The sequence below is a fragment of the Azospirillum soli genome (assembly GCF_017876165.1).
Classification (GTDB): domain Bacteria; phylum Pseudomonadota; class Alphaproteobacteria; order Azospirillales; family Azospirillaceae; genus Azospirillum; species Azospirillum soli.
On sequence record NZ_JAGINQ010000012.1, the window covers coordinates 57,672 to 168,422 of the forward strand.

Genomic DNA, 110,751 nt, shown 5'->3' on the forward strand with positions numbered 1-110,751 from the left:
CCAGCACGGGGGTGCGCTGCACGCTGGTCAGATAACGGGCGCGGTAGGTCATGACGCTCTCGCCCAATTCCAGCAGGACCGACAGGGCCGCTGTCCGCGCACCCTCATCCTGCCGGTCGAGCCCGCCTACGCCAACGCCCCGCATCAAGGCGACGGTGTGGATCGCGCGTTCGATGCGCCGCCCGATGTCCAGGAAGCGCCAGCCCGGCCCACGCGTCATGCTCTCCTGCTCCAGCCCGGCCAGCGCCGCGAGGCTGGTCACGAGATCGTCCAGGCGCAGCAGCATCGCGGCGGCATCTAGCCGCTGCTCCGGCGGCTGGCTCTGCCGATCCAGCATGGTGATGACCCGCCACATGTCCAGCGACAGGCGGTCGCGCACCGAATAGGCGGTGCGGTGCAGCCGCTCCACCTGGGCGCGCAGGCTGTTCGGATGCTCCGGATCGATCACCGAACTGTACAGCGCGTTGCGCAGCGCCCGGCCGCTGCCGTGATCCGACACGCGCGTCAGGTCCCACGGGATCATGCCGACCCAGGCCATCAGCCCCAGCAGCGGGCGCAGCTGTACGGCGGCGCCCGGCAGGTTGCCGTCGGTCAGCCGCGTGTGCGTCGCGCGCAGCAGGCGCACTGCCCCTTCCGACCGTTCCGCGTAGCGGCCCAGCCAATACAGGCTGTCGGCAACACGGCTCGGCAGGTCGTTGTTGGCCGGGCGCACGGCCGGTGTCGGCAGTTCCGGCGTGGTCACGTCCGCCGCGCGTTGCGGGCTCGGGCGCGCCGGGGTGTGCTCGCCACGGCGGCCGGACAGGATCCAGGTGTCCTTGCTGCCGCCGCCGCGCTGCATGGAGACGACCAGCTTGCCCGATTCCGTGGACACGCGCGTCAGACCACCGGGCATGACGGCATAGCCGCCATCCGGCTTGGCGCACAGGAAGACGCGCAGCACCAGCGGTCGCGGTTGCAGGCGCCCGCTCTGCCAGACGGGGGCGGTGGACAGCGCCAGCCGCTCCTGCGCCACGTAGCACCAGGGCCGCGCCTTGATCCGCTCGACGAGAGCCGCGCGCTCCGCCGACGACAGGTCGGCACCGAAGATCGGCTCGAAGGCCAGCGACGGGAAGGCCGGCTTCACCACCAGCCCGTCCAGATGGTCGATGACGTAGGCGCATTCCGCCTCGTTGCCGCACCACCAGGCGGCGACCCCGGGCATCTTCAGCTCCTCGCCCAGCAGATGGCGGCACAGCATGGGCAGCGACGACTTGACCGCCATCGATTCCATGAAGCCGGATCCCAGCGAGTTCGCCACCGCCACGGTGCCGGCGCGCACCGCCTCGATCAGGCCGGCGACGCCCAGCGAGCTGTCGGCGCGCAGCTCCAGCGGGTCGGCGAAATCGGCGTCCAGGCGGCGCAGGATCACGTCCACCGGGTCCAGCCCGGACAGCGTCTTCAGGAACACCTGACGGTCGCGCACGGTCAGGTCGGCGCCCTCCACCAGCGTGATCCCCAGATAGCGCGCCATGTAGACGTGCTCGAAATAGGTCTCGTTGTAGGGGCCGGGGGTCAGCAGCACGACGCGCGGCCGGTCCCGGCGCGGGCTGAGCGAGAGCAGCGTTTCCTTGTAGGTCTCGAAGAACGGCCCCAGCCGCTCCACTTGGCAGTGGCGGAAGCTGTCGGGCAGCACCTTCGCCATGACCGCGCGGTTTTCCAGCGCATAGCCGCTGCCGCTTGGCGCCTGGGTGCGGTCGGACAGCACCCACCAGCGCCCGTCCGGCGCGCGGGCGAGGTCGGCCGCGTAGAAATGCAGATGGATGTCCTTCGGCACCCGGATCCCGTGCACGGCCCGGCGGAATCCGGGATCGGCGTGGATTACGGCCGGCGCCAACCGGCCGCCGCGGGTCAGCGTCTGCGGCCCGTACAGGTCGGTCAGCACGGCGTTCAGCAGCGTGGCGCGCTGGATCAGGCCCGACTCGACGGCCTTCCATTCGTGCGCCGGAATCAGCAGCGGCACCATGTCGAGCGGCCAGGGCCGCTCCATCCCCTTGGGGTCGCCGTAGATGTTGTAGGTGACGCCGTTCTGGTGCAGAAGGCGCCGCGCCTCCTCCCACCGCTCGGCCATCAGTTCGGGGTCGAGGGGCCCCAGCGTTCCCATGAAGGTCTGCCAGTGCGGGCGCAGGCGCCCCTGGCCGGTGACCATCTCGTCATAAACCTGCCCGGTTCCATAGCCGAGCGCGTCGGCCTCGCCGAACAGCGATCCCTGCAGGAACGGCTCCGGACGCATCCCCGACGGGTTGGGGGCGTTCGGGGCGGAGAAGGAAAGATCGCGGTCGGACAAGGCGGGTTCGGGCGCTCAACTCTGGTGCGGTGCCGGGTGAGTGTGAACGCCCGTTCCCGCCGATGCAAGCGGCGGTTCGGAGGCCGCAAGGGGCGCATTTGCTTTGAAGGCCCCTCTCCCTTGAGGGGAGAAGGGCCTCCAAGCTCCCCTTACAGGGTCTTCAGGTACTCAAGCAGCTGCCAGCGCTGCTCGTCGGTCAGCGAGGCGCCGAACTCGTGACCGGTGTTGCCGTTGCCGGGCTTGGTCGTGTCGAAGGTGAAGGTGTTGTCCGACGCCGACGTGTCCACGCCGACCTTGACCGGGTCGAGCGAGGTCGTGCCCATGCGGAAGGTCGTCGAACGCTGCGCCGCCGGAAGCAGCATCTCGTACAGGTTCGGGACCGAGCCGTTGTGCATGTACGGCGCCGTCGCCCAGATGCCGTCCAACGGGCGGGCCTTGTAGGCCATCAGCGTCTGGATGGTCTGGGACAGGGCCTGGTCGTCTTCCGCAGCCTGGGCCGCGGCGGTCTTGGCCGGGGCGCGGGCCTTCAACGTGTCCACTTTCGACTTGTCCACGGCGGACGCCGCGACCGCCGGGGCGCTGCCGTCGACGGCCGGCTTCTTCTGCGACAGCACGGCCTGGATCGCCAGCACCTCGTCGCTCAGCTTCTCACCCGGCTTCGGGTTGAACACCTGGCGGGTGTCTGTGATCGGCCGCACGGCCTTGGTCGCGGTCGTCCCGGAAGCCCAGGACTGGCCCGACGCCGACTGGCCCGACGCCGACTGGGATGCCCAGGGCTGGGACGACTCCCGGCCCTTCGCCATGTCGATCGCCAAACCCGGATCGTCCAGCAGGCTCTTGATGATGGTGCCGATGACCGCGTTGGACAGGATCACGGCGTCCTGCTCCACCGGCTGCAACGGCTTGCCGCCCAGGAACTGCGGCGGCATCGCCACGCCCTCGATCGGGCCGGTCTTGGCCGTCTTGCACAGCGCATCCACGGCCATCTTCGGGTCGGAACCGTAGTTGACCGTGACGAGGCCGGCCTTTACGGCGGCATCGACGCCCAGGCCCGGCGTGCACATCATGCCGAAGGCCTTCTTCACCTTGGCCGGGTCGTTCGGGTCCGCCCAGGTGAACAGCGGCTCCATGCGGATAGAGACCTTCGGCATGGGCTCGTCACGCGGCACGACCTGATGGCAGCCCGCGCAGTTCTGCTGATAGATCGCCTCGCCGGCGGCGGCCTTGATGGTGTCCACCGTGCCGGCGATGGAGTCCGGCCACACCGGAGACCGCAGCTTCCGGAGTTGGTTCTCCATATCGTACAGGTTCCGCGCGCGGATCGTGGACGTGTAGTAGTAGTGCAGGTCGTTCTTCGGCTTGGTCAGGTTGGCCTTGCCGAACACGCCCAGCACCTCGCCGGAGTTGCGGCCCAGCGCGTCGAGCGCGGTGGCGTTCTCCAGCAGGCCGTTCCACTGCACCTTCGGCAGGTACGGCGCGTCCCACAGGTGCGGATAGCTGACCGGGGCGTTCGGCGCGCGGCTGTTCGACGGGATCTTCAGATCGATGGACGTCACGCGGTTGAAGATCATGCCGAACGCGTCGGTGCGCATCGGACCCCAGGGGGTGTCTGGTGTGCTGTCCTTCACGAAGTCGGCGAAGGACGCGTCGAACGCCCGCACCTGCTTCAGCAGCGCCAGACGGTTGGCCGGCGTGGCCTTGGAGCCGAGCACGCGCTGGGCGAAGCGCTCGAACGTCGGATCGTCGGTGGCGGTGGCGCGGACCGCCGTGCTCAGCGCGCCGATGAAGGCGTAGAGGTCGCCGGTCGTGACCGCGCCGTCGATGCGCATGGTCTTGTTGCCAACCCGCACGTCGCCGGTGTGGCAGGCCGCGCAGGTCATGCCGATCCAGGCCGTCTTGTCCGGATCGACATCCTTCGCGAAGCCGACCGGGAGCAGGTCCGGGTTCCACGAGCTGGCCGTGCCCGGCAGGTAGCCGAACCGGGTCAGGCCCTTGTGGAACAGGTCCTTGGTCGCCGGGTCCTCCAGCGCCATGAACCAGTCGTAGCGCATGATCTGCGAGCCCTGCGTAGCGTAATAGTACCACTGGCGGGCGCCGTCGTCGTTCCAGTTCTGGTCGAGGTACCAGAGGTCGCCGACCTGCTTCGGCGGATTGACCGAAACGGGCCGCGGCGGGGCGGGCGGCGGTTCGGCGCAGGCGCCGAGCAGCATGGTTCCTGCGGCGAGGGTGGTTAGCAGGCGGGCTTTCATCCCTGATCGCTCCTGAAGGATGTTCGGCGGGCATGCCGGAGATCCTCAGACGCTAGACGTGATAACAACCTCCATGCTTCATTTTGTGCGCCCAACCTCCTCATCGAGGGGCTTTGATGCAGTTTGCGCACCCAAAAGATGCAAAATTGCAACGCAACGCCTACGAATGAATGCCGTGGCGGGCGCACCCCTCACGCTTCGCCGGCCGAGTCCTATGCGACTCGGCCGAGTCCGGCCAGCCTTAGCCCCGTCGCAAGTCCAGCGTCATGGGGAACTGCGGGTTGCGCTCCTCCGCCGGGACGGCCATCGGGCCGGGCGTGTGCCCGAACGGGAAGAAGCGGGCGAGCCGCCGTCCCTCCGCCTCGTTGGCGTTGACCGGGAAGGTGTCGTAGTTGCGCCCGCCGGGGTGCATGACATGATAGGTGGCGCCCCCGATCGACCGCTCCGCCCAGGTGTCCACGATGTCGAAGACCAGCGGCGTGTGCACGGGGATGGTCGGGTGCAGGCAGGACGGCGGCTGCCACGCGCGATACCGCACGCCGGCCACGAACTCCCCCTCCATGCCCGTGGGGATCAGCGGCACGCGGCGCCCGTTGCAGGTGATGGCGTAGCGCGCGTCGGTCAGCCCGGTGACCCGCACCTGCACCCGCTCGACCGAGCTGTCCACGTAGCGCACCGTGCCGCCGCCGCCCGGCTCCTCGCCCAGCACGTGCCAGGGCTCCAGCGCCATGCGCAGCTCCAGCGTCATGCCGCGCTGCGCCACATGCCCATAGACCGGGAAGCGGAAGTTCATGTGCGGCGCGAACCACGATTCCTCGATCGCGTAGCCGTGCTCCTTCAGGTCGGCCAGCACGTCGGCCAAGTCCTGCTGCACGAAGAAGGGCAGCATGAAGCGGTCGTGCAGCTCCGTTCCCCAGCGCACCAGCTTGCCCTTGTACGGAGCTTTCCAGAAGCGCGCGACCAGCGCCCGCATCAGCAGTTGCTGGGTCAGGCTCATCTCCGCGTGCGGCGGCATTTCGAAGGCGCGGAACTCCACCAGACCCAGCCGCCCGCTGGAGCTGTCGGGTGAATAGAGCTTGTCGATGCAGAACTCCGCCCGGTGGGTGTTGCCCTGCACGTCGGTCAGCAGGTTGCGCAGCACCCGGTCCACCAGCCAGGGTGGGCAGTTCCCCGTCTCCGCCGCCCGGTCGATCTGGTTGAAGGCGATGTCCAGCTCGTAAAGCGTGTCGTCGCGCGCCTCGTCCACGCGGGGCGCCTGGCTGGTCGGGCCGATGAACAGGCCGGAGAAGACGTAGGACAGGGCAGGGTGGTTCTGCCAATAGGTAATCAGACTGCGCAGCAGGTCCGGCCGGCGCAGGAACGGGCTGTCCGCCGCCTTGGCGCCGCCCATCACCACGTGGTTGCCGCCGCCGGTGCCGCAGTGGCGCCCGTCGATCATGAACTTCTCGGCACCCAGCCGCGACTGCCGCGCGTCCTCGTACAGGTCGATGGTGTTGCGCACTAGTTCGTCCCAGCTGTGGGCCGGGTGGATGTTCACCTCGATCACGCCCGGATCCGGCGTCACGGCCAAGGAGTTCAGGCGCGGGTCCTTCGGCGGCTGGTAGCCCTCGATCACCACCGGCATGTCGAGTTCGACCGCCGTGGCCTCGATCTCCGCCAGCATCGCCAGATAGTCCTCCAGCGTGTTCATCGGCGGCATGAACAGGTGGATGCGCCCCTGGCGCGCCTCGCAGGTCAGCGCCGTGCGCACCACCCACCAAGCTGACTTGCCTTCCTCGGGCAATTCGGTGCGCACCTCGGCCATAGCGCGCTGCAAGCGCTCCATCCGCTTGTCGCGGTTCTGCCGGTCCGCCTCTTCCCGGAGCGCGTGCTGGCGCAACGGCACCCGGTTCGGCGGCAGTGGCGCCCGCTCTTCGAACGGATCCGTCTCCCACGAGTAGGGATAGTCCTGCAGCGCCACCCAGGGCAGGGAGCCCAGCGGCAGCCGGTAGCCGACCGGGCTGTCGCCCGGCATCAGCAGCAGCCGCTCCTGACGCAGCGGCCAGGAACTCGACAGCCACACCGGCCCCTGCTGAGTCACCTTGCGGTTGATCGGCAGCGCGAAGCCCACCGGCTCGTTCAGGCCGCGCACGAAGACGCGGGCCAACCGCGCGCGCTCCTCCTTGTCCTCCAGCTTGCTGTCCAGCGGATCGACGTTGACCGGCAGCAGCGATTCGCGGCGCAGGTAATGCCAGGGGTCCTCATAGGCCGCCAGCACCAGCGCCGGGTCCAGCCCCAGCTTCCTCCCCAGCGTGACCAGGAAGGTGCCGGCGTCCTGCGCCGTGTGGCCGTAGTCCGTGTCTTCGCGCGCCAGCAGGTCGGCGTTGTTCCACAGCGCCCCGCCGTCGCGGCGCCAATAGACGGTCATCGCCCAGCGCGGCAGCGATTCGCCCGGATACCACTTGCCCTGCCCGAAATGCAGCAGCCCGCCCGGCGCGAAGCGGTTCTTCAGTCGGTGGATCAGGTCGGCGGCCAGCTTGCGCTTGTTGGGACCCAGCGCGGTCGTGTTCCACTCCGCCCCATCCATGTCGTCGATGGACACGAAGGTCGGCTCGCCGCCCATGGTCAGGCGCACGTCGCCGGCCTTCAGATCCTCGTCGACTTTGTGGCCCAGCGCATCGATCCTGGACCACTGTTCCGGCGAGTAGGGCTTGGTGACGCGCGGCGCCTCATAGATGCGGGTGACGGACATCTCGTGCCCGAACTCCACCTCGCACTTGTCCACCAGCCCGGAGATCGGCGCGGCCGACGACGCATCGGGCGTGCAGGCCAGCGGAATGTGCCCTTCGCCGGCCAGCAGGCCGGAGGTCGGATCCAGCCCGACCCAGCCGGCGCCGGTTAGGAACACCTCGGTCCAGGCGTGCAGGTCGGTGAAGTCGGCTTCCGGCCCGGACGGGCCGTCCAGCGCCTTCTGATCGGCGGTCAGCTGGATCAGGTAGCCGGACACGAATCGCGCCGCCAGCCCCATGTGCCGCAGGATCTGCACCAGCAGCCACGCGGAATCGCGACACGACCCGGTGCGCTTGCCCAGCGTCTCCTCGCAACTCTGGATGCCCGGCTCCAGCCGGATGACGTAACCGATGTCCTGTTGCAGGCGCTGGTTGATGGCGACCAGGAAGTTGATGGTCGGTGTCGGTTCGCGCGATATCCCCGTCAGATACTCCGCCAGCAGCGGCCCCGGCTCCTCGACCTCCAGATAGGGGCGCAGTTCGCGCTCCAGCCATGGCTCGTAGTCGAAGGGGGCCTTGGTTGCCTTCTCCTCCAGGAAGAAGTCGAACGGGTTGATGGCGGCGATCTCGGCGACCAGATCGACCTCGACCACGAACTCCCGCGTCTTTTCCGGGAAGACAAAGCGCGCCTGATAGTTGGACTGCGGATCCTGCTGCCAGTTCAGGAAATGCTGCTTCGGCGTGACGCGCAGCGAGTAGCTGAGAATCGGTGTACGGCAGTGCGGGGCCGGACGCAGCCGGACGATCTGCGGTCCCAGATTGACCAGCCGGTCATAGCGGTAAATGGTCTTATGGTTGAGAGCGACGTGGATCGCCATGGATGCCCACCCGTTGCCTGCCAAAGCTGTCGCCGGCCGAGACAGTTCGACGGGCGGATCGCGCACGTTAACACCGATGTGCACGCGCCGACAGGGCTGTGTTGCAGCGCACAACGCGGATCAGTTGCGCAAAAGTCACGCTTTTGTCCGATCTCGGGGCGATGCCATTTACACCTATGATTCCCGCCTTATAAGCAGGGATCCTGTTCCATCGAATCGGATGATGCGCGGGCGCGAGTGAAGGGTGCTTTCCGGGTATGGTATCGTTGGCGACCTCGTCGATGAGCGGTGGTTCCCGTGCGGGCGCTTCGGCCCCCGGCGGCGGCACGCGTGGCGTGGTCACCGGAAAGTACTTCAACTTCAATCCCTTACCGCCGCCGCCGGACATTCTCGGCAATCCGCTCGTCGTCCCCGACCTGCCGACCCACAAGCGGCCGAAGGAAAACTGGCGCAGCCGTTTGCAGCGCTTCCTGGCGCGCCTGCACCTTGGCAGCCAGTCGGCCCAGACCAAGCTGCGCTGGAAGGTGCAGGACACGGCCGCCTCGGTTATCGCGTCGGTGTCGGCGTCGGCCTCCCTGCTGGCGGAGCGCCGATCTCCCGCCGCGCGCAAGAACTCGACGGTTCCGGTCATCGTGGTGCGCCACCCCTACCATCTGCGCCACGTGTTCGAGCTGATTCCGCAGCTGCCCGACGCGCTGGCGCCGGAACGCCGCTTTCTCGAACTGCTGATGGGCCGCATCCTGCGCCGTTACGGCGAACAGATGGCTTTGATGAAGGGATCTCCCTTCTCCTTCGAGAACGAGGCGCGCGAGTATTTCTTCGCCGGCTTCAAGCTTGAAAGGCAGCTCAAGAACGTCAGCGGCGCCGACGAGCGCTTTGCCGCCCTGCAAGCGATTTACATCAACTATTTCCACGGCCGCAATTACTACTACTATGCGCTGTTGCGCCGGGAGAAGCTGGCCCCGGACAACAAGCTGTTCATGCTGTTCTCGCGCGCCGTCTATTTCATGGCCCGCGTGGACTGGAATGGGGAGCTTCTGGACAAGCCCAACCCGCGCTCCCTGCCGAGCCGCGACGACGTGATGTTCTTCGTTCAGCGTGACAAGACGGTCCTGACGCGCTATCGCAGCGACCAGGATTTCCAGCGGCAGGTCAAGAGCGTGCTGGAAGCATTTCCGGCGTAAGGGTTTCCTCGATGCGGGCAGCGATTTTCCTGGTCTCCGTGCTGATGACGGGCTCCGCCTTCGCGGCGGACGGCTCCGCCGCCGATTGCGCGACGGCCGAGACGCCGACCGCCCAGCTCATCTGCCGCGACGCCGCGCTCGCCGCCGCCGGGGAAAAGCTCGACACCACCGTGAAGGCCTTCGGTGATGCCACCGGCGAGGTTGGCCGCAAGGCGCTCGCCGCCGGTCAGCATGCCTGGGTTCAGCGCCGCGACGCCGCTTGCCCGGTGACCAGCGCCGACCTTGCCGACTCCAAGAAGTCGAAGGAGCGTGCGGGCTGCCTCCTGCGCCTGACCGCCGAACGGACCAAGGCGCTGGAAGACAATCTGTCCGCCCGCCGCGCGCCGGTCGCCGACCAGCCTTTGACGATCACCGATGCCGTCCCGCCGCGTCTGCCGGCGGCGTCGGCAAAGCCGTCGCTTCCGAAGCGCCCGGCCGGCGTCGCCGGCGTCGCCGGCCGCTGGGCCAAGGCCGACCCGCAAACCCGCACGCCCATCGACGACTGCCGCACCTCCTATCTGGAAGTGTCCAAGGAGGCGGCGATCAGCCTGAACGACCCGCGCATCCCCAGCTTGCCCATTCAGGGCCGCCTGACTCTGGCCGACGGTGACCCGGCGCAGGGTCTCACGTTTGGTGCCGACGGCACCGGCCCCAAGGGCGAGTTGCGCCTTGATGCCGCCGAGGCCCCGCGCCTCGACCGCTTGTTCCTGCGCCTGAAGCAGCCGCTGTCCTTCGGCGCCACCTTCGTCCGCTGCCGCTGACGCCCGATCTGGCTTCGTTGCCGTTCTTCCGATAGGCCTTTGCCCCGTCAATGGACGTATTGCGCGCCGATCCGATCACCACAGATCGGGTTTGCTCACCATCAGATGGATGATAACCAGCACTGAGATGAAGGCGGGCCAACCGAGGGCGAACCAATAGCGGCTGTAGCGCCAATAGGTTTCCGGCAGCGGTGTCCCCTCGGCCGCCGCCGTCTTAGCCATCTTCGCCATCTGGATCTGAAGCCAGACCACCGGTAGCCAGCAGGCGCCGGTGATGGCGTAGAGGATCACCGCCGCCACGATCCAACTGGCGGTGACGCCATAGCCGACCGAGACGGCAAGCATCACCCCGGTGACGAACTGGGATACGACGGAGGGGGCCGTGAACAGCCAATCCGCCAGCACGACGTTGCGGGCGATCACGGCAACAACCTTGGGATCGCCGGAACGATAGCCCATCCATCCGTGAAAGGCAGTGCCTAGGCCGGTGCCGAACAGCAGGGTCGCGCCGACGATGTGGATGTAGCGGAGCAGATGATACTCGTCCATTCAGTCGTCCTCCAGTGCGATCAGCGCCGCCGTCCCGGCAAGCACCGGCAGATTCTTGAGAATGGGGCCGAAGGGATGCAGCCAATGCGCTGGTGCGAACAGGGTGACGAGCGCCGTGTAGCCCACCACCACGGCCAATTGCGTCCACAACACAGTGCGCCGCCGCCGGCCATGAACGGCCAGCAAGGCAATGCCGAGGACCAAGTCCGCAGCGGCGCCTCCATAGAGCAACAGTGTCGCGAACGGGCCGTGCAAGCCCATTTCGGCCAACAGTTCGTATCCGAGCGCCGTCGAAACCATCGCGGAGATGAGGCCCGTTCCGATCCACAAGGCGGCCATGGCGGCCAGCAGCGCCCATCGCGGAACCAACAGGCGCGCGGCCGTCCTGTCCGATGGGCCGGCCGGCGAGTGGCGCACCAAGGCGGTGGCGATCGGGGTCGGAGAAAGGCGGACCGCTTCCCAAAGGCTGCGCCCGGTCACCCGGTTCGGCAAAGCCAGACAGGCGGCGAGTTCGCGCGACAGCGGCACGCCGCCGAACAGCTCGCCGACAAGCCCGGCAACGGGGAACGCAGCCTTTGGCACCGGCAGACGGACGGGTGGATTGCGCCCCAGCCACACGGCGAAGGCGTGAATCAAGGCCACCGTTCCCATGACATCGGGGCCGCCGGCCTCAAGGACGCCGACGGGCATGTCAGGATTCGTCGCCAGTGCTGCGATTCCATGCGCAAGGTCATGCACATGCACGGGTTGAAGTTCCGCGCCGGCGACGTCAAGCGCCATGCCCACGGCGGCAAGCGATGCGAACATGCGCGAACTCGCGCCTTCCCGGCCAACGACGACTGAAGGACGGACGATTGCCACCGCCGTGCGGTGCTCCTTCCCCAACCGCAGGGCGGCTTCGTCGGACGCCGCCCGCTGGCGGAGGAAATCGGCGGGTGCGTCGGACGACGCCCCGAGCGCCGACAGGACCACCAAGCGGGTGACGCCACCGGCGACCGCCTGCCGGGCAAAGGTCAGGGCAAAGTCGCGGTTTGCTTCGGCGGCGTTGGCGCCGGCCACGCCCACAGCGTTTATCGCGACGTCGTATCCGCGCAGTGACGGCACTCCGGCAACGAGGTCGATGACCTCCGCTTCCGGAAAAGCGGCTGCCAGTCGACACGGAGCGCGCCCGGCCACCGTTACGGCATGTCCCCGATCAAGCAGCGCCGCGACGATGCGCCGGCCTATAAACCCGCTCGCTCCCGCGACGATGACGCGCATGATCCTCTCCGGCGGCAACCGCTCGATCCGTTCGTGAATTGGACGGGAAGAACTGTACCGCCGCCAGACGTTGTGGTCGCCGCCGAGAAGTGCGGCTGAACGCCGCCAGCGTCGCTACGTGGGGAGCGGGCCGTTAACCAATACAACATTCATGGAAATGTGTTGCGCAGGTTAATGCCATGCTTCTCGTGCGTATGCGCATCGTCGTGCAGCGACTGCGCAATGAAGGCTCTGATTTGTAATGAGAAAACGCCAGTTTCGTCCGTTGAGCAGATTTGAGAACCCGCTAAATCTGCACAGCAATGGACAATGATAGAAATCGAACAATTCTAAACCTTATCCAGCTGGAAACGGACGGTTCCGCTCAGCCGCTCGCCGGGCTTAAGGGTTATAAGGCCGGCGTCCGTCTCCTCGGCGTGGTTGATCGCGTCGGTCATGTGGGTGACGGGCTCGACACACAAATAGTCTTCGCCCTCTGGCGCGTAGACCACCAGATGGCCGAAGGGACCGTCCGCCAGCAAGGTCAGGTGCAGACCGGATCCCAGTTCGGCGCCCGGCCCAATGCCCGGCCATGTCAGGGTCGCCAAGCCGTCCCAGCCGGTGAAGCCGTTGTCCAGCACGGTGCGGTCCATCGTCACGCCATCGGGGAAAGCCCAGACGCCGGGCAGAGGCGCCCGCTCCACCGGCAGCATGGTCAGGCCGTTCAGCCAGACGGCACCGACCCGCGCCGTCAGCACCGTGCCCGGCGGCTTCGGAAAGTAGGGGTGCAGGCCGATCCCGGCCGGCATTGGCGCTTGATCGTTGTTGGTCACGTCGAGGGCGACCGTCAGCCCGTCTTCTCTCAGCGCGAAGGTCTGTGATGCGGTGTAGGTCCACGGCCAAGCGTCGGCCGGATGCCGGAAAGACAGGCGGGCGGCGGCCTCCGTCCGCTCCTCCACCCGCCAGTGGGCGCGCCATGCATGGCCGTGAATGGCGTGCGGGCAGCCGGGCAGGTCGAGCGGCAGGCGCACCTCCCGCCCGTTGAAGCGGAAATGGCCGGCGTCGATGCGGTTGGAGAAGGGGATCAGCGGAAAGCAGCCCATGTCGATGGCCGACCCGGCGCGCATGGCCTCCGCCGAGGCGGGACGCATCAGTTCCACGGTTCCCTTGGGGCCGTGCCACGTCAGCCGGGCGATGGAGCCGCCGTGCCGCGGGCTCAGCACGCATTCGATGGTGCCCCCCATCGAAGAACGGTGCCGCAGCGTGACGAAGTCGTCGGTGTGGCCGGTTTCGGCGCCCATATCGGCCTCCTGGCGGTCGGTCGCCGACCGGGTATCGCACACAGCGTGGGGAAAAGGGAAGCGCGTCCGCACCCGGCCGATGGACACAAAAAAAGACGTTTCGCATGCGGAATTGCGACGATTAGTATACCGCGCATTATATACGGGCTGTTTACCGTACACGCCCGACAATGATCCCTTCTATTCCCGGCCGTCACCGGCCGCGCCGCATTCCTTTGTAGGGACAGCGTGTCCAACCCTTTGACCACGACCCGACCCGCCACCGTCGCTTCCGGCACCGTCGGCGCGCTTGACGAGGCGGACCTCTGCCATACCCTCGCCGACTTTCACGGCGTGCAGGGGAGGATGGTTATCGGCCTGTCCGTGCGTCCGTATCTTGACGCCCATGTGCTCACCCCGACCGAGGTGATCCACAACAACAAGCTGTTGAAGGCACTGCTTGAGCAGGGGCAACTGGTCGAAAACGCCATCGTGAAGGTGGCGACCATGCAGGCGCGCGCACCGGGGCAGGATGCGAAATCCCGGCGCTTGGCGATCCAGAACGCCATCAACGAGACCTCCGTCAAGGCGCGGGCGGCGCAGGTGGCCTTCGCCGGGCTGCCGAAGGGGCGCGCTCCGGTCGATGCGGTGGTGGCTGCCCTGCCGGCCAGGACGCCGACCGGAGATGTCGATTACGACTTGAGGGTGGCGCTCAGCCTCGATCTGGCGGAACACCGGACGTGGTCGGCCAAGCTCGACCGGCTGATCCAGCTGTGCCAGCAGGACCGGGACGAGCGGCTGATGGCGGCGGTGGACGGCGTCATCGGCGACGTTCTCGCCTCCGTCGCCGCCACGCAGGAGCTGTTCGGGGCTCCGCTGCTGCCCGGCGCGGTGCTGCTGAAGTTGTGCGAGATGCTGTTCGGCCGCGTCGGCATCGATCCCAGGGGAGCGAACCGCATCGGCACCCTGAACGGCTGGTTCCGCCAGGGCAAGCTGCCGCTGGCCCGCGCCATGGTGCTGGAGCGCATCCGGCGCCAGTTGCGGGCGCCCCAGCCGCTCGGCCGCGGGCAGGCCGCCGAGGAGGCCGAGATTCTGCGCAGCCTCCTCGGCCATCTGCTGACGCCTTCCGGCATGATTGGCGGTGGGCCGATGGCCGACGCTTTGACGGTCCGCTACTCGCGCCGGCTGGAGCAGGGCGGGGCCAGCGCCTACCGCCGCTCCATTGTCGGCCTCAGCGAGACGCAGACGGACCTGATCCGCCGCATCCACTATCTGTCCGCCGTCTCCACCGTCCCGGCCTCGGAACGGCATCTCGGCGAGATCGTGGACGCCCTTGACGCCGCGCTGGGCAATGAGTTGCTGGTCGAGAACATGATCCTGCAATCGCCGGACACGGCGCTGGTCCGGCAGGGTCTGTCCGGTGCCGTCGAGGCGCTGCGCGCTTCGGGCCTGCCCGACAAGGCGAAGGACCGGATCGCCGGCCGGACCGAGTTCATCGTGGACGAGTTCACCAAGAAGGGCCGCCTCGCCCAGCGCCTGCGCCAGATCGAACCGGTGCTCCGCCGCCGGACGATCCGCTTGGCGGAACTGGCCTGCTCCGGCCTTGTGCGGGAGCAGGGGGCGCTTCCGCTTCTGCGTCAGCACATTCTGGAGATCGTCCGTCAGCCGCAGTTCCAGTCCGATCTGGTGGCCCAGCAAAACGACGAATTGGCCCAAGCCGAGGTCCGGCGCCTCTACGAACTGCTCGACAAGCTACGACCGGTACCGGCCACTCAACCCGGCAGTGTCGCGACCGCCCCCATGGTCCCGACGCCGCCCGCCGCCCGGGTCAGCGCGCAACCGGTCACCGTGGCGACGGCGGCGGAAACCGTGGTCGCCGATCTTTCGACCCGCGCCATGGTCACCGCCCCCATGCCCCAGTCGCCGGGCGGTCTGTCGAGGCGGAGCGATGCGGACGGCCTGTGCCCCGCCTGTTTCGCCCCCACGGCGCCGCGCGAGAGCTGCCGAGACTGCGGCTACCCGATGCAGTCCGAAAATCGGAACGGCGTCCACCTGATGCCCGGCACGACCTTGCAGGGGCGTTACAAGGTCGGCCGCATCCTGGGGCAGGGTGGTTTCGGCGCCACTTATCTCGGCTGGGACGACCGCCTCCACATCAAGGTCGCAGTGAAGGAGTTCTTCCCGGCCAACCTGATCTCGCGGGTGTCGGGCTCGCTTGGCGTCATGCCCTTCTCCGACGAGCACGGGCGCGGGTTCGCCGCCGGTCTGGTCAAGTTCCTGGACGAGGCCCGCCTGCTTGCCCGCCTTCGGGACGTGAAGGAGATCGTCGGCGTCCAGGACTTCTTCGAAGCCAACGAGACCGCTTACCTCGTCATGGAACTGCTGGAAGGCCGGACCATGAAGAAGTACGTCGCCGAAAGCGGCGGCCGGATCGACGCGCGCCGGACGCTGGCCATCCTGTCGCCCATCATGAAGGCGCTCCAGGCGGTGCACGAACAGGGGTTGATCCACCGCGACATCAGCCCCGACAACATCTTCCTGACCACCTCGGGGGAGCGCAAGCTGCTGGACTTCGGCGCCGCCCGCCACGCGGCCGGGCAGGCGGCCAGCATGACCGTGATCCTGAAACCCGGTTATGCCCCGCCGGAGCAGTATTCCCAGGACGGGAATCAGGGGCCCTGGACCGACGTCTACGCCGTCTGCGCCACCGCTTACGGCGCCCTGACCGGGAAGACTCCGCCCGACGCCACCAGCCGCTTCATGAACGACAAGGTCCCGAAGCCGTCCGAGCTGGGGGTGAACCTGCCGCCGGCCTTCGAAAATGTGCTGCTGGCCGGGTTGTCCATGCGTTGGCAGGACCGGCCGCAGAGCATGCGCGACCTTCTCCGGGCCATGAGCGGAACCCTGGCGTAGCTCAGGCCCACTCGCGGACCATGATCATGCGGGCGTAGGCGTGGCGAAAGCCCAGTTCCCGCGCCGCCCGTTCCGACGATCCGGCTGGCGCCACCGCCACGGTCGCCAGATCGCAGCCGGCCGCTGCGGCTAAGGAAATTCCGGCCGACAACAGCGCCCGCTGCAAGCCCCGGCCTCGGTACGCCTCCCGCGTGCTGGCCGAGAATAAAATGGCAAGGCCGTCCTGGACCGATAACGCGGCCCCGCCGGCCGGCGTACCGTCGATGCGGGCCAGCAGGGTGGTTACCGATGGGCGGCGCGCCGTCAGGCGGGCCAGCTGGAACGTGGGGTCGTCTTCGGCCACCGCGTCGCGGCCCAGGAAACCCTGGGCCACGGTCATGGCCCAGTCCTCCGCGCAGTCGGCGGAAACCTCTACGCCGGGCATGGCGGACATCGGCTCGTTGGGAGCAATGGCCCGGACGTGAGCGTTGAGGACGCGGGCAATGGTGTAGCCGCGCGCGCCAAGCCCTTCAGTCAGCGACCGGTCGGCCAGCGGGCAGAGATCGACGCGGGGCGTGCAGCCGCGCTGCTGGAAGAAGGATTCGACCTCGGCGAGGTCTTTCGCGGCGACTGCAACCCCGAGGCCCAGGCCGACCGCTTGGTTGACCGGCAGGCCGGGCGCGATGAACGCCGCCCGGCCGCCGGCCACCTCGATGGAGGCCGCGCTGGAAGCGGGATCGAGGCGGCGCGCGGTTTCCGCCACCTCGACACCCGTGGCCGCTTCGGACCGTTCCAGACGGCGGGCCAGAAGGGGATCGGCAAACAGCATGGTCGAACCCACCCCCTCCCTGGCTGGCTCCTTACTTGGCGTCCGCCGCGACCTGCATCTTGATGATCTTGTCGGGGTCGGTGACCTGGCCGTTGCGGGACTGGCTGCCCTTCTTGATGTTGTCCACGAACTCCATGCCCTGGGTGACCTTGCCCCAGACGGTGTACTGGCCGTTCAGGAACGAGGCATCCGCGAAGCAGATGAAGAACTGGCTGTTGGCGCTGTTCGGGTCCGGCGTGCGGGCCATGGAGACCGTGCCGCGCACGTGCGGCTCTTTGGAGAACTCGGCCTTCAGATTCGGCTTGTTCGAACCGCCGCTGCCGGTGCCGGTCGGATCGCCGGTCTGGGCCATGAAGCCGTCGATCACGCGGTGGAAGACGACGCCGTCGTAGAAGCCGGCGCGGGCCAGTTCCTTGATGCGGGCGACGTGGCCGGGCGCCAGGTCCGGGCGCATTTCGATCACAACGCGGCCGTCCTTGAGGTCGAGATAAAGGGTGTTTTCCGGATCCAAGGCCTTGGCCTCCCCCTGAACGAGAAAGAACGTGGCGACCAGTGTCGCCATGAGGATACGCGTCCACCGCAACATGCGAAACTCTCCGATGTGCCGATTCCGCGGAGGCGACCATAGGGGAAACCGGCGGCGATGCAAAGCGCGCGGCGGGTGATATGTCCTCGCAATGTCGCAAAGCCTGCCCCTCGCGCCTTGGCCCGGCGGGAAGATAAGCTCACGGCCGGGTGTTCATCGTGGGTAGTGGGCTATGTCGAGGGCGTGGAGCGTGTTGCGGTGGCTGGTCAGGATCGCGGTCGTCGCCGGTGCGGTGATCGGGCTCACGGTCTACGCCGGCGATCTGGCCGGAGCCGTGGCGACGCGCCTCTTGCGGGATGCCGGCTTTCCGGAAGCGAAGGTCATCGTCACCGACATCGGCCTGAACGCCAGCCAAGCCACCGTTCGGCTGGACAAGGCGGGGGCGGTGGGCGGAACCGTTGCCCTGGATCACCCATGGCCTGACCTGCTGGAAAGCCGCATCGCGCGGGTGGTGGTCAGTGGGGCCCGCGTTCGGCTGGATGTGGCGAAGAACGGTCGTGTCCGCCTTGCCGGGCAGGCGCTGGGCGGTGGAGAGGGGGGGAGCGGGGCCGAGCTCCCCGTTGACGAGCTTCGGGTCGAGGACGGGGCCGTGACCCTGGTGACGCCAAACGGCACGGCGACGGCCGCGATTCGGCTGTCCATGGCCCGGCAGGGGCCGGACTACCAAGGACAGGCGACGGTGACGGCACCGGCCAAGGGGCTGCCCGCGCTTGCCGTCTGGGCGGGCGCAGCGATCACCGAAGCAGCCGGCAAGCTTTCGCTCAAGACCCAGTTCCGATGGGGCGGCGAGGGGCTGACATCGCAGGGCGAACTGCTTCTCAGCGAGGTGGCCGGACGGTTCGGGCCGGTTGCGGTCGGCGGGGTCAACGGCGTGATCAAACTGTCGAGCCTCTATCCGCCGGTTGTGCCGAAGGGGCAGACGCTGGCGGTCAAGCTGCTGGACGTCGGGTTGCCGCTGACTGAGGGCACCATTCGCTTCGGCCTCTCGCGCGGCGGGCGGCTCGACGTGGACCGGGCGGAATGGAACTGGGCCGGCGGGCTGGTCCGGGCCGAACCGTTCGGGATCATGCCCGACCGGCCCAAGGGCACCATCGACCTGAAGGCCGAGGGCATCCACCTCGGGCCGCTGCTGGCTCTTGCGGCGGTCAAGGGGCTGGACGCCACCGGAACGGTCAGCGGCCACCTGCCGGTGCGGATCGCGGACGGCGAGGTTCACCTCGACGGCGGGGTGCTGGAAGCGGACGGCCCCGGCACACTGCGCTACGACCCCGACGACCCGCCGGGATTCCTCCAGGGGCCGGAGGGCAGCCCCACCGACCTGCTGATGCGTGCCCTGACCGACTTCCGCTACGACAGCCTGCGCGCCACCATCGACGGGCAGGCCGGCGGCGACCTCGGTGTCGGCATCGCCATCCGGGGCGCCAACCCGGCATTCTACGATGGCTATCCGGTCGCGCTTAATCTTAAGGTGAGCGGCGCGCTGGACCGTATCCTGCGCCAAAGCCTTGAGGCCTATCGCATCCCCGACGCGGTCCGCGACCGCATGACGGAGTTCGAACGAAAGACCCCATGACGATCCCCTTCATTTCCCGCCGCGTCGCCATCATTGGCTTGGCGGCCGCCGGCCTCGCGGCCTGCGCGCCGACCGTCAAGATCGAGGCTCCGGACAAGCCCATCGAGATCAACTTGAACATCCGGATCGAGCAGGAGGTCCGGGTCAAGGTCGAGCGCGACTTGGACAAGGCCATTGCGGAGGATCCGGCTCTGTTCGGCCTGCCGCCGGCCTCCACGACGGGAGGGACGAAATGATGACGCGTCTGTTCGCTTCCCTGGCTCTCGCCCTCACCCTAGCCGTATCGGCGCCGGCCGTCGCGCAGGACGCGCTGGCCCAGGCCAAAGCCGCCGGACAGATCGGCGAGCGGCCGGACGGGCTGGTCGGCTTCCTGCCCGGCGCGCCGGCTACGGCCGAACGGCTGGTCCAGCAGGTCAATGCGCAGCGCCTTGCCCGCTATCGCGACATCGCCAAGAGCAACGGCACCACGCTCGAACAGGTCCAGGCGGTGGCCGGCAAGCAGCTCGTCGAACGGACGCCGCCGGGGCAGTTCGTCGAAGCCGCCCCCGGGCGCTGGGTCCGCAAGTAAGGGCGCCGGCATGGCTCCTCCCTCCGACCTTCGCCGCCAGCTTCAGACGCACCGGCAGACGCTCGGCAAGGCGCCGGGCGACGCCGGGGCGCTGGCCGGGCTGTTCGCCACGCTCGACGCGCTGGGCGAGGCCGGCACGCCGGAGGAGGCGGTGGCCCGCTCCAACCTCGGCGAGGCGTTGCGCCGGCAGGGCCGGCTGGACGAGGCGCTGGCGCATCACCGCCGGGCGGTGGCGTGGCTGCCGGGGTTCGGGGGCAACCACTTCAACCTGGGCGTGACGCTCCAGGCGCTGGGCCGGGTCGGCGAGGCAGCGGACGCCTATGGCGAGGCCGGCCGCATGATGCCCGGCTTCGCGGGCGCCCCCTGCAACCAGGGCGCCATGCTTCACCAGTTGGGCCGGCTGGACGAGGCGGAGGCCGCCTTGCACCGGGCGCTCGGCATCGACGCCGGGCTGGTGCCGGGGTGGCTGAACCTCGGCGGCGTGGCGCGGGAGCGGGGACGGTTCGACGCAGCCCTTGCCTGTTTCCGCAACGCCTTGGTCCTGCGGCCGGATCTGGCCGAGGCGCACGCCAATCTGGGGCTGACCCTGAAGGAGGCGGGCCGGGTGGCGGACAGCCTGCCCGGCTTTGCGCGCGCCCTGGCTCTGGGCCTGCCGGATGGCGGCGGCGTGCTGGCGCAACTGGTGCAGCAGCAGCGCCACCTGTGCCGCTGGGACGGCTTGGCCGAACGGTCGACGCGGCTGGTCGCGGCGGTGCGGTCCGGCGCGACCCGGCAAGTTCACCCCTGGATCTTCCTGGGCGAGGGCGCCGGGCCGGCGCTGGAGCGGGCCTGCGCGGAACGCTACACGGCGTGGCGGACGCGGAACGTCGCCGCTCCCGCTTTCGTCCACCGGACCGGGCCACGGGAGCGGCTGCGGATCGGCTATCTGTCGGCGGACTTCCATGAGCATGCGACGGCGGTCCTGATCGCCGAACTGATCGAACGGCACGACCGGAGCCGGTTCGAGGTGGTCGGCTACTCCTACGGGCCGGACGATGGCGGACCGATGCGGCAACGGCTGGGCCGCGCCTTCGACCGCTTCGTGGACCTGTCGGCGGTGCCGCACGCCGAGGCGGCGCGGCGGATCCACGCCGACTGTATCGACATCTTGGTGGACCTGAAGGGGCACACCCAGAGCGCCCGCATCGAAATCCCGGCCCACCGCCCGGCCCCGGTGCAGGTGCAATGGCTCGGCTACCCCGGAACGATGGGGGCCGGGTTCATCGACTATGTGATCGGCGACCCGGTGGTGACGCCGCTGGACCGGCAGGCGGACTACGCCGAGCGCATCGTCCAGCTGCCGGGCTGTTACCAGCCGAACGACTGCACCCGGCCCATCGGAACCACCCCGAGCCGGGCGGCCTGCGGCCTGCCGGAGCAGGGGGTGGTCTTCTGCTGCTTCAACGCTGCTTACAAAATCACGCCGGACCTGTTCGACCTCTGGTGCCGGCTGCTGGCGGCGCTGCCGGGCAGCGTTCTGTGGCTGTTGGAAAGCCATCCGGAGGTCGCCGGCAACCTGCGCCGCGAGGCCGTCCGGCGCGGCATCGCGGTGGAGCGGCTGATCTTCTCACCCAAGCTGCCGCTGCCCGAATATCTGGCGCGCTACCGGCTGGCCGACCTGTTCCTGGACACGGCCCCTGTGGGCGCGCACACCACGGCCAGCGACGCATTGTGGGCCGGTCTGCCGGTGCTGACCATGCTCGGCGACAGTTTCGCGTCACGCGTGGCCGCGAGTTTGCTGCGCGCAGTCGGTCTGCCGGAACTGGCGGTCGAGTCGGCCGAGGCCTATGAAGCGGCGGCCTTGCGGCTGGCGCGGCAACCGGACGAGATCGCCCGGCTGAAGGCCCGGCTGACGGAGGGGCGGGACCGGGCGCCTCTGTTCGACACTGACCGCTTCGCCCGCGCGCTGGAACGCGCCTTTGAAGCTATGTGGGCCGTCCGGGAAGCCGGAGAGCCGCCGAGAGCTTTAACGATTTCCGAGGAGTGAGCCGGCGGGAAACAACCCGCCGGGTGCCGATCACGGGAAGGGGCAGCGGTCGGCGGTCACTTCGACGAAGGAGCGAGGGCCGGCGGTGAAGGTGAAGCGGTATTCGGTGCTGTCCACGACCACCGCGTGGTGCAGCGGCAGGACGCCGGTGACCACGGATTCCTTGCCGCCGATGGACGTCACCTTGATGGTCACGGGCTGAGCGGGGTCGAACCAGCTTTCCACGGCGCCCTGCGCGTTGCGGGCGGACTGGCCCTCGCCGTTGACGGTGACCGTGCCGTTGCCGAAGCCGACCGCGCGGTTCCCGGACTTCAGCAGGGGCGTCGTCAGCGTGAAGCGCTTGTTCTCCGGCTGCTGGCAGTTGCGCGGCGGCTGAGCCTGCGTGATGACGAAGGCGAGGCGGTTGGGGTCCATGCCGCCCTTCAGACGCTCCGCCACCAAGCCCGACAGCTTCGCGAGTTCGCCAGTCGGCACCTCGCGCTGAAGGCGGGCCTCCAGTTCGGACGAGCGTGCCTCGGCGGTGCGGGCGGCGTGCTGCATCTGGCTGGCGAGGAGTTCCAGTTCCGCCTTCTGGCGGGAAAGGGCCGCATTCTCCTCCCGCAGGGTCACGTCGCGGCCCTTCAACTGCTCGATGCCCATCTGGTAGGCGAAGAGGGCAACGCCCAACACAAGAACGGCCAGCAGCCCGAACTTGCCGAAACCCGCCCAGACACGGCGGCGGTAGCGTCGTTCGTAGTCGTAGCGTCCCAGGGACATGGCGTGTCCAGACCCAATCGAAAGGTGAAGGGGGGTCTATGGCTACCCAGAACCGCCGTCCGATGCAACCCCTTGAGACCGTTGAGTCCCGCCGTTGTCTCAGGGCGTGGACGACCATGCCGTCCTGGGCTTGGGCGGCCTTGGACTTGGCGTTTGCAGGGGCTTTCCCGCGCTGGTACCAATGCGCCGCGTCCGCAGAGGGAAAAGTGCCATGCCTTACCGAGCCTTGCTGCTCGACCGAGACGGAGTGGTGAACGTTGATCACGGTTACGTCGGCAACCGCGACCGGTTCACCTTCATGGACGGCATTTTCGACCTGACGCGGCACGCGATGGATCGCGGCTATCGCGTCGCCATCATCACCAACCAATCCGGTATCGCGCGCGGCTATTACACGGAACCGGAATTCCGGGACCTCAGCGACTGGATGCGGGGCGAGTTCCGGGGGCACGGGGTGGAACTCGCCGGGGTGTTCCATTGTCCGTACCACCGGGGCGGTTCGGTGGAACGGTACGCGCGCGACAGTTTTTGGCGCAAGCCGGCGTCGGGCATGATCCTGGAAGCAGCGCGGAGCCTGAGCCTGGATCTGGGGCGATCGGTGTTCCTGGGCGATCAGCCGACCGACATGGAGGCGGCGCGAGCGGCGGGGGTAGGGCTGCGGGCGCTGTTGTCGGAGGGAACCGGCGGAGAGGACGTCCGTGGACGGGGCAAGGAAAAGGCGGCCAACCTTTCGATTGGCCGCCTTGTGGATTTGATCCCGCACCTCCGCTGAGGAAAGCGCGCCTGACGAAACGTCATTGCGACGGGGTGGCGGTGTTGCCGCCGAAGCTGGCGCTGATGCTGGGCGTGCGGACCTCACCCAGATTCTTGAAGACGAAGCGGAAGAAGATCGTGTTGCCGTCGCTCTGACCGGTCGGCGTCGTGGTGTAGTCCCGGCGCGCGATGGTTTGGAAGATCAGGCATTCGTCCTGGTAAGTCAGCACGGCCAGGCTGGCGCGCGCGCCCGGATCGGGGCGCATGGCCTGGACGTGCGCCAGGCTGCCCGACCAGTTCTCCGAGAACTTGGAGCTGAGGCCGAAGGTGGCCTGCTCCACCAGATCGCGCTGGGTAGCGACGCGGTTTTCCGTCTGGTCCACGAAGGTGTAGGCGGTGGACAGGCGGAATTCCGGAATGCCGGCCGATGCGTTCAGCGAGTGGCGGCGCGGCTTCAGCGTTTCGTGGTCGATGCGGAAACCGTAGTTCAGGTCGAGCCAGTTGGCTGGCGTCAGATCAACGCGGCCCACATAGTCCGACTGCTTATCCTCAAGACCCGAACCGCCCCGGAACACCGACGTGTCGGTCAGGCGGAAGCTCTGGCCCAGAAAAATGCTCGCCGCGCCGGTCTTGTAGCCCTGAATGGACGAGCGCAGGCCGTAGGTGATGCGCGAGCCTCCGTCCAGCCGGTCGATGCCGGTGAAGCGGTTGGGCATCAGCAGGTTGATCTCGTCGAACTCGACGTCGAGGCTGTCCTCGTTCGGGTAGACGGGGTCGTTCGTGACCTTGGGCGCCACGGTCAGCTGCCCGATCGGCTCGATCAGCTGCTGCGAGCGCTCGCCGTAGCGCACGAATGGATAGCGGACGGTCGCCTGGGCCTGCGGGAAGACGCGCACGCGGTCGAAGTCCTGGTTGCCGCGCACTGTCGGGTCCAGCGGGTTGAAGCGTTCGGCGCTGTAGCCGGCGACCAGGACGCTGCCCGACAGGGTGGTGACGAAACCGGCGTTGGAGACGATCTCGCGCTCCCACCCCGGCTGGACGTGGATGCGCTGCGTGTTCGGCCCGCCGTCCTTTGGGCGGGTGACGGCCAGCAGGCTGCTGTCGAACGACCAGCGGCCGCCAAGCACGCTGCCCGGCTCGCCCAGCGCGTTGTAGCGGCCCATGGGCAGCACGATCGGTTCCTGCACCGGGTTGCCGTAGCGCAGGTCCTGGAAGCTGTAGGCGTTCAGCGCGGCGTAGTTGCGGCCGTTGAAGCCCTCGACGAAAGCGCGGCTGGTCAGCACCTCGTCGCGGTTGTCGTAATAGCGGCGGAGGAAATACTCATCGCTGGCCCGCTTCAAGTCGAAGCCCCAGCGCCACGTCTCGTCGATCTCGAACAGGCCCTTGGCGGCGGCGTAGCCACGGTTGCGCCTGTCGTCAGCACCCTTGATCGTGCCGTTCTGAAGCTCGCCCCGCGTGGCCGCGCCTTCAACCTCCAGGCGGCCCCTTTCGAAGCGCTTGCGATACTGGCCGCCGACGATGGGGCCCTGCTTGGTGTAGCCGCCGACGTCGAGCGTCGCGTCCTGATCGGGCGCGATGTCGAAGTAGTAGCGGGTCAGGACGCCGAAGCCGAGTTCCGAGTTGTTGCGGAAGCTGGGCGTCAGGAAGCCGGAACGGCGCTCCACCGAAGGATCGGGGTGCGACAGGTAGGGCGTGTAGGCGACGGGGACTCCAAAGATCTCCATCACCGCGTCCTTGTAGCGGACTTCCTTCGCGTCGTTGTCGTGCACGATGCGGACGGCGCGGACCTGCCACAGCGGCGCGCGGGTCGGGTCGGACTTGCAGAGGTCGCAGGGGCTGTAGACGCCGCGGTTGATGCGGGTCAGCTTGCCTTCGCGCCGCTCGCCCTCGTTGCCGGCCATGCGGCTGTTGTCGGTCATCAGAACGCGGATGTTCTCGATGAACGTGTCGCGCAGGTCGTCGGTCAGTTCGGCGTAGTCGGCGAAGAGGATTTCGCCCGACGGCTCGACGAGGCGGATGTTGCCGCTCGCCGTGACCACCTTGGTCTTCTGGTTGTAGGTGATGGTATCGGCGCGGACGCTGCGCGGGCCCTGGGACAGCTCCACATTGCCCGACGCGGTGACAATGCCCAGCGTCTCGTCGAAGGTCACCTGATCGGCGTTCAGCAGGACCGGCTGCTGCCGCTCCGCCGGGGACTGGGCGCCGGCCAGATCGGCGGCGGCGACGCCGCAGGCTACCATCAGGGCGACGACGCCGGAGCGCAGGATCAACGTGCGCTTGGCGGCCGTCTTGCGGTTGGCGGCGCGGGGGCGCCGGGCATGTCGAGAAGGCTGTAGAGACATGCCCGAACGTTTGAGGTAACCCACCGGCCAAGTCAACGGTTTCAAGGCCGGCGTCGCGAAATCACCGTGCGGTGTTGCGTGCGGACGGAGTCGGCTTTAGGCGAAAGCCTTGAAGGCGATCAGGGTGAAGGTGTCGCGCACGCCGGCCAGGGTCTGAATGTGCTCGGTCACGAATCGGCCGATGTCCGTGTCCTGGGCCAGATAGCACTTCATGAGAAGGTCGTACTGGCCGGAGATGGAGTGCACCTCCGACACCTGTTCGACCTCCTGCACGGCCTGATCGGCGACCTGATACGCCTTTCCCAGATCGCATTTGACCATGACGAAGATGGTCTGCATGGGCGTCAGCCCTCCTGCTGCGACGGTTCCACGGATTCGACCGGACGCGGGCGGCGGGCCGAACGCAGCATGAAGGCCGGCATATGGTCGCCGAAACCGATCACCGGCGTATCGTCGTCATCGTCGTCGCGACGGCGGCGGCCACGATCGCGGTCGCGATCCCGGCGCGGCTCGTTGGAGCGGCGAGCCTCGGCAGCCGCCAGCGATTCGCGGGGCTGGCGGTGGTCGTCGCGGGAGCGTTCCTCGCGCGGCTGGCGGTCTTCCCGAGACCGCTCCTCGCGGGGCTGACGCTCTTCGCGCGCTTGCCGTTCTTCACGGGGACGTTCCTCGCGCGCGGGCTTCTCCTCGCGGGCCTTCTCCTTGCCGCGCCCCCGGCCGCCACGGCCACGACCGCGACGGGCGTCTTCCTCGCTGGCGAACTCGGCCGACTCCAGGCCATCGATGGCGATCAACGGAATCTCCCGCTGGATGAGGCGGGCGATTGCCGCCACCTGCTTGCCGTCATAGGGGCCGGCGAGCGTGAAGGCGCGGCCGGTGCGGCCGGCGCGGCCGGTGCGGCCGATGCGGTGGACGTAGTCCTCCGCGTTGACGGGAACGTCGAAGTTGAAGACGTGGCTGAGGCCCTGCACGTCGATGCCGCGCGCGGCCACGTCGGAGCAGACCAGCAGCGTGATCTCGCCCTTCTTGAAGGCCTCCAGCGTCTCGGTGCGCTTGGACTGGACCATGTCGCCGTGCAGCGCGCCGGCGTTGAAGCCGTGGCGTTCCAGCGACTTGTGCAGAATAGCGACGTCGCGCTTGCGGTTGCAGAAGATGAAGGCGTTCTTCACGTCCTCGGTGCGCAGCAGGTGGCGCAGCGCCTTGCGCTTGTCCTCCTCCTGCACCAGGGCCATGGCCTGGGTCACCGTCTCCGACGGGGAGGCGGGCGGGGCGACCGAAATTTCCTTCGGATGCATCAGGAAGGCGTCGGCGAGACGGCGGATCTCCGGCGGCATGGTGGCCGAGAAGAACAGCGTCTGGCGCATCTTCGGCAGCTTGCTGACGATCCGCTCTATGTCCGGGATGAAGCCCATGTCGAGCATCCGGTCCGCCTCGTCGATGACGAAGACCTTGATGTCGTTGAGCATGATGTTGCCGCGCTCGAACAGGTCGATCAGCCGGCCCGGAGTCGCGATCAGCACGTCCACGCCGCGGTCCAGCTTCTTCACCTGCTCGGTGAAGGTCTCGCCGCCGATGAGGAGCGCCATGGAGAGCTTGTGATGCTTGCCGTAGGTCTCGAAGCTTTCCGCCACCTGGGCGGCCAGCTCGCGAGTCGGCTCCAGGATGAGTGACCGGGGCATGCGTGCCCGCGCCCGGCCGGACGCCAGGATATCGATCATCGGCAGGGTGAAGCCCGCCGTCTTGCCGGTGCCCGTCTGCGCACAGCCGAGCACGTCGCGGCCTTGCAGGACCCAGGGAATGGCCTGTTCCTGAATTGGCGTCGGTTGGGTGTAACCCTTGTCCTCGATGGCACGCAGGACTTCAGGGCCAAGCCCAAGTTCCGAAAAAAGCATCCAACCTGTTTTCTGTCTGGAGTACGAAAATCGAGCCGTCGCGGCCCGACGATTAGATGGGGCCGCAGAATATGAAGTCAAAGGGCGCTGTCAATAGACCTTGTGCCGTTGCCGTCGATATAGCGTTCTTTCTCCATCGCCCGGAAGCCCGGCTTGGCGGGCGCGGGGCGGTCGGGTAGGCTCCGCGCCGCCCGTCGAAAGAGGACCCGAACGGGAATCCGAACGAGAACCGAAAAGGCCAACACGCAATGCTTCTGTCCGCCGAACGCTCCGCCCTCGTCATCGTCGATGTGCAGGAACGGCTGATGCCCGCCGTCGTCGAACCCGACCGGGTGCTGCGCAACATCGACGTCCTGCTGAAGGCCGCCGGGGAACTGAAGGTACCCGTGCTGGTCAGCGAGCAGTATCCGAAGGGACTCGGGCCCACCGTGGCGCCCGTGCGGAACGCTCTGCCGCCCGACTCCGTGGTCGAGAAGATCACCTTCTCCAGCGCGGGCGCCCCGGCCTTCATGGACCGGCTGGTCGGGCTGGGCCGCAAGCAGATCGTGCTGCTGGGCGCGGAGACGCATGTCTGCGTGCTGCAGACCGCGCTCGCGGTCGCCGCGGCGGACTTCGACGTGTTCCTGGTTGCCGACGCCTGCTCCTCCCGCACGGAGGCGAACATCGAGCTGGCCATCGCGCGCATGCGGGCCAACGGGATCGAGATCGTCAGCACGGAAATGGTCGTCTTCGAGTGGATGGAGCGCGCGGGAACGCCATCCTTCAAGATCATCAGCCAACTGATCAAGTGAACGGGAACGCGATGGCCGAGACTCATCCGCTGGTCCTGCTGCCCGGCATGCCGCTGGACGCGGCGCTGTGGGATCACCAGACCCGCCACCTGTCCGACATCGCGGCGGTCACCGTCGGCGACCTGACCCAGCATGATTCCATGGCCGAGATGGCGCGCGCCGTGCTGGAGTCGGCACCCGCGCGCTTCGCGCTCGGCGGGCTGTCGATGGGCGGCTACGTCGCGTTTGAGATCATGCGCCAAGCCCCGGAGCGGGTCACCAAGCTGGCTCTGCTCGACACCAGCGCGCGACCGGACACGCCGGAGCAGACCGCCAACCGCAAGGAAGGTGTTGCGCTGGTGCGGCAGGGCAAGCTGCGCCCGGTGATGGCCGCGAACATGCTGCGGCTCGTGCATCCCGACCGGGTGAGCGACCAGCCGCTGGTCGAGTCGATCCACGCCCAGGCGCAGCGCGTCGGGCCGGAGGGCTACGCGCGCCAGCAGACCGCGATCATGAACCGGCCCGACAGCCGGCCCGGACTGTCGGCGATCAATTGCCCGACACTAGTGGTGTGCGGCCGGCAGGACACCATCACGCCGCCGGACGTCCACGCCGAGATTGCGGCGGGCATCCCCGGCGCGCGCTTCGTGATCGTCGAGGACTGCGGCCACCTGTCCGCCATGGAGAGGCCCCAGGCGGTGACGGCTCTGCTGCGGGAGTGGTTGCTCTACGGGTGACCGCTGCTCACGCGGTGCCTAGCAATCCGGCCCACCGGAGCATCCCGCGTCTGCCCGGTGGGTCGGGAAAAGAGCGAAGGTCATGTCGCTGATCAACGCCTTGAAGTCCGGATCGGCTGGTCCCTGCGGCCGGTCGAGCCAGCCGGTGGCCGAGGTCAGCGCCCCGCCACCCCGGCAGAAGGCGCCCTGCACGACAATGGCCCCGCCCGGCGGGCTGGTCTGGATCGGCTGTCCGCCGCAGAGGTAGGAATTCAGCATCGTCTGCGCCGGGTTGAAAGCGAACACCACCCGGTAATCCGGCTGCGCCGTCTGGTTCGGCGTGGTGGTGAAGTTGGTGCGCACCCCGGAAATCCGGTTCTGCATGTTGTCGGTGACCAGCTGGCCGAAGGCCTGCGGATCGATGCCGAAGGGATTGCCGTGAATGGTCACGCGCAGGTCCCGGTCGGACGCCGCGTAGGCGACCTCGCCCGCCGTGTAGGCCGGGGAGGGCAGGTCCGCCGTAACACGCTCGTTGGAACAAGCCGCCGCGACCAGGCTAAGGGCGAGGATCGCGACACGGGGAAGGATGTCCATGGGCATGCCGGATGTCTGTTGGCGTCCATCGTGGAGAATGGAGCGCAAGCGACACCCCGGCAAGGGTGGGGGCAAAGTGGGTGGCCGGAAGAGACGGTTACGCGTCCTTCAGCCAGCGCCGCGCGGCGCGGGCGACCCGCTCGGGGTAGTCGGCCATCTCCGCCGGCCCGATGAGCGGCAGGCCGATCTCGTCCACGATCCGGGCGACGGTCGAGACGTCGAGTTCCACGCCGAGCGTCCGCGCGCGGCGGGCGATGGACATTTCCTGGCCCCAGTAATAGACGCGCGTGGCGCCGGTGTTCGCGCGCATGCGCTTCACCTGCTCGATGCGGTCGTCGCCGTTCAGCGGCAGCCAGATGTCGGCCAGCAGTGTTTCTACCGGCCGATCCGGCACGTAAGCGGTCGCGTCACCCTGGAGCACCCGCAGCTTGGCTGTGACCTCGGGCGGAAGCTGGGCGAAGACGCCCATCGACTCGACCAAGCCGATCACCTCCGGATCGAACTCCACGACGGTAACCTCCGTCACCGCCGGGTTGAGCGCGGCGTTGGCGGCGGCCCATCCCATGCCGAGGCCCATTACAATCGTGTTTCCGCTGGCGAAACGACAGCCGATCTCCTGGCTTTCGATCTCCATGGGGGTCATGGACATCCAGGTCCGCTTCTCATCGCCGTGCCAGCGCATGAGAGCCGCCATATCCAGAACCAGGAGGGCGTCGCTCCAATAACCGCCACAGATGCACATCGGGGCGATCCGCATCTCCCACCGCTCGCCTTGGTATGGGCGGTAGGTCGGGCGGAACAGGTCGGTTTGGTAGAGTTCCGGGACTGTCATGCGTCGATCACACGTCGATGTCGTCCACGCGGACGAACTTGGCGTTTTCCTGGATGAACTGGAAGCGCAGTTCGGGACGGCGGCCCATCAGGCTTTCGACCAGGGACTTGGTGGTCTCGAACTCTTCCTTCTCCTCCGGGTCGGCGGCGTTGGGGACGACGACGCGGAGCAGGGTGCGCTTGCCCGGATCCATGGTGGTGTCGCGCAACTGCGCCGGCATCATCTCGCCGAGGCCCTTGAAGCGGCTGATCTCCACCTTCTTGCCCTTGAACATCTTGTTCATCAGCTCGTCCTTGTGCGCGTCATCGCGCGCGTAGACGGACTTGGCGCCGTGGCTGATGCGGTAGAGCGGGGGCAGAGCGAGATACAGGTGGCCGTTCTGGATGAGGCCGGCCATTTCCCGGTAGAAGAAGGTCATCAGCAGCGAGGCGATATGCGCGCCGTCCACGTCCGCGTCGGTCATGATGATGACGCGCTCGTACCGCAGCTTGTCGCTGGAGAAGTCCTTGCCCGTGCCGCAGCCGAGCGCCTGGGCGAGGTCGTTCAGCTCCTGGTTCGCCTTCATCTTGTCGGTGGAGGCGGAGGCGACGTTCAGGATCTTGCCGCGCAGGGGCAGGATGGCCTGGGTCTCGCGGTTGCGCGCCTGCTTGGCGGAGCCGCCGGCCGAGTCACCCTCGACCAGGAAGATCTCCGTGCCCTCCGGCGAATTGCGCGAACAATCCGCGAGCTTGCCCGGCAGGCGCAGGCGGCGGGTCGCGGACTTGCGGCCCAGCTCCTTGGACTGCTTGCGCTTGGCGCGCTCCTCCGCCTTCTCGATCAGACGTTCGAGCAGGACGTTGCTCGATGCCGGATTGCCGGACAGCCAGTGGTCGAAGTGGTCCTTCACGGCGGAATCAACGAGGCGCTGGGCCTCCGCCGTGACCAGCTTCTCCTTGGTCTGGCCCTGGAAGTGCGGCTCGCGGATGAAGACGGACAGGAGGATGCAGGCCTCGCCCATCACGTCGTCGGCGGTGATCTGGCCGGCGCGCTTGTTGTTGGTCAGCTCGCCATAGCCCTTCAGGCCGCGCGTCAGAGCGGTGCGCAAGCCCGCCTCGTGCGTGCCGCCCTGAGGCGTGGGCACCGTGTTGCAGTAGGTGTGCGAGAAGCCTTCCTCGTCCTCCGGCCAAGCCACGGCCCATTCCACGCGGCCCTGGCCGTTGGGAAAGTCCAGCGAGCCCGCGAAGGGGGTGGGGGTCAGCGTCTTGCGGTCCTTCAGCGCGCCGTTCAGGTAATCGAGCAGGCCGCCGGGGAAATGCAGCGTCTCGGACGCCGGGGTGGTCGAGTCCGGGGAGAGCAGCGACGGGTCGCAGCTCCAGCGGATTTCCACGCCACGGAACAGGTACGCCTTGGAGCGCGCCAGCCGGTACAGGCGGTGCGGCTCGAAATGGGCGGCCTCGCCGAAGATCTCGGCGTCGGCGTGGAAGCGGATGGTCGTGCCGCGCCGGTTCACCGCGCCCTGCTTGGAGAGCGGACCCTGCGGCAAGCCACGGCTGTAGTTCTGGATGAACAGCTGGCGGTCGCGCGCGACCTCCACCGTCAGCCGGTCGGACAGGGCGTTCACCACCGACAGGCCGACGCCGTGCAGGCCGCCCGAGGTCTGGTAGACCTTGTTGGAGAACTTGCCGCCCGAGTGCAGCGTGGTGAGGATCACCTCCAGCGCCGACTTGCCGGGGTATTTCGGGTGGTCGTCCACGGGGATGCCGCGCCCGTTGTCGCGCACGGTCACCGTGCCGTCGGCGGCCAGCTCCAGATCGATGCGGCTGGCGTGTCCGGCCACCGCCTCGTCCATGGCGTTGTCCAGCACTTCGGCGACGAGGTGGTGCAGCGCCCGGTCGTCGGTGCCGCCGATGTACATGCCCGGCCGGCGCCGAACGGGCTCAAGCCCTTCCAGAACCTCGATATCCTGGGCGGAGTAGGTCTCGGCCTTGCGCGCCGTGTTCTCGAAAAGATCGCTCATGGCCCCATTTATAGGAATTTCGTCAGGGGTGCGCAAGCGCATGCTGTGGGCCTTATATACCCCGGACACAAGATTTTGGGCTGGGATTTTTCGCCCTCGGAGGAACCATGAACGACGTCACGCCCAAGGAGCTGAACGCAGGCCCCGCGCTGCGCACCATCGCCATGCCGGCCGACACCAACCCGAACGGCGACATCTTCGGCGGCTGGCTGCTGGCGCAGATGGATCTTGCCGGGGGCGTGGTCGCCCTGCGACGCGCGGGCGGGCGCGTGGCGACCGTGGGGATCGAGGCGATGACCTTCCACAAGCCGGTCATCGTCGGCGATGAGGTGAGCTGCTTCGCTCATGTGGAGAAGGTCGGCCGCACCTCGATCCGCGTGCGGGTGGAAACCTGGGTGAAGCGGCCGAGGCACGGGGACGAGGCGATCAAGGTGACCGAGGGCGTCTTCACCTACGTCGCTATCGGCGAGGACCGCAAACCGAGGGAGGTTCCGCCGGAGTGACGGCGGAGAAGGGGCGGGCGTCGCGCCCAGCCCCTTTTTGACGCGGTTACTGGCTGCCGGTGCTGCCACCGCCGCCGGCTGCACCGCCGGAGGTCGCGCCGCCCGGCGCAGTGCCACTGGGGGCCGGGGTGGCGGAAGGCGCGGTGCCGGGCACGCCGGAGGCGTTCTGGCCAGGGGTGCCGGCCGGTGGCGGCGGGGTGGTCTGCGGCCGTTCGGCCGTGGAGGTCGCGCCGGGGTTGCTGTTGTTCTGGGCCGTCTGGTCATCGCACGCGGCCACACCAAGCAGAAGCGCCGGCAGGGCGGCGAGCCATAGCTTGCTTCGCATGGAGTTTCTCCCTTCCATGTTACGCATCCGCGACCACGGGCCTGTGGGCGCGGCAGTGCCCCCCTTAACACACGTTCGTCGCGACACATTCCATCCGTTGGGGCACAATTATGCGGAATGCCCAATGGGTGGGGCGGGGCTGAAAACCGGCGGGTCCTATGACGGTGTGCCCCGAAAACCTCGAGTCGCCGGCCTCTTTTCGAATGCCTCTTTTTCGTTTGACCGAAGGGATCCCCTGTGATTCCATCGCGCCATGACGATGCTCACAAACCTCACCGACTCGTTGAAACGCGCCGCAAAAAGCGCCCTGCGCCAAGCCATCGGCCCGGCCATCGGGGCGTGTGTGGTTGCTTATTTCGTCTATTATGCCGTGCAGGGCGATCGTGGCCTGATCTCCATGAAGCATCTTCAGGGCGAGATTGTGACCGCCGAGACGGTGTTGAGCCAGGTGAAGGCGGAACGTGAGCGCATGGATCGGCGCGCCCAACTGATGCGCGGCGACCATCTGGACCCCGACATGCTGGACGAGCGCGCGCGCCAGATGCTGAACCTTTCGGGGCAGCGGGACGTCATCATCGCGTTGCCGCCGGTGTATGAGCACGATGATCCTAGCGCTGAGAAGCAGTCCAAATCAGTGAATTAACCGAAAGCCGGTTAACGGCCAAATTCGCTATAAAAAACAAGCATTTGCGCAGATCGCGCCGGTCGTGTACTGTGCGCGCCATATCCGCTTCCGGTGCGAGGGGATATTCTCTCGTAACGTGTCGCCGCGCCGGCTGTTCGCATGCCGTCGCCGCTTGAACCTGGGAGGAAACATGGCCGCGTCACGACGCCGTCCGAAGGCGCAGACGGACTCCGCTCCGAAGCAGGCCGCTTCGGCCGAGGAACTGCTCAAGTACTACCGCGAGATGCTGCTGATCCGCCGCTTCGAGGAGAAGGCGGGCCAACTGTACGGCATGGGCCTGATCGGCGGCTTCTGCCACCTCTACATCGGCCAGGAGGCCGTGGTGGTGGGCGTGCAGGCCGCCCTGAAGGAGGGCGATGACGTCATCACCAGCTATCGCGACCATGGCCACATGCTGGCCTGCGGCATGGACGCCAAGGGCGTGATGGCCGAGCTGACCGGCCGCCGGGGAGGCTACTCCAAGGGCAAGGGCGGCTCAATGCACATGTTCAGCCGCGAGAAGAACTTCTACGGCGGCCACGGCATCGTCGGCGCCCAGGTGCCGATCGGCACCGGCCTCGCCTTCGCGCACAAGTACAACAAGGACGACGGTCTGTCGGCCGTGTATTGCGGCGACGGCGCCATCAACCAGGGTCAGGTTTACGAGAGCTTCAACATGGCGGCGCTGTGGAAGCTGCCGGTGCTCTACGTGATCGAGAACAACAAGTACGCCATGGGCACCTCGCAGGAGCGCGCCGCCGCCGGCGAGCTGTTCCAGCGCGGCTCGGCCTACGGCATTCCGGGCGTCCAGGTCAACGGTATGGACGTGCAGGAGGTCCGCGCCGCCGCCGACCAGTGGGTGGAGTACATCCGCGCCGGCAACGGCCCGGTCATCCTGGAGATGAAGACCTACCGCTATCGCGGCCATTCCATGTCGGACCCGGCCAAGTACCGGACCAAGGAAGAGGTCGAGAAGATGCGGAGCGAGTCCGATCCGATCGACAAGCTGAAGAAGGTCATGCTCGACGGCGCCTTCGTGACGGAGGACCAGCTGAAGGAGATCGACCGCGAGGTGAAGGCCATCGTGACCGAATCCGCGGAGTTCGCCCAGCAGAGCCCCGAGCCCGATCCTTCGGAGCTGTGGACCGACGTTCTGGTCGAAGCCTGACGACAACGCATAAGCGGGAGCGGCGTCAAGGCCGGGCTTCGAACTTTCCAACGTTCGAACGCCGGAGGACCTGCGCGCCGCCGGAGGTTGAGGAATGCCGATCGAAGTGCTGATGCCGGCGCTGTCGCCCACCATGACCGAGGGCAAGCTGGCGAAATGGGTCAAGAAAGAGGGTGACGAGGTCAAGTCCGGCGACGTGCTCGCCGAGATCGAGACCGACAAGGCGACCATGGAGGTCGAGGCGGTGGACGAAGGCCGCCTCGGCAAGATCCTGGTGGCCGAGGGCACCGAGAACGTGGCCGTGAACACCCCCATCGCCGTGATCCTGGGCGATGGCGAGGACGCCACGACCAACCTGTCGAACATCGAGGAGTCGTCGCCGAAGACCGCCGCCCAGCCGGTGATCAAGGACAGCGGCCAGCGCCCCGACGCCACGATGCCGACCGGCCCGTCCAAGGGCCCCGCCGCCGCTCCGCCGGCCTCGGACGAGGACAAGTTCTTCGACAAGACGGTCAAGAAGACCGTTCGCGAGGCACTGCGCGACGCCATGGCCGAGGAGATGCGCCGCGATCCGACCGTCTTCCTGATGGGCGAGGAAGTCGCGCAGTACCAAGGCGCCTACAAGGTCTCGCAGAACCTGCTGCAGGAATTCGGCCCGGACCGCGTCATCGACACGCCGATCACCGAGTACGGCTTCGCCGGCCTGGGCGTCGGCGCCGCCTTCAAGGGCCTGCGCCCGATCGTCGAGTTCATGACGTTCAACTTCGCCATGCAGGCGATCGACCACATCGTGAATTCCGCCGCCAAGACGCTGTACATGTCCGGCGGCCAGATGGGCTGCCCCATCGTGTTCCGCGGTCCGAACGGCGCCGCCGCCCGCGTGGCCGCCCAGCACAGCCAGGACTTTACGCCCTGGTACGCCAGCGTTCCGGGCCTGAAGGTCGTCGCGCCCTATTCGGCCTCTGACTTCAAGGGCCTGATGAAGGCGGCGATCCGCGATCCGAACCCGGTCATCTTCCTGGAGAACGAGATCCTCTACGGCCAGAGCTTCGAGGTGCCGGAGAGCGAGGACTTCATCGTTCCCATCGGCCGCGCCAAGATCCGCCGCGCCGGCACCGACGTGACGATCACCGCGCATTCGCTGATGGTCTCCTACGCGCTCGCCGCCGCCGAACTTCTGGAGAAGGAAGGCATCAGCGCCGAGGTCATCGACCTGCGCACGATCCGTCCGCTCGACACCGAGACCGTCGTCAACTCGGTCAAGAAGACCAACCGTCTGGTGACCGTGGAAGAGGCGTGGCCGACCTGCAGCATCGGGTCCGAGCTGTCGGCGCTGATGATGGAGCACGCCTTCGACTACCTCGACGCGCCGGTGATCCGCGTGAACGGCCTCGACGTGCCGATGCCCTACGCGGCGAACCTGGAAAAGCTGGTCCTGCCGTCGCCGGAGCGTATCGCCGACGCGGCGAAAAAAGCCTGCTACCGCGCGTGAGGAGGGCGAGCCCATGACCATTCAGATCCTGATGCCCGCCCTCTCGCCGACCATGACCGAGGGCAACCTCGCGAAGTGGCTGAAGAAGGAAGGCGATGAGGTCAAGTCCGGCGACGTGCTCGCCGAGATCGAGACCGACAAGGCGACCATGGAAGTCGAGGCGGTGGACGAAGGCCGCATCGGCAAGATCCTCATCCAGGGCGGGACCCAGGGCGTGGCGGTGAACACCCCCATCGCCATCCTGCTGGAAGAGGGTGAGGACGCCAGCGCGCTGGACAAGGCGGCGGCTCCGGCCCCCGCCCCGGCGACTGCTGGCACCGGCGGCTACGGCAGCCAGGGTGCGGGCGCCCCGCCGGCCGATCAGGCCGTGGCGCCGAAGGCCGCTGCTCCGGCAGCGGCCCCGGCCCAGGCCCCGGCCCATGGTGGCGGAAACCGCGTGTTCGCCAGCCCGTTGGCCCGTCGTCTGGCCGAACAGGCGGGAATTGACTTGAATGCGGTTAAGGGCTCCGGCCCGAACGGCCGCATCGTCAAGGCCGACATCGAAGCCGCCACGGCCGGCGGCGGCGCGCGTCCGGCGGCCCAGCCGTCCGCGGCGCCCGCTCCCGCCGCCGCTCCGGCCCCGGCTGCCGCCGCTCCGGCGGCGAAGGCTCCGGTCGGCGTGGACGCCAAGGACCTGTCGGACAAGCTCGGCATGGCCTACCAGCCGGTGCCGAACACGACCATGCGCAAGACCATCGCGCGCCGCCTGACCGAGGCCAAGCAGACGGTCCCGCATTTCTACCTGACCATCGACTGCCAGCTCGACGCGCTGCTGAAGGTCCGTTCCGACCTGAACAGCCGCTCGGACGCGTACAAGCTGTCGGTCAACGACTTCGTCATCCGCGCGGTGGCCCTGGCTCTCAGGAAGGTGCCCGCCGCCAACGCCGCGTGGTCGGACGAGGCGATCCTCCAGTACGAACACGCCGACGTTTCCGTGGCGGTCGCCACGCCGACGGGTCTGATCACGCCGATTATCAAGAAGGCGGAAGGCAAGGGGCTGGCCCAGATCTCCAACGAGATGAAGGACCTCGCCAAGCGCGCCCGCGACGGCAAGCTGAAGCCCGAGGAGTTCCAGGGCGGCACCTTCTCCGTCTCCAACCTCGGCATGTTCGGGGTGCGCGAGTTCGCGGCCATCATCAACCCGCCGCAGGGCTGCATCCTGGCGGTGGGTGCGGGTGAGCAGCGGCCCATCGTGAAGGACGGCGCGCTCGCCATCGCCACGATGATGAGCTGCACGCTGTCGGTCGACCACCGCGTGGTGGACGGCGCGGTCGGCGCGGAGTTCCTGGCGGCCTTCAAGAAGCTCGTCGAAGACCCGCTGAGCATGCTGCTGTGAGCAAAACGAGGATCGGATCATGAGTGCCAGCCTCTCGCCCCTTCGCGAGGAAATCGACGCCCTGGACACCCAGATCGTCGAACTGCTCGCGCGGCGCTTCGCCGTCGTGCGGCGGGTCGCCGTCGTGAAGAAGGCCGAGGGGCTGCCCTCGGTCCTGCCCGACCGCATCGCGGCCGTCAAGGAACGCGCGGCGGCGATGGGGCAGGCCAAGGGGCTCGACCCGGACTTCGTTTCCAACCTCTACCAGATGATCATCGACGAGGCCTGCCGGCTGGAAGAGAAGCACTTCGCCAGCGCGCCTTGATCTTGAAGGGAGGATAACCCTTTGGCCGACAACAACTTCGACGTTATCGTCATCGGCGGCGGTCCGGGCGGTTACGTCGCCGCGATCCGCGCCGCGCAGCTGGGCCAGAAGACGGCCGTCGTGGAACGCGAACACCTGGGCGGCATCTGCCTGAACTGGGGCTGCATCCCGACCAAGGCGCTGCTGCGCTCGGCGGAGGTGCTGCACCTCGCCAAGCACGCCGCCGACTACGGCCTCGTCATCAAGGAAGCCTCGTTCGACCTGGACAAGGTCGTGCAGCGCTCGCGCAAGGTCGCCAACCAGCTGAACGGCGGCGTCCGGCATCTGCTGAAGAAGAACAAGGTCACGGTCATTGAGGGCGAGGCCACGCTGGCCGGCAAGGGCCAGGTGGCGGTGACCAAGGACGGCGCCGCCGTCGGCACCTACAGCGCCAAGAACATCGTCATCGCCACCGGCGCCCGCGCCCGCACCCTGCCGGGTCTGGAGGATGACGGCAAGCTGGTGTGGACCTACCGGAAGGCGATGACGCCGGACACCATGCCGAAGTCGCTGCTGGTCATCGGCTCCGGCGCCATCGGCATCGAGTTCGCCAGCTTCTACAACGCACTCGGCGCCAAGGTCACGGTGGTCGAGGTGATGGACCGCATCCTGCCAGCCGAGGACGAGGAAATCTCCGCCTTCGCCCGCAAGCAGTTCGAAAAGCAGGGGATGCGCATCATCACCGGCGCCAAGGCCGGCAACCTGCGCAAGACCGACAACAGCGTGACGGTGGCGGTCGAGGCCAACGGCAAGACCGAGGACATCACGGTCGACCGCGTCATCCTGGCGGTGGGCATCTCCCCCAACACAGAGAAGCTCGGCCTGGAAAACACCAAGGTGAAGACCGACCGGGGCCACATCCAGACCAACCAGTGGTGCCAGACGGACGAGCCGGGCGTCTACGCCATCGGCGACGTGACCGGCGCGCCGTGGCTCGCCCACAAAGCCAGCCACGAGGGCGTGATTGTCGCCGAGCACATCGCCGGCAAGCACCCGCACGCGCTGGATGTGCGCAACATCCCGGGCTGCACCTACTCGCACCCGCAGGTGGCGTCGGTCGGCCTGACGGAGAAGAAGGCCAAGGACGCCGGCTACGAGGTCCGCGTCGGCCGCTTCCCGTTCGTCGGCAACGGCAAGGCCATCGCTCTGGGCGAGCCGGACGGCATGGTGAAGACGGTGTTCGACGCCAAGACCGGCGAGCTGCTGGGCGCGCACATGGTCGGCGCCGAGGTGACGGAGCTGATTCAGGGTTACGGCATCGCCAAGACCATGGAGACGACCGAGCAGGAGCTGATGCAGACGGTGTTCCCGCACCCGACCCTGTCGGAGATGATGCACGAGTCCGTCCTTGATGCCTATGGCCGGGCGATCCACTTCTAGCTAGCATGCCCGAAAGCCTGCTTGCAGGCTTGCAAGCCTGGGTGACATCTGCCGGTAAGGCTATGAACCGCTTGAACGCCGCGTACGACGAGGATTTCCACGCCTGGACCCAGGAACAGGCGGCGGAGCTTCGTCGTGCCGGCGCCGAGCGGTGCGAACACGGGTGGAGGCTCACCATCCGCGAACAGCGCCGGCAGCTGTCTAAGCGCCTTAAACAGAGTCCGAGCTTGCGTCCTGTCACCGTGCAGGAATTGGCGCGGGTTTATGCCGAGGCGCGCGCCGACGCCGCCGACGAGTCCGAACTGGACCTCGCCCGATTTCCGACCGAACCGTCCTTCACGCTTGACCAGGCGCTCGATCCGGCCTATCCGGCGAACCTGTTTCCGCCGGAGTGGCGCGTGTGAGCGCGTCCCCGTTCAGCATCGGTGCTGCCTCGGCGGCCCGTTCGGAGCTATCAAGATCATGACCGTGGCCGATCAGCCCGAGAAGCTTCGCCATCCCGAAAAGGCCCACAAGCCCGACAACCCCGTCCAGCGCAAGCCCGCCTGGATCCGGGTGAAGGCGCCGATGAGCCAGGAATACAACGAGACCCGCCAGCTCATGCGGGGCCTGAAGCTCAACACCGTCTGCGAGGAGGCGGCCTGCCCGAACATCGGGGAGTGCTGGAAGCACAAGCACGCCACCTTCATGATCCTGGGCTCGATCTGCACGCGCGGCTGCGCCTTCTGCAACGTCGAGACGGGCCGCCCGGACAAGCTGGACCCGCACGAGCCGGACAACGTTGCCGAGGCGGTGGCGCAGCTGAAGCTGTCCCACGTCGTGGTCACCTCGGTCGACCGTGACGATCTTGAGGATGGCGGCGCCGAGCACTTCGCCCGCACCATCCGCGCCATCCGCGCGGCGGCACCGAGCACGACCATCGAGATCCTGACCCCCGACTTCCAGAAAAAGAAGGGTGCGGTCGAGGTGGTGGTCGAGGCCAAGCCCGACGTGTTCAACCACAATCTGGAAACGGCCCCGCGCCTGTATCCGACAATACGTCCAGGTGCCCGCTACTTCACCTCGCTGCAACTGCTGGCGCGGGTGAAGGAGCTGGATCCGTCGATCTTCACCAAGTCCGGCATCATGGTCGGCCTGGGCGAGACGAAGGAGGAGGTCGGACAGGTCATGGACGACCTGCGCGCCGCCGATGTTGACTTCATGACGATCGGCCAGTACCTCCAGCCGACGCCCAAGCACGCGGCGGTCGACCGGTTCGTGACTCCGGAAGAATTCACGAGCTACGCAACACTTGGCCGCGGCAAGGGTTTCCTGATGGTGGCCTCGACGCCGCTGACCCGCTCGTCCTATCACGCGGGCGCGGATTTCGAGAGGCTGCGCGAGGCCCGCAACCGCAAGCTTGCCGCTGCGGCGGGCTAAGGCACGGTCGAGGAGAAACGGAGCGGGTATGCCGACGCACGCGGAAAAGAAGGTCCTTCCCTACACGCCGGAACAGATGTACCGGCTCGTCGCCGATGTGGAGAAGTACCCGGAGTTCCTGCCCTGGTGCCTCGCTGCCCGCATCCGCCGCCGCGAGGGCAACGTGATGTTCGCGGACCTCGTCATTGGCTTCAAGATGGTGCGGGAGCGCTTCACCTCGCGCGTGGAACTGGATGAAGCCGGCCGGCGCATCGACGTCCAGTACACCGAGGGACCATTCCAGTACCTGAACAACCACTGGATCTTCACGCCGCACGAGCGGGGCGTCTGCGTGGACTTCTACGTGGATTTCGAGTTCCGCTCGAAGATGCTGCAGAAGATCATGGGCGTGCTGTTCAACGAGGCCGTGCGCCGCATGGTGCATGCCTTCGAGGCGCGCGCCGAGCAGTTGTACGGGAATGGAGCGGTGCGCCCGGCCGCAGCCCGCACGGCCTAGGATCGAGACCTTTTCCCCGCCTTGCTCCCCTGGGGGCTAAGGCTACCGCATGCTTCCGTCCGGGCGGGCGGCTATCAGGCGTTCCAGGGCGGCCTGGACCGTGGCGAGGCGCACGGCTTCACGGTCGCCGGGGAAGGTGTATTCCTTGTGCTTGGCGGCACCACGCCGCACCGCCGTGGCGATGTAGACGCGGCCGACCGGCTTTTCGGGGGAGCCGCCGCCCGGCCCCGCCACGCCGGTGACCGCCACCGTCACGTCCGCTTTCGATTTCGCCAGCGCGCCCACCGCCATCGCCACGGCGACTTCGGCGCTGACGGCGCCGTGCGCGTGGATCAGGCTGGGCGGGACGCCCAGCATCTCCGACTTGGCGACGTTCGAATAGGTGACGAAGCCGCGCTCGACCACCGTGGAGGAGCCGGCGATGTCGGTCAGCGCGCCGGCGATCAGGCCACCCGTGCAGGACTCGGCCGACGCCACCATGTAGCCGGTCTGTTCGTATTCGGCGATCAGGCTGGCGGCGAGCTGGCGGATGTGCTCGGGAAACATGCGGTCTCCATCGAAAGCGTTTCGCGCGAGTTTAGCCCGGCAGGCGGACGGTCGCCACCGCTTGCGCGGCGATGCCCTCGCCACGGCCGGTGAAGCCGAGGCGCTCGGTCGTCGTCGCCTTCACGCTGACGCGGGCGGCGTCCATGCTCAGGATCTCGGCGATCCGGGCGGTCATGGCCTCGCGGTGCGGGCCGACCTTCGGGCGTTCGCAGATGAGGGTCACGTCCACATGGGCGATGCGCCCGCCGCGCTCGCGGACCAGATCGGCGGCGTGGCGCAGGAACAGCGCGCTGTCGGCGCCGCGCCACTGCGGGTCGGAGGGCGGGAAGTGGCTGCCGATGTCGCCGACGCAGAGCGCGCCGAGGATGGCGTCGGTCAGGGCGTGCAGGCCGACATCGGCGTCGGAATGGCCTTCGAGCGTCTGCGTGTGGGGCACGCGCACGCCGCAGAGCGTGACGTGATCTCCGTCGGAGTCGCCGTCGGTGAAGCGGTGCACATCGAAGCCCATGCCGGTGCGGATGTCCGACAGGGCGGAATCGAGGACGCGGGCGGCGCGGGTGAGGTCGTCGGGCGTGGTCACCTTGAAATTCTCCTCCTTGGCGGGCACCAGCGCGACGGGCAGGCCGGCGCGCTCGGCCACGGCGGCGTCGTCGGTCAGGTTGAGGCCGGATGCCGCGCGGTGGGCGGCCAGGATGTCGGGGAAGCGGAAGCCCTGCGGGGTCTGGGCGCGCCACAGGCCGGCGCGGTCCACAGTGTCGGCGATCAGGCCGTCATGGCCCCGCTTCAGCGTGTCGGCGACCGGAATGGCGGCGATGGCGGCGGGGTGGCGGTCAAGGGCGCCGATCACTGCGCCGATGGTGTCGGCGGCGACCAGCGGGCGGGCAGCGTCGTGGATCAGGACGAGGTCCGGCGCCGACTCGGCGAGGCGCTCCAGCCCGTTGCGGACGGACTCCTGACGGGTGGCGCCGCCGGCGACCGGTTCCGGCAGGCCGAGTCCGGCGACGGCACCGTCATAAAGGTCGCGGAAGGCCGGGTTGATCACCACATGCACGCCGGTGACTTGGGGATGGCGCAGAAAGGCCTCCACCGTGCGGCGCAGGACGGGCTGGCCGGCGAGGTCGAGATACTGCTTGGGGCGCTCGGCGCCGAAACGCTGGCCGCTGCCGGCGGCGACGATCAGCGCGATGCAGGAAGGCATGGGACGGATCCGCACAGATTGGGCTATATGTGTTCGGCGCTTGACGGACGCGCGGCGGAGCCTAGCCTGTCGTCACGCTTCAGCCAAGAGCGCCAGGGCCTGAAAGCATAGGGCATGTCGCAGAACTTCGTTTACAGCCTGACGGCGTTGATCGCGCTGCTGCCGGCCTCGATCTATCCTTACCGCCATATCGCGGGGCAGGGGGGCGAGGGGCGTTCGCTCTTTTTCTGGGGCGCCCTGCTGCTGGCTTCTATCGGGCCGGCGCTGTGGTCGCTGACCCAGATCGCCGGGCGGTGGCACACCGGATTGTCCACGGCGCTGTGGGTGACCATCACGGCCTGCATGCTGATCTTCACGGGGCTCAGCCTCGCCACCCGCTCGGCATGGCGGCTGTCGCCTCTGTTGCTGCCCTATCTGCTGCTGGTCGGAACCTTCGCCACGCTGGCCCAGCAGGCGCCCGCTCCGGTGCTGCGCGGCGGCGCGCCGGTCATCTGGATTGACCTGCACATTGGCATTTCCGTGATCACCTACGCGTTGCTGACGCTGGGCGCCGTGGCGTCGCTGGCCTCCTTCCTTCAGGAACGCGCGCTGAAGACCAAGCGGCCGACGCCGCTGACCCGATTCCTGCCGCCGGTCGCGGAGAGCGACCGGTTGCAGGTCGGGCTGCTGGGCGCGTCGGAGGCGGTGCTGGGCGTCGGACTCGCCACCGGCATGGCCGTGCTCTATTACGAGCAGGGCGTGTTCCTGCGCCCCGATCACAAGACGCTGCTGTCGCTCGCGTCCTTCGTGGTGATCGGCGGGCTTCTGCTGGCGCACGCGCGGATCGGCATGCGCGGGCGCAAGGCGGCGCGCGTGGTGCTGATCGCCTATCTGCTGCTGACCCTTGCCTATCCTGGCGTGAAGTTCGTCACGGACGTTCTTCTGGGCTGACGGCAGCGCAGGGCAGTCACCCGGTTGCACAACGGCTACGCACTTGCACCATGCCGAATCGGTGTGCTAGCCTGCACAAATTCTCATCACATTGCTAATGTGCCCGCTGAGTGGGCAGGTGAACATGGCCATTCAGATCGGCTCCATCACGCTTGCTGGTCCGGTGATTCTCGCCCCCATGTCCGGGGTGAGCGATCTGCCGTTCCGCCGTCTCGTCAAGAAGTCCGGATGCGGCCTCGTCGTGTCCGAGATGATCGCCAGTCAGGCGATGATCCGGGAGAACCGGCAAACCCTGCGCATGGTGCAGACGGAACCGGAAGAATTTCCCATGTCGGTCCAGCTCGCCGGCTGCGAGCCGGAGGTGATGGCCGAGGCCGCCAAGCTGAACGAGGATCGTGGTGCCGCCATCGTGGACCTGAACTTCGGCTGCCCGGTGAAGAAGGTGGTCAACGGCAACGCCGGCTCGTCCCTGATGCGCGACGAGGTTCTGGCCGGCCGGATCCTGGAGGCGACCGCCACGGCGGTGTCGATCCCGGTGACGCTGAAGATGCGCATGGGCTGGGATTTCGACTGCCTGAACGCGCCGACGCTCGCCCGCATCGCGGAGCAGAGCGGGATCAAGCTGGTCACCGTGCACGGCCGCACCCGCAACATGTTCTACAACGGCACCGCCGACTGGGCCTTCGTGCGCAAGGTGAAGGACGCGGTGAGCATTCCCGTGGTCGTGAACGGCGACATCGACAGCTTCGACGCCGTGGACCGCGCGCTTGCGGAGTCCGGCGCCGACGGCGTGATGATCGGGCGCGGCAGCTATGGGCGCCCCTGGTTCCCCGGTCAGGTTATGCATTACCTGCGCACCGGCGAGCGGCTGCCGGATCCGCCTTTGCGCGAGCAGCTGGACACGCTGCTGGAGCATTACGACGCCATGCTGTCCCATTACGGGATCGAGGGCGGCCTGCGCGTCGCCCGCAAGCACATCTCCTGGTATTCCAACGGCTTGCGGAATTCCGCTGAGTTTCGCCAGGAGGTGAACCGCATGTCCGACCCCGACGCGGTGCGCCGCTTCATCCGTGATTTCTACGCCCCGGCAATCGAAAGGATGGCCGCCTGATGGCCCGCTCTTCCGCCGCCACCACGATGCAACGCCGCGCTTCCCGCCAGCCCTCCTTTCGTTCCAGCGGCATCGACCCGTCGGCGGTGCTGAGCGCGCTGCCCGACCCGGTTCTGGTCGTCGATGGATCGGGCGAGATCCGTTACGTGAATTTGGAGGCGCAGCAGTTCTTCGATCTGTCCGCCGCCATGATGGAAGGCACGCCGCTCGTCGATCTGTTGCCGCCTGACAGTCCGGTGATGGGGCTGATCGAGCAGGTGCTGCGCGGCAGCCTGCGCGTGTCGCAGGAAGGCGTCACCATCGACACGCCGCGCATCGGCCCGCATCAGGTCACCGTCCGGGTGACGGCCATGGGCGAGCCGTCCGACCATGTGTTGGTGACGATCAACGAACGCTCGATTGCCCGAAAAATCGACAACTCGCTGACGCATCGGCATGCAGCCCGCTCGGTCACCGCCATGGCGGCGATGCTGGCGCACGAGGTGAAGAACCCGCTGTCGGGCATCCGTGGCGCCGCGCAGCTGCTGGAAGAGAACTGCGACGAGCAGGACCGGGTGCTGACCCGCCTGATCTGCGATGAGGCCGACCGCATCGTCGCGCTGGTCAACCGGATGGAGGTTTTCTCCGACGAACGCCCGCTGGAGCGGGGCGCGGTGAACATCCACACGGTGCTGGAGCATGTGCGTAAGGTGGCGCAGAGCGGCTTCGCCCGGAACATCCGCTTCGTCGAGCGGTATGATCCGTCGCTGCCGCCGGTCTACGGGAACCGCGACCAGCTTATCCAGATTTTCCTGAACCTGATTAAAAATGCGGCAGAGGCTGCCCCCGAACCGGGCGGTGAGATCGTGCTCAGCACATCGTATCAGCACGGCGTGCGCATGGCCTTGGCGGGCGGCGACACGCGGCTGCATCTGCCGTTGCTCGTATCCGTGCAGGACAATGGCGACGGCATTCCCGAAGACTTGCGGTCGAACCTGTTCGATCCCTTCGTCACCACGAAGGTGAACGGAACTGGCCTCGGACTTGCATTGGTGGCGAAAATCATTGGCGACCACGGCGGCGTCATCGAGTTTGACAGCCAGCCGCGCCGCACCGTCTTCAAGGTCTCGCTGCCCATGTACGATGAATCGCAGAACACCAGCGATCCCGCTCCGGCAAAAGGCGTTCGAGGTGCCCGCGGATGAGTGCGGCCACGATCCTCGTCGCGGATGACGACCGCGCGATCCGCACCGTCCTGACGCAGGCGCTCGCGCGCCTCGGTCACGACGTGCGCACCACCGGCAATGCGTCCACGCTGTGGCGCTGGGTGGCGGACGGGCAGGGCGATCTGGTCATCACCGACGTGGTGATGCCGGACGAGAATGGCCTGGACCTGATCCCGCGCATCAAGAAGATCCGCCCCGACCTGCGCGTCATCGTGATGAGCGCGCAGAACACGCTGATCACCGCCGTGAAGGCGGCCGAGCGCGGCGCGTTCGAATACCTGCCCAAGCCCTTCGACCTGAAGGAGTTGGTGTCGGTCGTCGAGCGGGCGCTGAACTCCAACACCCCGCCGGCCGCGCTGCCGTCGGACGCGGGCGAGGGGGACGAACAGCTGCCGCTGATCGGCCGCTCCCCGGCGATGCAGGAGATCTACCGGGTCCTTGCCCGTTTGATGGGCACCGACCTGACCGTGACCATCACCGGCGAGTCCGGCACCGGCAAGGAGCTGGTCGCCCGCGCGCTGCACGATTACGGCAAGCGCCGCAACGGTCCCTTCGTCGCCATCAACATGGCGGCGATCCCGCGCGAGCTGATCGAGTCCGAGCTGTTTGGCCACGAAAAGGGCGCCTTCACGGGGGCTACCAACCGCTCTACTGGCCGGTTCGAGCAGGCGCAGGGTGGCACCCTGTTCCTGGACGAAATCGGTGACATGCCGCTGGAGGCGCAGACGCGCCTGCTGCGCGTGCTGCAGGAGGGTGAGTACACCACCGTCGGCGGGCGTACGCCCATCAAGACGGACGTACGCATCGTCGCCGCAACCCACCGGGACCTGCGCACGCTGATCCGCCAGGGCCTGTTCCGCGAGGATCTGTTCTATCGCCTGTGCGTCGTGCCGATCCGCCTGCCGCCGCTGCGCGAGCGTACGGAAGACGTGCCGCTGCTGGTGCGCCATTTCCTGAACCTCTGCGCGGCGCAGGGGCTGCCGGTCAAGAGCATCGACCAACCGGGCATGGACCGGCTGAAGCGGTACCGCTGGCCCGGCAACGTGCGCGAGCTGGAAAACCTCGTCCGCCGTCTGGCCGCCCTGTACTCGCAGGAAGTCATCAGCCTCGACGTGATCGAGGCGGAGCTGGCGGACGCCGCGCCGGCCGCCCAGCCAGTGGAGGAGCCGCAGGGCGAGGGCCTGTCCTCCGCCGTCGAGCGACACCTGAGGGACTATTTCGCCGCGCATCAGGACGGCATGCCGTCCAACGGCCTGTATGACCGTGTCCTGCGGGAGGTCGAACGGCCGCTGATCGCGCTCAGCCTGTCGGCGACGCGAGGCAATCAGATCAAGGCGGCGCAACTGCTCGGCCTCAACCGCAATACGCTGCGCAAGAAGATCCGGGATCTGGACATCCAGGTGGTTCGCGGCCTCAAATGAGGTCGTGAACCACACCGTCAGCGTGCCTTTTTTGTGACACGGGAGCCCGTCGCCTAGGCCGAAAGCCGGCTTGATGGGACTGTCCGAAAGGCGGGGGGGCTTACCGCTTGGCAGCCCGGCAACAGCTGGTGTATCTTTCTGGCAACAATACCGGTTGCCGGATTCATGTCGCCTACACCACCTGAAAACGCCACGGCCCGTTGGCAGCAGTTCCTCCGCTGGTCGGCCCGCGTCGGGTTGACCAAGCGGCTGGCGACCGCGCTGTCCCTGGCCGCCCTGGCGGCGGGGTTCGCCACCTACACGGCGCTGACCGAAAGCGCGCCGTTCGGCGAGGCGAACCCGCGTACGGTCACCCTGCTGCTGACGCTCGACCTTGCGCTGCTGCTGCTGCTCGGCGTGCTGATTGCGCGGCGCATCGTCACCATCTGGATCGGGCGCCGCCGCGGCCTCGCCGGATCGCAGTTGCACGTGCGGCTGGTGCTGGTGTTCAGCCTTCTGGCGGTGGCGCCGGCCATCATCATGGCCGCCTTCGCGACGGTGTTCTTCTACGTCGGCGTCCAGTCCTGGTTCAGCGACCGGGTGCGCACGGCGGTGAACGAGTCCCTGGCCGTCGCCAGCGCATACCTGCACGAGCACCAGCAGAACATCCGCGCCGACGCGCTCGCCATGGCGAACGACCTGAACCAGGAGGCGGCGCGGCTGTCCAGCGACCCCGAGCGGTTCGAACAGGTGGTCGCCACCCAGGCCATGCTGCGCGCCCTATCGGAAGCCATCGTCTTCAACGGCACGACCGGTTCCATCCTGGCGCGGTCCGGCTACACCTTCACGCTGGAATTCGATCCGATCCCGGAAGACAAGCTGCTGATGGCGCGCCGGGGCGAGGTGGTGCTGATCATCAGTGAGAACGACGACCGCGTGCGCGCGCTGGTCCGGCTCGACCGCTACGCCGACACGTACCTGTACGTCGGCCGCATGGTGGAGCCACGCGTTCTCTCCCACATGGCCTCGGCGCAGGGGGCGGTGCAGGAGTACGCCGCCCTGGAAAGCCAGCGCGGCAGCCTTCAGATCACCTTCACGCTGATCTTCCTGGTGGTGGCACTGCTGCTGCTGCTGGCCGCCGTGTGGGCGGGGCTGATCTTCGCGACCAAGCTGGCGCGGCCGATCAGCGCCCTGATCGGCGCGGCGGAGCGCGTGCGCGCCGGCGACCTGACGGTGCGCGTCACCGAACCGCCGGGTGAGGACGAGCTTGGCCTGCTGTCGCGCGCCTTCAACCGCATGACGACGGAGATCGAAAGCCAGCGCCACGAGCTGCTCTCGGCCAACCGCCTGATGGACGAGCGCCGCCGCTTCACTGAAACGGTGCTGGCCGGCGTGTCGGCCGGCGTGTTCGGCCTGGACGCGGAAGGGCGTATCAACCTGCCGAACTTGTCGGCGGCGCGGCTGCTGGGCGTCGAGGATCCGGAAACGCTGATCGGGCGAAAGCTGGCCGAACTGTCGCCGGAAATGGGCGACCTGCTGGAGAACGCGCCGAAGCGGCCGGGCCGCGTGGTGCAGGACCAGATCCAGATCCGCCGTCCGGGCGGCGTGCCGCTGACCCTGCTGGTGCGCATCACCGCCGAGGGGCGGTCGAGCGCCGGGGAAGTGCGCGGCTACGTCGTGACCTTCGACGACATCACGGAGTTGGTGTCCGCGCAGCGCAAGGCCGCCTGGGCCGACGTGGCGCGCCGCATCGCGCATGAGATCAAGAATCCGCTGACGCCGATCCAGCTGTCGGCGGAACGATTGCGCCGCAAGTACCTGAAGGAGATCACCTCCGACACCGAGGTCTTCACCATGTGCACGGACACCATCGTGCGGCAGGTGGACGACATCCGGCGCATGGTGGACGAATTCTCGGCCTTCGCGCGCATGCCCCAGCCGGTGATGAAGCCCTGCAACATCAACGACCTCGTCCGGCAGGCGGTGTTCCTGCAATCGAGCGCGCACGCCGGCCGGATCAAGTTCGAGATGGAGCTCCCCCCCGGCCCGCTGACCTTGCCCTGCGATAGCCGGCAGATCAGCCAGGCGCTGACCAACCTGCTTCAGAACGCCGCTGACGCCATAGAGGGGCGGCCGGCACCGGCGGACGGGTCGGAACTGCCGCCGGGCGCGGTGGCGATTCGGGTGAAGGCGGACGAGGAGCGCGTGGCGCTGACCGTCGAGGACAACGGCAAGGGCCTGCCCACCGAAGAGCGGGACCGGCTGACCGAACCCTATGTGACGACGCGGGCCAAGGGCACCGGCCTGGGCCTCGCCATCGTCAAGAAGATCATGGAGGACCATGGCGGCGTGCTGACCCTGGAGGACCGCGAAGGCGGCGGGGCACGCGTTGGTCTGGTGATTCCGAACAGTTCCGTGGCCGAGGGCGACGCCCGAGGCGGCAGCGACACGCCGGCGGAGACCGGTGGAGAGAAGAGGCAAGCAGCCCATGGCGCATGACATTCTGATCGTCGATGACGAAGCGGATATCCGGATGCTCATTGCGGGCATCCTGAACGACGAGGGCATGAAGACGCGCGAGGCCGCCGACGCCGATCAGGCGTTCGCGCAGGTGGCCGCGCGGCGGCCGAGCCTCGTCGTGCTCGACATCTGGCTCCAGGGCAGCCGTCTGGACGGCCTGCAGATCCTGGAACAGCTGATGCGCGACCACGCGAATCTGCCGGTCATCATGATTTCCGGACACGGCAACATCGAAACCGCCGTGTCGGCCATCAAGATCGGCGCCTACGACTTCATCGAGAAGCCGTTCAAGGCCGACCGGCTGCTGCTGATGGTGGACCGCGCCATCGAGGCCGCCCGGCTGAAGCGCGAGAATGAAGAGCTGAAACTGCGCGCCGGCGGCGACGTGGAGCTGATCGGCCGCTCCGCCGCCATCAATCAGGTGCGGCAGAGCATCGAGAAGGTCGCTCCGACCGGCAGTCGCGTGCTGATCACCGGCCCGGCCGGATCCGGCAAGGAGGTGGTGGCCCGCCTGATTCACGCGCGCTCGCGCCGCAACGGCGGGCCGTTCGTCGGGCTGAACTGCGCCACCATGCGGCCGGACCGGCTGGAGGTGGAACTGTTCGGCACCGAGGCCGGCGTGGATGGCGCGGGCCGCAAGATCGGCACCTTCGAACAGGCGCACGGCGGCACGCTGCTGCTGGACGAGGTCGCCGACATGCCGCTGGAAACCCAAGGCAAGATTGTCCGCGCCTTGCAGGAGCAGGTGTTCGAGCGCGTCGGCGGCGGCCATCGGGTCGAGGTGGACGTGCGCGTCATCGCCACCTCCAACCGCGACCTCCAAGCCGAGATCGAGCAGGGGCGGTTCCGCCAGGATCTGTTCTACCGCCTGTCGGTCGTGCCGATCCGCGTGCCCTCGCTGGCCGAGCGGCGCGAGGACATTCCGCTGCTGGCCCGCCATTTCATGCAGCGCTCGTCGGAAGCCGCCGGCCTGCCGGCGCGCGAGTTCGGCGAGGACGCCATGGCGGCGCTTCAGGCTTACGACTGGCCGGGCAACGTGCGCCAGCTGCGCAACGTGGTGGACTGGCTGCTGATCATGGCCCAGGGCGACCCCAAGGAGCCGATCCGCGCCGACCAGCTTCCCCCGGAGATCGGCGCCATCACGCCGACCGTGCTGAAGTGGGACAAGGGCGGCGAGATCATGGGCCTGCCGCTCCGCGAAGCCCGCGAGGTGTTCGAGCGCGAGTATCTGCTGGCCCAGGTCACGCGCTTCGGCGGCAACATATCCCGGACCGCCGCTTTCGTGGGCATGGAACGCTCCGCCCTGCACCGCAAGCTGAAGTCGCTCGGCGTGCACGGCAGCGAGAAGGGCAAGCTGTTCGTGGAGTGATGCGGCGTTCTTCCCTCCCCCTTCTTCGGGGGAGGGAAGAACGGGCGGCCTTGGTGCCTCGCCCGCTTGATGGTAACCTCCCCGGCTTGAATGCCCGGAAAACGGGCGGGGGAAGGGTGAAGGGGCCGTGAAGGTCATTGTCTGTGGGGCCGGGCAGGTCGGCTCGAACATCGCGCGTTATCTGGCATCCGAAGGCAATCACGTCACCGTGATTGACCAGTCGGCCGAGCTGATCCAGCGCATCAGCGACACCCTGGATGTCCAGGCACTGGTCGGCCACGCGTCGCACCCCGACGTGCTGGAAGCGGCCGGGGCTGGCGAAAGCGACATGATCATCGCGGTCACCCAGATCGACGAGATCAACATGGTCGCCTGCGAGGTGGCGCACGCGCTGTTCAACGTGCCCACTAAGATCGCGCGCGTGCGCAACCAGAGCTATCTGAAGCCGATCTGGGCCAACCTGTTCAGCCGCGACCACCTGCCGATTGACGTCATCATCTCGCCGGAAATCGCGGTGGCGCGGGCCATCGCCCGCCGGCTCCAGGTTCCGGGCGCCTTCGACATGATCCCGCTGGCCGACGGCAAGGTGCGCGTGGTGGGCGTGCTGTGCACCGAGACCTGCCCGGTCCTGCACACGCCGCTGCGCCAGCTGACCGGCCTGTTCCCGGACCTGGGGCTGGAGGTCGTGGCGATCATCCGCAACGACAAATCGATCATCCCCACGGGCGACGACCAGATGCTGCCCGGCGACGAGGTCTATTTCGTCTGCGACAACCGGCACCTGAGCCGCAGCATGGCGGCCTTCGGGCACGAGGAGGTGGAGGCGCGGCGCATCATCATCCTGGGCGGCGGCAACATCGGCCTTTGTCTGGCGGAGGAGCTGGAGGCCAACTACTCCCACGTCGCCGCCCGCATCATCGAGGTGAACCGCACCCGCGCGCAGTATGTGGCGCAACGCCTGTCGCGCACGATGGTGCTGCACGGCGACGGCCTCGACCCCGAAATCCTGGAGGAAGCCAACGTCCGCGCGACGGAGACGGTGGTCGCCGTCACCAACGACGACGAGGGCAATATCCTGTCCTCGCTGCTCGCCAAGCGCAACGGCGCGCGGCGCGTCATCACGCTGATCAACAAGACGTCCTATTCGGCGCTGGTCACGCCGCTGGGCATCGACGCCATCGTCAGCCCGCGCGCCATCACGGTGTCGAACATCCTCCAGCACGTCCGGCGCGGCCGCATCCGCGCCGTGCACAGCCTGCGCGAGGGCTTCGCCGAGGTGATCGAGGCGGAGGCGCTGGAAACCTCCGCCGTTGTCAACACGCCGCTGAAGGACATCAATCTGCCGTCCGGCGTGATCGTCGGCGCCATCGTGCGCGGCGACGACGTGATCATCCCGCGCCCCAACACGGTCATCCGGCCGAAGGACCGCGTCATCATTCTCGCCACCGTCGGACAAGTGAAGAAGGTGGAGAAGATGTTCGCGGTTCGTCTTGAATTTTTCTGATCGCTACCCTTATAGTTTGGACTGCGAACAAATCATCATGGCTCGATGGGCATACGTCAACGGCCGCTACCTGCCGCACCGGCAGGCGGCGGTGCACGTGGAAGACCGCGGCTTTCAGTTCGCCGACGGCGTCTACGAGGTGGTCAGCCTCCTCGACGGACGCTTCGCGGACATGGACGGCCACATGGAACGGCTCGGGCGCAGCCTGACGGAACTGCGGATGCCCTGGCCCGTTTCCCCGCGGACCTTGGAAATGATCGCGCGGGAATTGGTGCGCCGGAACGGGATCATGAACGGATCGGTCTACATCCAGGTGACGCGGGGTGTCGCGCCGCGCGACTTCAAGTTCCCGGCGGACGCCAAGCCGACCCTGGTCCTGACAGCCAAACGTGTCACGGCCTTCGCCAAGCCGGAGCAGTTGGAGAAGGGCGTTTCGGTCATCACCGTGCCAGACATCCGCTGGGGGCGTTGCGACATCAAGACGGTCGGGCTGCTGGCCCCGGTGCTCGCCAAGCAGCAGGCGGCCGAGTCCGGGGCATACGAAGCCTGGATGATCGATGCCGATGGGCTGGTGACGGAGGGAAGCTCGTCGAACGCCTGGATCGTGACGGGGGAGGGGCGGGTGGTCACCCGGCCGCCGTCGAACCGAATCCTAAACGGAATCACGCGCCTGTCGCTGCTGCGGCTGGCCGCGGCGCGCGGACTGCCGGTGGAGGAACGGTCCTTCACGGTGGCGGAGGCGTTGGCGGCGCGCGAGGCGTTCCTGTCCTCGGCTGGAACCTTCGCCATGCCGGTGACGCGCATCGACGGAAAGCCGGTCGGCGACGGAAAGCCGGGGCCGGTCACGATGGCGCTTCGGCAGGCCTATCTGGATTATGTGGCGGGCCATGGCACCGGCTCCATGGCGGAGACGCCGGCATGACCAAGCTCCTGTCAGACATCCCGCTGCCCAAGGCGGTCCTGCCCAAGGCGGTCCTGTACGACTGGGACAACACGCTGGTGGACAACTGGGGCACCGTGCGCGCTGCGCTGAACCACGCGCTGGTGACCTTCGGCCACGCCCCCTGGACCGAATCCGAGGCGCGCGAGCGAATCAAGCAGTCCATGCGCGACAGCTTCCCCCGGCTGTTCGGCGAGCGCTGGACCGAGGCGCGCGATGTCTTCCACGGCTATTTCGCCGAACATCACCTGGAGCATCTTCGCCCCCTGCCGGGTGCGGAGACGTTGTTGCGGGCCTTCGCAGAGCGCGGGATTTATCAGGCGGTGGTGTCGAACAAGACCGGCCGCTTTCTGCGCGCCGAGGCCGACAAGCTGGGCTGGACCGGCTATTTCGGCCGTCTGGTCGGCGCCCAGGACGCCGAGTTCGACAAGCCGCACGCCGCCCCGGTTCGGATGGCGCTGGAGCCGGCGGGGATCGAGCCGGGGCCGGACGTCTGGTTTGTCGGCGACGCCGATGTCGATATGGAATGTGCCCATGGCGCGGGGATGGTCCCGGTGCTAATAGGGTCCGGCGAGGGGAGTGGTTTCGGCCAATTCCCACCGACTCACCACTATGACACTTGCCATGCGCTGTGTGGCTTGGTGGGAAGCAGTGGTGATACCATATCGGTTCGGGCAGGGGGCGAGTCGGTTGCAACGCACACCAGACCTTAACGCTGCGGGGACGTGGGCTCCAGGTTAGGAGCCCCAAGAACACTGAAGAAGGGGGCGACATAAATGTCTGAAAAAAGCCAAAATGTGCAGGACGTGTTTCTCAACCACGTCCGTAAGAACAAGACTCCCGTGACCGTTTTTCTTGTGAACGGCGTTAAACTTCAGGGGATCATCACCTGGTTCGACAACTTTTCCGTCCTGCTGCGGCGCGATGCGCATTCGCAGCTGGTCTACAAGCATGCAATCTCCACCGTGATGCCTGCGCACCCGATTCAACTTTTCGAGCCGCCCAAGGAAGGTGAAAGCGTCTGATCCTTCGACCAATGGCGACGGCCGGGCGCCCAACGCCTCCGGCCGGGCCATCGTGGTCCACCCCGTCCTCCGCAATGAGACGGACGGGGCTTTGCGTCCTCCTGAATCCTGCCTCGACGAGGCGGTGGGCCTTGCGCTCGCCATTGAACTGGATGTCGTGCACGCCGAATGCGTGCGGGTGAACCGCCCGCAGCCTTCGACGCTGCTGGGATCCGGCACGGTGGAGCACCTCGCCCAGATCGTCGAGGAAGCGGAGGCTTCCCTTGTCATCATGGACCATGCCCTGTCGCCCGTTCAGCAGCGCAACCTGGAAAAGGGGCTGAAGGCGAAGGTCATCGACCGCACCGGTCTGATCCTGGAGATCTTCGGCGCACGCGCCCGCACGCGCGAAGGCATGCTCCAGGTCGAACTGGCGGCGCTGACCTACCAGAAGTCGCGGCTGGTGCGGTCCTGGACCCACCTGGAACGCCAGCGTGGCGGCTTCGGCTTCCTGGGCGGCCCCGGCGAATCGCAGCTTGAGATCGACCGCCGCCTGATCGGCGACCGCATCATCAAGATCAAGAAGGAGCTGGACGAGGTCCGCCGCACCCGCGGCCTTCACCGCAAGGCGCGCGCCAAGGTGCCGTACCCGGTGGTGGCGCTGGTCGGCTACACCAACGCCGGCAAGTCCACGCTGTTCAACCGGCTGGCCAACGCCGACGTGTTCGCCAAGGATTTGCTGTTCGCCACGCTGGACCCGACCATGCGTCAGGTGACGCTGCCGTCCGGCCGCAAGGTGATCCTGTCCGACACGGTGGGCTTCATCTCCGATCTGCCGCACGGCCTCGTCGCCGCCTTCCGCGCCACGCTGGAGGAGGTGGACGCCGCCGACATCATCCTGCACGTCCGGGACATATCGCACATCGACACCGACGCCCAGAAGGCCGACGTGCATGAGGTGATGCGCGACATGGGCATCGACCCGGACGAGGACGAGCGGGTGATCGAAGTGCTGAACAAGATCGACGCACTGGACGGGGAGTCGCGGGACGCGGTGCTGGCACAGACCAGTCGCAATCCGCGCGCCGTGGCGGTGTCCGCCCTGACCGGGGGTGGCATCGACGACCTCGACCTCCTGCTCGACCAGCGCATGAACGCGCACCGGCAGGTGGTCGATCTGTCGGTGAAGCTGGACGATGGTGCGGCCCTGGCCTGGCTCTATGCCAAGGGCGAGGTTCTGGACCGCCGCGACGACGAGGAGCAGGCCCACCTGCACGTTGCCATCGACCCGGCCGACCTCGCGCGGTACGAGAAGCGTTTCGCGCAAGGCTGAAGATTTGGGCGCGGCGGGAATCGTTCGTCCACGCGACGACGTGCCGCGCCCGATCCCTCTCCAGGCTTATGCGGAAAGCGAGGTAGTCTTTTCCGTAATCGCTCCCGACTTCTGGACGGGGGCAATGTCATTCGCAAGGAATGGCGTTCCCGAAGGGAGGACTGCCAATGCGATTGCAGACGGACCCGTCTCGCTTTTCGATCACCGCTTTCCTGGCCGATCAGGTGACCCTGGTGGCGCGGGAGGAGCAACTCTCGCCGGGGGCCGCGGTGCTGCGCATCCAAGAGTTGTCGCGCGACCCGGTCGGCCGTGCCCGCCTGCTGGAAATCATCAGCGACGCCTGGCGGCGGGAAACCAACCCGGCGGAGAGCAGCAAGATCGCCGCCCTGCGTTCCGAGATGGCCGCATGGGTTCTCCACGCCGCGACCAACGACGGTCGGCCGCATTCCTGAAGATCGCTTCCGAACGACAAGAGAGGGCACGGACATTTGTCCGTGGCGGCGGGGCGGGCAGGGCGCCATAATGCGCACTGCCTCGCCAAGTTTTCTCGCCCCACAAATCTCCCGCCGTGGTCCTGTGCGCTTCCTGACCGCCCTTCTCCCCCTCCTCCTGCTGGCCGGCACCGCCTTGGCCGCCGAGCCCGCCTTGCCGCCGGGCTATGTCGAGGAGGTGGAGAACCCGCCGGAAGATCCGCTGCCGCCCGTGCCGGAGGAATTCCCGCTGGCGCCGCTTGGGCCCGTGGTGACGGCGCCGGACCCGCACACCTTGCTGAAGGAGTGCAAGGAGTCCACCTTTACGGATTGCTTCCGCCTGTGGCAGCCGCCTCCGCCACCGCCCGAGGAGGAGAAGAAGGAGGCGCGGCAGACCCCGTCTCCGCCCGATCCGAACGAGCCGCGCCAGCCGGCGGTCGGCGGACCGCTGACCGGGACGCCGCCGCCCCCGAATCCGCAGGCCGATCAGGCGACCTACGAGGCGCTGGTCAAGGCGCTGAAGGAAACCGGGGTGGACAAGAACATCCTGATGCCGGAGCCGCCCAAGGACGGAAGCACGACGCTGCAACTCGACCCGAAACCGAACCAGACGGCACCGAAAAAGTGACGAGCTTCCAAATCCCCGACGTTGACCGCGTTTCCGCCATCATCCGCGAGGTGGCCGAGACCGAGATCCTTCCCTATTTCCGCGACCTTGCCAACGCCGGCGTGCGCGAGAAGACCGGTCCCGGCGACCTCGTGACGCTGGCCGACGAGGTGGGCGAGCGCGCGCTGACCCCGCGTCTGATGGAGCTTCTGCCCGGCAGCACGGTGGTGGGTGAGGAGGCGGTGTCCAACGACACGTCGCTGCTGGACCGCGTGCATGGCGACGCGCCGGTGTGGATCATCGACCCGGTGGACGGCACCATCAATTTCGCCAACGGCAAGCCCCTGTTCGCGGTGATCGTCGCGCTCGCGGCCAAGGGCGAGACCCTGGCCGGCTGGATTTACGATCCCTGCGACGGCCGGATGGCGACGGCGGTGAAGGGGCAGGGCGCCTATCTGAACGGCAAGCGCGTCCACGTCGCGCCGGCCGCACCGCTGCCCGAGATGACCGGCGCGCTGTCCACGCGCTTTTGCGAGAAGGCGCTTGGCCGTCAGTTGGACGAGCGCGGCAAGACGCTCGGCCCGCGCGTGTGCCTGTCCAGCGCGGCGCAGGAGTATCTGCGCCTGCTGGACGGCCGCGCGCATTTCTCCCTGTATCACCGCCTGATGCCCTGGGATCACGCGGCGGGCGTCCTGCTGCACGCCGAGGCCGGCGGCTACAGCGCTCTGTTCAACGGCGAGCCCTATCGTCCGACAGCGCTCGGTGGCGGCGTGATGCTGGCGCCCGACCGCGAAAGCTGGCAGGCGCTGCATACGCATCTGTTCGGTTAGGCTTCTCCGCGCTCCTCGCGCTTGGCCTGTTGCCAGAGGGCTTCCATCTCATCGAGGGTGGCGTCCTCCGGCTTGCGGCCCTGTTCAGCCAGCAGGGCTTCGATGCGGTGGAAGCGCCGCTCGAATTTCGCGTTGGTGCCGCGCAGGGCCGATTCCGGCTCCACCTTCAGGCGACGGGAGAGGTTGACCAGGGCGAACAGCAGGTCGCCCATTTCGTCGGCCACCCGCTCCTGCGCAGCGCCGCTGTCCATCTCATGGCGGAGTTCGCGCACCTCCTCCTCGATCTTGTCGAGGATGTCGCGGGCATCGGTCCAGTCAAAGCCGACGCGGGCGGCGCGGTTCTGGAGCTTCAGCGCGCGGGTCAGGGCGGGCAGGCCGGCGATGACGCCTTCCAGGGCGGAGGGTGCGCGGCCTTCCTCGGCGGCCTTGGCGGCGCGCTCGGCGGCCTTGTGCTCCTCCCAGCGGGAAGTCTGGTGATCGGCTGTCTTCACCTCGTCGGCGCCGAAGACGTGCGGATGGCGGCGGATCATCTTGTCGGCGATGACGCCAGCCACCTCATCGAAATCGAACAGCCCTTCCTCGCGGGCCATCTGGCTGTAGTAGACGACCTGAAAGAGCAGGTCGCCCAACTCCTCGCGCAGGGCCGTCCTGTCGTTCTTTTCGATGGCGTCGGCGACCTCGTACGCCTCCTCGATCGTGTGCGGGGCGATGGTCTTGTAGGTCTGTTCGAGGTCCCAGGGGCAGCCGCCGTTGGGATCGCGCAGGCGGGCCATCACGTCGATAAGGCGGTCGATGTTGCGGGCCATAAGCTCTTTTTCCGGGATGGAGTTCGGGAAACGGGCAGGGGACCTTAACCGAGCCGGGCGGCGCAGGGAAGGGCGGCCCCTTGCACAGCCTCTACGGGTATGGCATTCCTCCCGCCGATCCTTACGAAATGTAGGGCCTTGCGAGCTGTAGGGTTCATGCTGCGCCTCCGGACCTTCCTGCGCGGCGCCGCGATGGCGCTGTCCCTGCTTGCGCTTGGCGCGGCCCCGGCCATGGGCGCCGCGCAGAAGTTCCTGCGCATGCCGGACGTGCGCCAAGTGGGCGAGGACGGGGCCGGCATCGCCGCATTGCAGGCGGTCTTCGCCTATTACGGGCTGGACGGGCGGCAGGACGTGCTGCGCCAGCGCCTGACCGAGCGCGGCAGCTCGCCCAACGATTTCCGCCAGATCGTACGCGTCGCCAACGAGTACGGGCTGAAGGCGACGGTCATGAGCAAGATGACCGAACAGCAGTTGCGCGATCAGATCAGCAAGGGCTTTCCCGTGATTGTCGCCGTGCAGGCCTGGATCGAGGGCGGCGGCACGCGGTCGATCACCGACTGGGCTCGGCGCAAGGAGAACGGCCACTGGCTGGTCGCACTGGGCTACGACGACATGGCGTTCTATTTCGAGGATCCGGCGATCTTCGGCATCGGCGCCATCCGCCGCGACGTGATGCCGTTCCGCTGGCACGATTACGACGCCAAGGGCAACCGGCTGGAGCATGTCGGCATCGTGGTGGAGGGGCCGAGTCCGGGGCGGTACGATCCGTCCATTGCAGTGCCTATCGACTGATCCTCCGGGAGGAGCAATAAAATTCGCATAAGATGTATTATGGAAAATAGAATGCGTGGGTGAAGTAGGGCGGTTGTCGGGATGGCTGTCGACACAGCCGGGGCTTGGGTCGTGGCCCTGTCGATTGCGCAGGTATCAGTTATCCTCGTACAGACCCTTGTCGGCGTCGCGGTGGCAAGCGGTGCAGTTGGATTTGGAGCGAACGTCCGGCCGTGACCAGATGTGTGCGCGGAAATCGTGTTCACGTGTCCACCAGCGCTGTTCGGTGATCCGCGTGAGGCGCCCGTCGCCGAGGCGGCCGGCGTTGGACGTCAGATAGGCGCGGATGTCCACCACGGCCTGTGGGTCCAGGCTGGCGTTGTCGCCGAAATGGGTTGCGAGGTCGTCCATGATGCGGCCCCAGCTTGCCGCCGGAAGCAACTGCGGCTGAAAGGCCATGTGGCATTCACCGCATTCCTTCTGCGTTGCCGCGTGGGCGATGGGTGTGACGCGTTCCATCTCGTTGGCGAACGCAGCGGTGGTCGTGATGGCCGCCAGGATGGCGAGGGTGACGGCGGGCAAGCGCATGAGCGTCGGTCCTTTCATTGTCCGGCGAGGAAGGTGATGAAATCGCCCTTTTCCTGAGCCGTGCAGGCTCGGCCCAACACGTTCGGGCAGTCGCGGGAGAAGCGCTTTTCAACGTCGGCGTCGTCGGTGAAGCGCGCTGGATTGACCGAGACGGCCATGGGCTTGATCGCGCGCCCGGTGATGGCGTGGCGCCCTTCCCTCTTGGGATCGGCCGTGTGACAGGCGGCGCAAGCGTTCGTTTCGGGCTTCCCGCCGGTGTGCGGGCCGAGGTAGAGCGCGCGCCCGCGATCCGCTGAGAAACCGGCAAAGGACGGATTTTCGGCGCGGGCCTGGGCGGCATATCCGGTGAGAATTCCGTCGCGGCTGGCGTTCGACGCGGCAAGGGCGGTCCCGATGCCGAGGCCGGCCACAAGGCCGAGGGCGACGGAACGGATCATGGGAATCATAGCGCGCGGATCTCCGGTTTGGACCCGTGCTTCAAGGCCTGGAGCAGCAGAACCAGAGCCACGTGACCGATGACGATGGGCAGCGAGAACTCGCTGATGGCTTCGTGCAGATGTTCGACGGCGACCACGACGTCGCTGATGGCGCCGGTGACGGCGGAGGCGCCGATGACCACCAGCAGAATGGCGGCCATCCAGGCGTAAACCGGGTTGCGCCGCTGGTTTCCCAGCGACCAAGTCGGGCGCGGAAGGCGCAGCGGACTTCCCGTCGGCGCCAGCAGCCCGGCCACGACGCGCACGGCGATGGCGGCCAGAGCCGTGTAGCCGGCGACCTGATGCAGGACATAGGTATCCTCGTCGCCGGTCATTTGGGCGATGATGAAGGCACCGGACAGGGCGGCGTGAAAGAACAGAAGAACCGTCATTTCGGCGGCGGTGGGCTTCCGCGGCGGCATGGCGGGCAGGCTCCGCTCAGTCATCGTCATGGTCGGAAGCTCCATGGTCGGAAGTCAGGGAGGCGACGGTTCCGGCGATCCCCTGCCCTTTCACGGCGGCCTGCCAGGACAGCGCCGCCGCCCCGATCAGCATCGAGGCGACGATGGTGTGGATGAGCATCCGGCGGATCATTCCGCAGCCTCCTCTTGTCATTCGGTGCGTTCGGGCGAAGACTGCACCTTGGAACCTGAACGGGGGCTGAGCCGTGCGTTCAGGCTCCGTTCATCTGTGGGGGCGTCCAATGGCGCCGATCCCGGAAACCGTTCAAACCGCCATGCCGAATCTTCGCCTTGCACCGCTGTTGGGGGCTCTGTTTTTGGGGGCTGGGCTTTTAGGAGCCGGACTTCTGGGGGCCGAGGCCGCGCGGGCCGACGATGACCACGACCGCGCGCGCGAGGCGCTGCGTGAGGGGCGCGTCCTGCCGCTCGAAACCATCGTCGCGAAGGCCGGCGCGGACTTTCCCGGCGACATCCTGGACGTGGAACTGGACGAGGAAGACGACGGCATCGTCTATGAGATCAAGACGATCACCGCCGACGGGCGCATCCTGAAGCTGAAATACGATGCCGCGACCGGCGAACTGCTGAAGGTCAAGGGGCGCGGCAACCATGGCAACCATGGCCATGGCCGCCATTCGGACCGGAGGTGATGGGATGCGCCTGCTCGTCGTCGAGGATGATGCCGACCTCGCCCGCCAGCTGACCGAGCGGCTGAGCGCGGAGGGCTACGCCGTGGACCGCGCGGGCGACGGCGAGGAGGGGCAGTTTCTCGGTGAGACCGAGCCTTACGACGCCGTCGTGCTGGATCTGGGACTGCCCAAGGTGGACGGGCTCAGCGTGCTGCGCGCGTGGCGGGCGGCGGGCGTGGCGACACCGGTCATCATCCTGACCGCGCGCGGCACCTGGAGCGAGAAGGTACAGGGCATCGACGCCGGGGCCGACGACTACCTCGCCAAGCCCTTCAACATGGAGGAGTTGCTGGCCCGTGTCCGCGCGCTGATCCGTCGGACCAAGGGCCACGCTTCGCCGGAGATCGCCTGCGGCCCGGTGGTGCTGGACACCCGCACCGGCCGCGTCACGGTGGACGGCCGCCCGGTGGACCTGACCGCACACGAGCACCGCGTGCTGTCCTACCTGATGCACCGCAAAGGACAGGTGGTGTCGCGCACCGAGCTGACCGAACACATCTACGCCCAGGATTTCGACCGCGATTCCAACACCATCGAGGTCTTCGTCGGCCGCCTGCGTCGCAAGCTGGGGGTGGACGTGATCCGGACGGTGCGGGGCCTGGGCTACCGCATGGAGGAGGCGTGACCCGTTCCCTGCGCTTCCGCCTGCTGGCCGGGGCGGCGGTGTGGATCGTGCTGGCGCTCGCCATGGCCGGGGTGGTGCTGTCCGGCCTGTTCCGCGATCACGTGATGGCCCGGTTCGAGGCTGAGTTGGGCAACCATCTGGCCCAGTTGGCGACGCTGCTGGAAATCGCGGGTGACGGCAAGCCGGTGCTGACGCAGCCGCTGAGCGACCCGCGCTTTCGCCGGCCGCTGTCGGGCCTGTACTGGCAGGTTGGCCCGGCCGATGCGCCGGTCCTGCGCGCGCGGTCGCTGTGGGACGAGATCCTGCAGTTGCCAAAGGACGAGGTGGCCGACGGGGAGATCCACCAGCACCGGATTCCCGGTCCCGGCGGGCGGTTCGTGATCGTGATGGAGCGGATGATCACCCTGCCCGCCTCCGCCGCTTCTCCCTCCGCCAATCCGATCCGAATCGCGGTCGCGGCGGACGAGAGCGAACTGCTGGCCGTGGTGGACGCGTTCGAGCGGGTGCTGTGGCTGTCGCTGGGCATCCTGGCGGCCGTGCTGATCGCGGCGGCGCTGGTCCAGGTGGCGGTGGGGCTGCAACCCCTGACCCGGCTGCGGGACGAGTTGGCCGCCTTGCGGTCCGGCGCCAAACGGCGCTTCGATTCCGCCGTCCCCAGTGAGGTGGCGCCGCTGGTTGCCGACCTGAACGCCCTGTTGAGTCATTCGGAGGAGGTGGTGGGCCGCGCGCGGTTGCAGGCCGGGAACCTCGCCCACGCGCTGAAGACCAACCTATCGGTTCTGGCGAACGAGGCCGAGGCGTTGACGCCCGAAACGGCGCGAACGGTTGCTCCGGCCATGGCGCGTCGGGTGACGCTGATGCGTCGGCACATCGACCACCACATGGCCCGCGCCCGCGCCGCCGCGTCCCGCGGGCTGCCCGGATCCGGCACGCCGGTGTTGGAAAGAGCCGCCGGTCTGGCCCGCACCCTGGAGAAGCTGCACGCCGGGCGCGGCATCACCTTGACCGTCGCGGTGCCGCCGGGCCTCGCCTTCGCGGGGGAGCGCGAGGATCTGGAAGAGATGCTGGGCAACCTGATGGACAACGCCTGCGCCTGGGCGCGCGGGCGCGTCGTTGTGTCGGCACGGCGCGGGGTGGCGGGGATGATTTCCGTCTTGGTGGACGACGATGGGCCGGGGCTGCCCGTTGACCGGCGCGAGGCGGTGTTGACGGCCGGCGTGCGGCTGGACGAGAGCACGCCCGGCAGCGGATTGGGGCTCGCCGTCGTGCGCGACGTGGCCCGGCTGTACGGCGGTGATGTGCGGCTGGCCGACTCGCCGTTGGGCGGCCTGCGCGCGGAGCTGATGTTGCCGTCCCAGGATTGAGCGCCCAGGATTGAGTGCCCAGAATTGAGCCTGGGGAATGGCGGAGCGCTTATCGGTCTCTTTCGGCCGCGGAGCCGATGGACTATCGTCGCGACCTCTTGTCCGTTGCCGCTCGAAGGCTGTCTCGCATGGCTCGTTCCCATTGGTTTGCCGGCACCGCGCTGGCGCTCTGTCTGCTGCCGATCTCGTCCTTCGCTCAGACGCTGAACTGCGCCAAGCCGTCTTCCTTGATGGATCGGACGGTGTGCGCCAGTGCCGACCTGAAGGTCGCGGCCGAGGATGTGGCGACCGCGCTCCGCGACGTGCTGGCCAACACCCCGACGGCCGAGCGCGAAGCGATTCAGCGCGCCCAGCAGGCGTTTCAGACCGAACGGGAACGCGCCTGCGCCGACAAGGCGTCGGTGCCGGCCTGCCGGAAGCTGTACGAGAAGCGCGCGGCGGACCTGTCCGAGCAGAGCCGTGCGGCGCAGAAGAAGCTGGCGGGCATCGTCGCCGGCATTCCCAAGGACTCCAAAGGCGCGGCGGCGACGCTGCAACGCTACGACGGCGGCGCCGCCAAAGCGTGGCTGGTCTATCTGTACCACAGCGGGGCCGTGCCGATGACCGACAAGGAGGAGACGCTGCGCAAGCTGGTCGCCTCCGTCATCGAACGGGATCTTCCGAACGACCCGTACCTGCTTGAAGAGATGAAGAATTTGGGCGACGTGGCGAGCGCGCCGATGGGGACGATGCTGCTGTTCCTGCGCCACGTCCTGTCCACGACGGAGATGGACGCGCCCTGCTTCCTGTTCACCAAGCACGGCCAGCCGGCCTTCGAGGCGTTCGGCGCCTTCTGGGGCAACACGCGCGACGAGACGCCGGGCCTGTGCACGCCGCCGTCCTCGGTGTTCGATCTGCCGGAGTGGAAGAGGGTCGCCGAGCACATCGACCCGGCCATCGGCCCGGCGCTGGAGGAACGCGGCAGCATCCGCCACGGCTACGAGCGGCAGTTCCAGGTGGACGACCTGCAAGCCTCCATGGTGCCGAGCACCCTGCTGGAAGCGCCGCATTCGACCGAAGCCAGGAAGGCTGCCGAGCAGAGGCAGCGGGCGGTCGCCGCCTTCCGGCATTGGAGGGAGTTCGAGGTCTGGCCGGAGGCCGAGTACAAGGCGGCCGTGGGCGCCCTGCCCTCCGCAATCGCCGCCACGGCAAAGATTTACCGGGAAAAGTTCGGCTTGAATCCGAAGGTCGCCGAACAGGCGGCGCAGGCCGCCGGGGAGCGTTTCCTGGCGAGCCGCGTGGGCCTGATCATGCCGGACGAGTGATCAGACGTCGATGACGAGCCCGTCGTAGGCGGGCTCGACACCCGGCGGCAGAAGGTGGCGGACCGTCTCGTAGTCCATGGTCTGGTCCATGTGGGTCAGGTAGGCGCGTTTCGGCCGGACGCGCTCGATCCACTCCAGCGTTTTGGCGAGGTGCGCGTGGACGGGGTGCGGCGGTTCCACGCGGGCGCAATCGACGATCCAGACCTCAATGCCGTCAAGAGCGGCGAAGGCGTCCTCGCCCAGGCAGACGACGTCGGTTGAATAGGCAAATTTATCAAAGCGATAGCCGACAGTCTTCATGTAACCGTGATCCTGCTCGAACGGCAGGACGGTCAGGCCGCGCACGTCGAATGGGCCGTTGATGGCGTGCGCGTTCAGCACCGGGCGGTAGTAAGGGTCGCCGGGGCGCAGCGGGTCGAAGCAGTAGGGAAAGCGGGCTTTAATGTCCGCCAGATGTTCGGCCCAGCCGTAGGCGTCAATGGGCGCGTGCATCATGCGGCACAGCTCGCGCAGCTCATCGATGCCGTGGGCGTGGTCGGCGTGCGGGTGGGTCCAGAGAACCGCGTCGAGGCGGTGCACATCGGCGTCCAGAAGCTGCTGGCGCAGGTCGGGGGCGGTGTCGATCAGGACGCTGACCCCGACCTGCTCCACCAGGACGGATGGGCGGAGGCGGCGGTTCTTCGGGTTGGCCGGGTCGCAGTTGCCCCAGCCCAACCCGATCACGGGCACTCCCCGCGACCCGCCGCAGCCGAGCACCCGGACCCGCATGGAGGTCATGCGGCCTGTCCAGCGCGCGGGAACAGACGGAAGAAGTTCTCAGTCGTCACGCGGGCCAGTTCGGCGGCCTCCACGCCCTTGATTTCGGCGACGGTCGCGGCGGTGTGGGCGACGTAGGCCGGTTCGTTGCGCTTGCCCCGGAACGGGATCGGCGCGAGGTAGGGCGCGTCCGTTTCCACCAAAATGCGGTCGAGCGGCACGTCCTTCACGATGGCGCGGAGGTCTTCCGACTTCTTGAAGGTGACGATGCCCGACAGCGACAGGTGGAAGCCGAATTCCAGAGCTTCTTCAGCGAGTTGCCGGCCGGAGCTGAAGCAGTGCAGCAAGCCGGTGACCGGCCGGCCGGCGGCCTCCTCCTTAACGATCCGCATAGTGTCGTCGTCGGCGTCACGGGTGTGCACGATCAGCGGCAGGCCGGTTTCCAGGCTGGCGCGGATGTGCCGGCGGAAGCATTCCTGCTGAACGTCGCGCGGGCTCTTGTCGTAGAAGTAGTCGAGCCCCGTCTCGCCGAGGCCGATTACCTTGGGGTGCTTAGACATCTCGACGAGGAGTTCGACGGTGACGCCCTCGAACTCCTCGGCGGCTTGGTGCGGGTGGACGCCGAGCGAGCAGAGCACGTCGTCGTACCGCTCCGCGACTGCCAGGATGCGGTCGAAGCGGCTCAGATAGGTGCAGATGGTGACCATCCGCCCCACCCCGGCCTGCCGGGCGCGGTCTACGACCGCGTCCAGCTCCTCGGCGAAGTCGGGGAAATCGAGATGGCAGTGGCTATCAACCAGCATGGATTCTCTTCAGCTCTTGGCTTCTTCCACGAAGCGCGGGAACACGCCCTGCGGGGCCGGCAGCGGCGTGCCGGCGACCAGCGCCCCGCCCGGTCCCAGATTGCCGAAACCACGGGCATCGGCCCCCTGCGCCAGCTGGTCGAGGATCTTGGCCGAGGCGTCGGGCATGATCGGCTGGGTCAGGATGGCGAGGTGGCGGATGGTTTCGGCCAGCACGTAGAGGACCGTGCCCATCCGCGCGGGATCGGTCTTCTTCAGCGCCCAAGGCGCCTGCTCGTCCACATAGCGGTTGGCGTCGCCGACCACCGCCCAGATGGCGTCCAGAGCCTTGTGGAAGGCTTGAGCCTGAATCTCGGCGCGGACGATGGGCAGCAGGTTGTGGGCGGCACCCAGGAGGGCGTTGTCGGCCTCCGTGAAGGCGCCCGGCTGCGGCACGGCGGCGCCGCAGTTCTTATTGATCATCGACAGCGAACGTTGCACGAGGTTGCCGTAATCGTTGGCGAGGTTGCCGTTGATCCGGTTGACCATCTGCTTGTGCGAGAAGTCGCCGTCGTTGCCGAACGGCACCTCGCGCAGCAGGAAATAGCGCGTCTGGTCAAGACCGTAGGTGGTGACCAGCGTGTCTGGCGCGATGACGTTGCCGAGCGACTTCGACATCTTCTGGCCTTCGATGGTCCACCAGCCGTGCGCGAAGACGCGCTTCGGCGGGGCCAGATTCGCGGCCATCAGGAAGGCCGGCCAGTAGATGGCGTGGAAGCGCAGGATGTCCTTGCCGACCATGTGCAGGTTGGCCGGCCAGTACTTGGCGTAGTCACCGCTCTCGTCCGGGAAGCCGACGGCGGTGATGTAGTTGGCCAGCGCGTCCAGCCACACATACATGATGTGGTCGGGGTTGCCGGGGACCGGGATGCCCCACTTGAAAGTCGTGCGGCTGACCGACAGGTCCTTCAGCCCCGACTTCACGAAGGCCATGACCTCGTTGCGCTTGCCGGCCGGGGCGATGAAGTCCGGGTTCTTCTCGTAGAACTCCAGCAGGCGGTCCTGCCAAGCGGACAGGCGGAAGAAGTAGGACGGCTCCTCCACCCATTCGCACTCGGCGCCCGTGGGGGCGATCTTCTTGCCGGCCGGGGTCGTGGTCAGCTCGTCCTCGCCGTAGAAGGCCTCGTCGCGGACCGAGTACCAGCCGGCGTAGGAGCCGAGATAGATCTCGCCGTTGGCCTCCAGGCGACGCCAGAGTTCCTGGACGGACTGGATGTGGCGCGGCTCCGTCGTGCGGATGAAGTCGTCGTTGGAGAAGTTCATCAGCTGGACAAGGTCGCGGAAGTTCTGCGACACGCGGTCGGTGAATTCCTGCGGGGCGATGCCGGCGTTCATGGCCGACTTCTCGACCTTCTGGCCGTGCTCGTCGGTGCCGGTGAGGAACTTCACGTCATAGCCGTCGAGGCGCATGAAGCGGGCCAGCACGTCGCAGGCGAGCGTCGTGTACGCGTGCCCGATGTGCGGGACGTCGTTCACGTAGTAGATCGGAGTCGTCAGGTAATAGGTCTTCGACCCGGCCATGGTCGGTGCTCTCCCGAGGGTTCGTCGGCCCGGCGTGCGCGCCGGAACAGGTATATAGGGGGTTTCTCTTAACCCGCAGCCGCTTCGAGTGTCGCGAGCGCGTTCAGGACCACCTGTTTGCGGTCGAGATTGGCGGATTCCGCACGAGCGAAGAGGCGTTGGACCTTTTCCCACACCTCCACCCAACGTTCAAGGCCGCGGGCGTTGGCCAAGCGGGTCATCAGGGCCGCCTCGCCCGGCACCACCTCCGCCGGCCAGGCGCCGCGCGCCAGCGAACGGGCGAAGCGGGCGAGCCACCAGACGAGCAGTTCGGTCGCCGTCTCGTAGAGCCCGTCGTCCTGCTTGCGGGTCAGCTTGTCGCCGAACGCATGGGCGGCGGCGATGTCCAGGCGCGGCAGCGTGCCGAGCAGGCCGATCAGTTCGCGGTACAGGTCGAGGCCGCCGGCGTTGGCGAGGTCGATGGCGCGGCCGATGCTGCCTTCGGACAAGCGGGCGAGCGCAGCGCGGTCGTCGGCGGGGATGTCGGGTTCGTGTATTTCCAACAGGTTGAGGACAGTTTCCTCAGGCAAAGGATTGAGATTGAGCTTGCGGCAGCGCGAGCGAATGGTCGGCAGCATGCCGCCGGGATTGTCGCTGACCAGCAGGAGCAGAGCGCCGGGCGGCGGCTCCTCCAAAATCTTAAGGATGGCGTTCAAGCCACTGAGATTCATGCGATCCGCGCCGTCGATGACCGCAACTCGCCAACCGCCTTCGGCGGCGGTCTTGCGCAGAAAGGGGCCGATCTTGCGCACGTCGTCCACGGCAATGTCGCGCTTCAGCCGGTCCCGCTTCTCGTCGCGCTGGCGTTCGACGGTCAGCAGGTCGGCGTGGCCGCCCGAGGAGACGCGACGGAAAACCGGGTGTTCGGGGCTGAGTGCCAGCGTGGCGGGCGGTTCGGGCGCGCCGAACAGGCTGGATTCGGAGGCGGCCTGCCCCTGGGCAAGGACGAAGCGGGCGAAGCGGAAGGCGAGCGTCGCCTTGCCGATGCCGGGCGGGCCGCCGATCAGCCAGGCGTGCGGCAGGCGGCCGGAGTTCCAGGCCTCCAGCAGCAAACGCTCGGCCTCCTCATGGCCGGTCAGGTCGGGGTTGCGGCGCGGGGCGAGGGCGTCCTCCTCGACCACCGGCTCCGGCGCGCGGGCTCGGCTCACCTCGGAAAACCTTTTTCGATGAATGCGATGGCGGCGAGTATGATGACAGCGAACACGATGACGGCGGCCACAGTGGCGGATCCGCGCGCCGGGATCCAGCCCTCTCGACTCATTCCGAAGGCGTTTGATGGCTTCCATCAAACGCCTTCGGTTCAAACCCGGCAGCACATGGCACGGCCATGTGCGAGAGGGTGATACGGCCGGCCGAACATGACGCATTCATACGCCGGCCGTATCATTCCGTTGGGCGGCACCGCTGCTGGTCGGCGGGGGCACGGCTCCAGATCTCGGTGCGGCCGAACAGCGGGATGCCGATATAGCCGCGCAGGCGAAGGCGGTCCGGCCCTTCGGGCGTGATGGTGCCGCTGTAGGTGTTGCCCGATTTCGCGTCGTAGACCCAGCCATCCGCCCAGCCTTCTCCTTCGCGGTGGAAACCGGCGAGCATGAGGATGCCGCACAGAGGGCGGTTGCGCTGCGGCTCATCGGGATTTTTGCTGTCCAGTCCGGCGTCGGGGCCGGTGCGCGTTTCCACGTACCAGATGAGCCGGCCGCACAGGCTGGGGCCGCAGGGGGCGATTTCGATGGCCGCCTGCCGGTCGGCGGTGCGCCAGAGACCGATTGCATCGTCTGGAGAAGCATGGGCCGGGAGTGCAGTCGCCAGGGCGGCGAAGACGAAAGCGGTGCCTGCGGTCGTCTTGCGGGGCATGACAAACTCCCGGTCGCGAAGATCAGGAGATGGTCACTCCCAGCCGCCGCGTCACGATGTCGAGAATCCTGGCCTGCACCGTCTCCACCGGGTGTGCGGCGTCAATGACGGCGCAGCGGTCCGGCTCGCGCTTGGCGATGTCGAGGAAGCCGTCGCGAAGGCGGCGGTGAAAGTCCAGGTCCATGCGCTCGTAGCGGTCCTCGCCGCCACGGCGGGCGTTGGCGCGGGCAAGGCCGGTTTCCACGGGAAGGTCGAGGATCAGCGTGAGGTCGGGCCGGAAGTCGCCCAGCGCGGTCGTTTGCAGGGTGGCGATCAAGTCACGGTCGAGGCCGAGGCCGTAACCCTGGTAGGCCATGGTGCTGTCGAAGAAACGGTCGCAGATCACCCAGCGCCCCGCGTCCAGCGCCGGCCAGACAGTGCGTTCCAGATGGTCGCGGCGGGCGGCGGTGTGCAGCAGAGCCTCGGTCACCGGACCCCAGCGGCCGGTCTCGCCGGAAACGAGCAGGGCGCGGATTTCCTCCGCACCCTGCGAACCGCCGGGCTCGCGGGTCAGGACCACGTCGATGCCGCAGGCGGACAGCGCGTCGGCGAGCAGGCGGATCTGGGTGGTCTTGCCCGCCCCTTCCCCGCCTTCCAGCGTGATGAACCGCCCGCGCGTCATGCCCCTGCCCTCAATCGTCGACAACCGAAGACTTGGTTATCAGGTCTTGGCGCCGAACACGAGATACTTGGCGGCGGCGAGCGCGCGACCGACGAAGCCGAGCTTCTCCACATCCTGGGCGGCGACCACCGGCACTTCCTTGCCGGGGAAGCCGGGGGCGGTGATCACCACCTTGCCGACCACGTCGCCCTTTTTAATCGGAGCGGCCACGGGCGCGTTGCTGACCAGGGACACCTTCATGCCGCCGCGCTCGGCGCGGGCCATGGTCACCTTCATGTCCTCCGGCACGGTGACCGGGACCGTGTCCTCGGCGCCCAGCCAGACGGGAACCTGCTCGATCGTCTCACCGGCCTTGAACAGGGCGTAGGTGGCGAACTCGCGGAAGCCCCACTCGATCAGGCGGGCCGACTCGTCGGCTCGCGACTGCATGCTGGGCAGGCCGTTGACCACCAGAATCAGGCGGCGTCCCTCGCGCTCCGCCGATGCCGTCAGGCCGTAGCCGCCGGCGTCGGTGTGGCCGGTCTTCATGCCGTCGGCCCCCATGCCGCGATAGAGCAGCGGGTTGCGGTTGCCCTGGTTGATGCCATGGTACTTGAACTCCCGAATTGAATAGTAGTGGTAGTATTCGGGGAAGTCCTTGATGAGACGCTCGGCCAGGATGGCGAGGTCGCGCGCCGTCATGTAGTGATTGGGGTCGGGCCAGCCGGTGGCGTTGGTCAGGTTGGTGTCCTTCAGCCCCAGTTCCCGCGCGCGCTTGCTCATGCGCTCGGCAAAGGACTGTTCGGAGCCGGCCAGACCTTCGGCCAGGACGATGCAGGCGTCGTTGCCCGACTGCACGATGACGCCCTTGATGAGGTCGTCCACCTTGATGTTGTTGTGCAGCTCCACGAACATCTTGGAGCCCTGCATGCGCCACGCGCGCTCGGTCACCGGAAGCGTGCTGTCGAGCGACAGGCGGCCTTCCTTGATGGCTTCGAAGACCATGTACATTGTCATGATCTTGCTCATCGACGACGGCGGCATGCGCTGGTCGGCGTTCTTGTCAAACAGCACGGTGTTCGACGTGACGTCCACCAGGATCGCCTGCTTGGCGATGGTGTCGATGTTGGCGGCGTGAGCCACCGGGCCCAGCCCCACCGCGAACAGCGCGACCGACAGACCCACGGCGAGACGGGTGCGGGCAACGCGGGTGCGGACGACAGCGACCATGACAACTCCCTTCGAAACACTAGAGCGCTCGGGCGACGAGCGCATTCAATCAACCACGATTTTGGCGTCGGTAAGGCCGGCCTGAAGAATCTGGTTCAGGACGGCGTCGGCCCGGTCAACGCTGTCCAGCGGGCCGACCCGCACGCGCTGGAGCTTCTGCTTGCCGGAATTGGTCTGGCTCACGCTGGCCGGTTGCCCGATGGATGCCAGCCGGGCGCGCACGCGGGCGACGTTATCGGCCGTGCCGAAGGCGCCGATCTGCACGTAGAGCTGTTCGCGCGGCTTCACCGGCAGTTCCGCCACGACGGGGGCCGGGACGAAGCGCCCCTCCTTCACCGCGCCCGGCACGGTGGCCGGCGGCGGGATCGGCGTGCCGGTGATCGCGGCGGGCGTCGGCTTTGTCACCGCCGGCCCCTCGGCGACCTCGACCCGGCCGCGCGGGGCGGGTTTGGGCGGAGGGCCATCCGTCTCGGCCAGAATGGCCGGGGGCGTGCCCTGGCGGGCGGCGGCGGCGATGGCGCGGCTTTCCTCGGCGAGGATCTGCACGCGGACCTTGGCGGTGCCGGTGCCCTCGAAGCCCAGGAGCTGCGCGCCGCGCCGCGACATGTCAATGATGCGGCCGGCGGCGAAGGGACCACGGTCGTTGACGCGCACGACGACGGAGCGGCCGTTGTCCAGGTTGGTGACGCGCACCAGACTCGGCATCGGCAGCGTCTTGTGGGCGGCGGTCAGTTCGTTCTGATCGTAGATCTCGCCGTTGGCGGTGGGCTTCGCGTGGAAGTCCGGTCCGTACCAGGAGGCGATGCCCGTTTCGTCGTAGGTGAAGTCCTCGGACGGGTAGTACCAGACGCCGGCAACCTGATAGGGCTTGCCGATCTTGTAGATGCCGCTGGTCGGCAAACCCGACGAGGAGGCCGGCGGCCGTTGCGCGCACGCGGCGAGCGACAATGCTCCAAGGAGCACCATCGTGCCTCTCAGCATAGGCCCACGCCGCATCGAACCGCCCCGCAAGATCTAGTGGCGGCACTCTAACCGAGTTACCACCGAACGCCAATACGGCAGCGTCCGCGTCTCATCGAAGTCATGGGGCGACGTCTTCACGGACCGGGGAAGAGCGCGTCCGTGCGGTCCAGAATGCGGTAGGAGACGAGGCCGATCCACTCGCGCAAGGAGTCGTGCAGGGTTTCGATCTGCTTGTCGAACTCGAACCGGACATAGGGGCGCGCGCCCTTGCGTGTGCGGTAATCGACGGGATAGGGCACCACATCCCAGCCGATGCGGCGGAAGATGCCGACCGAACGCGGCATGTGGATCGCCGAGGTGACCAGCAGCCAGGTTTCGCCCGGCTTCGGCGTGACAAGACGTTGGCTGAACAGGGCGTTTTCCCAGGTGTTGCGCGATTCGTTCTCGAAGATCACGCAGGCCGGGTCGATGCCGGCTTGGCTCAGTGCATCGCGGGCAACGAAGTCCTCCCGCAACTCCTGACCAAACAGCCGGCCCGAACCCCCGGTGAAGACAGCCTTCGCTTGGGGATAGCGGCGGATCAGGTTGGCGAAGGCCAGAATCCGTTCGGCGGCCTCGTTGACCGAGGGCTCCCCCCGGTCGAGCGCCAGCGGCGGGTTGACGGCACCGCCCAGCATGATGATTCCGTCCACACGATCTGGCAGGGCCGGACGCTCGAATCGCTCCTCCAGGGGAAGCGCCACGAGGGACGAGACCGGCGTGAAGGTGATCGCCAGGAAGCCCAGGGCCGCCCCCGCGACGAGCCGCCGCCCCAGGGTTGCGCGGCGGCGCGTGAACAGCAGTGCGGTGCCGATGGTGAGAATGAGGATCAGGAAGTTGCCGGGCGCCGCCACGGCCCAGAAGAGCTTGGATAGGACAAAGGACAACCGTCGATCCTCCCTTCCCTGACCGGCACAGCCGCCGCAACAAAACCGACACGGAAGCTTAACAGTGGCGTCGTGGGCGCCGGGTATGGTCTCGCGCGCCAACAATAGGATATCCGGCCATGCTGTCGAACATTTCCATCGGCACCCGCATCGGAGTGCTGGTCGTTGCATCGCTGGTCACGCTGGGGCTGCTGGGCGGCACGGCGACGGTTGGCGCGCAACGCGTGTTCGAAGCGACCGCCGAATTGGACGAATTCCGCGAAGCGTACGAACACACTTCGGCTGTCGAGCGGCGGGCGAGCCGGTTGCGCTTCCAGGCCTTGCGCTTCGTGGCGGACCGGGACCCGGCGGCGGCCGAGACGTTCGAGAAGACCGCGGCGGAAACCGCCAAGCTGCTGGACGAGTTGAAGCGGCGGGCCGAGGGGCGAATCGCGGTCGAGGATCTGGAGAGCCTGTCCAAGGGGCTCGGCACGCTGAACGAGCGGTTTTCCATCGTGGTCGCCAAGGCGAAGGAACTGGGGCTGACGGACGACGCCGGGCTGCGCGGCGCCCTGCGCGCCTCGGCCAAAGCCATCGAGGATGAGCTGAAGCAGTGGCCCAACGCCGACAAGCTGACCGGCCGCATGGAATCCATGCGCAAGATGGAAAAGGACTTCATCATCTACAACGATGAGGCCTTGCTGTCCGGACATCGCAAGGCGTTCAACGAGTTCACCTTCTTCCTGGCCGATTCGGGGATGGACACGGCGACGCAGGAGAAGATCGAAAGGCTGGCGCGGACCTATCGCGGCGAGCTGGGCAAGTTCGTGGACGGCACCAAGGCGTTCAAGGCGGAGGTGCTGACCTTCAACGAAGCTTTCCAGGCGCTGGTGCCGCGATTCGAAGCTCTGCTGGAAAGCGCCAACGCCGGCATGAGCGGCGCCGTGGACACCCAGAACCGCGTGCGCGACGAGGTGATCGGCAACATGCTGCTGGTGGGGTCAATTCTGCTGGTTGGATTCGTCGCCACCAGTCTGTTGGTTGCCCACAGCATCACCCGGCCATTGCGCCTGATCGAAGGCGTGATGGAGACGCTGGCTGCCGGTGACCGTTCGGCCATCGTGCCGGAGACGGAGCGTAAGGACGAAATCGGCGCGATGGCCCGCGCGGTCGCAGTCTTCAAGGACAATTTGCAGCGGACCCATGATCTGGAAATCGAGGCGCGCGAGGCCGAGCGGCGGTCGGAGGAAGAGCGCAAGAGCGTGTTGCGCGAGATCGCTCGCGATTTCGACACGGCCTTCGGGAAGGTGCTGCACACGGTCGGCGTCGCCGCCGATCAGATCCGCAACGGCGCGCACATCCTGCGCGATACCGCCGAAAAGATGAAGGAGCAGGCGCTCGATACCTCGGAGAAAGCTGAGCAGACGTCGGAGGTGGTGGGCATTGTCAACAATGTGTCGCGCACTCTGTCGGCCTCCATCGGGGAAATTGGCGGGCGGGTCGCCACCACCGGCACCGCCGTGCACCGGGCGGTCGATCACGCGCGGCGGAGCGACGCGGCGGTGGAGGCGCTGGCGGACAGCTCCCAGCGGATCGGGGAGATTGTGCGCCTGATCAACGACATTGCCGGGCAGACGAACCTGCTGGCGCTGAACGCGACCATCGAGGCGGCCCGGGCCGGCGAGGCGGGCAAGGGTTTCGCGGTGGTGGCGAGCGAAGTGAAGACGCTGGCCAACCAGACGGCCAAGGCGACGGAGGAGATTTCCTCGCAGGTGGGCGCCATTCAGGAGGCGACGGGTTCCGTGGTCGAAGCGATCCGCGCCATCCGCACGACCGTGGAAGAGGTGGAGGTCCTGTCGCAGGAGGTCTCCGCCGCCGTGGCAGAGCAGCTGGAACAGACTCGGGAAATCGTCGGGGCGGTGGACCGCGCCAGCCACAACTCCGGCGAAGTGTCGGAGAGCGTCAGCACCATGGCGATCACCGCCGCCGAAACCGGCAAGTCGGCCATCGAGATGATCTATTCGGCCGGACAGCTGGCCGAAGAGTTGCAACAACTGGAGAGCGACGCGGACCGGTTCGTGGCGTCGATCAGGGTGTAAAGAAAAAGGGCAGGAGCCGAAGCCCCTGCCCTCTCCTTTTTATCCGCAGGCAGTCGTTACGCTGCCAGCATCTCCAGCGCCTTTTGCAGCTTGTCGCGGGCCTGTTCGGCGGCCTCGCGGCGGTCGCGCTGCTCCTCGATGACTTCTTCGGGGGCCTTGGCGACGAACTGCTCGTTGGACAGCTTGGCGTCGATTTTTTTGATCTCGCCCGACAGCTTCTCGACTTCCTTGGTCAGGCGGGCGCGCTCCTTCTCAAGGTCCACAATGCCTTCCAGCGGGAGGATCAGCGTGGTCTCGTCGAGGACGGCCTGGACCGCGCTCTTCGGCACCGGGCCGGACAACGGCTCGGCGCTGGCCAGACGGCCCATGCGCAGGATCAAGTCGCGGTGCGTGTCGAGGCGCTTCAGGCTCTCCGGCCCGGCGTCCTTCAGCTTCAGCTCGATCTGGGCGGACGGCGGGACGTTCATTTCCGAGCGCATGGAGCGCACGGAAGAGATCAGGCGCACCACCCAGTCCATCTCGTCGCGGGCGGCCGGGTCGATCATGTCGGCGCCGTATTCCGGCCATTCGGCGGAGATCAGGCGGTTGGCCCGGTCGGGCGACAACTGCTCCCACAGCTCTTCCGTGATGTAGGGCATCAGTGGATGGAGGACGTGCAGAATCTGGTCGAGCACCCAGGCCGTCGTCGCACGGGTCTCGGCAATTGCCGCCTCGTCCGAGCCGTTCAGGATCGGCTTGGTGAACTCCAGGTACCAGTCGCAGAAGGTGCCCCAGGTGAACTGGTAGGCGGTGTTGGCCGCCTCGTTGAACTTGTAGGCGTCGATGGACTCGGCGACCTTGCGGGCGGCCTCGGTGAGCGCGCCGACGATCCAGCGGTTGACCGTCTGGGTTAGGCCGACCGGCTTGAAGCCCGGCACCGGCGCCACGCCGTTCATCTGGGTGTAGCGCGCGGCGTTCCAAAGCTTCGTCGCGAAGTTGCGGTAGCCCTCGACGCGGTTCACCGCCAGCTTGATGTCGCGGCCCTGGGCGGCCATGGCCGACAGGGTGAAGCGCAGGGCGTCGGTGCCGTACTCGTCGATCAGTTCCAGCGGGTCGATGACGTTGCCTTTGGACTTCGACATCTTCTGGCCCTTCTCGTCGCGGACGAGGGCGTGGATGTAGATGGTCCGGAAAGGCACGTCCTTCATGAAGTGAAGGCCCATCATCATCATCCGGGCAACCCAGAAGAAGATGATGTCGAAGCCGGTCACGAGGACGTCGGTCGGGTAATAGCGCTGGAGTTCCGGCGTCTCGGCCGGCCAGCCGAGCGTGGAGAAGGGCCACAGGGCCGAGGAAAACCACGTGTCGAGCACGTCCGCGTCGCGGGTCAGCTCCACGTCATGGCCGTAATGGGCCTTGGCGGCGGCAGCGGCGGCCTCGGCGCTCTCCTCGACGAAGTATGTGCCGTCCGGCCCGTACCAGGCGGGAATCTGATGGCCCCACCAGATCTGGCGGCTGATGCACCAGGGCTGGATGTTGCGCATCCATTCGAAATAGGTGTTCTCCCACTGCTTGGGCACGAACACGGTCTTGCCGGTCTCGACGGCCTCAATGGCCGGCTTGGCGAGCGTGGCGGCGTCCACGTACCACTGGTCGGTCAGCCAGGGTTCGATGGCGACGCCGGAACGGTCGCCGTGCGGCACCATGTGGGTGTGCGGCTCGATCTTCTCGACGAGTTCGAGCGCCTCCAGCTCCGCGATGACCTTCTTGCGGGCCTCGTAGCGGTCGAGGCCGCGATAGGCCTCCGGCACATCGTCGCCGGTGATGCGGGCGTCGCGGTCCATGATGTTGATGGCCGCCAGACCGCAGCGCTTGCCGACCTCGAAGTCGTTAAAATCATGCGCGGGCGTGATCTTCACCGCACCCGAACCGGTCTCCGGATCGGCGTATTCGTCGCCGACGATGGGGATGCGGCGGCCGACCAGCGGCAGGATGACGTGTTTGCCGATCAGATCCTTGTAGCGTTCGTCCTCCGGATGGACGGCGACGCCGGTGTCGCCGAGCATCGTCTCCGGACGCGTGGTCGCGACGACGATGAAGCGGTCCGTCTCGCCCTCGATCGGGTAGCGGAAGTGCCAGAGGTTGCCCTTGATCTCCTTCTGCTCGACCTCAAGGTCGGAGATGGCGGTGTGCAGCCTCGGGTCCCAGTTGACCAGCCGCTTGTCCTTGTAGATCAGACCCTGCTTGTACAGCTCAACGAACACCTTGCGGACGGCGCGGCTCAGGCCCTCGTCCATGGTGAAGCGCTCTTTCGCCCAGTCCGGCGAGGCGCCGAGGCGGCGGAGCTGGCGGGTGATGGTGCCGCCCGATTCGGCCTTCCATTCCCAGACCTTGTCGATGAAGGCGTCGCGGCCGAAATCGTGGCGGGTCTTGCCTTCCTTGGCGAGGTTGCGCTCCACGACCATCTGCGTGGCGATGCCCGCGTGGTCGGTGCCCGGCTGCCACAAGGCGTCGCGCCCGCGCATCCGGTTGTAGCGGGTCAGCACGTCCTGGATGGTGAAGGTCAGCGCGTGGCCCATGTGCAGGCTGCCGGTCACGTTCGGTGGCGGCATCATGATCGTGTAGGGCTTCGCGTTCGAACCGGTGTTCGCCGCGAAGGCGCCCGACTCTTCCCACAGACGGTAGTGCTTCTCCTCGACCTCGGCGGGCCGGTAAGTCTTTTCCAACATCACCAGGAACTTTCGCTTACGATCTCAACCGGGGTGCAGACTTGGATTTTTGACGCTTCAGAACTTCTGAGACCGCCGGATCATCCGGTCGATCTCCTGCTGGACGAGCCGTTCGACGATGGTCGGCAGATTTTCGTCCAACCACTCCTTCAGCAACGGCTTCAACAGCTCACGGACGACTTCTTCCACGGTGCGGATGCCGACCGGCATCGGGCCGATAGACAGGTCATCGCCCAATTCCCGCGCCAGATGGGTGAAGTGGTGCGAGGCATCCTCCGCCACGCGTCGCGAAATCAGACCGTCGTCCACTTCCAAGGGGCGGGGGCGCGGGCGCGGGCGCGGCGGGGGTGGCGGTTCGTCCTCCTCCTCGAACGCGTCGAAGCTCGGCACCGGACGGCGCGCAGCGGGGCGCGGCGGGGGCGGCGGTTCGGGCTCCGGTTCGGGGAAATCCTCCGGCTCCGCCATCGGCTCGGGGAAGGCCGCTTCCTCGCGCCAGGGGTCGGGCTCCGGTTCCGGCTCGTCCACATCGACGACGGAACCGTCGTCGCGCACCATCTGCGTCAGCTCAAGAACGTCGTCGTCCTCCTCCTCCATCATCGGAGGGGGCGGAGGCGGCGGTGGAGGGGGCGGCGGGGGAGCAACGGCCGGGGCCGGCGCGGCCTCCTGCCCCTTCGCGGGTTCGCCATCCTCGGAGATGATGCGGCGAATGGAGGCGAGGATCTCCTCCATCGACGGCTCTTGCTGACCTTTATCACTCATCGTGGCAAACCCGGGACGTCATCCTGCGGCAACACTAGGGCAGGAATGGGTAAAAAGCCACAAGACAAAAACGGCCCGCCGAAGCGGGCCGTTTCGATCACTCCGGCACGCCGGTGCCGAACCACTTGCCGCGCACCTGTTGGTAATGCGGATCGGGATCGTAATACTGGACCGGCAGATTCATCTGCTGGGCCGTCAACTGCCCGACCGCCGCCAGGACGTTGAAGGCCGAAACCATTTCGTTGCGCTGCGCCCGCACGAGATTGACTCGCGCGTTGAGCAGTTCCTGTTCCTGGTTCAGCACGTCCAGCACGGTGCGCGAACCGACCTGGGCTTCCTGCCGGACGCCTTCCAATGCGATCTGCGCCGCGTTGATCTGCGACTGGAAGGATTCGATGCTGGCCCGCGCTGTTTGCAACGCCTGCCACGCGCTGATCGCGGTTTCCACGGCCTGACGGCGGCTGTCCTCGATCTGCAGACGCGCCTGATTCGCGGTGTGCTTGGCTTCGCGGGTCAGGGCTTCCGGCAGGCCGGCCTGGTAGAGCGGGATGGTCAGCTGCGCGGTGAGCTGCGCGTTGTCCGAGCGCCTGATCTCGATGCCCTGCGAACGGCCCGGATCGTAGTTGCGGGTGCCCTGGGCCGACAAGTTGGCCGACGGCAGCAGGCGGCCAAACTGCTGGTCCACGGCCTCGCGCTGGGCCGCTTCGGTGTAGGTGGCGGCAAGCACCAGCGGGTTGTTGGACCGGGCCATCTCCACGGCTTCGTCCAGCGTCGCCGGAAGCTTGAAGCGCGGCTTGGGCGCCTTCAGCTTGCCGGGCATGGAACCGACGATGCGCTCGTAGGTCGCGCGGGACGCCTGGAGGGTGCCTTCAGCCGAGATGCGGTTCGCGATGGAGGCGGCCAGACGCGACTCGGACTGGCTGACGTCCGTGCGGGTGTACTCGCCGACGCGGAAGCGGTCGCGGGCGGCGTCGAGCTGACGGCGCAGGACCTGTTCGTTGTTCGCCTGAAGCTCCAGCACCGCCTGGTTCTGCACGACGTCCAGATAGGCCTGGGCAGCGTTCAGCAGGATCTGCTGCTCGTTGGAAAGCAGGGTGGCGCGCTGGGCCTCGACGGTGCGTTCGGCGCGGCGGACGGCAGGCCCTACGGTCGCGTCGTAGATCGGCTGGGTCGCCTGGATGCCGACGCTTTTGGAGGTCGCTTCGGAGCCGGTCTCCCCGCCGCTGAAGGTGCTGGTGCCGCCGGAGCGGGTGACGCCGGCGGTCGCGCGAACGGTCGGACGGTAACCCGACAACGCCTGCGGAACGCCTTCGTCGACGGCGCGCTGGCGGGCGCGCTGGGCGCCGAGGGCGGGGTTGTTGGCGTAGGCCTGCGCCAGCGCTTCTTCCAGCGACTGCGCGGACGCGGTGCTGATGCCACCGGAGACGGTGACGCCCGTGACGGCAATGCCGAGGGTCAATGCGGTTGCCAGAAGACGGCGCGCGAAACGGCTTCGCACAGTCATGTTCAGTAGACCTTCATGTTCGGGTCGATTCGGCGCGCCCAGGCATCCACACCGCCCTCCAGGTTGATGGCGCGGGGGAACCCCTGGGAACGCAACCACATGGTCACCTGTGCGCTACGCCCACCGTGGTGGCACACAACGACGATGTCGCGATCTTTCGGCAGGTCCCCCACCCGTGCCGGAAGAGCGCCCATGGGGATATGCAGGCTGTCCGGAATGGCGCAGATCGCCACCTCCGCCGGTTCGCGCACGTCAAGCACGAGCGGATTTTCTCCGGACTTGCGGATCCGGTCCAGCTCTTCGACTTCGATCTCGAATGGCGTCGGCATGGCCAGGGAACTCCGCTGCGAACTCAAGCAAGGGGCCGCGGGATGCGGCCCCTTGGAAACTCAGAAGACGAACTTGGGCTTCGGTTCGAAGCCGGGGAGCTGGCGCGGCTGCGCCTCGAACAGCACGCGGCCGGACACAATACCGCCGACGCGCTGGAACAGCTTCACCTCGCCCACGCCACGGTCGCCGTGCACCGCCGCGATCAGGCGGCCACCCTCGGCCAGTTGGGCGGTGATGGCGTCCGGCACCTCGGCCACGAGGCCTTCGATGACGATGACGTCGTACGGCGCCTGGGCCGGGTAGCCTTCGACCAGCGGAGCGGTGATGACGACGGCGTTGTCGATGCCGACCTCGGCGAGCGCCTGGGTGGCGCGCTGCGCGAGTTCGGCATCGGATTCGATGCCGACGACGGTGGCGCCGAGCTTGCCCAGGACGGCGGTCGAGTAGCCGGTGCCGCAGCCGATGTCGAGGACGACGTCGCTCTCTTCCACGCCCACTTCCTGGAGCATGCGGGCGAAGACCATCGGCTCCATCAGGTAGCGGCCGTTGCCGACGGCGATGTCCTCGTCGACATAGGCGATGCCGCGCGCCGCCTTGGGCACGAACACCTCACGCGGAATGTCGAGCAGGGCTTCGACCAGGCGGTGGTCGGTGACCTTGTTCGGGCGAATCTGCCCCTCGACCATGTTGGTACGGGCGGCGGCGTAATCGTACATGGCGGTCGCTTATTGATTGGTTGGCACGGGCGCGGCGCCAAGCCGAATGCGGAAAACGGCTTCGCTGCCTTGTCGCGTATATATCTGCAAAGCTGGATGAACACAACGTCACACGGCCGCCACACCGGGCCTGCCAAGAGTCGTACGACATCTTGCAGGAAGGTGCTTGACCGGCTCGTTCGCGGGCAGTATATGTCCGCTCCCACACTGCGGCGCTCCCGTTGGGGGGCGTCGGACCAAGGATGGCGCGGTGGCAGAGTGGTGATGCAGCGGACTGCAAATCCGTGTACGTGGGTTCGATTCCCGCCCGTGCCTCCATCCTTTCCATGATTACCGACATTTGGGTTTTCATCCCGAACCACCCGCTGCGGGTCGCGGCGGCGTTTTTGCGTGCGCGGACTTTGGTTGGAATATCAAGGGGAAAGCGTGGCGGGACCCGGTGTCATTTTTTTGCAGATAGGGGCTTGGCAGGTGCCGGACGGTCCGCTATATAGCCGCCCACGCCGCGAACAACGGCGCCACTGATCCCGGTTAGCTCAGTCGGTAGAGCAGCGGACTGTTAATCCGCGTGTCGCTGGTTCGAGTCCAGCACCGGGAGCCAATATGAAAAAGGGCAGGTTCGGCATCGGACCTGCCCTTTTTCCTTTTCCATTATTGCTTTTGTCCTGGACCGAAAGAATGGGCTCACCTGCCCGGAGGCAAGATGCCGCCAGGCCACCAGCAACCCCAATTATCGTGTGAGATACCTGGACGTCAGGATCTCTGGGGTGTTCGTGCTGGTGGAGGGATCCCATGACGCTTCAGGAGAAACCCGCCCGGTTCCCACGCCGGATGCCGAATCCGGACTGGGACAGCGGCTGGGTCAGCGCCGCTCTCGTCTTCACCGTCGCGACCGTCGCCGCTGTCGTCATTCTTGGCGCGGACTGGAGTCAATCCCACGCTCCGGACGGGTTCTCCCCGCCCGAAAGCCGGCGGATGATGGTGATGGCTCCCTGGCCGAAATAAACCGGCCAGGAAAAGCGGATCGAAATAGGTCAGGCGGTAAGGTCGTCGTAGATCGTGCGCTCGTCATCGGCATCCTCGGCCGACTCCCCGGCGTTGCGCTTCCATTCGCCGCACCAGTCGGTGGACAGGGTTGTCGGGAAACGGCCGTCCGGATCGCGCGGTGTCACGACGGGCGGAAAGCGACGACAGACACCCTTCGGACCACGCTGACGAATGCCCTGCCCTTCCCAGAAACGACAGGTGTAGCACGTATCGACTCGCTTCATCGTGAAGGCGCCCTCTTCGGACATGGCGTGGAAATGGCGGCCATAGTCGGACAGCCGCCACGCCCGCGTCGATGGAGAAATGCGCCGAGGTGAGGTCCGTGCGCTCTCAGACGACGTCATGGGGCGGCTTGGCCACCCTCATCTTGTCGGAATTCTGGATGTAGAAGGCCTTGATCTCCGCATCGAGTTCAAGGCGGCGGCGTTCACCCGCCGACCCAGCCGGGGCGTCGGCAAGGCGCTGGAATTCGGCCACGGCCTGCTCCAGTTCGCGTTCGTTGTCGATCGGCATCGCGTGCTCTCCTGTGCTGTTGGCCTTCGCGGAGAAACACGAACGGAGCCGATGTGGTTGCATCTCCCTTGATGGCGGACGCGGAAGGCGCATTTCAGTGAAAGGGCCGACAGGCGGGCGCCCGGCCCGACTCGGAACCCGACGAGGGAGGGACGCATGACGGGTCGCTGGCGCCTGGTTCCCCGGATGATGGCCCTCCTAGCCGGGGTCCTGTTCCTCGTCGGCGGCACGCCGCCAAGCCGGGCAGACGAACTCGATGCCGACACACTGGCGCGGGCCGTGGTGCGAATCAACGTGACCGCCCTGCCCGACGCGCAAAGCTCCCGCACGCTGGGGACCGAGCGCGAGGGGACCGGCGTCGTCATCGACGGCGGCGGGCTGATCCTGACCATCGGCTACACGATCCTGGAGGCCTACCAAATCCAGGTGACCACCGGCGACGGGCGCGGCTATCCGGCGGACCTCGTCGCCTACGATCAGGCCAGCGGGTTCGGGCTGCTGCGCGCCGGGTTGGATTTCAGCGCGCCGGCCGTGCGGCTGGGCGACTCCGGAGCCTTGACGGAAGGCGACGCCGCCGTCGTGCTGAGCCGCCACGGGACACCGAGCGTTCAGCCGGTGCTGGTCGTCGGCAAGCGTGAGTTCGCCGGATACTGGGAGTATCTGCTGGACGAGGCCATCTTCACGACGCCGCCGGTGCGGTCCTTCAACGGGGCGGCGCTGATCGACCGCCACGGGCATCTGGTCGGCATCGGATCGCTGATCGTCGGCGACGCGCTGCCCGGTCACGGCGGGCTGCCCGGCAATATGTTCGTGCCCATTGCCGCCCTGAAGCCGATTCTGGCCGATCTGCTGGCCTACGGCCGCCGGCAAGAGCCGCCGCGCCCCTGGCTGGGCGTCACCCTGCGGGAGGAGCAGGGGCGGTTGCTGGTGGAGCGCGTGACGCCGCAAGGGCCGGCCGAATCGGTGGGCGTGCGGCCGGGCGACCTGATCGTCGGCGTTGGCGGGCAGCGTTTCAAGAACCTCGCCGACTTCTACCGGAAGCTTTGGGGCCTGGGGCCGGCGGGGGTGGCGGTGCCGCTGGAGGTCATGCGCGGGGCGAAGCTGGAGCCGGTCACGGTGCCCTCAGCGGACCGATATCGGACGTTGAAGCTGAATCCGAGCTTCTGACGCGCTACATCCATGGGCACCTATCCGCCGCAGCCGAGGAGCGCGCACGCCCATGGACCATCCGGATATCGAGATCGTCGAGAAGAAGACGGCCTACGACGGCTATCTGAAGATCGACGTCTATTGCCTGCGCCACAAGAAGTTCGACGGGTCATGGACCGAAGTGCTGCCTCCGCGCGAGGTGTGCGTGCGCGGCAAGGCGGTCGGCGTGCTGCTGTACGATCCGGCGAAGGACAGCGTCGTGCTGATTGAGCAGTTCCGCGTCGGCGCGGCATCGGCGGGCGGCCCCGCCTGGATGACCGAAATCGTCGCGGGTCTGGTGGATGGGGAAGACGAATCGCCCGAAGACGTTGCCCGCCGTGAAGCGCAGGAGGAAGCCGGCTGCACCGTGCAGGAACTGGAGAAGATCTGCGACTACTACCCCAGCCCCGGCGCCTACGACGAACACGTCACCGTCTATTGCGGGCGAATCGACTGCATGGGTGTTGGTGGCACCGGCGGTCTGGAGGAGGAACACGAGGACATCCGCGTCAGCGTCGTTCCGGCGGATAAAGCCATTCGGCTGCTGGACGAGAACAAGCTGAACAATTCCATTTCCATCATCGCGCTGGGCTGGCTCGCGCGGAAGCGGGATGATCTGCGAAAGCGCTGGGTAGTTTAACGGTAAAAATACGTTCAATGCTGCATTTCACAGCGGCGGCTTGAATTCCCCGCATCGCACCCCGATAGTGTGGCGGAGATTTTGGCATTCGACTCGGGAGAGACTTCGTGGATTACCGCAACGGCTTCATCGGCTCCATTGGCAACACGCCGCTGATCCGGCTGGAAGGGCCATCGAAGGCCACGGGCTGCGAAATCCTGGGCAAGGCGGAGTTCATGAACCCCGGCGGCTCGGTGAAGGACCGCGCCGCCATCGCCATCGTCCGCGACGCGGAACGCCAGGGCCTGCTGCGGCCGGGCGGCACCATCGTGGAAGGCACGGCGGGCAACACCGGCATCGGGCTGGCGCTGGTCGGCAACGCGCTGGGCTATCGCACCGTGATTGTCATGCCGGAGACGCAGAGCCAGGAGAAGAAGGACATGCTCCGCCTGGTCGGCGCGGACCTTCGCCTGGTGCCGGCGGTGCCCTACTCCAACCCCGACAACTACGTGCGCTATTCAGGACGGCTGGCCGAGGAGCTGGCGAAGACCGAACCGAACGGCGCCATATGGGCCAACCAGTTCGACAACGTGGCGAATCGCGAAGGGCACCGCCTGACCACCGGGCCGGAGATCTGGTTCCAGACCGAGGGGCGTGTCGATGCTTTCACCTGTGCGGTGGGCAGCGGCGGCACGCTGGCCGGCGTCGGGCTGGCGCTGAAGGAGCGCAACCCGAACGTCCGCATCGTGCTGGCCGACCCGATGGGCGCCGCGCTCTACAACTACTACGCCCATGGCGAGCTGAAGGCCGAGGGCAGCTCCATCACCGAAGGCATCGGCCAGGGGCGCATCACCGCCAACCTGGAAGGCGCGCCGGTCGATTCGGCCCTTCAGATCACCGACGAGGAAGCGCTGCCGGTCATCTTCGACCTGATCAAGAGCCAGGGGCTGGTGCTGGGCGGATCGTCCGGCATCAACGTCGCGGCGGCCATCCGCATCGCCCGCGAAATGGGGCCGGGCCACACCATCGTGACGATTTTGTGCGATGGCGGGCAGCGTTACCAATCGAAGCTCTTCAATCCTGAGTTCCTGCGTGAGAAGAATCTGCCTGTGCCCGAGTGGCTGGATTCGTAAAACCCACGCAGAGGACCCATGGAGCTGATCTTTCGCGAGGACCCATACGCCAAGTCCTGCACCGCCACCGTCAGCTCCGTCGATGAGCGGGGCATCCGGCTGGACCGGACCGTGTTCTACCCGAACGGCGGCGGTCAGCCGGGCGACACCGGCGTGCTGCGCTTCGCCGGCGGTGAGGTGCGAATCGCCGACACGGTGAAGGGCGACGGCGGCCCCGACGATGTGATCCACGTGCCGGAGATGGGCGCTGTCCTGCCCGCTCCCGGCACGGCGGTGGAGGCGGAGATCGACTGGGACCGCCGGCACCGCCACATGCGCATGCACACGGCGCTGCATCTCGTCTGCGCGGTGCTGCCGGGCGCGTCGATCACCGGCGCGCAGGTGGGGGCGGAGCGCAGCCGTGTGGATTTCAACGTCCCGGCGGAGAGCCTCGACAAGCAGGCCATCGCCGACGCCATCAACCGCCTGATCGCCGCCGACACGCCGGTCTCCCCGCGCTGGATCACCGACGAGGAACTGGACGCCCAACCGGACCTCGTCCGCACGTTGACCGTGAAACCGCCGCGCGGCTATGGCCGGGTGCGGCTGGTGAACATTGAGGGCGTGGATGTGCAGCCCTGCGGCGGAACGCATGTGGCGCGGCTGGGCGAGATCGGCATGCTTGAGGTCATGAAGATCGAGAACAAGGGCAAACAGAACCGGCGCGTCGTCGTCGCCCTCAAGGACTGATATCGAAGGCGTTTGATGGCTTCCATCAACCGCCTTCGATTAAAACCCGGCAGCACATGGCACGGCCATGTGCGAGAGGGGCATACGGCCGGCCGGCCATGAAGCATTCATGCGCCGGCCGTATGAGCGCGCTGAAGAATTGAAAGAGGAGAGGACGCCATGACCGAAGCCCTGCCCGGCCCCATCGTTCCGACCGAGTGGCTTGCCCGCAATCTGGGACAGCCGACCCTGCGAGTGCTGGACGCCTCCTGGTTCATGCCGGGATCCGGGCGCGACCCACGCGCCGAGTACGCCGAGCGGCACATCCCCGGCGCGGTCTATTTCGACATTGACGAGGTGGCGCAGCCGAACACGCATCCGCTGCCGCACATGGTCCCGGACGAGGCGACCTTCGCCGCCAAAGTCGGGGCTCTCGGCGTTGGGAACGACGACACGGTGGTGGTGTACGACAGCGCGGGCATGGCGACCGCCGCCGCGCGAGTCTGGTGGATGTTCCGCCTTTTCGGCCACAACCGGGTCGCCGTGCTGGACGGCGGGCTTCCGAAGTGGCTGGCCGAGGGACGGCCGACCGAAAGCGGTGCTGCGACTCCGGCGCCCAAGACCTTCGCGGCGCGCCTGCGGCCGGAGCTGCTGCGGCGGGTCGATGACGTGCTCGCCAACATCGGGAGCGGCGCGGATCAGGTCGTGGACGCCCGCGCCGCCAACCGCTACGAGGGCGCGGTGGCTGAACCCTGGCCGGGCCGGCGCAGCGGACGCATTCCGGGCAGCCTGAATCTCGCTCACACCGATTTGGTCGACGCCGAGACCAAGACCGTGCTGCCGCCGGACACCATCGTGGCGAAGGCCAAGGAGGCGGGGATCGACCTGAACCGCCCGGTGGTCGCCTCATGCGGCAGCGGCGTGACGGCCTGCGTCATCGCGCTGGGCCTCGCAGTCGCCGGAAAGGACGACGTTGCCGTCTATGATGGTTCCTGGGCCGAATGGGGACTGCGCGAGGATCTGCCGTTGGAGACTGGACCGGCGCGGCGATGAGCGGGCCGGGGTTCGCGATTCGGCCCATGGCCGACGCGGAGCGGGACGCCATCGTGGCGCTGTGGACCGCCTGCAACCTCGTGGTTCCCTGGAACGATCCGGCGGCGGACATCGCGCTTGCGCGGTCGAAGCCGAACGCGGCGTTGCTGGTGGGATGCGAGGACGGGCGGGTAGTTGCCTCCGTCATGGTTGGGCACGATGGTCACCGGGGGTGGTTCTACTATCTCGCGGTCGATCCGGCGTGCCGAGGGCGCGGCTATGGGCGGGCCATGGTCGCGTCGGCCGAGCAATGGCTGTTTCAAGCGGGGATGCCCAAGATTCAACTCCTCGTGCGGGAAACGAACCACGCGGTGATGGCGTTCTATGAACGGCTGGGCTATGCCACCTCCCCCGTTACGATGATGCAGAAATGGCTCAAGACCGCTTCTCCCTGAATCCGTCGATCATTCCCTCGTCGGCCATCCCTATGGCGGTGCCGCCCGGCTGCCTGTCGGTCATCGTCACCTATCTGGAGATGACCACGCCGCCGACCCACGCCCCGCTGCCCAGGCCGGCGGGCGACGTGGCGCTGGTGCGCTCCAACCCGCCGACGGCGTCCTTCTACCGCTATCTGTACGACACGGTGGGTGAGCCCTGGCTGTGGCACGAGCGCCGGCGCATGCCGATGCCGGAGCTTGGCGTGATCGTCACCGATTCGCGCGTCGAGGTGTGGGTGCTGTACGTGCACGGCACGCCGGCCGGCTATGCCGAGATCGACCGGCGCGAGGCCGACACGGATCTGGCCTATTTCGGGTTGATCCCGGATTTCATCGGGTTGGGGCTCGGGCCGTGGCTGCTCGACACGGCAATCCGGCTGGCCTGGCAGGGCGGTACGAAGCGGTTGCTGGTCAACACCTGCACCTTCGATCACCCGAAGGCGCTGCCGCTTTACCAGTCGATGGGCTTCGTCCCGATCCGGCACGTGACGCGCGAAATCCTGGACCCGCGCGTGCAGGGTTGGCTGCCGCGCACGGCGGGACCGCACATCCCGATCATAGAATAGGTTAGTTCAAAATCTCGGCGAGCGCCGCGACGAGGGCGCGGTTCTCGTCCTCGCGGCCGACGGTGATGCGCAGGCAGTCGGTCAGGCCGTAGTCCTGGGTGCACTTCACCAGGACGCCGCGCCGGGCCAGATGGTCCATCACCGCCTGCACGCCCAGCGCCGGGTCGGTCGGGATCCGGGCCAGGATGAAGTTGCAGACGCTGGGATAGACGCGGACGCCGATCTGCTCCAGTTCATGCCCCAGCCACGGAAGCCACGCGCTGTTGTGGGCGTGGGTGGCTTCCTCGTGGTCCGTGTCGATCAGGGCGGCCGCGGCGGCGGCCTGGGCGGCGATGCTGACGTTGAAGGGACCGCGCACCTGGTTGATGGCGTCGATCACTGTCTTCGGGCCATAGGCCCAGCCGACGCGCAGACCGGCCAGCCCGTGCAGCTTGGAAAAGGTCCGCACCATCAGCACGTTGTCGGAGTTTTCGACCAGTTCCGTCCCGTCGCTGTAGTTGTTGCGGCGGCAATATTCAGCGTAGGCCGCGTCGAGCACCAGCAGCGTGTGCGACGGCAGGCCGGCGCGCAGGCGCTGGACGCAGTCAATAGGGATGTAGGTGCCGGTGGGGTTGTTCGGGTTGGCGAGGAAGCAGATCTTCGTCCGTTCGTTCGCACGGTCGATCATCGCCTCGACATCGACGGTCAGATCGCGCTCGGCGGCGACGACGGGCGTGGCGCCGGTGGCGCGAATCGCCTTCAGGAAACCGCGATAGCCATGCTCGTGGCACAGCACCTCGTCACCCGGCCCGGCGAAGGCCTGCGTGACAAGGTGGATCATCTCGTCGGAGCCGGCCGAACAGGTGATGTGGTCGGCGTCCAGTTCGTAGCGGCCCGCGACGGCGTGGCGCAGGTTGTCCTGAGCCCAATCCGGATATCGGTGGATCTGCATCGCCACCTGCCGGTAGGCGTTGAGCGCCTTCTGCCCAGCCCCCAAAGGATTGACCGTCAGCGACAGATCGATCCAGCCCGCACCATCCTGCGGCGGCCGCGCGGGGCGGTAGGACTTGATCTGGCCGATGCAGGGGCGAGGGCTCAGCAGCTCCATCGGGCGGTCTCCGTTGTGCAACGCATCACAGCACGAACGGCCCGCATTCAACCTGAATCCGACGCAACCCGCTAGTGCTCAATGCGGCGAATGCCCCATAGGGATTGCGTCGGATCTCAGTATTGCGTCAGTGATTCAGAATCTGGCTGAGGAACAGCCGGGTGCGCTCGGACTGCGGGTTGTTGAAGAACTCCTGCGGGTTGTTCTGCTCAACGATTTCGCCGCGATCCATGAAGATGACCCGGTCGGCCACCGACTTGGCAAAGCCCATTTCATGCGTGACGCAGAGCATGGTCATGCCGTCCTGGGCGAGGCCAATCATGACGTCCAGAACCTCCTTCACCATCTCGGGGTCGAGGGCGGAGGTCGGCTCATCGAACAGCATGATCTTGGGATTCATGCAGAGCGAGCGGGCGATGGCCACGCGTTGCTGCTGACCGCCGGACAGCTGACCGGGATACTTGTGCGCCTGCTCGGCGATGCGCACCCGTTCCAGATACTTCATGGCCAGCGCTTCCGCCTCGGCCTTCGGCTTCTTGCGGACCCAGATGGGGGCCAACGTGCAGTTCTCCAGCACGGTCAGGTGCGGGAACAGGTTGAAGTGCTGGAACACCATGCCGACCTCGCGCCGGACCAGCTCGATGTTCTTCAGGTTGCCGGTCAGCTCGATCCCGTCGATGACGATGTTGCCCTTCTGGTGCTCCTCCAACCGGTTCAGGCAGCGGATCAGCGTCGATTTGCCCGAGCCCGAGGGACCGCAGATGACGATGCGTTCGCCCTTGGCGACCGACAGGTTGATGTTCTTGAGGACGTGGAACTCGCCGTACCACTTGTGCACGCCGAGGCACTGGATGACTTCCCCGCCCTGGGGAAAGGTGCGCGCGTTGCTCACGGCTTCGGCCATGGTCTTGTCTCTCCCCTACCCTTAACGACGGTGCCCGCGACGCAGGTCGCGTTCGAGCTTCTGGCTGTATTTCGACATGTAGAAGCAGAACACCCAATAGATGACGCCGATGAACAGGTACGCCTCGCGGTAGAAGCCGCGCCAAGCCGGGTCGGTCAGCGCCGCCTTGGCCGTGCCCAGCAGATCGTAAAGGCCGATGATGATGACCAGCGAGGTGTCCTTGAAGAAGCTGATGAAGGTGTTCACCAGCGGCGGAATGGCGATGGCGAGCGCCTGCGGCAGGATGATCTTGCGCATCTTCTGCCAGTAGTTCAGGCCCAGGCCGTCGGCCGCCTCGTACTGACCCTTGGGGATCGCCTGAAGGCCGCCGCGAATCGCCTCGGCCATATACGCGGCGGCGAACATGATGAAGGCGATCTGCGCGCGCAGCAGCTTGTCGATGCTGACGCCGGTCGGCAGGAACAGCGGGAACATGACCGAGGCCATGAACAGCAGGCTGATCAGCGGCACGCCGCGAATCAGCTCGATGTAGGTGACCGACATCACCTTGATCGCCGGCATGTCCGACCGGCGGCCGAGCGCCAGCAGGATCGACGCCGGAAAGGCCACGGCAAGACCGATCACCGACAGGATCAGGGTCAGCGGCAGGCCGCCCCAGTTGGTGTTCTCCACATAGGTCAGACCGAGGACGCCGCCCCACATCAGGATCGCCACCGCGGCGAACCCCGCCGCCCACAGCAGCCCCAGCCACCACTTCCAGAAGCGGCGGTCGCAGCTGACGAGGAGCAGCGTGATGAAGATCACGATGGTCAGCAGCGGGCGCCATTGCTCGTCGTACGGGAACGTCCCGAACAGGATGAAGCGCAGTTTCTCGCTGACGAAGGCCCAGCAGGCGCCGCCGTTGGTCCGGCATTCCTGGGGCGTGGTGTCGAAGCCGTTGGCGTGGACGATCAGCCAGTCGAGCAGCGGCGGAATTGCGCGCGCCAGCCCGTACAGGATGAGGATCGTCAGAAGCGCGTTGTACCAGGTGTTGAACAGGTTGTTGCGCAGCCACGCGACGGGGCCGACGGTGTTGGCCGGCGGACGCTCGTCCGGAATGCTGCCGGTGTGGACGCTCTCGGTCATGTCCGTCAACGCTCCACCAGCGCGATGCGCTTGTTGTACCAGTTCATGAAGATGGAAATGCCGAGGCTGATGGTCAGGTAGGTGCCCATGATCATCGCCACGCCCTCGATTGCCTGACCGGTCTGATTCAGCGTCGTGTTGGCGATGGAGACCAGGTCCGGGTAGCCGATGGCAAGCGCCAGCGAGCTGTTCTTGGCGAGGTTCAGATACTGGCTGGTCAGCGGCGGCACGATCACGCGCAGCGCCTGCGGCAGAACCACCAGCCGCAGCGTCTCGGTGCTGGGCAGACCGAGCGCGCGCGCGGCTTCCGTCTGGCCCCAGTTAACGGCGAGGATGCCGCTGCGTACCACCTCGGCGATGAAGGCCGCCGTATAGACGGTCAGGCCGATCAGGATGGCGAAGAACTCCGGCGAAACCACCGCGCCGCCGCGGAAGTTAAAGCCGGCCAGTTCCGGCACATCGAGCGCCGTCGGCATGCCGCCGCCGATGTAGGCGATCAGCGGGAAGCCGATCAGCAGGCCCAGCGTCGTCCAACCGGTCGGGAACGGCTGCCCGGTCCGCGCCTGCCGGTCCTTGGCCCAACGGCGCACGAAGATCACGACGATCACCGCCAGCGCGAGCGCGATCCCCATGAACTTCCACACCGGATCGGCCGCCGGAACGGGCACGAACAGGCCGCGCTGCGACAGGAACACGCCCGGAATCGGATTCAGCGCCTGCCGAACCGGCGGCATGCTTTCCGTCACGATCGCGTACCAGAAGAACAGCTGGAGCAGCGGCGGGATGTTGCGGATGATCTCGACATAGACGGAGGCCAGCTTGGCGATCAGCCAGTTGCTGGACAGGCGCGCGATGCCGATCACCGTGCCCAGCACGGTGGCCAGGACAATGCCGAGAATCGACACCTTCAGCGTGTTCAGCACGCCGACCAGAAAGGCCCGGCCGTAGGTGTCCCGAGGGCTGTAGTCGATCAGGCTTTCGCCGATGCCGAAGGACGCCTCGCGCTCCAGGAACCCGAAGCCCGTGGCGATGGACCGCCGCGACAGGTTGTCGAGCGTGTTGGCGATCAGATACCAGCCGACCGCGACGACGATGCCAACCACCAGAATCTGGTAGAAGATGGCCCGAAACGTCGGGTCGCTGAGGGAAAATGACATTCCACCCTGCGCGGCTCCGCGCCGGGTGTCCCGGGTCTCGCTGGCCACGGTTCTCTCCCCTCACCCGTCATGGGCCTATGCCGCCGAACGCCTCCCGGACATCCGCGCATGCGCGCCATGACACATTCGTCTCCCAGCGGCAAAGGCGCGGGGCGTTTTGCTTTTTGCCGCCCTTCGCGCCGCCACACCTGCAATGCCATGACGGGGACCGTCCGCCTCCCTGCGGTGGACGGTCCCCGTCATCAAGAGTTACCGGACCGGCATCGCGTACTGCAGACCACCGTTGGTCCACAGGGCGTTCAGGCCGCGCTCCAGCTTCAGCGGAGTCTTCGGACCGACGTTGCGGTCGAAGATCTCGCCGTAGTTGCCCATCTTCTTGATCACGTTGTAGGCCCACTTCTCATCCAGGCCGAGCGCCTTGCCCATGCCCGGCGAGGAGCCCAGGAGACGCTGAATCTCCGGGTTCTTGCTGTTCACGAACTCATCGACGTTCTTGGAATTGATGCCCGACTCCTCGGCCTGGATCGTGGCATAGACGACCCACTTCACGATGTCGAACCACTGATCGTCGCCATGGCGCACGGCCGGGGCGAGCGGCTCCTTCGAGATGATTTCCGGCAGGATGACGTAGTCGTCCGGAACCGGCGCCACGCCGGCGCGGGTGCCCGCGAGGCCCGACGCATCGGTGGTCAGCACGTCGCAGCGGCCGGCGAAGAAGGCGGCGTTCACCTCGTCGTTCGACTCGATGACGACCGGGTTGTAGTTCATGTTGTTGGAGCGGAAGTAGTCGGCGAGGTTCAGTTCCGTCGTCGTACCGGACTGGACGCAGACGGTGGCGCCGTTCAGCTCCTTCGCGCTCTTCACGCCGAGCTTCTTGTGCACCATGAAGCCCTGGCCGTCGTAATAGGTGACCGGCGCGAAGTTCAGGCCGACCGAGGTGTCACGGGTCAGCGTGACGGTCGTGTTGCGCGACAGCAGGTCCACCTCACCCGACTGGATGGCCGGGAAGCGCTGCTGAGCCGAGAGCGGGGTGAACTTTACCTTGTTGGGGTCGTTGAAGAGAGCGACGGCCATCGCCCGGCAGTAGTCGACGTCGAGGCCGGTCCAGTTGCCCGCGCTGTCGGGGTTGCCGAAGCCCGGAAGACCCGCGTTCACGCCGCACTGGACGAAGCCGCGCGCCTTGACGGCGTCGAGCGTCGGACCAGCCTGCGCCGTGGTGACGGCACCGAACACCAGAGCCGCGGCGGTCGCGGCGAGAATTCCCGATTTCATCGTTTGAAGCTCCACCCTGTCCTTGCGTTTTTCGATTTCGGACTTTGGCCCTTTGGAACCTTCGTCAGCGCGCCCCCCACGAGGGTCACGCGCATGTCACAAGAGTGCACCAACATTATCGGACTTGTCGAATCCTCCGTAGGCTGAACTGTAAGTTAAGCAATCCCTTACAGAGGCTTACGGGCGCATTCTCCTGTGGCCGGCCGGTTCCTGGGATGCCAAGATGGCTCGACCATCGCCTTTATCGCGGAAGGGCTTATGAAGGACGCACAAAAGGACACGATCCTGAACCACGCCGGGCGCGATCCGCGCGCCAATCACGGGATCGTAAACCCGCCGGTCTATCACTGCTCGACCGTGCTGTTCCCGACCCTGGCGGAGCTGGAGGAAAGCGACCGCAACCCGTTCGAAGGCGTCCATTACGGCCGCATGGGCACGCCGACCTCCCAGGCGTTCGAAGAGGCGATCACGCGGCTGGAAGGCGGCTACAAGACCGTGCACGCGGCGTCGGGCCTGAACGCCATCGCCACGGCGCTGCTGTCCTTCACCAAGGCCGGCGACCATGTGCTGATCACCGACAGCGCCTATGGGCCGACCCGCCGGTTCGCCAACGACACGCTGACTCCCTACGGGGTGGAGGTCGAGTATTTCGACCCGACCATCGGGGCCGGAATCGCCTCGCTGCTGAAGCCGAACACCAGCGTCGTGTTCCTCGAATCGCCGGGCTCCCTGACCTTCGAGATCCAGGACATTCCGGCGATCTCGGCCGCCGCGAAGACCGTCGGGGCGAAGGTGCTGATCGACAACACCTGGGCAACCCCGCTGCTGCTTCAGCCCTTGCGGCTGGGGGCCGACGTGTCGATCCATTCCGCGACCAAGTACATCGTCGGACATGCCGACGCGATGCTGGGCGCCATCGTCTGCGCCGACGAGGAAAGCTGGCTGAAGGTCAAGAAGACGGCCACGCGCACCGGCGCCTGCGCCGGGCCGGACGACATCTTCCTGGGCCTGCGCGGCCTGCGCACGCTGTCGGTCCGTCTGAAGCAGCACCAGGAGAACGCGCTTGCGCTGGCCGGCTGGCTGGAAAAGCGGCCGGAGGTCACGCGCATCCTGCACCCGGCGCACCCGGACTTCCCTGGCCACGCGTTGTGGAAACGCGACTTCGCCGGATCGTCGGGCCTGTTCTCGGTCGTGATCAAGGCGGTGCCGAAGACGGCGCTGGCCGCCATGCTCGACCATCTGGAGCTGTTCGGTATGGGCTATTCCTGGGGCGGCTTCGAGAGCCTGATCCTGCCGACCCGCCCGGCCGCCATCCGCACCGCCACGCGCTGGGACGATCCCGGCATCGTGCTGCGTCTGCACGCGGGTCTGGAGGACGTGGGCGACCTGATCCGGGATCTGGACAGCGCCTTCAAGCGCCTGAACGACGCCCTGTAAGAGCTTGAGACAAGAGGGTTTTCACGATGACGGACGCCGCTGCGTTCGACGAGGTTCTCGCCGCCATCAAGTTCAACGCCGACGGGCTGGTTCCGGCCATCGCACAGGCGGAGGGAACCGGCGAGATTCTGATGATGGCGTGGATGAACCGCGACGCGGTTCTGGAGACGCTGAACACCGGCCGCGTCTGCTACTGGTCGCGATCGCGCGGCGGGCTGTGGCGCAAGGGCGAGACGTCCGGGCAGGTGCAGCGCCTGAAGGACTTCCGCGTCGATTGCGACGGCGACACGCTGTTGCTGATCGTGGAGCAGGACGGCGTCGCCTGCCACACCGGCCGCCGAAGCTGCTTCTACCGCGCGGTGCGTGGCGGAAAGCTGGAGGTCATTCAGGAGGTGGAGACCGATCCGGCGGTGCTGTACGGACACGCGCAAGACGGACACAAGCACGCCTGACCTTCGCTGCATCGCCGAAGATTTTTGATCTATGTCATGGTTGCAGCCCAGACCTTTGGGTTACAACCGGGCTGTCTCTAACCCTCCCTGTATTCGCCTATGCCGGGGGTTCCACTGGAACCCCCGGCTATTTTTTTGCGTGCGGCGCGGGTATGGGCGTTGCTGCACATGCGAACAAAAGTTTCAAATTTTAGCGAATTGATATAGATCAACGAACCGGATAGGCGGTTCGGCTAGATTTTTCTTGTCTCTAACCCTCCCTGTATTGACTGACCGGAGCTTCCCCTGGGAACTCCGGTTTCTTTTTGCCTCCGGGGCGGACAGCCGGCCAGGAGATTGCGGCAATGCGCGTCATTGACGTGGATCAAGGCAGCCAAGTCGGGAAACGGGTAGAAGGGTCTTGTCTCTAACCCTCCCTGTTTATTCGTCTTGGAGGCTCCGGCAACGGTGCCTCCTTCTTTTTGCGCGAATTCCGGGATGTCACGGCCCCCGGCTGCGCGACCAGCGCAGAAGCAATCCCAGCACCGACAGCGGGACGACGATCACCGCACCGATCAGAATGTAGGGCAGCGCCCACCGGATCACGCCGACCGCCAGATCGGCGATGTCGCGGATGGTTGCCCAGGTGTTGGTGATGATGCTGGCGGGGTCGATGTCCAGCACGGACAGCGCAAGACCGACGAGAAAACAGAGCAGAAGCGTCTTGACGATCCACCCCAAGGCACCACCTCACTTCGACCGTGAACCTGCATGGCAGGGCTCAACCGTAAACGCCCCGCTCGCTGGTCCGGTTCCGAGGAGATGATCCAGAGGAGGAAGCCATGGGCGAACGTCACCAGCTGTGGGCCGTGGCCGGCCTGCTGGTCGGCCGCTATGGCGATGATGCGCGCGATAAGGCCAAGAACAATGCCGCCGTCGCCGAACGTGAGGGCGATGCCGACGCTCAGGCCATCTGGTCCGACGTGGCTTGCATGCTGAGCCACGAGACCCGTCACGCAAGGGGCGCCGAAAGGGCTGGCTGAGTCGCCTTTCGGCTTATCCCCAGAATCTGTGGATAACTTTGTGGAGGAGGTTGGTTCCGCTTTGGCGGCACCGGGCCTTGAATGCCATGCCCGGATTTTGGGCATGCGCCGAAAAGCGCTGAATGCAAAGGGTTTGAGCACTGTGTGGCGCGCGAGCGCGAACGATGCTGTCCGAAAGAACGACCCAAAAGCGCCATTCTCTCCGCAGGGGATAAGTCTGTTGCTCTTTTTGGAATCGCTCCAGCATCCGGAGGTGGACCCTTCCGGATGCTGACCTTCGCCGTGCGGTAATGGGTGCCGCGCGCCGGGATGGCGACCCCAGCAGGATTCGAACCTGCGACCTATCGCTTAGAAGGCGATTGCTCTATCCAACTGAGCTATGGGGCCTTTACCAATCCCACGGGCCGACCAAACGGGCCGATCAGAAGCGCGGCCGGTCGGTGCGGAAGTTGTCGGCGTAGTTGCGCGGGCGGACGCGGCGGACGGGCGCGTCCTGCACGGCGTATTCCAGTCCCTTGCGCTCGGCGAAGGCGATGGCCTCTTCCTTGGTCTCGAAGCCGATCTTTACCTGATTCAGGGTGTCGCCCGAGCTGATCCAGCCCATCAGCGGCTCCGGACGGCGCGGGGTCTCGATCTCGTATTCGAGCAGCCAGCGATGCGTCTTGGCCCGTCCGGATTGCGTGGCCGCTTTGCTCGGCTGGTAGATCCGGACCTTCATGACGCGGCATCTCCTCTGATACGTTGTTCGTTCAACACACAGGCAACACATACTGGCGATGGTCGGGGCGCCCGGATTCGAACCGGGGGCCTCCAGTACCCAAAACTGGCGCGCTACCAGACTGCGCTACGCCCCGTCGCCGCGATGAGATACACGAACGCCGAACGAACGGCAAGGTGCAGCCGCGTCTACCGGATCGGGCAGCCCTTTCGTATCATCCGTCACGGCTGCGGTAAGTCTGTGCCGCGGCCATTCGTCGCCATTATGGACCCCCGTCGCCATGCCCTCCCCTCGCTTTGCCGTCTTCGTGCCGAACCTGGAGGAAGGGCCCGCGCAGCGCGCCTTGGTCGCCTTGGCGAACGGGTTGCGGCGGCGCGGCTTCGCCGTGGACGTGGTGGCGCCGATGGGCGGTGGGGCTTTGCGGGCGGGGCTGGATCCGGCGATCGGGCAGATCGACCTTGCCAAGCGGCACACGGCGACCTCGGCGCTGGCGCTGGCGCGCATCCTGGCGGAACGGCAACCGGCGGCGCTGGTCGCAGCCGGTGCCACGGCGAACGTGGTGGCGCTGGCGGCGGCGATTCTGGCGCGGCAGGGAACCCCGGTGGTGATCGCCGAGAATGGTGAGGCGGCGGGTGGGCTGGTGGACGCTCTGCGCCGGAGGCTCTACCCGCGCGCAGCGGCGATCATCGATGGATTCGACGACGGACGGCTGGGAGACGCGGTGGCGTCACTCGTGGCGCAGGGCGTCGATGGGGTTCAGCAATGAGGCGCGGCGGGCCGGGTAGAGTCCGAAGAAGACGCCGATCAGGCCGCTGACCACCACGGCCAGCACCACGGCGTCGATCTGGATCAGGGTCGGCCAGCCAGCGAGGTTGGCGACCACCATGGCCGTCCCGATGCCGACCAGCACGCCCACCCCGGCGCCGATGATCGACAGGGTGGTCGACTCGATCAGGAACTGGACGAGGATGTCGCGCCGCCGCGCGCCAATGGCGAGGCGCAGGCCGATTTCCCGTGTGCGCTCGGTCACGCTGACCAGCATGATGTTCATGATGCCGATGCCGCCGACCAGCAGCGACACCGCCGCGACCGCCGCCAGCAGGAAGGACAGCGCGCGGGACGAGGCGTCGCGGGTGGCCGCGACCTCCGACAGGTTGCGCATCCAGAAATCGTCGTCCTGGCCGGGTATCAGCCGGTGGCGCTGGCGCAGCAGGTCGCGGATCTGGGTCTGCGCCGCCTCCATGTCGGCGCCCTCGTCCATCTTGATGACCATCGAGTGGATAAAGCGCGGGTTGGACTTCGCCATGCCCGGAATGTTGCGCTTCGCCATGGACAGCGGCACGAAGATCACGTCGTCCTGGTCCTGGCCCTGGGTGTTCTGCCCCTTCTCGCTCAGCACGCCGATGACGGTCAGGGGCGTGGAGAAGACGCGCACCTGCTGGCCGACCGGATCGCCGCCGCCGAACAGGTTGCGCACCACCGTCTGGCCGAGCACGACGACCTTGGTCGCCTGGGCCACATCCTCGTCGGAGATGCCGCGCCCCTGCTCAATGGTCCATTCGCGGGCGTCCATGTAATCGGGCGTGATGCCGAACAGGACGGTGCCCCAGTTCTGGTTGCCCGCCACGATTTGCAGGCCCCAGCGCACGGACGGCGCGGCGATGCGGGCGCCGGGAATGTCGCGCGTGATGGTGACGGCGTCCTCCTCCGTCAGGGACGAGGCGGTGCCGGCGCCGAGCTTCACCCCGCCGCGCGCGATGCTGCCCTGCCCGACCATGATGAGGTTGGTGCCGAGGCTGGCGATCTGGCGCAGCACCTGATCGCGCGCACCCGCGCCCACGGCGACCATGGCGATCACCGCCGCCACGCCGATGACGATGCCCAGCATGGTCAGGGCGCTGCGCAGCGGGTTGGCGCGCAACGCTTCCAGCGCCGTGCGGACGGAGTCCAGCGGGTTCATGGAGCCGCCGCCTCCGGCTCCTGCCGGTGATCGTCCACCAGATGGCCGTCGCGGAAGATCAGGACGCGGCCGGCGAAGCGCGCCACGTCAGGCTCGTGCGTCACCAGAACGATGGTGATGCCGCCGCGGTTCAGGCGCTGGAACAGCGCCATGATCTCCAAACTCGTTGCGGTATCCAGCGCTCCGGTGGGCTCGTCGGCCAGCAGCAGGACCGGGTCGTTGACCAGCGCTCGGGCGATGGCGACGCGCTGCTGCTGGCCGCCGGAAAGCTGGGAGGGTCGGTGGTGGCCGCGCGAATCCAGCCCGACGGCGGCCAGCGCCGCGCGCGCCTTCTCGGCACGGGCGACGCGGTCCAGGCCAGCGTAGACCATGGGCAATTCGACGTTGGTCTGGGCGGACTGCCGGGGCAGCAGGTTGAAGGACTGGAAGACGAAACCGATCTTGCGGTTGCGCACCACGGCCAGTTCGTCGGCCGACAGGCGGCTGACCTCCTGCCCGTCAAGGTGGTAGCTGCCGCCGTCCGGGCGGTCGAGACAGCCCAGCAGGTTCATGAAGGTGGACTTGCCGGATCCGGACGGCCCCATGACCGCCACGAACTCGCCCCGCCGCACCTCCGTGGACACGCCGTCGAGCGCGCGGACGGTGTGCGGACCCATGGTGTAGGCGCGCACGAGGTTGCGCACGGCGATCAGCGCGGGCGCGCCCTCCGTCGAGGCGGTGTGGTCGAGGCAGGGAGCGTCAGAAGCCAAGGCGCGGCCCCTTGCGGGCGTCGGCGCGGTCCGGCAGGGCCACGCCGGTGATGACGTCCTGGCCGGCGGCGAGGTCGCCCGAGACCACCTCCGTAAAGCTGCCGTCGCTGATACCCAGGCTGACCGGCACGCCGACCGGGGCGCCCTGCGCGCCGGGAACCCAGACGGTGCGTGCGGTCTCGGGCCTGGGCGAGGTCGGGGCCTCGACGCCGGGCGGGCGGAAGCGCAGGGCGGCGTTGGGGATCTTCACGGCGCGAGCGCGCTCGTCCACGGTGATGCTGAGGCTGGCGGTCATGCCCGGCAGCAGGCGGATGCCGGGATTCTCCACCGTGATGACGGCGATGTAGGTGACGACGTTCTGTTCCTCCTTCGGCGCCAGCCGAACCTGGGAGACGGTACCGGAAAAGAACTCGCCGGGATAGGCGGTGACCGTGAAGCGCACCGGCAGCCCCTCGCGCACGCGGCCGATGTCGGCCTCGTTGATGTTGGCGAGCACCTCCATCTGGCGAAGATCCTGGGCGATGGTGAACAGCGTCGGGGCTGACAGGCTGGCGGCCACGGTCTGGCCGATGTTGATGGCGCGGTTGACCACCACCCCGTCGATGGGCGAGCGGATGACCGACCGTTTCACGTCCACCTCGACCAGCTGGAGCGCGGCCTCGCGCTGGGCCACCTGGGCGCGGGCAACCTCCACCTGGGCGGCGGAGACCTGGAGGGAGGCCTCGGACGAGGCAAGGCCGGCTTCGGCCTGCTGCTTCTGGGCGTTGCTGGAGGCGAGCTGGGCGCGGGCGCTGCGGGCCGCCGTCTCCGCCTTTTCGAGGTCGGAGGTGGACACGACGCCGCGCCCGCGCAGGTCCTGGCGGCGGACGAGGTCGCGATCGGCGTCGCGCAGGGCCAGATCGGAGCGCATGACCTGGGCGGCGGCGTTGGCGACGTTGGCCTTGGCGTTCGCCACGTCAGCCTTTGCCTTGTCGAACTGGGCGGCCTGCTGATTCAGCGTGGCGCGGGCTGATTCCAGATCGGCCCTGGCCTGGGCGAGACGGGCGTCCAACTGGTCACCGTTCAGACGAGCGAGCACCTGCCCGGCGCCGACCTGGCTGTTAAAGTCGGCGTTCAGTTCGGCGATCTGGCCGGACAGCTGGGAGCTGACCTCGACGGTCACCACAGCGCTCAGCGTGCCGGCGGCGGTGATGGCGCTGACCAGCGGGCCCTGCTCCACGCGCGCCAGACGAAAGGCCGGCGGCGGTTCCGCGCGGGCCAGCATGAAGTAGGTCGAGAGCCCCGCCGTGCCGAGCAGGGCCGTCACCAAAATGGGAAAGAAACGCCGCCTCATCCACCGCTCTCCGCGCGCCACCGGCACGGTCATTTATACGGCAATATGGGCCTAAATGTGGGTTAGTCGGCGGGTGTTGTCACGGGGGCTGACGATTGTCCCCGCCCGCCTTACTTGGCGTTGCCGAAGACCGGGTGGACGACGCGGTCGCCGGCGCGGATGCCCAGACGCGAACTCATGCCGCCGTTGATCTCCAGGATGCCCTTCACCGGACCGGCGGAGTTGACGGCGGCCTCCGAATGCGGGACGGCGTTCTGGTGGATGTTCACGATGCGTCCGTCTGCGCCGATGAAGATCATGTCGAGCGGGATCAACGTGTTCTTCATCCAGAAGCTGGCCGGCTGCGGCCGGTCGTAGACGAACAGCATGCCGGCGTCGGGGGCCATCTTCTCGCGGAACATCAGGCCCTGCGCCTGCTGCGCCGGGGTTTCGGCCATCTCCACGTCAAAGCGGTAGCGACCGCCGGCCACCGTCTCCACCGTCAGGGACGATCGCCCGAAACTCTCCAACGCGGCGGCGGGGAACACGGTGAAGAGCACCAGAACGCCGAAAAGCACGCCCCGCAGGGTCCGTCCGATCATCGCTGCCGACCTGTGTTGGAGAAGTTGTTTCGAGAAGTTCGGGGAGGGTTTCTTGCCGTCAGCGGCGCCGTCTGTCCAGCGTCCTTACGCCGCCGGGCGGGCGGTGGCACCGGAGGCGTAGATGTTTTCCTTCACCGGGACGACCGACTTGATCTGATAGCCGGGGCGCGCGCTGAAGCGGCGGTTGGCGCGCTCGGCGGCTTCGCGGTCGGTCTCGGCCCACACCAGATAGTCGCGCCCGCGCGCCCATTCCACGGCCAGAGGATGGGTGGCGTCGATCTCCCCGATCTGGGTGTTGACGACGGTGACGACCCATTCCTTGTCGTTGGGGTTGCGCCGGTCGGTGAGGATGAGCATTTGCGGCCGGCGCCTGGCCTGCGCCTCGGTCAGGCGGCGCTGGATCTCCGACTGTTTGCGGCGCGCCTCGACCGTGTCGTTGAGCAGTTCCTCGATCTCCTTGTTGAGATTCTCCTGCTCTCGCTGGAGACGGTGCAGCGTCATTTCAATCTTGTGGATCGAATCCTTGGCGGCGCGCACGCGGGTGCGGCTTTGCGATACCTGCGCCTCGACCGACAGCAGGATGTTTCCGAGCCACGCGCCGATGGCGATGATGCCGAGGATGATCAGGAAGTTGATCATCATGACGCGGACGCCTTCGCCTGGGACGGCCTGCCCGGCTGGTTCGTGCCGGGCGTCTTCTGGAAGCTCTTCTCGAAGCCCATCTTGAAGGGGAAGGCCACCTCGACGAGCTGCTTGGCGTCCTCAAGGCTGGCGGCCCACACCTCGGCCACGTTGATGCAACGCCAGATCGGGTTGACCGCGGCGCGGTCGCCCGACGCGCGCGCGGCAGCGGACGCCTTTTCCTGGGAGACGTTAACGATGAACTTCGTCAGACCGGCCTGAGGGGTGCCGACCTCGTGCACGAACAGCGGCGACTGGTCGGCCAGCTCCGCGATGGCCTTTTCCATCTTGCGGTTGTCGCTTTCAACCCGGTGCTTGTCGGACGACAGCTGGTTGCGCCGCTGTTCCAGGCCCTTCACGCGGTCCTGCAGGTCATGCGCTTCCGAATGCAGGACGTAGATACGGTTTTCCAGCTGTTCCAGGCCGGAGGACCGCAGCATGGCGCGCGGCAGAAAGTCCTTCAGCATGAACGCCAGTGGAACCGCCACCAGCATCATCATGGCGATGGCGATCAGGAGCAGGGTCGTGTTCGACATCGTCCGGCCTTTACCCTTCCCTTCGCGCCGTGGGGCCACCGTCGTGGAGGTGCACGCGGACGGCGCGCATTGGCAAGACAGAATCGCCGATTCGCGCGGGGAGGTCAATGTATGGTCGTTGATTGACCAAAAAGCTTTCCAAATGTTATCGGCCTGAAACCGAATCCTCCATGGCCAGAGCGACAACGCGCCGCACCGCGTCGCGCACCGGCCCCGGCCGTGGAGCGTCGGCCAGCGTGGTGAACCAGTGTTCGGGCGGGTTGCGGCCGGCGGCGCGCGACCATGTCAGCGCGCGAAGCACCCGTTCGGCCTCCAGCGTCGGCGGGACGGCCGGGTCGATGCCGTTCAGGGTTGCCCACACGCCGGCCCAGCAGCGGCCGACGGACCACGGGTTGTAGCCGCCCCCGCCAACCACCAGCAGGCGCGGGGCAAGCCCCATCAGCGCGCGCACTGCGTCCCACAGCGCACCATTGGACAGTTCCAGACGGCTGAGGGGATCCTCAGCCAGGGCGTCGGAGCCGGTCTGGATCACCACCACCTGCGGCCGGAAGGCGCGGCCGAGCGGCAGGATGGCGTTTTCCAGCAGGTACGCCATCTCCGTGTCATTGAAGCCCGGCGGGACCGGCAGGTTGCGCGCCACGCCGCCGGCCCGATCCTCGGCCTTGCCGGTGAAGGGCCAGCGCCCTTCCTCGTGGACGGAGATGGTCAGCACGCGGTCGTCGTGGGCGAAGGCCTCCTCCACCCCGTCGCCGTGATGGGCGTCGAGATCGACGTAGCAGACGCGCTCGATCCCCTCGTCGAGCAGGGCCAGAATGCCCAGCACCGGCGCGTTGAAATAGCAGAAGCCGCTGGCGCGGCCGGGCCGGGCATGGTGCGTGCCGCTGGCCGGGCTGTAGACGATGCCCGCCGGCCGTTCCGCCAGGATGCGCGCGGCCAGCAGCGCCGATCCCACGGCGGTCGCCGGGCGCCGGTACATCTCCGGGAAAATCGGGTTTTCCAGCCGGCCCAGATTGTAACGCTCCCCCGTTTCCGGATCGACGCGCTGGGCTGCCTCGGCCCGGTGCAAGGCGTCGATGTAGTCGGGCGTGTGGAAGCGCGCCAACTCCTGCGGCGAGGCCATCGGGCTGTCGATGTAGACCTCGTCCGGCAGCCAGCCCATGGCGCGGCTGAGGTCGATGGCGGTCGAGACGCGGGGGATGGCGAGCGGATGCTTCGGGCCGTAGCTGGAGCCCCGGTAGATCTCGCTGCCGATGAAGAGCGGTGGTATGGACATGGGATGCTGAGGTGGCGTGAACAGGCCAATCCGTCAACGCCCCCTTGCCGTGACCCTGCACAGCCCTTTTTCATAATCGGGCCCCTTTTTCATAATCGGGGTAAGCGGGAGGCGGCGGGATGATCGGAAGCCGGCAGTTCGCGGGGATGGTCGTGCTGATGCTGGCGCTGGCCCAAGGAATGGGGGCACCGGCGCTGGCGGAAACGCCGGTCGATCTGGAATTGGTGCTGGCCGTCGATGTTTCCGGCAGCGTCGATCCGGAGGAAGCGCAGTTGCAACGGGAGGGTTATGTCGGCGCCCTCATGAATCCCAAGGTGCAGGCGGCCATCCGTGGCGGTCCCTTCGGACGCATCGCGGCGACCTATGTGGAATGGGCGGGTGACAGCTACCAGCACATGGTGGTCGGCTGGACCGTGTTGCAGGATGGCGCGAGCCTCGAATCCTTCGCCTCGGCCATCGCCGAATCGCCCACCATGACCGCGCAGTGGACCGCGATCGGCGCGGCCATCGACTACAGCGCGCGGCTGTTCGACGGCAACGGCTATGAGGGAACGCGGCGGGTCATCGACGTGTCGGGCGATGGCGTGAACAACCGGGGGCGCCCGGTGGAGTGGGCGCGGGATCAAGCGGTGGCGGCGGGGATCACCATCAACGGGCTGCCGATCCTGAACGACCGCCCGAACCCCTGGGGCGGCGCGCCGCCGCTGGACCTGGACCGCTATTATCGCGACAACGTCATCGGCGGTCCGGGAGCCTTCCTGGTGCCGGCGGTCAACTTCGAGGCGTTCGCCGACGCCATTCTGGCGAAGCTGCTGCTGGAAATCTCCGGCCGGCAGCCGGACACGGATGTCGCCGCCCGCTGAGGCTTGCGAGGCATGCGTCAAGTTGCCATAGTCCCAGAACATCACTGGGGGGAGCCGGCGGTCGGCTGAGAGGTCTCTGTTGGGAGACGACCCCTGGAACCTGATCCGGATCATGCCGGCGAAGGGATCAGTGAGTCGCCCATGAACGCGCCCCTACGGCCTGAGACCATCCATGCTCCCCTGTCGGTGACGGTGACCGGCGCCCGCCTGACCTATGGCGGGGTCGCGCTGTTCTCCGACCTGACGCTGCACATCGAGGCGGGCGTGACGACGTGCCTGCTGGGGCCGAGCGGCGTGGGCAAGACGACGCTGCTGCGCATGGTCGCGGGCCTTGCGGAGCCGGAGCCGCCCACCTCCATCCTTTCCGGGGACGGTGCGCCACTTCGTGGGCGGATCGCCTACATGGCGCAGCAGGATTTGCTGCTGCCCTGGCTGACCGTGCTGGACAACGTGCTGCTGGGCGCGCGGATGCGGGGCGAGCGGCGGACTCCGGCGCTGGTGGAGCGCGCCCGCGCGCTGCTGGAGCGGGTGGGCCTCGCCGGGCGGGAGAAGGACCGGCCAGCCACGCTGTCCGGCGGGCAGAGGCAGCGCGTCGCCATCGCCCGCACGCTGATGGAGGACAAGCCGCTGGTCCTGATGGATGAGCCGTTCTCGGCGCTGGACGCGCTGACGCGCCTTCGTTTGCAGGACGTGGCGGCCGACGCGCTGGCCGGGCGCACGGTGCTGATGGTGACGCACGACCCGCTGGAGGCCCTGCGGATCGGGCATCGCGTGCATGTGATGACGGGCCGGCCGGCGACGGTCGGGCCGGCGCTGGAACCGCCCGGCCTGCCGCCGCGCGCGGTGGACGATCCGGCCCTGCTGGCGCTCCAGGCCGAGCTGCTGCGGAGGCTGGCGGGATGAGGATCCTCCGCGCGCTGATCACCCTGGCCGTGCTTCTGGGCGTCTGGCAGGCCATCGTCCTGCTGACCGGGGTGCCGCGCTACATCCTGCCGGCGCCGCTGGCGGTGGCCGACGCGCTGCAACGGCAGGCGCCGCTGCTGATTCAGCACGGCACGACGACGCTGATCGAGATTCTGCTGGGCTTGGGGCTGGGCGTCGCGCTGGGTAGCGTCAGCGCCCTGACGCTGGCCAGCTTCCGGACGGCGCGGCGGTGGCTGATGCCGGTTCTGGTGGTCAGCCAGGCGATCCCGGTCTTCGCGCTGGCGCCGCTGCTGGTGCTTTGGCTCGGCTACGGCATGGCGTCGAAGATCGCCATGGCGACGCTGATCATCTATTTCCCCGTCACCACCGCCCTGTTCGACGGGCTGCGCCGGACGGAGGCGGGGTGGCTGGATCTGGCGCGCACCATGGGGGCGTCGCGCCGGTCGGTGCTGTGGCACATCCGCCTGCCGGCGGCCTTGCCCGCCTTTGGGTCCGGCGTGCGCGTGGCGGCGGCGGTGGCGCCCATCGGCGCGGTGATCGGGGAGTGGGTCGGCTCCTCCTCCGGGCTTGGCTACCTGATGCTGCACGCCAACGCGCGGATGCAGATCGACCTGTTGTTCGCGGCGCTCGCCGTGCTGGGCGTCTTCGCGGTGACGCTGTACGCCGCCGTGGACGCGCTGATCCGCTGGGCGCTGCCCTGGCAACCCGATTCGCACCCCGCTCAGGAAAAGGACTGATTCGGATGAAGCGCACTCTCGCGGTGGCGGCGCTGGCCGCCGGGCTGCTGACGGCCCTTCCGGCCGCCGCCCAGGACAAGCTGTCCGTCCTGCTGGACTGGTTCGTGAACCCGGACCACGCGCCGCTGGTGGTGGCGCAGGAAAAGGGCTTCTTCAAGGAGGCCGGGCTGGACGTGACGCTGACCGCCCCCGCCGACCCGAACGACCCGCCGAAGCTGGTCGCCGCCGGTCAGGCGGACCTCGCCATCTCCTACCAGCCCCAGTTGCAGATTCAGGTTGGCGAAGGGCTGCCGCTGGTGCGCATCGGCACGCTGGTGTCCACGCCGCTGAACTCCGTCGTCGCGCTGCGCGACGGGCCGGTGAAGTCGGTCAAGGATCTGAAGGGCCGCAAGGTCGGCTTCTCGGTCGGCGGGTTCGAGGACGCGCTGCTCGGCGCCATGCTGGAAAAGCACGGGCTGACGCTGAAGGACGTGGAACTGGTGAACGTCAACTTCTCGCTGTCGCCGGCCCTGTTGTCCGGTCAGGTGGACGCGGTCATCGGTGCCTTCCGGAACTTCGAGCTGAACCAACTGGACATCGAGAAGAAGCCCGGCATCGCCTTCTACCCCGAGGAGGAGGGCGTGCCCGCCTATGACGAGCTGATCGTCGTGGCGCACCAGACCAAGGCCGCCGACCCGCGCATCAAGCGTTTCCTGGAGGCGGTGGAGCGCGCCACCTTCTACATCCTGAACCATCCGGAGGAGGCGCACGCCGCCTTCATCAACGGCCGGCCGGAGCTGAACGACGAGCTGAACCGCCGCGCCTGGGCGGCCACCCTGCCCCGATTCTCGCACAGCCCGGCGGCGCTGGACACCGTCCGCTATGCCCGCTTCGCCGAGTTCCTGAAGGCGCGCGGGCTGATCCAGAAGGTCGAACCGGTCGAGCGCTACGCCGTGGTGGTGAAGTAAAGACCCTCCGTTGCCATTTGACCCCGTCGGGCGTTACCTATGGTGACGCCCGCTCCGGGGCCGATTACTGCGAGCGAACCCATGCCGATCAAGACCATTCTGCTGCATATGGCCAACGACGACCGGCACTCCGCCCGGCTAGAGGTCGCCGTTGGCCTCGCCCAGCGCTTTGGCGCCTATGTGGAGGTGCTGTACGTCGCCACCCCGGTGTCGATGCCGGCGGCGGTGACCGGGCGCGGCGCCTCCTACGGCTACATCGCCGAGGCGACGGCCATCGCGCACGAGAAGGCGACCCAGGTGGAGCACGAGGTTCGGCAGGCGCTGAAGGACTGTTCCTATTCCTGGTCGGTGGTCGAGGGCGACCATGTGGAGCTGCTGGCGAAGCGCGCCACCTACGCCGACCTCGCCATCGTCACGCAGAGCCACGGCGGCACCGAGAGCGAGCGGGTGCTGCTGCACGTGCCCGACCAGCTGCCGCTGGAAACGCCCTGCCCCACGCTGGTGCTGCCGCACGACTTCCCGGCGGACGGCTCCATCGGGCGGCATGCGGTGATCGCCTGGAAGAATACGCGGGAGGCCGGGCGCGCCGTCCGCAACGCGCTGCCCTTCCTGAAGGCGGCGGAGAAGGTTACCGTGCTGACCATCGACGCGCCGGGCCACACGCTGGACAGCGGGCGCGACCTGATGATCTGGCTGGAACGCCACGGCGTGCGCAGCCATCATCAGGCCAACATCCATCAGGGCAACGACGTGGGCGAGGTGATCCTGAGCTGCGCCCGCGATTCGGCGGCCGACCTGCTGGTCATGGGCGCCTACGGCCATTCCCGTCTCCGCGAATTGGTGCTGGGCGGCGCCACGCGGACCGTGCTGACCCACCTCAACATGCCCGCGCTGATGTCGCACTGAACCGGTCAGGGCGCCGCCTTCGTCAGGTGACGGGCGGCGTCGGCGCATCGGTCGCGCAGGAAATGCTGGGGCGGGGTGAGCGCCGACACAGTGGATTGAACCAGACCTGTGCCGGCGCCGAGCGCCCCCCGTCAGCCGGCCTTGGCGGTGGCAGAGGCCTGCCAGAGGTTGATGCCGCCTTCCACCGCGTGGGTGTCGATGGCAGCCAGCTCCTCCGGCGAGAAGGCGGTGTTCTTTAGCGCGTCGAGCGAGTTGTCCAACTGCTCCACATTGCGGGCACCGATCAGGGCGGAGGTGATGCGCGGGTCGCGCAGAACCCAGGCAATGGCCATCTGCGCCAGCGTCTGCCCCCGCGCCTGCGCGATGGCGT

The 110,751-nt window shown here is 67.2% G+C and carries 112 protein-coding genes, 4 tRNA genes and 1 riboswitch (2 of these 117 running past the window's edge); of the genes, 60 read left to right on the forward strand and 56 right to left on the reverse strand.

Annotated elements, in window-relative coordinates; translation table 11 throughout:
* The 3 genes from J2852_RS18715 to J2852_RS18725 all read right to left on the reverse strand — a co-directional run.
* Positions 1-2,323: the 5' portion of a circularly permuted type 2 ATP-grasp protein gene (locus tag J2852_RS18715; RefSeq protein WP_246499823.1), read on the reverse strand. Its footprint begins 290 nt before the window's first position; 2,323 of the gene's 2,613 nt are visible here — the first part of the coding sequence; the start codon lies at positions 2,321-2,323; its stop codon lies beyond the left edge, outside the window.
* A gap of 149 nt (positions 2,324-2,472) precedes the next feature.
* On the reverse strand, positions 2,473-4,572 hold the full coding sequence (locus J2852_RS18720) for a di-heme-cytochrome C peroxidase (protein WP_209878320.1): 2,100 nt from the start codon (positions 4,570-4,572) through the stop codon (positions 2,473-2,475).
* A gap of 241 nt (positions 4,573-4,813) precedes the next feature.
* The gene (locus tag J2852_RS18725; protein WP_209878322.1) at positions 4,814-8,158 is read right to left on the reverse strand and encodes a transglutaminase family protein; all 3,345 of its coding nucleotides are present in this window, start codon (positions 8,156-8,158) and stop codon (positions 4,814-4,816) included.
* Between the two features lie 281 nt (positions 8,159-8,439).
* On the opposite strand from J2852_RS18725, the gene J2852_RS18730 reads away from it, so the two are divergent.
* Positions 8,440-9,342 (forward strand): hypothetical protein, encoded by a 903-nt coding sequence (locus J2852_RS18730; protein WP_246499824.1) that lies wholly within the window; start codon positions 8,440-8,442, stop codon positions 9,340-9,342.
* A gap of 11 nt (positions 9,343-9,353) precedes the next feature.
* Positions 9,354-10,142 (forward strand): lysozyme inhibitor LprI family protein, encoded by a 789-nt coding sequence (locus J2852_RS18735; RefSeq protein WP_209878326.1) that lies wholly within the window; start codon positions 9,354-9,356, stop codon positions 10,140-10,142.
* Between the two features lie 75 nt (positions 10,143-10,217).
* Here J2852_RS18735 and J2852_RS18740 read toward each other — a convergent pair whose 3' ends face one another.
* From J2852_RS18740 to J2852_RS18750, 3 genes are all read right to left on the reverse strand, one after another.
* Complete coding sequence (locus J2852_RS18740; protein ID WP_209878328.1) at positions 10,218-10,691, reverse strand: DUF2269 family protein; 474 nt, start codon at positions 10,689-10,691, stop codon at positions 10,218-10,220.
* Positions 10,692-11,951: an SDR family oxidoreductase gene (locus J2852_RS18745; RefSeq protein ID WP_209878330.1), complete on the reverse strand. Its 1,260-nt coding sequence runs from the start codon at positions 11,949-11,951 to the stop codon at positions 10,692-10,694.
* Positions 11,952-12,280: 329 nt separating this feature from the next.
* Complete coding sequence (locus J2852_RS18750) at positions 12,281-13,231, reverse strand: aldose 1-epimerase (RefSeq protein ID WP_246499825.1); 951 nt, start codon at positions 13,229-13,231, stop codon at positions 12,281-12,283.
* Between the two features lie 240 nt (positions 13,232-13,471).
* Here J2852_RS18750 and J2852_RS18755 point away from each other — a divergent pair, with 240 nt between their 5' ends.
* On the forward strand, positions 13,472-16,123 hold the full coding sequence (locus J2852_RS18755) for a serine/threonine-protein kinase (RefSeq protein ID WP_246499826.1): 2,652 nt from the start codon (positions 13,472-13,474) through the stop codon (positions 16,121-16,123).
* A gap of 1 nt (position 16,124) precedes the next feature.
* Here the strand turns inward: J2852_RS18755 and J2852_RS18760 are convergent, their stop codons facing one another.
* The gene (locus tag J2852_RS18760; RefSeq protein ID WP_209878332.1) at positions 16,125-16,931 is read right to left on the reverse strand and encodes a GNAT family N-acetyltransferase; all 807 of its coding nucleotides are present in this window, start codon (positions 16,929-16,931) and stop codon (positions 16,125-16,127) included.
* A 31-nt stretch (positions 16,932-16,962) separates the two neighbouring features.
* Positions 16,963-17,493 (reverse strand): peptidylprolyl isomerase, encoded by a 531-nt coding sequence (locus tag J2852_RS18765; RefSeq protein WP_246499827.1) that lies wholly within the window; start codon positions 17,491-17,493, stop codon positions 16,963-16,965.
* Positions 17,494-17,689: 196 nt separating this feature from the next.
* Here J2852_RS18765 and J2852_RS18770 point away from each other — a divergent pair, with 196 nt between their 5' ends.
* From J2852_RS18770 to J2852_RS18785, 4 genes are read left to right on the forward strand one after another with little or no spacing between them, the layout of a single operon-like run.
* Positions 17,690-19,090: an intermembrane phospholipid transport protein YdbH family protein gene (locus tag J2852_RS18770; RefSeq protein ID WP_209878335.1), complete on the forward strand. Its 1,401-nt coding sequence runs from the start codon at positions 17,690-17,692 to the stop codon at positions 19,088-19,090.
* Positions 19,087-19,326: a YnbE family lipoprotein gene (locus tag J2852_RS18775; protein WP_209878337.1), complete on the forward strand. Its 240-nt coding sequence runs from the start codon at positions 19,087-19,089 to the stop codon at positions 19,324-19,326. Before J2852_RS18770 ends, J2852_RS18775 begins: the two co-directional genes overlap by 4 nt.
* Complete coding sequence (locus J2852_RS18780; RefSeq protein WP_246499828.1) at positions 19,323-19,658, forward strand: YdbL family probable chaperone protein; 336 nt, start codon at positions 19,323-19,325, stop codon at positions 19,656-19,658. Before J2852_RS18775 ends, J2852_RS18780 begins: the two co-directional genes overlap by 4 nt.
* 10 nt (positions 19,659-19,668) lie before the next feature.
* Positions 19,669-21,684, forward strand: coding sequence for an O-linked N-acetylglucosamine transferase, SPINDLY family protein (locus tag J2852_RS18785; RefSeq protein WP_209878339.1), 2,016 nt, complete (start codon positions 19,669-19,671; stop codon positions 21,682-21,684).
* A gap of 30 nt (positions 21,685-21,714) precedes the next feature.
* Here J2852_RS18785 and J2852_RS18790 read toward each other — a convergent pair whose 3' ends face one another.
* Positions 21,715-22,440, reverse strand: coding sequence for a hypothetical protein (locus J2852_RS18790; RefSeq protein ID WP_209878341.1), 726 nt, complete (start codon positions 22,438-22,440; stop codon positions 21,715-21,717).
* A gap of 211 nt (positions 22,441-22,651) precedes the next feature.
* Here J2852_RS18790 and gmhB point away from each other — a divergent pair, with 211 nt between their 5' ends.
* Entirely contained in the window at positions 22,652-23,212 is a 561-nt protein-coding gene (gmhB, locus tag J2852_RS18795; RefSeq protein ID WP_209878344.1) for an HAD family hydrolase, read from the forward strand.
* A 22-nt stretch (positions 23,213-23,234) separates the two neighbouring features.
* Here the strand turns inward: gmhB and J2852_RS18800 are convergent, their stop codons facing one another.
* From J2852_RS18800 to J2852_RS18810, 3 genes are all read right to left on the reverse strand, one after another.
* Positions 23,235-25,535 carry an LPS-assembly protein LptD gene (locus tag J2852_RS18800; RefSeq protein ID WP_209878346.1) on the reverse strand — a complete coding sequence of 767 codons (2,301 nt, stop codon included), beginning with the start codon at positions 25,533-25,535 and terminating at the stop codon, positions 23,235-23,237.
* Positions 25,536-25,631: 96 nt separating this feature from the next.
* Positions 25,632-25,874, reverse strand: coding sequence for an Lrp/AsnC ligand binding domain-containing protein (locus J2852_RS18805; RefSeq protein ID WP_209878348.1), 243 nt, complete (start codon positions 25,872-25,874; stop codon positions 25,632-25,634).
* A gap of 5 nt (positions 25,875-25,879) precedes the next feature.
* The gene (locus J2852_RS18810; RefSeq protein WP_209878350.1) at positions 25,880-27,424 is read right to left on the reverse strand and encodes a DEAD/DEAH box helicase; all 1,545 of its coding nucleotides are present in this window, start codon (positions 27,422-27,424) and stop codon (positions 25,880-25,882) included.
* Between the two features lie 248 nt (positions 27,425-27,672).
* Between J2852_RS18810 and J2852_RS18815 the strand changes: the two genes are divergently transcribed.
* The gene (locus tag J2852_RS18815) at positions 27,673-28,215 is read left to right on the forward strand and encodes a hydrolase (RefSeq protein ID WP_209878352.1); all 543 of its coding nucleotides are present in this window, start codon (positions 27,673-27,675) and stop codon (positions 28,213-28,215) included.
* 11 nt (positions 28,216-28,226) lie between these two features.
* On the forward strand, positions 28,227-28,931 hold the full coding sequence (locus J2852_RS18820) for an alpha/beta fold hydrolase (protein ID WP_209878354.1): 705 nt from the start codon (positions 28,227-28,229) through the stop codon (positions 28,929-28,931).
* 18 nt (positions 28,932-28,949) lie between these two features.
* Here J2852_RS18820 and J2852_RS18825 read toward each other — a convergent pair whose 3' ends face one another.
* The 3 genes from J2852_RS18825 to parE form a co-directional block, all read right to left on the reverse strand.
* The gene (locus J2852_RS18825; RefSeq protein WP_246499829.1) at positions 28,950-29,510 is read right to left on the reverse strand and encodes a hypothetical protein; all 561 of its coding nucleotides are present in this window, start codon (positions 29,508-29,510) and stop codon (positions 28,950-28,952) included.
* Between the two features lie 91 nt (positions 29,511-29,601).
* Positions 29,602-30,336 carry a hypothetical protein gene (locus tag J2852_RS18830; RefSeq protein WP_209878356.1) on the reverse strand — a complete coding sequence of 245 codons (735 nt, stop codon included), beginning with the start codon at positions 30,334-30,336 and terminating at the stop codon, positions 29,602-29,604.
* Between the two features lie 7 nt (positions 30,337-30,343).
* On the reverse strand, positions 30,344-32,332 hold the full coding sequence (gene parE, locus J2852_RS18835) for a DNA topoisomerase IV subunit B (RefSeq protein ID WP_209878358.1): 1,989 nt from the start codon (positions 32,330-32,332) through the stop codon (positions 30,344-30,346).
* 107 nt (positions 32,333-32,439) lie between these two features.
* On the opposite strand from parE, the gene J2852_RS18840 reads away from it, so the two are divergent.
* Positions 32,440-32,835, forward strand: coding sequence for an acyl-CoA thioesterase (locus tag J2852_RS18840; RefSeq protein ID WP_209878360.1), 396 nt, complete (start codon positions 32,440-32,442; stop codon positions 32,833-32,835).
* A gap of 46 nt (positions 32,836-32,881) precedes the next feature.
* Here the strand turns inward: J2852_RS18840 and J2852_RS18845 are convergent, their stop codons facing one another.
* Positions 32,882-33,160: a hypothetical protein gene (locus tag J2852_RS18845; protein WP_209878362.1), complete on the reverse strand. Its 279-nt coding sequence runs from the start codon at positions 33,158-33,160 to the stop codon at positions 32,882-32,884.
* Positions 33,161-33,413: 253 nt separating this feature from the next.
* Here J2852_RS18845 and J2852_RS18850 point away from each other — a divergent pair, with 253 nt between their 5' ends.
* The 9 genes from J2852_RS18850 (at position 33,414) to J2852_RS18890 (ending at position 41,497) form a co-directional block, all read left to right on the forward strand.
* Positions 33,414-33,803 carry an FtsB family cell division protein gene (locus tag J2852_RS18850; protein ID WP_209878364.1) on the forward strand — a complete coding sequence of 130 codons (390 nt, stop codon included), beginning with the start codon at positions 33,414-33,416 and terminating at the stop codon, positions 33,801-33,803.
* A gap of 172 nt (positions 33,804-33,975) precedes the next feature.
* Entirely contained in the window at positions 33,976-34,992 is a 1,017-nt protein-coding gene (gene pdhA, locus J2852_RS18855) for a pyruvate dehydrogenase (acetyl-transferring) E1 component subunit alpha (RefSeq protein ID WP_209878366.1), read from the forward strand.
* 94 nt (positions 34,993-35,086) lie between these two features.
* A complete protein-coding gene (locus tag J2852_RS18860; RefSeq protein ID WP_209878368.1) occupies positions 35,087-36,484 on the forward strand; it encodes a pyruvate dehydrogenase complex E1 component subunit beta in 1,398 nt (465 codons plus the stop codon).
* Positions 36,485-36,497: 13 nt separating this feature from the next.
* Positions 36,498-37,859, forward strand: a complete 1,362-nt coding sequence (locus tag J2852_RS18865) for a pyruvate dehydrogenase complex dihydrolipoamide acetyltransferase (protein WP_209878370.1) — start codon at positions 36,498-36,500, stop codon at positions 37,857-37,859.
* Between the two features lie 19 nt (positions 37,860-37,878).
* Positions 37,879-38,163, forward strand: coding sequence for a chorismate mutase (locus J2852_RS18870; protein WP_209878372.1), 285 nt, complete (start codon positions 37,879-37,881; stop codon positions 38,161-38,163).
* A 21-nt stretch (positions 38,164-38,184) separates the two neighbouring features.
* Positions 38,185-39,582, forward strand: coding sequence for a dihydrolipoyl dehydrogenase (lpdA, locus tag J2852_RS18875; protein WP_209878374.1), 1,398 nt, complete (start codon positions 38,185-38,187; stop codon positions 39,580-39,582).
* Positions 39,583-39,644: 62 nt separating this feature from the next.
* Positions 39,645-39,986, forward strand: a complete 342-nt coding sequence (locus tag J2852_RS18880) for a DUF29 family protein (protein WP_209878587.1) — start codon at positions 39,645-39,647, stop codon at positions 39,984-39,986.
* Between the two features lie 58 nt (positions 39,987-40,044).
* Positions 40,045-41,001, forward strand: a complete 957-nt coding sequence (gene lipA, locus J2852_RS18885) for a lipoyl synthase (RefSeq protein WP_209878376.1) — start codon at positions 40,045-40,047, stop codon at positions 40,999-41,001.
* 28 nt (positions 41,002-41,029) lie between these two features.
* Positions 41,030-41,497, forward strand: a complete 468-nt coding sequence (locus tag J2852_RS18890; RefSeq protein ID WP_209878378.1) for a type II toxin-antitoxin system RatA family toxin — start codon at positions 41,030-41,032, stop codon at positions 41,495-41,497.
* Positions 41,498-41,539: 42 nt separating this feature from the next.
* Here the strand turns inward: J2852_RS18890 and J2852_RS18895 are convergent, their stop codons facing one another.
* Together J2852_RS18895 and J2852_RS18900 are read right to left on the reverse strand one after the other, a co-directional pair.
* Complete coding sequence (locus J2852_RS18895; protein ID WP_209878379.1) at positions 41,540-42,043, reverse strand: CinA family protein; 504 nt, start codon at positions 42,041-42,043, stop codon at positions 41,540-41,542.
* Positions 42,044-42,074: 31 nt separating this feature from the next.
* Positions 42,075-43,241, reverse strand: a complete 1,167-nt coding sequence (locus J2852_RS18900; protein WP_209878380.1) for a bifunctional 2-C-methyl-D-erythritol 4-phosphate cytidylyltransferase/2-C-methyl-D-erythritol 2,4-cyclodiphosphate synthase — start codon at positions 43,239-43,241, stop codon at positions 42,075-42,077.
* A gap of 114 nt (positions 43,242-43,355) precedes the next feature.
* Here J2852_RS18900 and J2852_RS18905 point away from each other — a divergent pair, with 114 nt between their 5' ends.
* The 14 genes from J2852_RS18905 to J2852_RS18970 all read left to right on the forward strand — a co-directional run bounded on the left by J2852_RS18905 (position 43,356) and on the right by J2852_RS18970 (position 58,464).
* Positions 43,356-44,171 (forward strand): cytochrome C assembly family protein, encoded by an 816-nt coding sequence (locus tag J2852_RS18905; protein ID WP_209878382.1) that lies wholly within the window; start codon positions 43,356-43,358, stop codon positions 44,169-44,171.
* Between the two features lie 124 nt (positions 44,172-44,295).
* Positions 44,296-45,282: a tRNA dihydrouridine synthase DusB gene (dusB, locus tag J2852_RS18910; protein WP_209878384.1), complete on the forward strand. Its 987-nt coding sequence runs from the start codon at positions 44,296-44,298 to the stop codon at positions 45,280-45,282.
* 26 nt (positions 45,283-45,308) lie between these two features.
* Positions 45,309-46,466, forward strand: coding sequence for a two-component system sensor histidine kinase NtrB (locus J2852_RS18915; protein WP_246499853.1), 1,158 nt, complete (start codon positions 45,309-45,311; stop codon positions 46,464-46,466).
* A complete protein-coding gene (gene ntrC, locus J2852_RS18920; RefSeq protein WP_209878387.1) occupies positions 46,463-47,908 on the forward strand; it encodes a nitrogen regulation protein NR(I) in 1,446 nt (481 codons plus the stop codon). The genes J2852_RS18915 and ntrC overlap by 4 nt, the downstream gene beginning before the upstream one ends.
* Before the next feature lie 165 nt (positions 47,909-48,073).
* Complete coding sequence (locus J2852_RS18925) at positions 48,074-50,386, forward strand: sensor histidine kinase NtrY-like (RefSeq protein ID WP_209878389.1); 2,313 nt, start codon at positions 48,074-48,076, stop codon at positions 50,384-50,386.
* Positions 50,376-51,776, forward strand: a complete 1,401-nt coding sequence (ntrX, locus tag J2852_RS18930; protein ID WP_209878390.1) for a nitrogen assimilation response regulator NtrX — start codon at positions 50,376-50,378, stop codon at positions 51,774-51,776. The genes J2852_RS18925 and ntrX overlap by 11 nt, the downstream gene beginning before the upstream one ends.
* A 127-nt stretch (positions 51,777-51,903) precedes the next feature.
* Positions 51,904-53,280, forward strand: coding sequence for a Trk system potassium transporter TrkA (gene trkA / locus J2852_RS18935; protein WP_209878392.1), 1,377 nt, complete (start codon positions 51,904-51,906; stop codon positions 53,278-53,280).
* A 37-nt stretch (positions 53,281-53,317) separates the two neighbouring features.
* Positions 53,318-54,202 (forward strand): D-amino-acid transaminase, encoded by an 885-nt coding sequence (locus tag J2852_RS18940; RefSeq protein ID WP_209878394.1) that lies wholly within the window; start codon positions 53,318-53,320, stop codon positions 54,200-54,202.
* The gene (locus tag J2852_RS18945; RefSeq protein ID WP_209878396.1) at positions 54,199-54,933 is read left to right on the forward strand and encodes an HAD family hydrolase; all 735 of its coding nucleotides are present in this window, start codon (positions 54,199-54,201) and stop codon (positions 54,931-54,933) included. Before J2852_RS18940 ends, J2852_RS18945 begins: the two co-directional genes overlap by 4 nt.
* A gap of 63 nt (positions 54,934-54,996) precedes the next feature.
* Positions 54,997-55,245, forward strand: a complete 249-nt coding sequence (gene hfq / locus J2852_RS18950; protein ID WP_012974114.1) for an RNA chaperone Hfq — start codon at positions 54,997-54,999, stop codon at positions 55,243-55,245.
* A 52-nt stretch (positions 55,246-55,297) separates the two neighbouring features.
* A complete protein-coding gene (hflX, locus tag J2852_RS18955) occupies positions 55,298-56,557 on the forward strand; it encodes a GTPase HflX (RefSeq protein ID WP_209878399.1) in 1,260 nt (419 codons plus the stop codon).
* A gap of 167 nt (positions 56,558-56,724) precedes the next feature.
* Complete coding sequence (locus J2852_RS18960; protein WP_209878401.1) at positions 56,725-57,009, forward strand: hypothetical protein; 285 nt, start codon at positions 56,725-56,727, stop codon at positions 57,007-57,009.
* Between the two features lie 124 nt (positions 57,010-57,133).
* On the forward strand, positions 57,134-57,655 hold the full coding sequence (locus tag J2852_RS18965) for a hypothetical protein (RefSeq protein WP_209878403.1): 522 nt from the start codon (positions 57,134-57,136) through the stop codon (positions 57,653-57,655).
* Positions 57,652-58,464, forward strand: coding sequence for an inositol monophosphatase family protein (locus J2852_RS18970; RefSeq protein ID WP_209878405.1), 813 nt, complete (start codon positions 57,652-57,654; stop codon positions 58,462-58,464). Before J2852_RS18965 ends, J2852_RS18970 begins: the two co-directional genes overlap by 4 nt.
* Here J2852_RS18970 and mazG read toward each other — a convergent pair.
* A complete protein-coding gene (mazG, locus tag J2852_RS18975; RefSeq protein WP_209878407.1) occupies positions 58,461-59,270 on the reverse strand; it encodes a nucleoside triphosphate pyrophosphohydrolase in 810 nt (269 codons plus the stop codon). The genes J2852_RS18970 and mazG overlap by 4 nt on opposite strands.
* A gap of 156 nt (positions 59,271-59,426) precedes the next feature.
* Here mazG and J2852_RS18980 point away from each other — a divergent pair, with 156 nt between their 5' ends.
* Positions 59,427-60,062: a C39 family peptidase gene (locus J2852_RS18980; protein WP_209878409.1), complete on the forward strand. Its 636-nt coding sequence runs from the start codon at positions 59,427-59,429 to the stop codon at positions 60,060-60,062.
* Positions 60,063-60,197: 135 nt separating this feature from the next.
* Here J2852_RS18980 and J2852_RS18985 read toward each other — a convergent pair whose 3' ends face one another.
* From J2852_RS18985 to J2852_RS19000, 4 genes are read right to left on the reverse strand one after another with little or no spacing between them, the layout of a single operon-like run.
* Complete coding sequence (locus tag J2852_RS18985) at positions 60,198-60,629, reverse strand: diheme cytochrome c (RefSeq protein WP_209878411.1); 432 nt, start codon at positions 60,627-60,629, stop codon at positions 60,198-60,200.
* Between the two features lie 14 nt (positions 60,630-60,643).
* Complete coding sequence (locus J2852_RS18990; RefSeq protein WP_246499831.1) at positions 60,644-61,075, reverse strand: DUF1924 domain-containing protein; 432 nt, start codon at positions 61,073-61,075, stop codon at positions 60,644-60,646.
* Positions 61,072-61,557, reverse strand: coding sequence for a hypothetical protein (locus J2852_RS18995; RefSeq protein WP_209878413.1), 486 nt, complete (start codon positions 61,555-61,557; stop codon positions 61,072-61,074). Before J2852_RS18995 ends, J2852_RS18990 begins: the two co-directional genes overlap by 4 nt.
* Positions 61,544-61,699, reverse strand: a complete 156-nt coding sequence (locus J2852_RS19000) for a hypothetical protein (protein WP_209878415.1) — start codon at positions 61,697-61,699, stop codon at positions 61,544-61,546. The genes J2852_RS18995 and J2852_RS19000 overlap by 14 nt, the downstream gene beginning before the upstream one ends.
* A gap of 142 nt (positions 61,700-61,841) precedes the next feature.
* On the opposite strand from J2852_RS19000, the gene J2852_RS19005 reads away from it, so the two are divergent.
* From J2852_RS19005 to J2852_RS19020, 4 genes are all read left to right on the forward strand, one after another.
* Entirely contained in the window at positions 61,842-62,216 is a 375-nt protein-coding gene (locus J2852_RS19005) for a PepSY domain-containing protein (protein ID WP_209878417.1), read from the forward strand.
* Between the two features lie 4 nt (positions 62,217-62,220).
* Positions 62,221-62,880 (forward strand): response regulator transcription factor, encoded by a 660-nt coding sequence (locus tag J2852_RS19010; RefSeq protein WP_209878419.1) that lies wholly within the window; start codon positions 62,221-62,223, stop codon positions 62,878-62,880.
* Complete coding sequence (locus tag J2852_RS19015; protein ID WP_343206780.1) at positions 62,877-64,244, forward strand: sensor histidine kinase; 1,368 nt, start codon at positions 62,877-62,879, stop codon at positions 64,242-64,244. Before J2852_RS19010 ends, J2852_RS19015 begins: the two co-directional genes overlap by 4 nt.
* Before the next feature lie 128 nt (positions 64,245-64,372).
* A complete protein-coding gene (locus tag J2852_RS19020) occupies positions 64,373-65,548 on the forward strand; it encodes a lysozyme inhibitor LprI family protein (protein WP_209878421.1) in 1,176 nt (391 codons plus the stop codon).
* Here the strand turns inward: J2852_RS19020 and J2852_RS19025 are convergent, their stop codons facing one another.
* From J2852_RS19025 to J2852_RS19065, 9 genes are all read right to left on the reverse strand, one after another.
* Complete coding sequence (locus J2852_RS19025; protein WP_246499832.1) at positions 65,549-66,325, reverse strand: MBL fold metallo-hydrolase; 777 nt, start codon at positions 66,323-66,325, stop codon at positions 65,549-65,551.
* Positions 66,322-67,107, reverse strand: a complete 786-nt coding sequence (locus J2852_RS19030; protein WP_209878423.1) for a TatD family hydrolase — start codon at positions 67,105-67,107, stop codon at positions 66,322-66,324. Before J2852_RS19030 ends, J2852_RS19025 begins: the two co-directional genes overlap by 4 nt.
* Positions 67,108-67,116: 9 nt before the next feature.
* The gene (gene metG / locus J2852_RS19035; protein WP_209878425.1) at positions 67,117-68,667 is read right to left on the reverse strand and encodes a methionine--tRNA ligase; all 1,551 of its coding nucleotides are present in this window, start codon (positions 68,665-68,667) and stop codon (positions 67,117-67,119) included.
* Between the two features lie 68 nt (positions 68,668-68,735).
* Entirely contained in the window at positions 68,736-69,854 is a 1,119-nt protein-coding gene (locus J2852_RS19040) for a DNA polymerase III subunit delta' (protein ID WP_209878427.1), read from the reverse strand.
* Between the two features lie 235 nt (positions 69,855-70,089).
* Positions 70,090-70,560, reverse strand: coding sequence for a DUF2147 domain-containing protein (locus J2852_RS19045; protein ID WP_209878429.1), 471 nt, complete (start codon positions 70,558-70,560; stop codon positions 70,090-70,092).
* Between the two features lie 22 nt (positions 70,561-70,582).
* Positions 70,583-71,221, reverse strand: a complete 639-nt coding sequence (tmk, locus tag J2852_RS19050; RefSeq protein WP_209878431.1) for a dTMP kinase — start codon at positions 71,219-71,221, stop codon at positions 70,583-70,585.
* Positions 71,222-71,260: 39 nt separating this feature from the next.
* Positions 71,261-72,430 carry a D-alanyl-D-alanine carboxypeptidase family protein gene (locus tag J2852_RS19055; protein WP_209878434.1) on the reverse strand — a complete coding sequence of 390 codons (1,170 nt, stop codon included), beginning with the start codon at positions 72,428-72,430 and terminating at the stop codon, positions 71,261-71,263.
* A 45-nt stretch (positions 72,431-72,475) separates the two neighbouring features.
* Positions 72,476-73,396 (reverse strand): septal ring lytic transglycosylase RlpA family protein, encoded by a 921-nt coding sequence (locus tag J2852_RS19060; RefSeq protein WP_246499833.1) that lies wholly within the window; start codon positions 73,394-73,396, stop codon positions 72,476-72,478.
* Positions 73,397-73,527: 131 nt separating this feature from the next.
* The gene (locus J2852_RS19065; protein WP_246499834.1) at positions 73,528-74,319 is read right to left on the reverse strand and encodes a YdcF family protein; all 792 of its coding nucleotides are present in this window, start codon (positions 74,317-74,319) and stop codon (positions 73,528-73,530) included.
* A 119-nt stretch (positions 74,320-74,438) separates the two neighbouring features.
* Here J2852_RS19065 and J2852_RS32505 point away from each other — a divergent pair, with 119 nt between their 5' ends.
* Positions 74,439-76,397 (forward strand): methyl-accepting chemotaxis protein, encoded by a 1,959-nt coding sequence (locus J2852_RS32505; protein ID WP_209878439.1) that lies wholly within the window; start codon positions 74,439-74,441, stop codon positions 76,395-76,397.
* 56 nt (positions 76,398-76,453) lie between these two features.
* Here the strand turns inward: J2852_RS32505 and J2852_RS19075 are convergent, their stop codons facing one another.
* The 5 genes from J2852_RS19075 to J2852_RS19095 form a co-directional block, all read right to left on the reverse strand.
* A complete protein-coding gene (locus tag J2852_RS19075) occupies positions 76,454-79,105 on the reverse strand; it encodes a valine--tRNA ligase (RefSeq protein ID WP_209878441.1) in 2,652 nt (883 codons plus the stop codon).
* Between the two features lie 57 nt (positions 79,106-79,162).
* Complete coding sequence (locus J2852_RS19080) at positions 79,163-79,864, reverse strand: DUF2497 domain-containing protein (RefSeq protein ID WP_209878443.1); 702 nt, start codon at positions 79,862-79,864, stop codon at positions 79,163-79,165.
* 97 nt (positions 79,865-79,961) lie between these two features.
* Positions 79,962-81,368, reverse strand: coding sequence for a TolC family outer membrane protein (locus J2852_RS19085; RefSeq protein ID WP_209878446.1), 1,407 nt, complete (start codon positions 81,366-81,368; stop codon positions 79,962-79,964).
* Positions 81,369-81,370: 2 nt separating this feature from the next.
* Positions 81,371-81,697 carry a rhodanese-like domain-containing protein gene (locus J2852_RS19090; protein WP_209878448.1) on the reverse strand — a complete coding sequence of 109 codons (327 nt, stop codon included), beginning with the start codon at positions 81,695-81,697 and terminating at the stop codon, positions 81,371-81,373.
* A gap of 60 nt (positions 81,698-81,757) precedes the next feature.
* A complete protein-coding gene (locus tag J2852_RS19095) occupies positions 81,758-82,414 on the reverse strand; it encodes a protein-L-isoaspartate O-methyltransferase family protein (RefSeq protein ID WP_209878450.1) in 657 nt (218 codons plus the stop codon).
* A 244-nt stretch (positions 82,415-82,658) separates the two neighbouring features.
* Here J2852_RS19095 and J2852_RS19100 point away from each other — a divergent pair.
* From J2852_RS19100 to J2852_RS19110, 3 genes are all read left to right on the forward strand, one after another.
* Positions 82,659-82,732 (forward strand) — tRNA-Cys (locus tag J2852_RS19100).
* A gap of 207 nt (positions 82,733-82,939) precedes the next feature.
* Positions 82,940-83,015, forward strand: a tRNA-Asn gene (locus J2852_RS19105).
* Positions 83,016-83,206: 191 nt separating this feature from the next.
* A complete protein-coding gene (locus J2852_RS19110) occupies positions 83,207-83,419 on the forward strand; it encodes a hypothetical protein (protein WP_209878452.1) in 213 nt (70 codons plus the stop codon).
* Positions 83,420-83,448: 29 nt separating this feature from the next.
* Here J2852_RS19110 and J2852_RS19115 read toward each other — a convergent pair whose 3' ends face one another.
* Both J2852_RS19115 and J2852_RS19120 read right to left on the reverse strand, forming a co-directional pair.
* Positions 83,449-83,805: a hypothetical protein gene (locus J2852_RS19115; RefSeq protein ID WP_246499835.1), complete on the reverse strand. Its 357-nt coding sequence runs from the start codon at positions 83,803-83,805 to the stop codon at positions 83,449-83,451.
* Complete coding sequence (locus J2852_RS19120; RefSeq protein ID WP_209878454.1) at positions 83,792-83,974, reverse strand: hypothetical protein; 183 nt, start codon at positions 83,972-83,974, stop codon at positions 83,792-83,794. The genes J2852_RS19115 and J2852_RS19120 overlap by 14 nt, the downstream gene beginning before the upstream one ends.
* Positions 83,975-84,130: 156 nt before the next feature.
* Between J2852_RS19120 and J2852_RS19125 the strand changes: the two genes are divergently transcribed.
* The 7 genes from J2852_RS19125 (at position 84,131) to J2852_RS19155 (ending at position 89,717) form a co-directional block, all read left to right on the forward strand.
* Positions 84,131-85,141 carry a S1C family serine protease gene (locus J2852_RS19125; protein ID WP_209878456.1) on the forward strand — a complete coding sequence of 337 codons (1,011 nt, stop codon included), beginning with the start codon at positions 84,131-84,133 and terminating at the stop codon, positions 85,139-85,141.
* Positions 85,142-85,193: 52 nt separating this feature from the next.
* A complete protein-coding gene (locus tag J2852_RS19130) occupies positions 85,194-85,802 on the forward strand; it encodes an NUDIX domain-containing protein (RefSeq protein ID WP_209878458.1) in 609 nt (202 codons plus the stop codon).
* Between the two features lie 107 nt (positions 85,803-85,909).
* The gene (locus tag J2852_RS19135) at positions 85,910-86,914 is read left to right on the forward strand and encodes a cysteine synthase A (protein WP_209878460.1); all 1,005 of its coding nucleotides are present in this window, start codon (positions 85,910-85,912) and stop codon (positions 86,912-86,914) included.
* A gap of 18 nt (positions 86,915-86,932) precedes the next feature.
* Positions 86,933-87,643 carry an alanyl-tRNA editing protein gene (locus tag J2852_RS19140; protein WP_209878461.1) on the forward strand — a complete coding sequence of 237 codons (711 nt, stop codon included), beginning with the start codon at positions 86,933-86,935 and terminating at the stop codon, positions 87,641-87,643.
* Positions 87,644-87,802: 159 nt separating this feature from the next.
* Positions 87,803-88,675: a 3-mercaptopyruvate sulfurtransferase gene (sseA, locus tag J2852_RS19145; RefSeq protein ID WP_209878463.1), complete on the forward strand. Its 873-nt coding sequence runs from the start codon at positions 87,803-87,805 to the stop codon at positions 88,673-88,675.
* Between the two features lie 26 nt (positions 88,676-88,701).
* A complete protein-coding gene (locus J2852_RS19150) occupies positions 88,702-89,109 on the forward strand; it encodes a GNAT family acetyltransferase (protein ID WP_246499836.1) in 408 nt (135 codons plus the stop codon).
* Positions 89,085-89,717: a GNAT family N-acetyltransferase gene (locus J2852_RS19155; RefSeq protein ID WP_246499837.1), complete on the forward strand. Its 633-nt coding sequence runs from the start codon at positions 89,085-89,087 to the stop codon at positions 89,715-89,717. Before J2852_RS19150 ends, J2852_RS19155 begins: the two co-directional genes overlap by 25 nt.
* Position 89,718: 1 nt before the next feature.
* On the opposite strand, the gene J2852_RS19160 is transcribed toward J2852_RS19155, so the two are convergent.
* From J2852_RS19160 to J2852_RS19180, 5 genes are all read right to left on the reverse strand, one after another.
* Positions 89,719-90,804: a pyridoxal phosphate-dependent aminotransferase gene (locus J2852_RS19160; RefSeq protein ID WP_209878467.1), complete on the reverse strand. Its 1,086-nt coding sequence runs from the start codon at positions 90,802-90,804 to the stop codon at positions 89,719-89,721.
* Positions 90,805-90,931: 127 nt separating this feature from the next.
* Entirely contained in the window at positions 90,932-91,708 is a 777-nt protein-coding gene (locus tag J2852_RS19165; RefSeq protein ID WP_209878469.1) for an amino acid ABC transporter ATP-binding protein, read from the reverse strand.
* Between the two features lie 21 nt (positions 91,709-91,729).
* Positions 91,730-92,833: an amino acid ABC transporter permease gene (locus tag J2852_RS19170; RefSeq protein WP_209878471.1), complete on the reverse strand. Its 1,104-nt coding sequence runs from the start codon at positions 92,831-92,833 to the stop codon at positions 91,730-91,732.
* 5 nt (positions 92,834-92,838) lie between these two features.
* Entirely contained in the window at positions 92,839-94,038 is a 1,200-nt protein-coding gene (locus J2852_RS19175) for an amino acid ABC transporter permease (protein WP_209878473.1), read from the reverse strand.
* Positions 94,039-94,239: 201 nt separating this feature from the next.
* Positions 94,240-95,262, reverse strand: a complete 1,023-nt coding sequence (locus J2852_RS19180) for an amino acid ABC transporter substrate-binding protein (protein ID WP_209878475.1) — start codon at positions 95,260-95,262, stop codon at positions 94,240-94,242.
* A gap of 258 nt (positions 95,263-95,520) precedes the next feature.
* Between J2852_RS19180 and metC the strand changes: the two genes are divergently transcribed.
* Together metC and hisI are read left to right on the forward strand one after the other, a co-directional pair.
* Positions 95,521-96,699 carry a cystathionine beta-lyase gene (gene metC, locus J2852_RS19185; RefSeq protein ID WP_209878477.1) on the forward strand — a complete coding sequence of 393 codons (1,179 nt, stop codon included), beginning with the start codon at positions 95,521-95,523 and terminating at the stop codon, positions 96,697-96,699.
* Between the two features lie 26 nt (positions 96,700-96,725).
* The gene (hisI, locus tag J2852_RS19190) at positions 96,726-97,151 is read left to right on the forward strand and encodes a phosphoribosyl-AMP cyclohydrolase (RefSeq protein WP_209878479.1); all 426 of its coding nucleotides are present in this window, start codon (positions 96,726-96,728) and stop codon (positions 97,149-97,151) included.
* A gap of 480 nt (positions 97,152-97,631) precedes the next feature.
* Here hisI and J2852_RS19195 read toward each other — a convergent pair whose 3' ends face one another.
* Complete coding sequence (locus J2852_RS19195; RefSeq protein WP_209878481.1) at positions 97,632-97,871, reverse strand: DUF6460 domain-containing protein; 240 nt, start codon at positions 97,869-97,871, stop codon at positions 97,632-97,634.
* Positions 97,872-97,972: 101 nt separating this feature from the next.
* On the opposite strand from J2852_RS19195, the gene J2852_RS19200 reads away from it, so the two are divergent.
* Positions 97,973-98,173 (forward strand): hypothetical protein, encoded by a 201-nt coding sequence (locus tag J2852_RS19200; protein ID WP_209878483.1) that lies wholly within the window; start codon positions 97,973-97,975, stop codon positions 98,171-98,173.
* A gap of 310 nt (positions 98,174-98,483) precedes the next feature.
* Here J2852_RS19200 and J2852_RS19205 read toward each other — a convergent pair.
* The 3 genes from J2852_RS19205 to J2852_RS19215 form a co-directional block, all read right to left on the reverse strand.
* Positions 98,484-98,560, reverse strand: a tRNA-Arg gene (locus J2852_RS19205).
* A 34-nt stretch (positions 98,561-98,594) separates the two neighbouring features.
* Entirely contained in the window at positions 98,595-98,891 is a 297-nt protein-coding gene (locus J2852_RS19210) for an ETC complex I subunit (protein WP_209878485.1), read from the reverse strand.
* Between the two features lie 59 nt (positions 98,892-98,950).
* Positions 98,951-99,027: transfer RNA gene (locus J2852_RS19215), tRNA-Pro, on the reverse strand.
* 144 nt (positions 99,028-99,171) lie between these two features.
* Between J2852_RS19215 and J2852_RS19220 the strand changes: the two genes are divergently transcribed.
* Positions 99,172-99,657, forward strand: a complete 486-nt coding sequence (locus J2852_RS19220) for a glycosyltransferase (protein WP_209878487.1) — start codon at positions 99,172-99,174, stop codon at positions 99,655-99,657.
* On the opposite strand, the gene J2852_RS19225 is transcribed toward J2852_RS19220, so the two are convergent.
* The 6 genes from J2852_RS19225 to J2852_RS19250 all read right to left on the reverse strand — a co-directional run bounded on the left by J2852_RS19225 (position 99,619) and on the right by J2852_RS19250 (position 104,731).
* Positions 99,619-100,851 carry an ABC transporter permease gene (locus J2852_RS19225; protein WP_209878489.1) on the reverse strand — a complete coding sequence of 411 codons (1,233 nt, stop codon included), beginning with the start codon at positions 100,849-100,851 and terminating at the stop codon, positions 99,619-99,621. The two genes, J2852_RS19220 and J2852_RS19225, sit on opposite strands and share 39 nt — an antisense overlap.
* Positions 100,848-101,600 carry an ABC transporter ATP-binding protein gene (locus J2852_RS19230; RefSeq protein ID WP_246499838.1) on the reverse strand — a complete coding sequence of 251 codons (753 nt, stop codon included), beginning with the start codon at positions 101,598-101,600 and terminating at the stop codon, positions 100,848-100,850. Before J2852_RS19230 ends, J2852_RS19225 begins: the two co-directional genes overlap by 4 nt.
* Positions 101,590-102,933: an efflux RND transporter periplasmic adaptor subunit gene (locus J2852_RS19235; protein ID WP_209878492.1), complete on the reverse strand. Its 1,344-nt coding sequence runs from the start codon at positions 102,931-102,933 to the stop codon at positions 101,590-101,592. The genes J2852_RS19230 and J2852_RS19235 overlap by 11 nt, the downstream gene beginning before the upstream one ends.
* Before the next feature lie 110 nt (positions 102,934-103,043).
* Positions 103,044-103,514, reverse strand: coding sequence for a DUF192 domain-containing protein (locus tag J2852_RS19240; protein WP_209878494.1), 471 nt, complete (start codon positions 103,512-103,514; stop codon positions 103,044-103,046).
* An 84-nt stretch (positions 103,515-103,598) separates the two neighbouring features.
* Positions 103,599-104,156 (reverse strand): hypothetical protein, encoded by a 558-nt coding sequence (locus J2852_RS19245; protein WP_209878496.1) that lies wholly within the window; start codon positions 104,154-104,156, stop codon positions 103,599-103,601.
* Entirely contained in the window at positions 104,153-104,731 is a 579-nt protein-coding gene (locus J2852_RS19250) for a hypothetical protein (RefSeq protein ID WP_209878498.1), read from the reverse strand. The genes J2852_RS19245 and J2852_RS19250 overlap by 4 nt, the downstream gene beginning before the upstream one ends.
* Here J2852_RS19250 and J2852_RS19255 point away from each other — a divergent pair.
* Positions 104,721-104,888: a hypothetical protein gene (locus J2852_RS19255; protein ID WP_209878500.1), complete on the forward strand. Its 168-nt coding sequence runs from the start codon at positions 104,721-104,723 to the stop codon at positions 104,886-104,888. The genes J2852_RS19250 and J2852_RS19255 overlap by 11 nt on opposite strands.
* Here J2852_RS19255 and J2852_RS19260 read toward each other — a convergent pair.
* On the reverse strand, positions 104,877-106,004 hold the full coding sequence (locus J2852_RS19260; protein ID WP_209878502.1) for an acetoin utilization protein AcuC: 1,128 nt from the start codon (positions 106,002-106,004) through the stop codon (positions 104,877-104,879). The genes J2852_RS19255 and J2852_RS19260 overlap by 12 nt on opposite strands.
* Before the next feature lie 119 nt (positions 106,005-106,123).
* Between J2852_RS19260 and J2852_RS19265 the strand changes: the two genes are divergently transcribed.
* From J2852_RS19265 to J2852_RS19285, 5 genes are all read left to right on the forward strand, one after another.
* The gene (locus tag J2852_RS19265; protein WP_209878504.1) at positions 106,124-106,867 is read left to right on the forward strand and encodes a DUF1194 domain-containing protein; all 744 of its coding nucleotides are present in this window, start codon (positions 106,124-106,126) and stop codon (positions 106,865-106,867) included.
* Positions 106,868-106,904: 37 nt separating this feature from the next.
* Positions 106,905-107,012: riboswitch (TPP riboswitch) on the forward strand.
* Positions 107,009-107,770 carry an ABC transporter ATP-binding protein gene (locus J2852_RS19270; protein ID WP_209878506.1) on the forward strand — a complete coding sequence of 254 codons (762 nt, stop codon included), beginning with the start codon at positions 107,009-107,011 and terminating at the stop codon, positions 107,768-107,770. It overlaps the preceding riboswitch by 4 nt.
* Entirely contained in the window at positions 107,767-108,528 is a 762-nt protein-coding gene (locus J2852_RS19275; protein ID WP_209878508.1) for an ABC transporter permease, read from the forward strand. Before J2852_RS19270 ends, J2852_RS19275 begins: the two co-directional genes overlap by 4 nt.
* Positions 108,529-108,533: 5 nt before the next feature.
* On the forward strand, positions 108,534-109,475 hold the full coding sequence (locus J2852_RS19280; protein ID WP_209878510.1) for an ABC transporter substrate-binding protein: 942 nt from the start codon (positions 108,534-108,536) through the stop codon (positions 109,473-109,475).
* Positions 109,476-109,556: 81 nt separating this feature from the next.
* Positions 109,557-110,381, forward strand: coding sequence for a universal stress protein (locus J2852_RS19285; RefSeq protein WP_209878512.1), 825 nt, complete (start codon positions 109,557-109,559; stop codon positions 110,379-110,381).
* Positions 110,382-110,512: 131 nt separating this feature from the next.
* Here the strand turns inward: J2852_RS19285 and mgrA are convergent, their stop codons facing one another.
* Positions 110,513-110,751 carry the final stretch of an L-glyceraldehyde 3-phosphate reductase gene (gene mgrA / locus J2852_RS19290; RefSeq protein WP_209878514.1) on the reverse strand. 802 nt of this gene lie beyond the right edge of the window, so 239 of the gene's 1,041 nt are visible here — the last part of the coding sequence; the start codon falls outside the window, past its right edge; it ends in the stop codon at positions 110,513-110,515.

Bases quoted from the DNA above. Each gene is read 5' to 3' on its own strand.
- J2852_RS18775 (WP_209878337.1), top strand. From the start codon at position 19,087: ATGACGATCCCCTTCATTTCCCGCCGCGTCGCCATCATTGGCTTGGCG.
- J2852_RS18845 (WP_209878362.1), bottom strand. From the start codon at position 33,160: ATGCGAAGCAAGCTATGGCTCGCCGCCCTGCCGGCGCTTCTGCTTGGT.
- J2852_RS19260 (WP_209878502.1), bottom strand. From the start codon at position 106,004: ATGTCCATACCACCGCTCTTCATCGGCAGCGAGATCTACCGGGGCTCC.
- J2852_RS19090 (WP_209878448.1), bottom strand. From the start codon at position 81,697: ATGCCGACGCCATTCGAGATCGAAGTCGAAGAGCTGGACCGGATCCGC.
- J2852_RS18840 (WP_209878360.1), top strand. From the start codon at position 32,440: ATGAACGACGTCACGCCCAAGGAGCTGAACGCAGGCCCCGCGCTGCGC.
- J2852_RS18905 (WP_209878382.1), top strand. From the start codon at position 43,356: ATGTCGCAGAACTTCGTTTACAGCCTGACGGCGTTGATCGCGCTGCTG.
- J2852_RS18945 (WP_209878396.1), top strand. From the start codon at position 54,199: ATGACCAAGCTCCTGTCAGACATCCCGCTGCCCAAGGCGGTCCTGCCC.
- J2852_RS19000 (WP_209878415.1), bottom strand. From the start codon at position 61,699: ATGATCCGCCGGATGCTCATCCACACCATCGTCGCCTCGATGCTGATC.
- J2852_RS18780 (WP_246499828.1), top strand. From the start codon at position 19,323: ATGATGACGCGTCTGTTCGCTTCCCTGGCTCTCGCCCTCACCCTAGCC.
- tmk (WP_209878431.1), bottom strand. From the start codon at position 71,221: ATGACGCGCGGGCGGTTCATCACGCTGGAAGGCGGGGAAGGGGCGGGC.
- J2852_RS19120 (WP_209878454.1), bottom strand. From the start codon at position 83,974: ATGCCGATCGACAACGAACGCGAACTGGAGCAGGCCGTGGCCGAATTC.
- J2852_RS18980 (WP_209878409.1), top strand. From the start codon at position 59,427: ATGCTGCGCCTCCGGACCTTCCTGCGCGGCGCCGCGATGGCGCTGTCC.
- J2852_RS19170 (WP_209878471.1), bottom strand. From the start codon at position 92,833: ATGACCGAGAGCGTCCACACCGGCAGCATTCCGGACGAGCGTCCGCCG.
- J2852_RS18720 (WP_209878320.1), bottom strand. From the start codon at position 4,572: ATGAAAGCCCGCCTGCTAACCACCCTCGCCGCAGGAACCATGCTGCTC.
- J2852_RS19180 (WP_209878475.1), bottom strand. From the start codon at position 95,262: ATGAAATCGGGAATTCTCGCCGCGACCGCCGCGGCTCTGGTGTTCGGT.
- J2852_RS19210 (WP_209878485.1), bottom strand. From the start codon at position 98,891: ATGAAGGTCCGGATCTACCAGCCGAGCAAAGCGGCCACGCAATCCGGA.
- ntrX (WP_209878390.1), top strand. From the start codon at position 50,376: ATGGCGCATGACATTCTGATCGTCGATGACGAAGCGGATATCCGGATG.
- J2852_RS19140 (WP_209878461.1), top strand. From the start codon at position 86,933: ATGGAGCTGATCTTTCGCGAGGACCCATACGCCAAGTCCTGCACCGCC.
- J2852_RS18960 (WP_209878401.1), top strand. From the start codon at position 56,725: ATGCGATTGCAGACGGACCCGTCTCGCTTTTCGATCACCGCTTTCCTG.
- J2852_RS19280 (WP_209878510.1), top strand. From the start codon at position 108,534: ATGAAGCGCACTCTCGCGGTGGCGGCGCTGGCCGCCGGGCTGCTGACG.
- J2852_RS18940 (WP_209878394.1), top strand. From the start codon at position 53,318: ATGGCTCGATGGGCATACGTCAACGGCCGCTACCTGCCGCACCGGCAG.
- metC (WP_209878477.1), top strand. From the start codon at position 95,521: ATGAAGGACGCACAAAAGGACACGATCCTGAACCACGCCGGGCGCGAT.
- parE (WP_209878358.1), bottom strand. From the start codon at position 32,332: ATGAGCGATCTTTTCGAGAACACGGCGCGCAAGGCCGAGACCTACTCC.
- J2852_RS18740 (WP_209878328.1), bottom strand. From the start codon at position 10,691: ATGGACGAGTATCATCTGCTCCGCTACATCCACATCGTCGGCGCGACC.
- J2852_RS19275 (WP_209878508.1), top strand. From the start codon at position 107,767: ATGAGGATCCTCCGCGCGCTGATCACCCTGGCCGTGCTTCTGGGCGTC.
- J2852_RS18985 (WP_209878411.1), bottom strand. From the start codon at position 60,629: ATGCGCTTGCCCGCCGTCACCCTCGCCATCCTGGCGGCCATCACGACC.
- J2852_RS18800 (WP_209878346.1), bottom strand. From the start codon at position 25,535: ATGTCTCTACAGCCTTCTCGACATGCCCGGCGCCCCCGCGCCGCCAAC.
- J2852_RS18750 (WP_246499825.1), bottom strand. From the start codon at position 13,231: ATGGGCGCCGAAACCGGCCACACCGACGACTTCGTCACGCTGCGGCAC.
- J2852_RS19110 (WP_209878452.1), top strand. From the start codon at position 83,207: ATGACGCTTCAGGAGAAACCCGCCCGGTTCCCACGCCGGATGCCGAAT.
- J2852_RS19220 (WP_209878487.1), top strand. From the start codon at position 99,172: ATGCCCTCCCCTCGCTTTGCCGTCTTCGTGCCGAACCTGGAGGAAGGG.
- gmhB (WP_209878344.1), top strand. From the start codon at position 22,652: ATGCCTTACCGAGCCTTGCTGCTCGACCGAGACGGAGTGGTGAACGTT.
- J2852_RS19200 (WP_209878483.1), top strand. From the start codon at position 97,973: ATGGGCGAACGTCACCAGCTGTGGGCCGTGGCCGGCCTGCTGGTCGGC.
- J2852_RS18900 (WP_209878380.1), bottom strand. From the start codon at position 43,241: ATGCCTTCCTGCATCGCGCTGATCGTCGCCGCCGGCAGCGGCCAGCGT.
- J2852_RS19030 (WP_209878423.1), bottom strand. From the start codon at position 67,107: ATGCTGGTTGATAGCCACTGCCATCTCGATTTCCCCGACTTCGCCGAG.
- pdhA (WP_209878366.1), top strand. From the start codon at position 33,976: ATGGCCGCGTCACGACGCCGTCCGAAGGCGCAGACGGACTCCGCTCCG.
- J2852_RS18825 (WP_246499829.1), bottom strand. From the start codon at position 29,510: ATGCCCATGGACATCCTTCCCCGTGTCGCGATCCTCGCCCTTAGCCTG.
- ntrC (WP_209878387.1), top strand. From the start codon at position 46,463: ATGAGTGCGGCCACGATCCTCGTCGCGGATGACGACCGCGCGATCCGC.
- J2852_RS19270 (WP_209878506.1), top strand. From the start codon at position 107,009: ATGAACGCGCCCCTACGGCCTGAGACCATCCATGCTCCCCTGTCGGTG.
- J2852_RS18765 (WP_246499827.1), bottom strand. From the start codon at position 17,493: ATGGCGACACTGGTCGCCACGTTCTTTCTCGTTCAGGGGGAGGCCAAG.
- J2852_RS19235 (WP_209878492.1), bottom strand. From the start codon at position 102,933: ATGAGGCGGCGTTTCTTTCCCATTTTGGTGACGGCCCTGCTCGGCACG.
- J2852_RS18735 (WP_209878326.1), top strand. From the start codon at position 9,354: ATGCGGGCAGCGATTTTCCTGGTCTCCGTGCTGATGACGGGCTCCGCC.
- J2852_RS19240 (WP_209878494.1), bottom strand. From the start codon at position 103,514: ATGATCGGACGGACCCTGCGGGGCGTGCTTTTCGGCGTTCTGGTGCTC.
- J2852_RS18770 (WP_209878335.1), top strand. From the start codon at position 17,690: ATGTCGAGGGCGTGGAGCGTGTTGCGGTGGCTGGTCAGGATCGCGGTC.
- J2852_RS18995 (WP_209878413.1), bottom strand. From the start codon at position 61,557: ATGACGATGACTGAGCGGAGCCTGCCCGCCATGCCGCCGCGGAAGCCC.
- J2852_RS18850 (WP_209878364.1), top strand. From the start codon at position 33,414: ATGACGATGCTCACAAACCTCACCGACTCGTTGAAACGCGCCGCAAAA.
- J2852_RS19225 (WP_209878489.1), bottom strand. From the start codon at position 100,851: ATGAACCCGCTGGACTCCGTCCGCACGGCGCTGGAAGCGTTGCGCGCC.
- J2852_RS18805 (WP_209878348.1), bottom strand. From the start codon at position 25,874: ATGCAGACCATCTTCGTCATGGTCAAATGCGATCTGGGAAAGGCGTAT.
- mazG (WP_209878407.1), bottom strand. From the start codon at position 59,270: ATGGCCCGCAACATCGACCGCCTTATCGACGTGATGGCCCGCCTGCGC.
- J2852_RS18745 (WP_209878330.1), bottom strand. From the start codon at position 11,951: ATGCGCGTCATCGTCGCGGGAGCGAGCGGGTTTATAGGCCGGCGCATC.
- J2852_RS19020 (WP_209878421.1), top strand. From the start codon at position 64,373: ATGGCTCGTTCCCATTGGTTTGCCGGCACCGCGCTGGCGCTCTGTCTG.
- J2852_RS19085 (WP_209878446.1), bottom strand. From the start codon at position 81,368: ATGACTGTGCGAAGCCGTTTCGCGCGCCGTCTTCTGGCAACCGCATTG.
- J2852_RS18785 (WP_209878339.1), top strand. From the start codon at position 19,669: ATGGCTCCTCCCTCCGACCTTCGCCGCCAGCTTCAGACGCACCGGCAG.
- J2852_RS19125 (WP_209878456.1), top strand. From the start codon at position 84,131: ATGACGGGTCGCTGGCGCCTGGTTCCCCGGATGATGGCCCTCCTAGCC.
- J2852_RS19075 (WP_209878441.1), bottom strand. From the start codon at position 79,105: ATGTTGGAAAAGACTTACCGGCCCGCCGAGGTCGAGGAGAAGCACTAC.
- sseA (WP_209878463.1), top strand. From the start codon at position 87,803: ATGACCGAAGCCCTGCCCGGCCCCATCGTTCCGACCGAGTGGCTTGCC.
- J2852_RS19285 (WP_209878512.1), top strand. From the start codon at position 109,557: ATGCCGATCAAGACCATTCTGCTGCATATGGCCAACGACGACCGGCAC.
- J2852_RS18810 (WP_209878350.1), bottom strand. From the start codon at position 27,424: ATGCTTTTTTCGGAACTTGGGCTTGGCCCTGAAGTCCTGCGTGCCATC.
- J2852_RS19060 (WP_246499833.1), bottom strand. From the start codon at position 73,396: ATGGTGCTCCTTGGAGCATTGTCGCTCGCCGCGTGCGCGCAACGGCCG.
- J2852_RS19130 (WP_209878458.1), top strand. From the start codon at position 85,194: ATGGACCATCCGGATATCGAGATCGTCGAGAAGAAGACGGCCTACGAC.
- J2852_RS18990 (WP_246499831.1), bottom strand. From the start codon at position 61,075: ATGATTCCCATGATCCGTTCCGTCGCCCTCGGCCTTGTGGCCGGCCTC.
- J2852_RS18890 (WP_209878378.1), top strand. From the start codon at position 41,030: ATGCCGACGCACGCGGAAAAGAAGGTCCTTCCCTACACGCCGGAACAG.
- J2852_RS19115 (WP_246499835.1), bottom strand. From the start codon at position 83,805: ATGACGTCGTCTGAGAGCGCACGGACCTCACCTCGGCGCATTTCTCCA.
- J2852_RS19250 (WP_209878498.1), bottom strand. From the start codon at position 104,731: ATGTCGAACACGACCCTGCTCCTGATCGCCATCGCCATGATGATGCTG.
- J2852_RS18880 (WP_209878587.1), top strand. From the start codon at position 39,645: ATGAACCGCTTGAACGCCGCGTACGACGAGGATTTCCACGCCTGGACC.
- J2852_RS18865 (WP_209878370.1), top strand. From the start codon at position 36,498: ATGACCATTCAGATCCTGATGCCCGCCCTCTCGCCGACCATGACCGAG.
- J2852_RS18925 (WP_209878389.1), top strand. From the start codon at position 48,074: ATGTCGCCTACACCACCTGAAAACGCCACGGCCCGTTGGCAGCAGTTC.
- J2852_RS32505 (WP_209878439.1), top strand. From the start codon at position 74,439: ATGCTGTCGAACATTTCCATCGGCACCCGCATCGGAGTGCTGGTCGTT.
- J2852_RS19080 (WP_209878443.1), bottom strand. From the start codon at position 79,864: ATGAGTGATAAAGGTCAGCAAGAGCCGTCGATGGAGGAGATCCTCGCC.
- J2852_RS18730 (WP_246499824.1), top strand. From the start codon at position 8,440: ATGAGCGGTGGTTCCCGTGCGGGCGCTTCGGCCCCCGGCGGCGGCACG.
- metG (WP_209878425.1), bottom strand. From the start codon at position 68,667: ATGGCCGGGTCGAAGACCTATTACCTGACGACTCCGATCTACTACGTG.
- J2852_RS19010 (WP_209878419.1), top strand. From the start codon at position 62,221: ATGCGCCTGCTCGTCGTCGAGGATGATGCCGACCTCGCCCGCCAGCTG.
- J2852_RS19150 (WP_246499836.1), top strand. From the start codon at position 88,702: ATGGCCGACGCGGAGCGGGACGCCATCGTGGCGCTGTGGACCGCCTGC.
- J2852_RS18895 (WP_209878379.1), bottom strand. From the start codon at position 42,043: ATGTTTCCCGAGCACATCCGCCAGCTCGCCGCCAGCCTGATCGCCGAA.
- J2852_RS18860 (WP_209878368.1), top strand. From the start codon at position 35,087: ATGCCGATCGAAGTGCTGATGCCGGCGCTGTCGCCCACCATGACCGAG.
- J2852_RS18760 (WP_209878332.1), bottom strand. From the start codon at position 16,931: ATGCTGTTTGCCGATCCCCTTCTGGCCCGCCGTCTGGAACGGTCCGAA.
- J2852_RS18815 (WP_209878352.1), top strand. From the start codon at position 27,673: ATGCTTCTGTCCGCCGAACGCTCCGCCCTCGTCATCGTCGATGTGCAG.
- hisI (WP_209878479.1), top strand. From the start codon at position 96,726: ATGACGGACGCCGCTGCGTTCGACGAGGTTCTCGCCGCCATCAAGTTC.
- J2852_RS18915 (WP_246499853.1), top strand. From the start codon at position 45,309: ATGCAACGCCGCGCTTCCCGCCAGCCCTCCTTTCGTTCCAGCGGCATC.
- J2852_RS18725 (WP_209878322.1), bottom strand. From the start codon at position 8,158: ATGGCGATCCACGTCGCTCTCAACCATAAGACCATTTACCGCTATGAC.
- J2852_RS19155 (WP_246499837.1), top strand. From the start codon at position 89,085: ATGGCTCAAGACCGCTTCTCCCTGAATCCGTCGATCATTCCCTCGTCG.
- J2852_RS19245 (WP_209878496.1), bottom strand. From the start codon at position 104,156: ATGATGATCAACTTCCTGATCATCCTCGGCATCATCGCCATCGGCGCG.
- J2852_RS19055 (WP_209878434.1), bottom strand. From the start codon at position 72,430: ATGGTCGCTGTCGTCCGCACCCGCGTTGCCCGCACCCGTCTCGCCGTG.
- J2852_RS18790 (WP_209878341.1), bottom strand. From the start codon at position 22,440: ATGTCCCTGGGACGCTACGACTACGAACGACGCTACCGCCGCCGTGTC.
- J2852_RS18820 (WP_209878354.1), top strand. From the start codon at position 28,227: ATGGCCGAGACTCATCCGCTGGTCCTGCTGCCCGGCATGCCGCTGGAC.
- J2852_RS19265 (WP_209878504.1), top strand. From the start codon at position 106,124: ATGATCGGAAGCCGGCAGTTCGCGGGGATGGTCGTGCTGATGCTGGCG.
- J2852_RS19005 (WP_209878417.1), top strand. From the start codon at position 61,842: ATGCCGAATCTTCGCCTTGCACCGCTGTTGGGGGCTCTGTTTTTGGGG.
- dusB (WP_209878384.1), top strand. From the start codon at position 44,296: ATGGCCATTCAGATCGGCTCCATCACGCTTGCTGGTCCGGTGATTCTC.
- J2852_RS18870 (WP_209878372.1), top strand. From the start codon at position 37,879: ATGAGTGCCAGCCTCTCGCCCCTTCGCGAGGAAATCGACGCCCTGGAC.
- J2852_RS19095 (WP_209878450.1), bottom strand. From the start codon at position 82,414: ATGTACGATTACGCCGCCGCCCGTACCAACATGGTCGAGGGGCAGATT.
- lipA (WP_209878376.1), top strand. From the start codon at position 40,045: ATGACCGTGGCCGATCAGCCCGAGAAGCTTCGCCATCCCGAAAAGGCC.
- J2852_RS19160 (WP_209878467.1), bottom strand. From the start codon at position 90,804: ATGGAGCTGCTGAGCCCTCGCCCCTGCATCGGCCAGATCAAGTCCTAC.
- J2852_RS19045 (WP_209878429.1), bottom strand. From the start codon at position 70,560: ATGCCCCGCAAGACGACCGCAGGCACCGCTTTCGTCTTCGCCGCCCTG.
- J2852_RS19025 (WP_246499832.1), bottom strand. From the start codon at position 66,325: ATGACCTCCATGCGGGTCCGGGTGCTCGGCTGCGGCGGGTCGCGGGGA.
- hfq (WP_012974114.1), top strand. From the start codon at position 54,997: ATGTCTGAAAAAAGCCAAAATGTGCAGGACGTGTTTCTCAACCACGTC.
- J2852_RS18830 (WP_209878356.1), bottom strand. From the start codon at position 30,336: ATGACAGTCCCGGAACTCTACCAAACCGACCTGTTCCGCCCGACCTAC.
- J2852_RS19165 (WP_209878469.1), bottom strand. From the start codon at position 91,708: ATGGCCGAAGCCGTGAGCAACGCGCGCACCTTTCCCCAGGGCGGGGAA.